Raw genomic sequence first — 110,581 nt, 5'->3', positions numbered from 1 at the left:
TGCGCGCGCCGGTGCTCAAGGCGGGGGGGCTGTTTGCGCCGGTGTCGCGCGAGGGCAGCTTGCTCGTTAACAACCTGTTGATGAGCACGGCCTCCTTGACCGTGTTGCTGGGCACTCTCTACCCGCTGATCGCCGATGCCTTCCAGTGGGGCAAGGTCACGGTGGGCGCGCCGTTCTTCAACAGCGTGTTCGTGCCCCTGATGGTGCCCATGGTCGCTCTGATGGCGGTGGGCCCGATGTTGAGTTGGAAACGGGCCGACTTGGCTGGGGCCTTGGGCCGCCTCAAGGTGGCGTTCGGCGCCGCCGTGGGGATTGCCCTGCTGACCTATGGGTTGGCGGGGGGCGGCTTGGCCGAGGTGGGAGCGGCCTTTGGCTTTGGGCTGGCGGCGTGGCTGGCGGTCGGCACCTTGGTGGACCTCTCGGAACGCCTGCGCTTGGGCCGTGAGCCCTGGACCGAGGTCCAGCGCCGCCTGCGGTTGCAACCGCGCGCCACCTGGGGTCTGGTGCTGGGCCACCTGGGCACCGCGCTGGTGGTGGTGGGCATCGCCGGCAACACCGCCTGGAAGCAAGAGGCGGTCCAGGCCCTCAAGCCCGGCGAAAGCAAGGACTTGGCCGGGACCACCTTCACCTTGGTCGATGTCGCCCTGGAGGAAGGCCCCAACTACACCTCGATCACCGGCACCGTGCGCCTGACGCGCGACGGTCAGGAGATCGCCGTGCTGCATCCCGAGCGCCGCGCCTACCGCACCCCGCCGATGCCGACCACCGAATCGGCGATTCACACCAACGGCCTGTCCGACACCCACGCCGTCATCGGCGAGCCGACCGGCGATGGTGGCTTTGTTACCCGTTTCTATTACGAGCCGGCGGTGCCCTTCTTGTGGTACGGCGCGCTGCTGATGAGCCTGGGCGGCCTGATGTCGGTCAGCGACCGCCGTCACCGGGTGGGCGCGCCGCGCCGGGCCCCGCGTGAAGCAAGGAGTTTGGCGTCATGACCCCCTCGCCCTCTCCCGACCCCGAGGAGACCGCCCCCCTGCCCTTCGTCGCAGCCAAGCGCCCCAAGCGCTGGGTTTATTTCCTGCCCCTGGGGGTGGTCGCCCTGTTGGTGGTGTTGTTCCTGGTGGGGCTGGATCGAGATCCTCGCTTGTTGCCCTCGCAGTTGATCAACCGGCCCCTGCCCGCGTTTTCGCTGGAGCCCCTGCCCGGCCGAGGCCGGCCCCTTGACAGCGCCGCCCTCAAGGGAGATGTCAGTCTGGTCAACGTGTTCGGCTCGTGGTGCGTGGCCTGCCAGCAGGAACACCCCATGCTGCTGGCCATCCAGCGTGAAGGCTTGGTGCGCATCCACGGGGTGGACTGGCGGGAGAAGGATCCAGCCGACGGGCTGGCGTGGCTTAACCGCCACGGCGACCCCTACGACCGGGTCGGCCTCGACCCGGACAGCCACGTGGTCATTGACCTCGGTGTGACCGGCGCGCCCGAAACCTTTGTGGTCGATGCCCAGGGCGTGGTCCGCTACAAGCATACCGGACCGATCACCCCCGAGGTGTGGAGCCAGACCCTCAAGCCCCTGATCTTGTCCTTGCGGGAGGGCCAGCCATGACCCACCTCACCGGTTTTTTCCTCCGTCCCGCCGTGCTCGTCTTCGGACTGGGGCTCGTCAGCCTGCCGGCGTTGGCGGTCCAGCCCGACGAGATCCTGCCCGACCCCACCTTGGAAAGCCGGGCCCGCGAGATCAGCCAGGGCCTGCGCTGCGTGGTCTGCCAAAGCGAGAACATCGACGAATCCAACGCCGACCTCGCCCGCGACATGCGCCTGAGGGTCCGCTCCTTGTTGACCGAGGGACGCAGCAACGACGAGGTGGTCGGCTACATGGTCGAGCGCTACGGCGACTATGTGCTGATGAAACCGCCCTTCAAGACCACCACCGTGTTCTTGTGGCTGGGTCCCTTCTTGGCGCTGGGGGCCGGGGCGTTTGGGCTGTGGACCTTCTTTCGCCGCCGCGACGGGGTCGATCCGGCTCTGGTCACGGGCTTGAACGAGGAAGAGGAGCGCCGCCTCAAGGCCCTGCTGGCTGAGGCCTCGCCTCCCTCTCCCTCTCCCTCTCCCGCTGCTCCTCCCCCTCCGGCCCCCTCCCCGGCCGCCGACAAGGAGACCCCCGCGTGACCGTGTTGTTTTGGACCGTGGCGGCGGGCGTGGGCCTGGGCGCGGCGGGAACCCTGGCTTGGCCCCTGGTGCGCCCGCGCCGGGTGGATGCCGATGTTCCGACCCGCGCCGCCTATGACTTGGCCGTCTATCGCGATCAACTCTCCGAGATCGAGCGCGACCTAGCCTCCGGCCTGTTGCCACCCGATCAGGCCGAGGCGGCCCGCCTGGAAGTGCAGCGTCGCCTGCTGGCCGTGCCGGTGGCCCCCGTCGGCCCGGCTCCCGAGGGGGGGATCCCTGCGCCGGAGATCCCCCCGCCGCAGGTCACCACCGTGCCCGCCGGCAACCGCAGCCGCGCGGCGGCAGCAGCGCTGATCATCGGCCTGCCGGCGGCGGCCTTGGCCCTCTACACCGTGGTCGGCATGCCCGGCCAGCGCGACCTGCCCTTTGCCCAACGTCTGGACGAAGCCAGCCGCCTCACCGCCGCCGGCCCCGAGGCTCCGGCCAGTCCCCCACCCAGCGCACCAGAGAGTGTGGACCGCATGGCCAGCCTGAAGGCTGCCATCGCCGCCACACCCGAGGACCCGGAACCACGCTTGCAACTGGCTCGGCTGCTGCTCCAGGCCGGTCAAGCGGCGGAGGCGGTGGCCCGCCTCCCCGCCTTCTCTCTTTCTTCCAAAGGCGCGCTTTTCTGGACAGCAGCGGGTCCGAATGGTATCGGGTCCCTCTTGGGCTGATGATCAAGCCCGGCAGGCGCCACTCGGCCCTGCATTTTGCAGAACATGCCAAAGAGGATAACACCGTGGCCGCCTTGCAGCCCGTTCGCGGCACCCATGACAGCCTGCCCGAAGAGTCGGGCCTGCACCGCTTGGTCGAGGACACCGCCCGGGCCGTCGCCGGGCGCTTCGGCTATGGCGAAATCATCACGCCGATCTTTGAGTTCACCGACGTCTTCGCCCGCACCCTGGGCGAAACCTCCGATGTCGTGACCAAGGAGATGTACACCTTCACCGACCGTTCGGGCGACAGCCTGACGCTGCGGCCCGAAGGCACCGCCGGCATCGCCCGAGCCTTCATCTCCAATGGCTTGGCCCAGAACGCGCCGATCAAGGTGTTCTATCGCGGCCCGATGTTCCGGCACGAGCGCCCGCAAAAGGGCCGGCTGCGCCAGTTCCATCAAGTGGGTGTCGAGCTGTTGGGCGTGGAAAACCCGCTGGGCGACATCGAGGTCATCACCTTGGGGTACCACCTGCTGGAGGCCCTGGGGCTGGCCGGGCGCGTTGTCTTGCACCTCAACAGCCTGGGTGATCTGGAAAGCCGTGCCGCCTACCGCGAGATCCTGGTCGCCTACCTGCAAAGCCACCGCGAGCGCCTGTCCCAAGACAGCCTGACCCGCCTGGAGCGCAATCCCTTGCGCGTGCTCGACTCCAAGGACGAGGGCGACCGCGCCGTGGTGGCCAACGCGCCGCGCCTGAGCGAGCATCTCAATCAGGCCAGCCGCGACTTCCTGGCCCGCGTCACCGATGGCCTGACCCGCTTGAACATCCCGTTTAAGCTCGATCCGCTGCTGGTGCGTGGCCTCGACTACTACGGCCATACTGCCTTTGAATTCGTGACCACCGATCTCGGTAGCCAGGGCACCGTGTTGGCCGGTGGGCGTTACGATGGCTTGGTGCGCCAGATGGGCGGACCGCCCACCCCGGGCATCGGCTGGGCTGCCGGGGTCGAGCGTTTGGCCATGCTGATGGGCGAGGCCGCCCGTCCCGTGGTGCGGCCCTTCGCCCTGGTCCCCACCGGCCCCGAAACCGAAAATATCGCCCTGGAGCTGGCCGACCGCTTGCGCCGGGCCGGGTTTGTCATTGATCTGGGCTATAGCGGGACCTTGGGCAAGCGCATGAAGCGTGCCGATCGTCTGAAGGCCCGGGCCGCGATCATTGTCGGTCCCGACGAAATCGCCAAGGGTGAGGTCGGGCTGCGCGACCTTGAGACGGGCGACCAGCAGGCCGTCGCGCTCGACGCGCTCGAAGCCGCCCTGGCCCGGCTGGTCTGATCCCGAGGAGACAGGGCACCGTGAGCGAGGGGCCGGGCATCGGCGTCGAGGGGTATCTCATGGTCGGGGTGAACCAAAAGGTCACCCCGCTCGCCTTGCGTGATCGGCTGTCCCTCGACGACCCCAGCGTTTTGACCCTGCTGACCCGCTTGCGCCAGCGCGGCCTGACCGATGTCATGGCCCTGTCCACCTGCGACCGGGTCGAGATCTGCGCCCACAGCACCGAGCCGGCGGTGGTCCGCCAGATCGTGCTGGAGGAGTTGTGCGCGGCCGGCGGCTTGTGCCCGGAGTGCCTGGAGGGCCATCTCCTGGATGTGCGCGGGGCGAGCGCCGTCTCCCACCTGTTCCGGGTGGCCGCTTCCCTGGAAAGCCAGGTTATCGGCGAGCCCCACGTTCTGGGGCAGGTCAAGGCCGCCCACCGGCTGGCCCGCGATGCCGGGATCGCCGGCTCGGCCCTGGAAGCCCTGCTGCAAGCCGCCTACACCACCGCCAAACGCGCCCGGGCCGAAACCCCCTTGGCCGAAGGCCCGGTCAGTTTGGCCGCCGCCGCCGTTCAGGTGGCACGCGACCTGCACGGCGATCTGGGCTCGTGCCGCTTGCTGCTGCTGGGCACCCAGGAAATGGGCGAGTTGATCGCCGAGCAACTCCTGGCCGCCGGGGTCGGCCGCCTTGTGGTGTGCAGCCCGCGCCGGCTGCGGGCCCAAGCGGTGGCCGAGCGCCTGGGCGGTTTGGTGGCAACCCACGACCGCCTGATGGATCTGCTGGTCGAGGCCGATATCGTGGTGGCTGGCATGGGGGGCAGCGCCCATGCCCTGTCTGAGGAGGCCGTGCGGCTGTCCTTGCGGCGACGGCGCAACCGGCCCATTTTCCTGGTCGATGTCGCCGTGCCCGCCACCATCGAACCCGCCGTCGAGCGCCTGGAAGCCGCCTTCCTCTATGACTTGGCCGACCTTGAAGGGGTGGCCGAGCGCGGCCGGGCCAACCGCGACGAGGCCGCCCGGGCCGCCAGCTTGCTGGTTGATGAGGCGGTGCGGGTTTTCGTGCGCCATCGGGCCGAGCGGCGCGCCGTGCCGGCGATCATGGCCTTGCGCGCCTTGTTCGATGTCGAGCGGCGCCGCGCGCTTGACGAGGCTCCCGACGATGCCGAAAAGGCGACTCGCTTGCTGGTCGGGCGCCTACTGCATGCGCCAAGCGCCGCGCTACGCGCTATGGCCGCCGAAAGCGAAGATGCCAAGGATCAGGCCGAGGCCATGCTGCGCCGTCTCTTCGCCTTGCCGGGGGAGGAGGACGGCCCCGAGCCCTAGAGAAAATAAGGAAGGCTGGGGAGGCTTGCCTCCCCAGACCCCTCGTTCCCTTAGGACCCCAGGAATGGAGGGGTCTGGGGAGGCGAGCCTCCCCAGCCTTCCCTTCCGACCTCCTACGTTTCTTCGCAGCCCGCGAAGTGCCCCAACCTGATCGTGGAACCCTCTCGCCATGAGCCTGGACGAAAACCTATCCCGGGTGGTGGCCCGGCACGACGAACTCCATGCCCTGCTGGCCCAGAGCACGGGCGGCGGCGAGACCTTCGTGCGCCTATCGCGGGAACTGGCCGACCTAACCCCGGTGGTGGAAGCCATCACCGCCTTGGAACGCGCGCGGACCGAACGGGCCGAAGCCCAGGCCATGCTCGACGATCCCGACCTGCGCGCCCTGGCTCGCGAGGAACTCGACCGGCTCGACGACACCTTGCCCCGTCTGGAAAAAGACGTGTGGCTAATGTTGCTGCCCAAGGACGAGGCCGACGAGCGCGGCGTTATCTTGGAAGTGCGGGCCGGCACCGGCGGCGACGAGGCGGCCCTGTTCGCCGGTGACCTGTTGCGCATGTACGGCCGCTATGCCCAGGAGCGCGGCTGGCGCTTCGAGGTGCTTGATGCCTCGGACACCGACATCGGCGGCGTCAAGGAGGCCAGCGCCTCCATCGCCGGGCGCGGCGTTTATGCGCGGCTCAAGTACGAATCCGGCGTGCACCGGGTGCAGCGCGTGCCGGTGACCGAGGCGGGCGGGCGCATCCACACCTCGGCCGCCACCGTGGCCGTGCTGCCCGAGGCCGAGGAGGTCGATGTCCAGATCGACGACAAGGACCTGCGTGTTGACACCTACCGCTCGCAAGGCGCCGGTGGCCAGCACGTCAACACCACCGATTCCGCCGTGCGCATCACCCACCTGCCCTCCGGGGTGGTGGTGCAGTGCCAGGACGAAAAGTCGCAGCACAAGAACCGGGCCAAGGCCATGCGCATGCTGCGGGCCAAGCTCTACGACCACGCCCGCCAAGTGGCCGACGACGCCCGCGCCGCCGCGCGCAAAACCCAAGTGGGCTCGGGCGACCGCTCGGAGCGCATCCGCACCTACAACTTCCCGCAAGGCCGGGTGACCGATCACCGCATCGGCCTGACCTTGCACCGCCTACCCGAGGTGCTGGCCGGCACCGCCCTCGACGAGGTGATCGATCCTCTGATCGCCGAGGATCAGGCCGCCAAGTTGGCGGAGCTGGGCGCGTGACCCTGGCCGACTGGGTCGCCGGCGCCGCCCGGCGGCTGGCCGAGGCCGGGCTGGACGACGCCCGGCGCGAGGCGCGGGTCCTGGCCGCCGTTGGCCTCGGGCTGGCCCCGGGGGCCGTGCTGACCCAGGGCGAGCGGGTGTTGAGCGCCGAGGAAACCGCCCCTCTGGCGGCGATGCTGGCCCGACGGGTGGCGCGCGAGCCCCTGTCGCGTATTGTCGGGCGGCGGGGGTTTTGGACCCTGGAACTGGCCCTCTCGCCCGACACCCTCGACCCGCGTCCCGACACCGAGACCCTGGTCCAGGCCGGGCTGGATCTGCTGCCGCCCCCGGCCCCCGGCAAGACGCCCTGCCTTCTTGATCTGGGCACCGGCTCGGGCTGCGTGCTGCTGGCGCTTTTGAGCGAGCGGCCGGACGCGCTGGGGGTGGGGGTGGACATTGCCCCGGGCGCCGCCGCCACCGCCCAGGCCAACGCCCGCGCCTTGGGGCTGGCCGACCGGGTGTTGGTGGTGGTCGGCGATTGGCTGACGGCGCTCAGAGGGCCGTTCGACCTGATTGTGTCCAACCCGCCCTATATCCCCAGCGCCGACATCGCCGGTCTGGAGCCCGAGGTGCGCTGCTTCGACCCATGGCGAGCCCTGGACGGCGGCCCCGATGGGCTGGCCCCTTATCGCCTGCTGGCCCGCGAGGCTCCGGCGCGTCTGACGCCGGGCGGCGCCTTGGCCGTGGAAGTCGGGCAGGGGCAAGACGCCGACGTGGCCGCCCTGCTGGCGGCGGCGGGGTGGCGTGAGATCGGCGTAAAACAGGACTTGGCGGGGGTGGGGCGCTGCGTGGTGGCCCGGGGGCGTCAAGAATAAGGGCAAGGCTGGGGAGGCGCGGCCTCCCCAGACCCCTCGTTTCCTGGGCGCTCCGTCTACAAGGGACGGAGGGGTCTGGGGAGGCCGCGCCTCCCCAGCCTTGCCTTTCTTGCCGTTACTGACCAGACTTACGGGCCTGGATCAACCATTGAAACGCCCCGTTAACAAAAGCAGGATAGGGTACAAAGGGATGAATGGGTCCGGTGGACCTTTTATTCATCCGGTCCCTTTCTCTGGCGCTGGAACCACCATGCTGCTCGGTCGCGTTCTTGGCTGGATCTTGCTGGCCCTCGCGGCGCTTATGGCCTCGGGAGAGGCGGTCCTGGCCTTGGGAGGGGCCGGGCTGGAGGGACTGTCCACCCGCGAGATCTGGACCTTGCTCGCCGGCCGTACCCCCAGCGGCACCACCGCCGGCGTGGTACTGTCCCTGCTCGACTGGCCGGCCTGGGTGGTGATCGGTGGCTTGGGCTTTGGTTTTACCGTCTTGTTTCGTCCCCGCCCCGTGCAGCGCCGCGCCCGCCGCCGCCGCTCGCCGTATTTGTGAGGACCTCATGACCCGGGGCAACGTGTTCGCCGCACTCGGCGCCGATCCCACCACCGAGGTTTTCACGCCGCTGCTGACCGGGCCCCACACCCGAATCGAGCGCATCGTTTCCTTGGGACAGGCCAGCCCCCCGGGGTTCTGGTATGACCAGGACGAAGCCGAGTGGGTGGTGCTGCTGCAAGGGGCCGCCGTGTTGGAGGTGGCCGAGAGCCCCGAGCCCCTGCGCCTGGGGCCTGGCGATTATGTGCTGCTGCCCGCCCACCAGCGCCACCGCGTCGCTTGGACCGACCCGGATCAGCCAACCGTGTGGGTGGCGGTGCATGTGAGGGAAGGGTAAAAAAGGGAAGGCTGGGGAGGCTGGCCTCCCCAGACCCCTCGTGAGCGTTAGGGGGCTGTCGTTATCAAGGCGCGTAGGCCGTCGTCCAGGCGGCGTGCCATGGCGTTGAAGTGGGGCAGGCGGGCGGCGACCTCGCCCTCCAAGGCGGCGGCGGCCACCGGGCCTAGGGCGGTTTTCAGGCTCTCGGCGTAGGCGGGGATGGCCTGCCACTCGGGCACGGTGGTCGGTGTGATCTCCACATGGTACTGCAAGCCGTAGGCGTGCCGCCCCCAGCGCATCGCCTGGACCGGACAGGCGGCATTGGCGGCCAGGGCCACGGCGCCCTCGGGCAGGCGTTTGACCTCGGCGCCATGCCATTGAAACACGGAGTAGGTCGGGCCGAAGCCGCCCAGCAGGGGGTCGGTTGCGCCGGCCTCGGTGAGGTTGACCTGGGCAAAGCCCACTTCCGGCGCGGCCATCAGCCCGACCTCGCCGCCTAGCGCCACCGCCAGAAGCTGGTGCCCCAGGCAGATCCCCAGATAGGGCCGCCCCATCTCCTGGACCCAGGTGCGGATGGCCGCTTTTTCCGGCACCAGCCAGGGGTGCTCGGCCTCCTGCCAGACATCCATGGGGCCGCCCATGACCACCATCAGATCAAACGGCGAAAGGTCGGGAATCGCCTCCCCGGCATCGAGTTCCACGGCGGTCCAGTCGTGGCCATGCTCGGCCCAGAACTCGCGAAAGCTCCCGGGATGTTCGACGTCGAGGTGTTGCAGGACCAAAATGCGCATTGGGTCGGACCCCTTGTTGACCAAAACGGCTGGGGAAAGCATGCCACGCCCGCACGCCGGGGCCTAGAGCCGGTCCACCGCAAGAGCATGGGGCCAGGAGCCCCCCCTAGAGTCCATCCGCGTCATCCTGAAGCAAAGGGACTCTTGATCCCTTTGTTTGAGTTTGTCTTTTCAGGAAAAGCGATGCCCACTTTTCCCGGATAAACTCTAGGGGGAGGGGTGGGACGCCTCCCACACCATGCGCGGGTGCAGGCGCTCGCCCTCTTCCTCGCGCGAGCGCAAGGTGCCGGCACAAAACGCCGGGGCCCGGGCATCGGCTCCCGAGGGCAGGGGCCCCTGGGGATCGCGCACCCACGCGGCAATATCGTCGAGCACGCGCGCCGCCTGAAGGTCGCGCAACAGCATGTGCCAGCCCTCGGGATAGACGGCGAGGCGTTGGTGGGGAGGGGGCTCGGGCAGACGGCGGGCCACATCCCGGGTTGGGGTGGCCGGGATGATTTGGTCGTTGAGGCCATAAAGCATCAAGACCGGCCCGCGCACCGTCCCGGCCCGGGCATAGGCCAGATCCATGACATCAACAATTCCGGCCATCGCCGCCACCCGGGTGGCACGGATCCACAGGGGATCCTCGGCCAGACGTTCCAGCAGGGGCAGGTTGTCGCTGGGATAGCGCCCCAAGGACCGCCCGGTCAGGGTCAGGCCGGGCACAAGGCGGGCCGCCAGCCACAACACCGCGCGCTGGGCCCAGGGCATGGTGGAACGCGCCCACACCGCCGGGGCCGAGAGGATCAGGCCATCGACCAGATCGGGCGGGGCGTCGGGGCCGGTCGCGGCGGCCAGGGCCACGGCGCCTCCCATGCTCTCGCCCAGGAGATAAAGCCGGGTGTTGGGCGCCCGCGCCCGCCACGCCTGGACCGCTGCCCGGGCATCGGCCGCCAGCCGTGCCGCGCCGGGCCACGTCCCCCGGCCCGGCGCCCGGCCAAACCCGCGCTGGTCATAGGCAAAGACCAACAGGCCACGCGCCGCCAGGGCCGGCCCGGCGGTTTCAAACGCGCCGGCGTGGTCGTTAAACCCGTGCAAGGCCACCACGACGGCCACGGGGTCCCCGGCCGGCCGCCACAGCCGGGCGGGCAGCACTGCCCCATCGCCAGCAAGAAAGGCGTCGTCCGTCACCCGGCCCGGTGTGGTCTCGATCATGGGCGGCGGCTCGGGACCGGCACAGGCGGCCACGCTCAAAACGCCGGCCAACAGCGCTCCCAACCGCCGCATGTCAGGCCGCCGGCGGCAGGCCGGAGGTCAGGCGCAGGAAGATATCCTCCAAGTCGGCCTCGTGGGTGGCGAGGTCGGCCACCTCCAGGCCGCTCGCGTGGACCGCCTCCAAAATCCGCGCCATGGGCAAGGTGCTGGGCCGATAGGTCACGGTCAGGGTCAGGGGATCGCGCGCCTCGGCGCCCAGGGCGGCCAGGGCCGGCGGCACGTGGTCCACGGGGCGGGCCAGGGTCAGGGTCAAGCACTTGCTGTCCACCCGGCGCAACAAGGTGGAGGTTGGCTCGCAGGCCACCACCCGGCCGTGGTTGATGATGGCGATCTGGTCGCACAACTCCTCGGCCTCCTCGAGGTAGTGGGTGGTCAGGAGGACCGTGGTGCCCTGGGCGTTCAAACGGCGCACCATGGCCCAGAGCTGCTGGCGCAAGGCGATGTCCACCCCGGCGGTGGGTTCGTCGAGCACCAAGATGGGCGGCCGGTGGACCATGGCCTTGGCGACCAGCAAGCGCCGGCGCATACCGCCCGACAGCGAGCGGGCGTAGCTGTCGGCTTTGTCGGCCAGCCCAACGGCGTCGAGAATGGCCAGGGTCCGGCGCTCGGCGGCGGGCACGCCGTAGAGGCCAGCCTGGACCTCCAGCATCTCGCGCGGGGTGAAGAAGGGATCGAGGTTGAGTTCCTGCGGCACAATGCCGATGGCCAGACGGGCGTTGCGCTCGTCCTTGTCGATATCGTTGTCCCAAATCGTCACCCGCCCCCGGGTTTTGCGCACCAGACCAGCCATGATGTTGATCAGGGTTGATTTTCCCGCCCCATTGGGCCCCAGCAGGCCGAAAAACGCCCCGCGCGGGATGGCCAGCGAAACATCGGACAGGGCGACCTTGCCGCCCTTGTAGGTCTTGCTCAAACCCTCGATGCGGATGGCATGTGTGGGCAAGGCGGGAGATGACGACGTCATGGTGCGTTTCCGAAAAAGCCAGGGAGCCCCGAGGCTTGGACAAGCCGGGAGCGAAGGGTATCATGGGGCTCCCAACCGGCTCAACGCAAGGGGACATCATGGCTCAGACCGCCGGCCCGGCCACGGGCGAGACCCTCGAAACCTCCAGCTTGACCGTCGCGTGTGATGGCGGCGGCGGCCCCCTCGGGCACCCGCGCGTGTTTTTGACCATCAAACCCGAGGTCGGGTCGATCGTGTGCCCGTATTGCAGCCGACACTATGTGGCCACGACCCAGGCCCGGGCCGGGGGGGGCGATTAACCCCGCTCCAAAGGCTGGGGAGGCGCCACCTTCCCAGCCCCCTTCTTGCCTAGAGGCAGGGGGGAGAGTCGCCTTGGCTGTCGCAGAACATCTCGACCTGCCAGAGCATTTCCTCCGCCGAGAGGGGATAGTCGCCCGAAGCCGTGGGACGCAGAATCTCGTCGGGGGGCAGGTGGGCGAGGCGATGTTGCAGGGTCTGCGCCACCTCGGCCGACAGCCCCGCCTTCCACGCCATGGACAAGATCCCCTTGGCGCTGGCCGCATTGAGGGTGGCGGCTACCGCAAACGGCGACACGTCGCCCATCACGGCGACCAGGGCGACGACGGTGGGCAGGCGCGACGCCCCCTCCACCGCCAGGGCGGCCATCAGGTCCGCCAGCCGGGCCTCGGGTTTGTCGCGCCGCCCCTGGCACAGGACATAGGCATCGCGCACGGCTTGGCGCCAGTGGGGGCCAAACTCGACCAGAGGGGGCGGGCCGCCGGCGAGGCGCTGGCGCACCGCATCACTCACCGCCTGGGCCGCCGCCGGATCCAGATCCTTGCGCCGCATCAAGGCCTCGACCAGGGTATCGGCCACGAACAAGGCCAAGCGTTGCGCCGCCCCGGCATGCAGGCGAGGGCGGCGCACCAGCGGAGCGTGCCACGACATCCTGCTGGGGGCATGGTCGATCAGGGCATCCAGGGTTTCCTCGCGGATCTGGGCGCCTTGGTTGGCCAGCATGTCGGCAATGGCCGCCGCGTCCTCGCTGGCGGCCAGGGCATCGGTCACCTCAACGGCCAGAGCCCCCCGGCGCGCGATGGCCGAAAGCCGTCCCGTGCACGGCTGGGTCCGAATGATCTCCAGAAGATCGGCGTCGGTCAGGACGGGGCTGAAGGTCAGCACCGGGGCGCACACCGCCAGTTCGGCATCGCGGGCCAGGCGACCAATCACGACGGGCGGGGCGTCGGCCACATCCTTGAGGGCGTCGGCGATCAGGGCGCGCACGACGGGGATCTGGTCGCGCGCTAGTCGGGCCAAGGCCTCGTAGGTTTGATGGCGCACCCGGTCTTGTTCGTGCTCGGTCAGGCCCGGTGCAAGGGTGGCGATTTTTTGGGCCAGGGCGAGGCGCACCTCAAGGTCGGTATCCCCGGTCAGAAGCAGGTTGGCCTGCACCGGGGTCGCGGCGTTGTCGGCAATGGCGCGCCGCACGCCGGGGTCGGGATCCTCGGCCAGGTAGTAGAGGATCTCGGGCATGGTGTCGGCCCGGCGCGCGAGGGCGGCGCGCACTTGGGCGTCCTCGTGGCGGGCGAGGGTCCGGGCCTCCTCATAACTCAGCGGGGGCGTCCTGCCCTCGGCCAGCAAATGATCAAGAAGCCGCGTCACCGGGTTCTCCCTTTCCGCACGGCTCGCAGGGCTCGCAGAGGGGAGCAATTCGGACACGCCCCTTGCCACCATGCTTGGCCGCATACATGGCAGCGTCGGCCCGGGCCGTAAAGGCCTCCACGTCTTCCGGGCGCTGGGGGTCGAACACGGCAAGGCCGATCGACATGGTCAACGGGCGGTCGGGGGCGCCGCTCAAGGCCTTGAGGCGATCGCTCGCCGCCAGAAACTCCTGGGCCTTGGTCAGGGCCACCTCTTCCCCCGCGCCCTCCAGCCAGACCGCGAACTCGTCGCCCCCCAGCCGCGCAACCATGTCGGTTGGGCGCGTATGACTGGTGAGAATGTCCTTGGTCATCAGCAAGGCCTCGTCTCCCTTGAGATGGCCGTAGGCATCATTGACGAGCTTGAAGTTATCCAGGTCAACATACAGCAAGGCGGCGGCGCGGGGCGAGCGTTCCAAGCGGCGATGGCGACGTTCAATGTCTTCGAAAAACGCGCGACGATTGAGCAGGCCGGTCAGGCTGTCGGTGCGCGACATGGTGATAATGCGCTCGTGTTGGCCGATTTGCTCGTTGGCGATGCCAATCTGGTTGGCGATGTCCATGATGAGCAGGCGGTCGTCGTCGCTCCACGGGTCCCGCCCCCGGGCGCGCCACAGTACCACGGCGCCATTGATCTGGCGGCGGTAGCGGGCGGCGGCGACCAAGCTTTGCCAGTCGCCGATCTCGGCCTCCTGGGGCAAGGCGGCGGCGTCTAGGGCATCGAGCACGGGCAGGGCCATTTCGGGTTTGCCGCCCCGGCCAAAGCTGCCGCGCAGGACAAACCGCGGCGGTCCGTCGCCGGGCTCGCCGGCCGCGCGGAAAATATGGCAGGCATCGGTGCCCAGGCCGCGTGCCAGGGCTTCGGCGGCAACGTTGAGCATGTTGGCCGGGTCCATTTCGTCGCGAAAGGTGCGCACGACATGGGTCAAGATGCGCTCCCGATTGCGGGCGCGGTTGAGGGCCTTTTCCCGATCGCGCTGCTCGGTCACGTCCTGGCACACCCCGCGCGCGCCGATCCATCCGCCATCAGAACCAATGATCGGGGTGGCCGAGACAATGAGGCACGCGAGGCCCCCCTCCCTGCGCTGGGCCCAAAGCTCGGTCTCCTTGACCCGGGTGCGGGCCTGGAACACCCGGGGCGCGTTTTGCAACTCGTGGGCATCGAGCAGCGAGGAGGGATCGACCCCCACCAACTCGCGCGCCTCGTAGCCCAGAGCGCCCAGGGGCGAGACAAACACAAAGCGGCCGTCCGCCCCGGTCTCCCAAACGAAGTCGCTGGAAAGATCCACGAACTCCTTGTAGCGCTGCCGGCTGTCGGCCAGCGCGGTGCGTAGGTTCAGTTCCAAGGTGGTGTCGCGCCCAAGAACCGCGAGGCGGTGGCCACTGTGCAAGGGAAGAAAGGTCAGATCCACGCTGCGGGTCGGCCCTTGCCCCCGGATCTCTACCGACTTGACGGCTGGAACCTGGCTGTGCAGCACGCCGCGCGCCACCGTCAGCAACCCTCCCGCCGCCTGGGGCGCGAACAGATCGCGCAGCACCTCGCCGCGCCGGTTGCACGCCAGGATTTGTCCCTGGCCGTCGAGCACCACCATGGGCCCGGGATAGGCCAGCAGCGCCGAGGACGAAACCCCGTCGCCAGGGAGCGCTGGGTCAAAGGAAGAGGCTGGCGGCGTTGGGGCCGTCAGGGACGCCGGGGGAACCGGCTCCGTCGCCGCTTGCTGTGTCATTGCGTCACCGGAACTCGTGGGGAAGACTTGCCCTGGGGTCACAGTACGGCCGGCCACCAGAGCGCGTCAATCCGCCGTCCCCCCTTCCAAAAGGCCAGGGGGGCCCGCTTTGATCGAGCGCTTCGACCTTAAAGAGCGGAAAAACACGGCTGGACAGGATTGTTAATAAGTATCATTCTCACATTAGAGCCTTTGCTTCTGGCATTCCCCCTTTTCTACGGAGGGTTTCATGCTCTCGCTGATCCATCAGGCCTGGACCACGTCGCGCCCGCTGCGCCAGACTCGCCGCCTGCCCTGGCCCTTGGCCGTCCTGGCCGTGACCCTCGCCTTGGGGCTGGCCACCCTGCCCTCGGCCTGATCCGGGGCGCCCAGGGCCAGACAACCGTTGCCGCGCCGGGTCAAACACCCTATCTCGTAGGGTAAGCCAATCTCTGGCCTCTGCTTTTGTGGTTATCACGAGGGTCGCGATGCGAAAATCTCCCCTACTTCTGCTCGCTGCGGCGACGGCTCTGGTTCTGTCGGGCTGCGCGGGCCATAAACCTGTCATCGACTACCGGACATCGGGCAAGTCCATGGCCGAGTACGACCGCGATCTGGCCGAGTGCCAAGCCTACGCCGACGAACGCGGCTTTGCCCAGGACACCGTGGTGGGCACCGTGGGCGGTGCGGCGGTCGGCGCGGCCCTGGGGGCGGCTACCGGCGCCGTCTTGGGCAGCGCGGGCACCGGTGCGGCCCTGGGCGCAGCCATCGGTGGTATTGGCGGCGGCGCTGGGGCCGGCGGCAATGCCGCCCTGTCGCAAAAGAACATCATCAACACCTGCATGCGCAACCGCGGCTACTCGGTCCTGGAGTAGGTCAGGAGGGGTCTGGGGAGGCCCGCCTCCCCAGCCTTCCTTGTTTTTTTACGCGGGCGTCGGCCGGGTATCGTCAATCACCTTGCCATCATTGGGCAAACTGCCCGGCGCGCTGAAACGAACCTCGGCCCGCAGCTTGGTCAGCGCCCGCGTGGTCTCGGCAATCGCCTCCGCCGGCCCCTGGGCCCCTTCGGTTTCGCACAGCAAGGTCATGAGATCGGGACCGGCCTCGCCCTCCCGCGCCACCACCAACCGGGCCCGCCGGATCTCGGGATGGCGGCGCACCACCTCGGCCACCTGCTCGGGGTGCACGAACATGCCCTTGATCTTGGTCGTTTGATCGGCCCGGCCCATCCAGCCCTTGAGGCGGGTGTTGGTGCGCATGTCGCCAAACAGGGGCGGCAGTTCGGCGCTGAGATCGCCGGTGGCAAAGCGGATCAGCGGGTACTCGGGGGTAAAGCTGGTAACCACCACCTCGCCGACCTCGCCCGGCGCCACCGGATCGCCAGTCCCCGGCCGCACGATCTCCAAGATCAGGCCTTCATCCAGAATCATGCCGACCGCCTCGCCCTCGGCGTTTGGTGCCTCGTAGGCGATCAGGCCAATATCGGCGGTGCAATAGCACTGACTGACCGTCAGACCACGGGCGCGAAACGCCTGACGCTGGGCCGGCAGATAGGCCTCGCCCGAGACCAAACCGAGAGTCAGCGACGACACCTCGACCCCCAGCGCCTCGGCCTTGTCGAGCAAGATCGCCAAGAAGGACGGCGTTCCGACGTAGGCCTTGGGCTTGAGCGCTTGCAGGGCCTGGATCTGCTGCTCGGTCTGACCGATGCCGGCCGGGAACACCCGGCAGCCCAGGGCCCGCGCGCCATCATCGAAAATCCAGCCGCCCGGGGTGAAGTGATAGGAAAAGGCGTTGTGTACCAGATCGCCCCGGCGCAGTCCGGCCGCGAACAAGGCCCGCGCCATGCGCCAGTAGTTGGGGCGGCTCCCCTCGGGTTCGTAAATCGGCCCCGGCGATTGCAAGATCCGGCCCAGCGCGGCATCAACCGGCACCAAGCCGCCAAACGGCGGGGTCTCGGCTTGCAAGCCCAACAGGGCCGACTTGCGGGTGACGGGCAGGGCGGCCAGCGCCGCGCGCGAGCGGATCTCTCGCGGCCGAACCCCCTCCAGGAGACGAGCGTAAAACGGACTGCGGCTCTGGGCATGGGCAATCAGGCCGGGCAGGGCGGCCATCAAAGCCCGCTCACGGGCCTCCCAGGACCGGCTCTCCAGGGCGTCATAGGTCAGGGTCATGGCTCCTCCGGGGGCTGAAGGGTCTTGCATGGGGGGGAAGCCCCAGCCCGGCCGGAACCGGCAGGGCCAAGGTCTGGCCGGGCTGGCCCTTGAACCGGGCACTGGCCTCCAGGGCGCGACGCAGCGTACCGCCCGACGCCTGATCAAGCTGCTCGCCCAGGGGCGTGAGGATGCTGCCCTCAAGCACGCCAAGAGCGAGGGCCCCCGTGCCAGGGACAACGGGCGGGACAAAGGACAGTTTCATAAGGCCTCCTGATTGCGGCTTGCCCCGCCACGGTGCGGGGCTCGGGTCCTCGGAGGACCCCCTTGGGGAATGATACCCGCTGGCCTCAATTTGGGAAGCCCTTGGCCGCGAGGGGATCGTCAATGGGGCGGCAGCGTCGCGGTCAGGAGGACGCAAGGGAAGGCCGTGCCTCCCCAGTCTTCCTTCTTCTACCGTCGTCGATCCTGGGCGCCCCGCGTCCTCTCAGGGGCGGCGCTGGCCTTGCGGCTTCTTGGGGGACGAAGGAGAGGCCTTCTGAGCCGGGGCGGAAGGAGGGATTTCCCCCCGGACCGGAGGGGTCCGCTTTTTGCCGCCGTGTTCCAGAAAGGCTTTCACCATGCTGACGGCACCCGCCGCGAGGCAGGCGGCACTCACCCAGGGCTGATCAATGGTGGCGCAGTAAACGGCACCGCCAACGAGGCCCAATGAGATGAACAGGGCACTCATCAAGCCGAGGTATTGAAAGGCAGCGCCATGGATCAAGGTTTGGCGTTCCCACCAGATCCGGTGATCCTCCTGCTTTTCGGCCATCGCTAGGAGTCGGTCCGCAGCTCCAGGGCAAATTTCTTCCCACCCCTGCGCGATCCTTGGGTGGAGTACCTCGCCCGAGTATTCCTCTACAACCAACTTTGCTACCGAGCGGACCGTGCGCTCCAGGGCTTGCGAGGGCTCGATTGGGGGGATCTCCCGGGCCGACGGCGGCTGATCACCTCCCACAGCGACCGGTACCGGCTGATCGGAGGCCGACATGGTCTCCCTCCTGTTTTCCTTCTCCAGACGGGGACGTTACCCGTTGGTGAGGCCGGTTTCCTTCATCTGTCGGACCGCCGTCTTGTAGTCGCGTCGCACCGCCGCCCAATCGCTGGCCAGGGTTTCTTGGTGTGGGTAACGGGCGGGAGGCGGCAGAGAAGGGCCTTGGAACACCGTGGAAACCGCGTCAAGGCCAAGCCAGAACCCCGCCCAGAAGCCGAACGGCGACGGCGCTCCGTCTGTCTCTCGCTCCTGCATCTTCTCGCTCCTTACCTTGACCAAAGAGGCATCGCACCGGTTGGCCTCGTCCATTATGTCGGTCCGCTCTTGCGAGGGTCAAGGTTCTGCCCGAAGGAAGGCTGGGGAGACCCCGCCTCCCCAGCCTTCTCTTAGTCGGGGTCGCCCGGGAAAAAGTCCTGCGGCGTGAAAGGCACGACGTTGTCGAGGAACTGATCGACCGACGTCTCCCACGAGCGGGTGAGGGCGAAGGCGCGGCAGGCCTCGGGGGCCATGGTCAGGGCCTGGAGAGCGGCTTGGCCCAGATCGTCGTTGAGCACCCCAACCGGCGCTTCGCCAATGACATCCAGGGGGCCGGGCACCGGGTAGGCGGCGACCGGCACGCCGCAGGCCAGGGCCTCCAGGAGGACCAGCCCGAAGGTGTCGGTGCGGCTGGGAAACACGAAGGCATCGGCCACGGCGAAATGCAAGGCCAGCTCCTCGCCGTGTTTTTCTCCGACGAAGGCGACCGAGGGGTGCTTGGCGCGCAAAGTCTCGAGTTGCGGACCGTCGCCCACCACGATCTTGGTGCCGGGCAGCGGCAGGGACAAAAAGGCCTCAATGTTCTTTTCCACCGCCACGCGCCCGACGTACACAAACCAGGGCCGGGGGCCGGTGATGACGGCATCAAGGCTGTTCTTGGGCTGGGGCCGGAAGAGGTCGGTATCGACGCCCCGGGTCCAGCGGCGGATGTTCTGGAAGCCCCATTGGCGGAGTTCGTCCTCCACTCCCTGGGTCGCCACCATGATGGCGCGCGATGGTTTGTGGAACCAGCGCAGGGCGGCGTAGCCCCAACTCACCGGGATCTTGAGGCGGGCGTTGACGTATTCGGGAAACTTGGTGTGGAAGGCGGTGGTGAACGGAATGTTGCGGCGCACGCAGTAGCGCCGGGCGCTGAGGCCGAGCGGTCCTTCGGTGGCAATGTGGACGATGCACGGCTGAAAGGTCTCGATGGAGCGGGCCATCTTGCGACTGGGGCGCACCGCGAGGCGGATCTCCCGGTAGGTCGGGCACGGCACGGTACGGAAGGACTGGGGCGTGATGAACACCACGTCGTGGCCGCGGCGTTCAAGGCGGGCGCGCAGGGTGTCGAGGGTTCGCACCACGCCATTGACCTGAGGAAACCAAGCGTCCGTCACAACCACGATGCGCATGAGAGGGCCTTCGTCGAGAGTCTGGGAGAAAGGGGGTCAGGGCACGCTGACCAAGCGGTCCGCCTCGTCCTCGCGGGCGTGGGCCAGGGCCTCCCCTGGGGTTTCGGCGCTGTCGGCATCATGGCGGGCGCCGGCGTAGGCATCGAACATCGAGAGGTGACGCACATCGGACCAGTGGATGATTTCCATGCGACCGTCGAAGTGTTCCACGAGGGCGGTACAACTTTCCACCCAGTCGCCATCGTTGCAATACAGGATATCCCCCACCAGACGCATTTCGGCCTGATGGATATGGCCGCAGACAATGCCGTTGAGGTTACGACGACGGGCAAGGTCGGCCATCGAGGTTTCAAAGTCGTCGATGAATTTGACGGCGTTCTTGACCTTGTGCTTCAGGTACTTGGACAAGGACCAGTAGGGCAGACCCAGGCGGCGGCGGGCCCGATTGAACCAGTGATTGATTTCCAGGAGGATGTTGTAGGCGAAATCCCCCAGGTGGGCCAGCCACTTGGCGTATTTGACCACGCCGTCGAACTCGTCGCCGTGCACCACCAGATAGCGCCGACCATCGGCCGCTTCGTGGATCGCCTCGCGCACCACGGTAATGCCGCCGAATTCGGCATCACAATAGCCGCGCGCGAACTCGTCATGATTGCCGGGCACGAAGATCACCTGGCTGCCCTTGCGCGCCTTGCGCAGCAGCTTCTGGATCACGTCGTTGTGGGCCTGGGGCCAATGCCAGCTCTTGCGCAGGCGCCAGCCGTCCACGATATCCCCAACCAGATACAGGGTATCGGACTCGGTGTGTCGCAGGAAATCCAGCAGGAACTCGGCTTTGCAGCCCCGGGTTCCCAGGTGAACATCAGAGAGGAAAATCGCGCGGTAGCGGGTGGGGTCGCTCATGGCCGTGGCTGCACATCCGTGATCCGTGGTCCAAGATTCGTCCGGGGGCGGGGCGAGGCTCCGGGCGGGCGGCTGGCGGCGTTGTACCGTGTCGCGAGACCCCTCGGCCATCCGTTTCCCGCAGCGCAAAGATTGTTTAACACCCTTGCCTCGGAACTGAAACACTCCTATCTTTAAAGCGCACTCAGAGCGCCTTTAGCTCCCGTCCTTCCCGAGGGCAGGCAGCATGGCCCGAGTGAACGCCCCCTCTCCCCGGACTCCCCGCCTTCCCAAGGATTACGCCATGCCTGCCAAGTCCCTTCAACGTTTCGCCGATGGGGTGTTGGCCCTGACCTCGGCTCCTGCGCCCCAAGCCCAGCCTCGGCGGGTGTGCCTGATCGCCAACCCGGCGGCGGGTCAGGGACGCGGCCAGCGGGTCCGCCGCGCGGTGGCACGCCTGGAAAGCCTGGGCTGTCCGGTGCGCTGGGCCCTGACCGAGCGGCCGGGCGACGCCACCCGCCTCGCGCGGGAGGCGGTGGCCCGGGGCGATGTGGACGTGGTGGTGGCCGCCGGCGGCGACGGCACCATCAACGAAGTCGCAAACGGCCTCGTGGGCAGCGCGGTTGCACTCGGGGTAATCCCGCTGGGGACAGCCAATGTCCTGGCCATTGAGGCCGGCGTGCCGCGTCGCCCGGAACACGCGGCCCAGGTGATCGCCACCGGGCGGCTGCGCCCCCTCTATCTGGGCGAGGTGCGAGGCTCGGCGGAGACGCCGCTGGGCGGGCCGCGCCGCTTTGTCATGATGGCCGGGGCTGGTTTCGATGCTCACGTGGTCGATACGGTGGACCTCGGGCTCAAGCGCCGCACCGGCGCCCTGGCCTATGCCTGGGGCGCGTTCCATCGGGCGTTTCGCTATACTTTCCCCTCGTGTCTGGTGAGCGTCACCACCCCCGACGGCCGCGAGATCGAGGCCGAAGCCTCCACCGTGGTGGTCTGCAACGGGCGCCATTACGGCGGCCCCTTTGTTGCCGCGCCCCGGGCCGACATCTCCCAGCCGACCTTCCAGGTGGTGGTCCTGACCCGACCCGGCCTGATCAACGCGGCCCGCTACGGCGCGTGGTTGATGCTGGGGCGCCTGGAGCACTTGCCCGATGTGCGGGTGATCGAGGCGACGCGGGTGCGGATCCATCTCCAGGACGCCGAGCCCTTGCAAGCCGACGGCGACACCATCGCCCACATGCCGGTCGAGATCGTCATGACCCCCCAGCCCGTTTCCCTGATCGTCCCGGACTGGGCCCCGGGCAACGACGCCGGCGCGTGATCATTTCGGCCAGCTACCGCACCGATCTGCCCGCCTATCACGGCCGCTGGTTTCTCGAACGGCTGGCGGCGGGCGACGTCGCGGTGCCCAACCCCTACAGCGGCACGCCCAGCCTCGTTTCGCTCCATCCCTCGCGAGTGTCGGGCTATGTGTTCTGGACCCGCGACCCCCAGCCCTTTCTCGAGGCGCTGGCCGTGGTGCGGGGTCAGGGCGTGCCGTTTGTCGTCCAGATGTCCCTTACCGGCTATCCTGGACTCTTGGAGCCCCGGCGCATCGGTCTTGGCCCGGCCTTGCGCGTCATGGCCGAGATCCGGCGGCTCTATGGCCCGCGCGCCTTGGTGTGGCGCTACGATCCGGTGTTGATCACCAGCGAGACGCCGCCGGCCTTCCATCGCCAGCAGTTTGCCAGACTCGCCCACGCCGTGGCCCGCCAAGGCCTCGCCGACGAGGTGGTGGTGTCGTGGTTCCACCCCTATCGCAAGGCCCAGGTCCGCCTCAATCATCTGGCCCGAAGCGGCGGCTTCTCCTGGCGTGACCCCGACGAGACGGAAAAACGGGCCCTGCTGGGCGACATGGCCGCCGAGGCCACCGCGCTTGGTCTGCGCTTTAGCGTCTGCGCCCAGGCGGCAATGGACGTGCCGGGCAGCCAGGCCGCCACTTGCATCGACGCCCAACGCCTCTCCGATCTCGGCGGCCGCCTCATCGCCGCTAAACCCAAACCCCAACGCCCGGGATGCGGATGCGCCGAAGCCCGCGACATCGGCGCCTACGATACCTGCCACCGCGGGTGTGTGATGTGTTACGCAACGCGAGGGGTGGGGCGGAGCGGGTGACTCGGGGCTGTCGCCCCGGACCCCACCTGGGGCGATGCCCCAGACCCCTTTTTCTTCTGTTCATGGCCTCCCTTCCCCCTCCTTTTTGAAAAGCGCGCTTTTCAAAAAGGAGGGGGAAGGGAGGCCAATAAAAGCAGCAGGTAGCGCGCGCCTTCGGTCGTCGTCGCGGTGGCTTGGTATTGCGTTTGGAGAGCGCGCAGGGCGTCGAGCCCTAAGCTGTCCACTTCATTACGGACCTGGTCGGCGATATTGCGAGTAGCCAACGCTCCATCGCCCCCAGCATCGACAATTTCGGCAATAGACCGATCTGCTGTTGCCGCGATGCTTTCGATTTCGTTCAGGTATCCTTTGTTATTAAGTTCACGAGACGTGGCTGTCAGCGTTTTGTTGACGTTTTCAGCAATTTTTGCTGTCGCAATCGCGACCTTATCTGCCGCCTGGGCGGCGCTCAGCCCAAAATCGGCGGCATTCTCGGCTAGTAAGGCAAAGGCGGCGCGCGCGTCTTTCACGGTCTTCGCAAGGTCCGACAACTCCGGCTCCGCATCAGTAATCCCGAGCAATACATCCACCTGCTTGGTCATCGCGGCCTGCGCGTCTCCCTGGGCAATGCCGTAGTCCGCCAAGAGCGGCCCGACATTTTCCATGGTGGCGACCAGTTTTTGCATTTGCTGGGTAACTTCTCCCGCAACTGGAGTTACGGCGCGAATTCCAACGAGCTGCTCGACGTAGGCCCGGCTTGCCTCTGTCGCGGCGGCCGTGTCAAACCCAAGGCGCGCGGCCGTGGCGTTGAATTCGCCCAGGTATTGGCGCGCCTCTGACAAGCTTGTCTTGACCGTAGACGTGATTGTGCTTGCCACATCTGTGGTCCCGTTTTTCAGGGCGTAGAGCGTATCGTTGAAATTCAACGCATACTTCACGTCTTCGACGATGGTGCCAATGTTTGCTTTTGTGGCGGCGTTCAAGACCTTCGTGACGAGCGGGTCAACGTCTTGGAGGTTTTTTCCAAGATCTCGCATATAAAGCGCGACGGCGGTTTCAATATCCACAACATTTTGACCATTGTACCAGCCAGTGCCGACATTCTTTTTCCGACCATAGCCAATAGACGAAGCAAATTCAGTCAGCGTGCCTCCAGACATTTTGACAATAGAATCCGCCGCCGACACAATAGGGTCAAGCACACTTTTGTATTCGTCTTCTTTAAGGTGCTTCGCCCCATAGGCGTTAGTCGTGGCGCCGGCCTCCGATGTCGTGAAAAGGACCGCGGCATTGGGGTTTGGCGTCTTGCTTTTGAACAGCCCAGAGAGGGCGGACCCCAAGAAGGCCCCGGCCACCGCCCCGATCGGGCCGGCCACCGCCCCTAAAGTCGAGCCCGCCGTGGCGCCGAGTGCGGTGCCGACAGCGGTGCCCGCCATGCCGCCGCCGACCGAGCCCAGGACCCCCAGCCCGGTGTCGATCAGCATATTCCCCGAGCCCTTGAACCCCAGGAGGGAGGCGCCAAGACTGCCCACAATACCCCAGGGACTGGCGTTGATGCCGCCGGCCAGGGCGGAGCCGAGGCCTGTCACGCTCATCGCCGGCGTTCCGGCGGCGAGCCCGGGGCCGATCAAGTTGGTTGGGCCGCTAGCCCCACCAATTGCCGCACCAACGGGTGTGACACTGGACAAGCCTAAGGTCTGTCCAACCGAGCCCGTCACAAACTGCGTGCCCAAGCTGGTGGACATACCAGACGACAGCGACGACCCGACCCCGAGCATGTCGCCGATCCCAAAGCCGCCCGACGATGCGCCAGCAACAGACGCAGCCCCGGCCGCTGTGGTGGCCGCCGCGCCGGTGCCGGTTAGGGCAGCAACCATTCGCACCGCGATCGGGCGCAAGGCAGCTTCGGCGGCGGCGCGAACCAAGAAGGCGCCAAAATCGCGCAGCATGCCCTTGAGCATGTCGGACCAGGACTGGCGCGTATCCGAGAACAGACCATCAACAAGACGATCAGCGCCATACTTGGTGACGTTATCAACCATGTCCTCGAACTGCTTTTGCTGCTGTTCGATGGCCTTTTGCTGTTCCTTAAGCGCCGCTTGTTGGTTGTACGCCGCAAGCCACTGCTGGTATTTGTCGCTGTTTTTGTCGATGGCGGTGCCCAGTTTGTCGCGCAGTGCGGCTTCCGCCTCCAAAAGGCCGGCCTCGCGGGTGCGGCCGGACATCTCGAGCGAGAGGATCTCGTTCTGAAATTCGAGCGCCTTGGTGGTCTCATCGAAAGAAGCCGCCAGCTTCTCGGCAGGCGTGCGCGCTTCTTCCATGGCGCGCTTCAGGTCCTCGTCGTAGCGACGACGCAGCACTTCGGCCATGTCGCCGTTCGCCAAGCCGGCTTTGGTGAGGACGGCCAGATCTTCCTGGTATTTCCGCGTGGCGGCGCCGACGGGGTCGAGTTCATCTTTGAGCGACTGGAGGTCTTTAGCGTAGTCCTTGGCGGCCCTCGCCCCCTCCTTAGCGCTCTTTGTCGCCGCGTCTTGAGCCGCCTTGATATCGGCCTGCGCCCTTTCGACGACGCCTTTCAGGCGTAAAAACTCATTGATATCATTGATATCAAGGTCTTCAGATCCCGGAAGATCAGACATCTCAAATCGGGCCAGGGTATCTTGAGCGGCCTTCAGTCCTTCGGCCTTCAAGGCCCTCTGAGCAGCACTGAGGCGAATAGCTTCGGTTTGCAGCGCCTCAAACTTCTGCATCGCCGGAGACGCAGCGTCGCCCATCGCCCTGATGCCGTCGGCGGCTTCCTGCCCGCTCCGACCAAGCCACTTGGCAGTGAAGGCTGCCTCGTCCATCGTCCCAGAAAGCACCTTCACCCGGTCGGAGGCCATGCCGTACTGGTCGCGCGCCTCTTGCATCTTCTGGTTCGCGCTACTTGTCGAGGCCAGCCACGCCAAAATATTGTCGCGCCCCTCCCCGCCAATTACGTTTGCAAACTCGCGGATTTTCAGAGTGTAGGCGCCGACACTGTCGGAGCCTGTGTAAAACCCCGCCCCAAGGCGGTTTAGGTCTGCAGTATACGGGCCAATTCCGAGAGTAAGTCCTTCAACGAGGGAAAGCGTCAACCTCTCCATGCTGCTTTGGATGGAGCGCGTGGCGTCGGCAATGATTGACTGCTGCTTTGTAATTTCAACAGCAGACTGCTCGACGCTCAGGTTTTTGTATTTTTCGATCAGGTCCTGAATGCTTGAGGCTTGACCTGCAACGCTGTTGGACAGGGTGTCGCTTGCCAAGCGAAGGCTTTCCGCAGCCTGCTCTGCCTCGGTCTGCCGGGTGGCGAGCAAGAGGGTCGCGCCAGCCGCCACAGTCAGCGCCGCCCCCAATGGCCCGCCGAAAAATGCGACGGTGGATGCAAAAGCCTTCTGTGCGCCGGCCGCGACGCGGGCGGCAACGCCCGTGCGGGCAATGGCGGCGGCCTGGGCATCAATAGCGGCCGTGACTCGACCCTGAGCGGCAGCATCTGCGTTCATCGCCGCGCTCAAGGCCGTGGTGTGTGCGGACAACGTCTGAAGCTGAACGGCTTCGATCCGCCGCAGGTCCATAATCTCTCTTTGACGGGCCAGCCGGCCGATGTTGTTGATCTGCGCCGCTTTTCTTACCTGCTCTGCCGCGATTTCAGCGCGGGTAACAGCCAATTGCGACTGCGTGAACGAAACGTTGGCGTTGATCCGCCCCAACGTCGCAGCGGTGGCGACCTGATCGGCCTGAGCCTGGGCAAGCGCGGCGGCGGCTTGGCTTTTGGAGGCGATAACGTTGCTGATGGCAGCTTTGGCATACCCAGGCAGTGCGGCAGCAGCGGCCGCCGTGGACGCGCCCAACTTTCCGAGCGCCACCGTCAGCAGCCCGACCCCGGCGACCTGGGCGGCCGAGAACCCATCGAAGTTCGCTCCGAGGGCGTCCACCGTACGGTTCAGGGCAGAGGTCTCATCCACCATCTGTCGGGTCAAGCCCGCAAAAGTCCCCTTCAGGGCCTCCGACAGACCAATAACATGGTCGATTTTCGCGCCGAACTTGTCCCACGCCACCCCGGCGATGTCGGCGGCCAGCCCCACGGTCATAGGCATCTTGCTAAATGCCGCTCGGGCCGCATCTGTCGCCTGGAGGAGTGCGTCAAACACCACGCGCCCGGTGAGCTTGCCTTGGGCTCCAAGCTCGCGCAAAGCCCCCATGGGAACGCCGAGCTGTTTTGCCAGTGCCTGGGCCAGGAGCGGCATATTCTCAAGGAGGGACCTTAGTTCTTCGCCCTGGAGCCGATCGGACGCCAAGCCCTGGCCCAACTGAATTGCGGCGCTGGTGGCCTCTTGCGTTGAAATTCCAGAGGCGACACCGAATTTTTGCACAGTCTCAACAAACTGCGCGACTTCCCCCCTAGTCTTGCCAATCGCCTGGGCCGCGATCGAAAAGCGCGTGAATTGCCCGGCGCTATCAACAACAGCCTGACCCGTCTGGAGGCCGATCTTGTAAAGGTCCCCGTAAGCTGCCTTGGCACCTTCAATAGACCCCGTGGCCACGGACAGCTTGCCCAGTGCGCTATTCATGCCGTCGGCGGTGCGAACAATGCTACCCAAGCCAAGGCCGGTCGCCGCAACGGCCGCTATGGCCCCCATCGGCCCCCTGTACGCGCCCAAAGGCTCCCACCACCTGCCCCAGCGGGCCGAGCATGCCGCTATGCGCCGCACTCAAGGAGCGCACGGACTCGGCTGTGCTGATATACCGCCCCCGCAACTGGGCAAGCATACGGTTTGCCTCGGCCTGCGAGACCAACCCTTGCTGAAATGCCCGGGTCAAGTCCTGCTGCGCGTTCCGTAGGCGCTGGTTGATAGCGTAAGTCTGGTCTGCCTCACGGCGCCAGCGCTCCAAAGAGGCCGCTGCCGACAGCGAAGTACGCGAATTGGCCTCGATCACCCGATCGAACTGAGAGAGCGCCCCGGATCCACGCTGGGCCGCAGCGTTCAGGCGGTCGAAAGCGCTCTCAACCCGGCGCCCGCCGGCCACGGCACCGGCGTCGTCGATCACAATTTCGTGGACCAGACGGTTGATATCGACCATTGGGCACTCTCCAACAAAAAAGCCGCCACGGTCTCCCGTGACGGCTTGTTTTCGGCTCTGCGTTGATTCAGGGTTGCCGCTCTAACCTTGAGCGGAGGCGATGGATGAAGTCTAAAAGCTGCACTATTGTCGTATTGCTTATATCGATGCCGTTTACTTCTTTGGCTGGAGATCAGTCCTGCAAGAGCATAAAGGATAATAATGAAAGATTGGCGTGCTACGATTCAGTAACGGAAAGAGAAAGCAGGCCGGAAAAATCTTTACGGGAATCCGGGTGGATTACAAAAACGGAAAGAGATCCAATAGACGACTCTGAAAGCACCTTCTTTGCCCTTGATTCTATGGGAGGAGCCCGCAGGAATGGCGATCCCGTCCTCATGGTTGTTCGATGCAAGAAAAAGGAAACAGACGTGATCCTGTCATGGGGTGAGTATCTCGGACGGGATAAGATTGACGTAACCACTAGGCTGGATGACTACCCCMCAATAAAATCTCAATGGGGGGCTTCGACATCATCAACGTCCACGTTCCACCCTCAGCCGATACGGTTTTTGAAGGAGTCTTACAACAGAACAAAATTCGTGGCCCAGGTTGAGCCGTACAGGTCGGCGCCCATAACGGCGGTTTTCGATCTGAACGGAATAAAGGATGTGGTCTCCAGTATTTCAAAAGCATGTGCCTGGACATACGAAGACTGACTGCCCCCAAACCAAGGGCCGGGCTCATCACCCGGCCCCCTCTCAATCAAGCCGTTGCGCCCATGCCCCGGACGGTCTGGATCACGCCCCAAAACATCTTGGTGCGGTCGTCGCTGTCGCGTTGCGCCCCATAGCGCTGTTCGACACCGCTGTTCGCATGCCAGCGCCACACCAAGCGCAACTGCACGGCCACGCCCTCCAAGGTCTTGGGCTCCAGGACGGAAATCCGGTCCTCGATCTCGTAAAAGCGCTCCCACATCTCTTCGGGCATGCCGTCTTCGCCGGGGTGGTCGTAGCTGGTGGCGAGCAGTTCCTCATGCTCGGCCCCCAGGGCGAGGAGTTCGGCGTCCGGGCTCTGGCTGTGGGCCAGGATGGGGATGCCGACCAGGGCGGCGGTTGTGGCAACAGCAGCCGTGGACGCGAGGAAACCCGTCTGGTTTGCATGGCCATCACTCCGCCGCGTCCAGGTTCAAGCCGCCGTTCGTCGGCACCTTGGCCCCTGGAACCGCCCGGGCCAACTTGGCGAGACCCTTTCCGGTCACGCGAACCGATTCCGCCACTTTCTCCGTCCCATCAGGCCGCGAAACCGTCGCGACCTTATGCTCCAGCAACCCGGCCTGGATCTTGTCCTGGTAGGCCAGCCACCCCGCCTTGCCCGGGCGGCGATACGTCCACCCATGCCCGCTCATCCAATCGAAGAGCGCCTTGGGCCGGATCTGAAGCGTCTTCGCTGCATCGGTGACGCACATGGAGTTGTCGGCCCCGGCGATCCGATCGAAGGCCGCAACGGTGGCTGAGGCCGCCTCAACCTTCCGCTCGGCCATGTCGGCCCGGCGCTCGGCCTCGATGCGCTTGGAGCACTGCTCCAGGATAAGGGTTTGCAGAACAACCGGGTCGGACAGGTCGGGGAGCGCAGGCTTGCGAAGGGACTCCTCCATGTCGTTGAACTGCTGGATATAGCGGACCTTGAACTCCATCGCCTTCGGGCCGGTGTAGCCCATGACCAACAGCGTGAAGCCGTCGCGGGTCATGTCGAAGGACCGGATTTCGCGGTTCGCACCTTCGTCAAAGGCCACGATCTGCCGAAACCACGGGCCCCCCAGATTTGGGGAGCTAATGTTTTCAATGACTTGGTCAACGTCCCGGAGGACGTGGTCGTGCCGCTTTCCGAAGAAGTCCGCAACGTCGCGGCTGTTGGCGAAAACGATTCCGTCCTTCACGTGGACGGTCGGTGCTGGTAGAATCTGCGTCATAACTGCCTCTCGTGTAGGCGGTTGTGGTGAAAGGCCCCGGCTCGCAACCGGGGCCGCTTTTTTGGTGGCGGGGATAGTTTCCTAGGCCAGCCCCGCCACCATCCGCTTGCGATGTTAGCAAGGATAGTGCAATATCGACACTAAGATATATGCACAAAAAGGGCAATAGGGGTCTTTACGTGACGATTAGCGCCGCGCAATGCAGGGCCGCCAGGGCAATGGTCGAGTGGTCACGTGACCAGCTTGCGGAAGCGGCTGCGGTGTCAAAGCGCACCATTGTCGATTTCGAGCGCGGAGCACGCGCCCCCCAGCGATCCACCCTCGCCGCCATCCAGCGCGCCCTTGAAGACGCGGGCGTGCGGTTCACCGAGGCTGGGGTGGAGCTTCTCGATAAACCACCTCATCGCTAGGTCCGGCCCAAACCGCTACCCTTATCCGCCTCCGCACTGGCCCGCCGCGCTCTCAAAAACTCGTCGTCGATCGCGCGCACCATCCGCAGGTACAGCAGCAACTCGCGCCGCCCCGCCACCCCGTCGATTTCGCGGGCGAAGGCGAGGATGGCGCTCGTCGGGATGGCTCCAATGTCCATCCCGACCGGGCGATCCGAAGTCAAGTAGTGGAAGGCCTCGACATAGCGGGCCAGGGCCGGGCTAAGCGGCGGGGCGACGCACACCTCGGGCGGCTCTTCGCCGTCCTCGGTGTGCATCCGGGCGATATTCTCGGCGTCAGCCCCCCACCCGAACCGCCACTCGGCCCAAACCCTTAGTTTTTTTCCGCGCCAGCCTCGGCAGCGGCGCGGAAATTGTCCTCGCTGCTGGCCGCGAGCAGCAGCTTGGTGCGCAGAGGCTTGAACTTCGGGTGCTGGAGGGCCTGCGACACCACCTTGGGATCGGAGGTGTCCAGCGGAACGCCGCCGATCGTCCAAGGCCCGATCCACTCGACCGCCAGCCCCTGGGCGATCCAGTCGCAGGTCAACCGCGCCTGGATGTCGTCGGGGATCTCGCGGAACGAGGAGTAGGGCTTATAGAGGCGCTCACGCACCGCCTGGGCCTTGTCGGAGCCCGCCGAGCGCAGGCGCACGCCGCTGTCGGCCGAGAGCATGAGCACGAAACCGCCTTCAAACAGGCCTTCGTCAACGGCAAAGTCATTCAAATCCATGATCGTCCTCGTGAAAGAAAAGGCCGCGTCAAGCGGCCGGGAAGCGGTTGATGCCCATGGTCCAGCCAAGGGTCGGGTGGGGGTCGGCCATCCACTCGAAAGTGGCCATGACCGGCTGGTTGGGGCCGCCACGCTCGCGCGTGACCTTGCCCAAGACGATCTCCGGCAATTCCACGATATAGCTGTTGCCGGATTTGTCCGTGACTTGGTAACTGGTGCGGATTGCCGCCTCAGACTTGTAAAGGTCGTAGGCCGAATAATCGGAAAAGTAGATCTTGACTTGACCGGAGACCGTAAAGGTTCCCAGGGTCACCCCAATAGCGCCCGGGTCCCCAAGGGCGAAGTTTGCCGCCGCGCCTTCACGGGCGATGGTCGTGGTCAGACTGTCCACCTTGGCGCCGGTGAGGCTGCCCAGCGCGATGGCGCGCATGTTGCCCACCGTGTTGAACACGCGGTTGGTCGGCGCGGCCCCCATGGTGCCGACCGCAGAAGCGGCCTTTTCCTCAGACTTGGCGATCAGGTCAATGGTGCCGGAAAAGAACTGCCCTCGGGCCGCGTTGATTTGACCTCCAGAAGCAATGCACCCCGAGTAAATAAAGCCGTGCGTGGTACTGTAGCGCTCCTGGATCGACAGCGTGTTGACCACGGTGCTGTTGACCAGCAGAGAGCCGGAGACCGTGACCGCCTCGCCCCCGGCATCGGTGGCGGGAGCCGGGTCTACGGTGATGGACGCGCCGTCCGAGGCCTTGGCCGTGACGCGGAAGTAGCCGTTGGCACACACCCGGCGGGACCGGGGCGTGCCCTGGGTGCTGGCCGGGGGGGCGGCCCCGGTGTTGGTGGCGAGTGTGGCGTTTGTCGAGGAGGGGGCCGAGGGAGAGCGGCCGGAAAGCTCTCTTGAAGCGCGGGAGCATGACTATGTGTGGGTGACGACCCGGCTGCCGCATGAGGGCGAGGGGTGTGGGAGGTGAGAGGGAAGGCTGGGGAGGCGCGGCCTCCCCAGACCCCTCGTTTTCTTTAGCGCCGGTGCAGGGTGAGGGCGGCGCAGACACCGACCACCAAGCCCCAAAAGGCCGAGCCCAGGCCGAGGAAGGTGACGCCAGACGCGGTGACCAGGAAGGTGAGTGACGGGCGGGCTCGCGGCCCTTGTCCTCGCGCAAGGCGTCGGCCAGCCCGTTCATGATGGCGCCAAACAGGCCGAGGCCGGCAATGGTGGCGACCAGGGCCTTGGGGAAGGCGGCGAACAAGGTGGCCAAGGTGGCCCCGAACACGCCCACCAGGATATAGAACACGCCCAGGGCCACGCCGGCGATCCAGCGCCGGTTGGGGTCGGGGTGGGCCTCGGAGCCCGAGCACAAGGCGGCGGTGATGGCCGCCAGATTGATCCCATGGGCGCCAAACGGGGCCAGCGCCGCCGAGACCAGCGAGGTGCCCCAGACCAGGGGGCCCGCCGGCGTTTGGTAGCCAAAGGCCCGCAGCACCGCCACGCCGGGCACGAACTGGCCGGTGAGGGTGATCAGAGCCAGGGGCAGGCCCACGCTCAACAAGGCTTCCAGGGAAAAAGCCGGGGTGGTCCAGTGCGGCACCGCCGGGGTCAGGCTGACGTCGGACAAATGGAGATCGCCTAAGGCGGCGCTGAGGCCCACCCCAAGGGCCAGGACCAGGGCAATGGCGTAGCGTGGGGCGAGGCGGCGAAAGATCAGATAGGCGGCGAACAGGCTGCCAACGAGAACCGGATCCTCGGGAAAAACCTTGAACACCTCGACGCCAAAGCGAAACAAAATACCGGCCAGCATGGCGGCGGCCAGACTGCGCGGCAGGCGGTTGGTCAGGGCGTCGAACAGCCCCGAGGCCCCAAGAGCGGTCAGCAGCAGCGAGGCCACCAGAAACGCGCCCACGGCCTCGGGATACGAGACGCTCGCCAAGGCCGTGACCAGCAAGGCCGCTCCCGGGGTGGACCACGCGGTGATGATGGGCGCGCGGGTGCGCCAGGACAAGACAATGGCCGAGAGCCCCGATCCCAGCGAGACGGCCCAGATCCATGATGACATCTGCGCCTGATCGAGGCCCGCCGCTGCCCCGGCCTGGAACATCAGCACCGAGGGGCCGGCAAACGACACTACCACGGCGATAAAACCGGCCACCACGGCCGAGAGGGAGAACTGCGCACCCACCTTGTCTTCTCCTTGGTCCCGGGGAGGAGCCTTGTTCTTACGCGCCCTCGCCTGGACAAACCAGAGGAGAGCGTTTGAAGGACCAAAGTGAGCGAGGGGTCTGGGGGGGCCGCGCCTCCCCAGCCTTTTCCGTCCTTGCCTGTCTCACTCCAAGGCCCCCTCGACAGGCGTCGGCCACGAGGAACAGGCAAGGCGCAACAAGCTCAGGGCTTTGTCGAACGAGTACGCCTCCAGATGCCGGGCTATTTCCTGGACAACGGCGAGCCCCAAGGCAGGCGTCAAGATCCCGACATCGCTGCGGAAAGCGGCCAGGGCAGACATGTCGTCAATCCGCAACAAATCCTCCAAGCGCGCGGCCGCGACGCGCGCTTGCTCCCAGTCTGGGTCTGCCTCAGGGAGCTGTTCCTCGGTCAATGTCGGCAAGAGATCGGACAGCCTTGCTTGCAGGGCCGCAAAGGCGGCTCCCAACTGGATGACTTGGTCGTTGAGAGAGGGGGGAGGCGTCTCGTCGCGCAAGCTGGCTTCGACCGCGGCGGCGGCGGCCCGTACCTCATAAGCCCCAAGGGTCGCGGCAACACCTTTCAAAGTGTGGGCGGCAAGTCGAGCCTCATCGCGATTGCCAACGGCAAGGGCCGCTTCCAGCCGTTCTTGCTCGGTCGAACTCGTGAAGCGCCCGAGCAAGCGGACATACAACTCCCGTCGCCCGTTCGCCACTTTGAGGCCCGCCGCCCAGTCGAGGCCCGGCATGCCCTCAATCCCCCGCCACAAGGTATCAAAGCGCTCCCCAGGGACGGCCCCCCCCTCCAGGGGATCAGGCGACGGTGCCAGTCCCTCGACCGCGGGCAGCCAGCGCAAGACAGTGCGATAGAGAATCTCGGGGTTCACCGGCTTGGAGATGTGGTCATTCATGCCGGCGGCAAGGCAGGCGGCCCGGTCCTCTTCGAAGGCATTGGCGGTCATGGCGATGATGGGCACGTCTTGCCGGTTGGGATCCGCCCGGATCAGGCGCGTGGCGGCCAGGCCATCCATCATGGGCATTTGCATGTCCATCAAAATCAGATCGTAGGTCCGCTTGCGGGCCAGGTCGGCGGCGATTTCACCGTTGTCGGCCACGTCCACCCGCATGCCGACACTGGTGAGCAGTTCCTGGGCGACCTCCTGGCTGACCACGTTGTCCTCGACCAGAAGCAAGGAAGCGCCGCCGCGTTGGCGCAACCGGCGCTCGGCGTCGCCGGCTTCCGGCAAGGCCGCCAGGGAGTGGTGGCCGGAAAAGGCGTCTTGCAAGGCTTCGAACAGGCGCGATGGTGTGATGGGTTTGGCCAACATCTCGAAAAATCCGGCCGCCGCCAGACGCTCGCGCGACACATCCTCGTTTTGGGCACTGATCAGCAAGCGCATGGGCTGTTCAGGCAGGGGGAGGGTATATAAATGACGCCCGACCTCAATGCCGCTCATGCCGGGCATGCGGGCGTCGATCAACAGCAGGTCAAAAGGCTTTTGCTCGAAGGTGGCGGCCATGACGGCTTCCAGGGCGGCCTGACCACTGTCCACCGCCATCACCTGGACCCCCATCATGGCTAGCATGTGCAAAAGGGAGTCGCGGGCGTCTTCTAGATCATCGACAACGAGAATACGCCGGTCGCGCACCTCAATGCGCTTGATGTGGGCCTCGATGGCGCTTCGGCTGGGCTCGAAGGGGATTTCCACCCAGAAGGTGCTTCCTTGACCGGGGAGGCTGTCCACCCCAATGCGGCCCTCCATCAGTTCGGTCAACCGACGCGAGATGGCAAGGCCCAGGCCGGTGCCGCCGTATTTGCGGGTGATGGAAGGATCGGCCTGTTCGAAGGGGAGGAACAGGCGCAGTCGTTGTTCCGGGGCCAAGCCGATCCCGCTATCGCTGACCTCGAAGCGCACCCAAACCTCGGTGCGTGTCTGAGAGAGGAGGCTGGCGCGCAACACCACCCGGCCATGCTCGGTGAACTTCACCGCGTTGCCCGCGAAATTGACCAGGATTTGGCCTAAGCGCATGCCGTCGCCGCGCAGGCGCAAGGGGACGGAATCGAGATCGACCACCAGTTCTAGGCCCTTGGCATCGGCCCGGTCGCGGACAAGGCCGCACACCGTATCGAAGACGGTCTCGAGATCGAAATCCACCTTCTCCAGGTGCATACGCCCGGCCTCGATTTTGGAAAGATCGAGAATGTCGTTGATGAGACCAAGAAGATGTTGGGCGGCTCCGGCGATTTTGGTCAGGTGTTCACTGTGGCGCACATCGGTGATGTCGCGACGCAAGACATGGGTCAGACCGATGATGCTGTTCATCGGCGTGCGAATTTCGTGGCTCATATTGGCCAGGAACTGGCTCTTGGAGCGGCTGGCGGCTTCGGCGGCTTCCTTGGCCTCGCGCAGTTCTAGTTCGGCTTGTTTGCGCGCGCGGATATCCTGGAACGAGACCACGGCCCCGATGCCGATCCCATCGCGGACCAGGGGGSCGCTGGCGTAGGCGACGGGGAAAAACTGGCCGTCGCGTCTCCAGAAGACTTCTGTATCGCAGGTTACCCGCTCCCCGGCCAACACTGCCCGGTTGATCGGGCAGGCCTCGTGGGGATAGAAGGTGCCATCCGCGTGGGAATGGTGCATGGCCTCGTGGGAGCACAGGCCGATCAGTTCACAGGCGTGCTCGTAGCCCAGCATGGCGGCGGCGGCGGCGTTGGCAAAGGTGACGCGGCCCTGGGGATCGATCCCGAAAATCCCCTCCGAGGTGGATTCCAGCAGCAAGCGCAGTTCTTCTTCCTTGCGGGCCAGGGCTTTGGAGGCTCGTTCCCGTTCGGTGATGTCACGGCCCTGAACGAGAAAACCGGCGAACGAGCCGTCGCGGTCGCGCAGCACGCTGTGGGTCATGGACATCAACCGGGCTCTGGTTTCCTCGCCGAAGGGGAAGGTCATCTCGCGCACCACCACGTCCTGGCCCGAGCGCAGTTGCTCGTCCTCCCATCTCTCGACCTCGGCGGCGAGGACCGGGGTTAGTACTTCAGCGGCGGTTCGGTTGTGCACTTCCTCCCACAAGGACAGGCCGCAGGCCCACAAGAAGGTGCGGCTGACCGCCTTATAGCGACGGTCGCGGTCCTTGAGCACGATCAAATCGGGAGAGGCCTCCAAGACGCGGCGGAAATCGCGGCCAATGGCCTCGGCGGCTTCCTTGGCGGCCATCACTTCGGCGGTGCGCTCGTTCACCAAGCATTCCAGATGCAGGCGATAGCATTCGAGCTGCTCGCTCATGCGCTTTTTTTCGGTAATGTCCTCCTTGATGGCCACATAATGGGTGACCATGCCGTCCTCGCGGCGCAAGGGCACAATCGTGCAAGACTCGATCAACTCCCGGCCGTCCCGGGCCCGGTTGATGAATTCCCCCACCCAGGTTTCGCCCCGTCCCAAGGCCTGCCACAGGCCGCGATAGGTCGAGGCCGGGGTCTTGCCCGAGTTCAAAAGGCGTGGGTTGCGACCGAGCACCTCTTCCCGCGAGTAGCCCGTCAAGCGGACGAAGGCATCATTGACGTACTCGATTTCGGCCGACAAATTGGTGATTACCACCGGATTGGGGCTTTGCTCTACAACCAAAGAGAGTTTTCGGATGTTTTCCTCCGAGATCTTCTCCGAGGTAATGTCGTGCCAAAGCCCAACCAGATAGTGGCGCCCCTTTTGTTGGAGAGAGCCAGCACTGACCCGGACATCGATCAGGCGTCCGTCCTTGCGCCGCAGGCGGGCTTCGAAACTCTGGCTTCCTTGAATGAGAACCTGACGGACGCTCTCGCGCAGATCAACGGTCGAGTTCATCCCGCGGACATCCTGGAGGCGAAGGCCGAGCATCTCTTCGCGTCGGTAGCCAAGCATGCGGCAGGCGGCCGCATTGATGTTGACAAAGCGAAGGGTTTCTGAATCCACCAAGTCGATAGCATACGGGGCATTTTCAAAGACCGCGTGCATGAGAGCCTGGGCGTCGCGCTCGGCCTGGGCCACACGCCGGCGTTCCAGGGCTTGGCTCAGGCGGGAGGCCACGGTCTCGAACAGCGTGAGTTCCTCGACCAGAAACGGATCGCCCGCCTCCGAGGGCAGGGAGGCGATGTAAGCCACCCTGAGGCGCGCCGCGACATTGTCGTAGCCGGTGAAGCGAATGTTTTGGGCAACGGTCCCCTCGGGCAAGGGGGGGCCATGGCGAAGTCCCCCATGCTCAATACACACCAAGGCCCGTTCAGGATAACGCACCGCCGTGGGCAGGCGGGTCGCGACAGCCTCCAGCATCGCCGCCACGGCCATGTCGTCGCGTTCGGTCAGTCGGGAAATATCGTAAAGGCAGCTCAACTCCTTCATGCGTTCGGCGAGATCCTGGCGGGCTCGGCGGCGCTCGCGCACGGCATCGCGAAACACCAATACCGCCGCCGACAGATCGCGAAACAAGAGACCCGCCCCCAGGCTGCGAACCTCGGCCAGATCGTCAGGGTCGGGCTCATCGTGCAACAAGGCCTGAACCGTGCGCGACAACAGGGTAAACCGTTTGGTCACCCAAGAGGTGGCCAGCGCCCACGTCATCACCGCCGCTAAAAACACCAGCGCCCCGGTCAGCGACAACAGTATCAGGTGGTCAAACAAGGCATCGTCGCGCTGCTGGGCGGCTTGGATCCGGTCCTGGGTCCTGGTCTCGGCCAGCGACAACACCTCGCGCGACACATCGGCAAAACTGGCCCCGGCTCGATAGGCTTGGTGCAAAGCGGCCGAGGGATCTCCCAGCGCCAGATCCGCCGCGAGCAAGGCAAAGCGACGATACGCAAGAAAGCTCGATTGCGCCGAGTGTTCGGCCGGTCCCGAGCGTTCGAGGACACTCAAGGCCTGCACCAAACGGTCAAGTTCACGCTCCAGATCGGCCCGACGTCGGCCCAGTTCCTCGCGGTCGATGCGTCGGGCGGCGGCCCGTTCCAAAAGCAAGGTCAGCTCCCGCTGCACCGAAGAGAGGTGAAGCAAAAACCGAGGGGCCTCGCTGTCCGCTGTGGTGCTGTTTCGTTGCGACGCGACATCCCGGACATGTCCTTGCCACAGACTGGTCAGGGACAAGGTCGCAACGCAGCTCTGAATCAAGGCGATAACAACAACGGGCAGGAAAAGGATCAGGGCGTAAAAGCGCCGTCCCTTCATGCTCCGGCCCCGCCTTTCTCTTCTCCTCGCACGGGGGGCTCGTTGTCGGGATCGGCAAAGCGCTGGGCGATGGCGTGGAAGGTCTCGGGCTGGGCCAGGAACACATCGACCACGCGAGGATCAAAATGCGTGCCGCGTCCTTCCACCAAAATACGGGTCGCCTCGGTGAGGGGGAGCGGCGGCTTGTAGACCCGGCGGCAGACCAGCGCATCAAAAACGTCGGCCAGTGCCATCAAGCGGGCCGAGACGGGGATGGCTTCCCCCACCAAGCCCTGGGGATAGCCCGTCCCGTCCCAGCGCTCGTGATGGCACAGCGCGATTTCCTGAGCCACGCGCAGGAAAGCAAAGGCGCCAAAACGGGGGTCTTCCGACTGGGGGCCAGCCCCGGCGAGCGCTTGTTCCATGGCCCGGGCAATGGCCTCGGCGCCAATCAGGGGGTGGGTCTTCATCACCTCGAATTCTTCGGGCGTCAGGCGTCCGGGCTTGAGCAAGATGGCGTCGGGAATGCCGACCTTGCCGATATCGTGCAGGGGGGCCGCCTTGACCACCATGCCCAGGCGGGAGCCAGCCAGGGCGTCTCGAAATCCCTCGGTGTCTCTTAGGGTGTTAGCCAGGGTTTCTACATACGACTGGGTGCGTACAATATGGTGGCCGGTTTCGTTGTCGCGGGCTTCGGCAAGGCACGCCAAGGCCCGCACGCCCAGATCCTGGATCAGGAGGTTTTCGCGCATGCGCCGCGAGACCTCGTGCTCCAGGCTTTCGTTGCGGTCGGCCAGACGATCGCGGGCGTGCTTGAGTTCCAGGTGGGTGCGGACCCGGGCCAGGACGATGGAGGGATTGATGGGCTTGGTGATGTAATCCACGGCGCCCAAGGCAAGGCCGCGTTCCTCGTTATCCACGCCATCCACGGCGGTGATGAAGATGACGGGGACATGACGGGTGCGGGGATCGTCGCGCAGGTGCCCAAGGACGGTCAATCCATCCATGTCCGGCATCATCACATCGAGCAAGATCAGATCTGGCCGGGGCTCGGAGAGGGCAACCTTCAGGGCCCGCTCCCCGGAATTGGCGACCCGGACTCGGTAATAGGGATTGAGAAGCTCGCCTAGCACCGTCAAGTTTTGCGGCGCATCGTCAACGACGAGAACGGTGGAGGTGCCGATAAAGGACGAAACCATCGTCGTCTCCTGGTTCATGCTCGTCTCCCCGAGGCCCATGGCACGCCGGCTGACCGGTTCCCCCCACGTCGATAGTTTTCACGGTTCCCCTGTGGGGATGTGATACCCTAAAGGATATGATACCCGGCCTAAAAATGCCACCCCTTGGATCTGAATACCGTAATCCCCGCCAAAGAAGGGATCCGGCCAAGATGGGGCGAAGGGGTCAGGACGGGAGAAGCGGTCCAACGCGATCGCGCCCGCCGGTCTTGGCGGCATAAAGCGCTTGGTCGGCCCGGCGGAACAAGGTTTGCGAGGTATCATCGGGGCCCAGGGTTGCGATACCAACGCTCAGGGTGTGGCGCTCTCCGGTGGCAAACAGGGTCCGGCGCTGGGCGTCACAAATCCGTTCCGCGCCGTGGCGTGCCCCCTCGCCATCGGTTCCAGGGCACAGAACCAGAAACTCTTCCCCGCCCCAGCGTCCCAACAGGTCACTGCTGCGCAAGGTGGCGGCGATGGCGCGGGCGGTGGCTACCAGAACATCATCGCCCATCAGATGGCCGTGCTGGTCATTGACTCGTTTGAAATGATCGATGTCGATCATCAAGACGGAAAGGGGCTGGCCCTGGCGCCGAGCGCGGGCGATTTCGTGTTCCAGCGCATGGTTCAGGGCGATTCGGTTGGGAAGGTTGGTCAAGCTGTCGGTGCGTGCGAGGCGCTCCAGCATCCGGTTGCGCTGGCGTAACTGATAGACCCCCACTGCGGTACCGCCCAAGGTTAGCACAAGAACCGCCGTTACCCCCAGCAAAAGACCATGCGAAGGCGGTGCTTCAACCTTAAGGGGAACATGGGTGTTGACGATGCGATCGCGTTCCTCTCGGGTGATGGTGGCAATGCCGTGGTCGAGGAGATCGCGCAGAACGGGCAAGTCTTGGCGGACTCCAACGCGAAGCTGGTTCCGATACCCCGGTAAAATCGCGGCGATCTTGAGATTGAAGAATCCTTTTTCCTTGATGGTGTGCGCGGCTACAATCAAAGAGCGCAACGTCATGTCGGCCAACCGATCGGAAACCATGGCCAGGGTTTGCTCTTCGGTTTTTGTGACGATCACCCGAAGGTTGGGGTACTGGGCGCGAATCCTTTCCTCCATCGCCGTTCCTTCGGGAAAGACGATGCTCTCGTTGAGAGAACCCGGATCCTCAATGAGAGCGTGCTCCTCCCGGGTGATCAGGACGTTGGGGTCTTCGAGCAAAGGACGGGTGAAAATCAACCAGCGCTCCCGCTCGGGCGTCTGGTTGAGAAAACTAAGGATCTGGCAGCGCCCCTCGCGCGAGGCTTGCAGGCTCTCTGCCCAGTCGCGCGTGGGAATCACTTGAAGGGTCAAGCCCGCACGCTGAACCGCCAAAGCCAGAAGATCCGCTGCAATTCCCTCGTGTTCATTGCGCTCGTTTAGGCGCTCAAAGGGAACCCAGTCGGGATCCACGCACACGCGAACAGGACCATTCTCGGCGAGGAAGCGTTGGGCCTCACCGGCTTCGAACGCCTGGGCTTGAGAGGTCCAAAGGATAACGAGCAGAAGAACCCGTGCGCCCCTGCGAATTGTGTGCCTCCTTGTGCTCATCATTTTCGCGCTTGCGCCCTTTTGGAAAAGGTCCAGACGGTTATGCCCGGATGTTTTAGCAAAGACCGGTCGTGGCGCAAACGACCACGCGACGCCTTGCGTCGGGACCGCGCGCGCCCAATCTGAAAGGGCCCTTTTCGCCCTGCTCCAAATCCGACATACTGCCACAGGTGACAACAATTCATGAGCGCGCGCGTGCCAGCCGATCCTCCGACCGACGCCGACCCCCGACCGCGAACACCCACCTCTCAGCTTTTGGAGCAGTTCATCACCCACTGGGAGGGTGAGCGCGTTTGCCTCCAGGATTTGGTAGAGGCCCTGGGAGACCGGGGATATGGGTTTTTCCTCCTGATCTTTGCGTTTCCGAATGTCTTGCCTAGTCCGGTGCCGGGTATTTCCGCCGTTTTGGGGATTCCTCTGATCCTGGTGGCGGGGCAACTGATGATGGGGTCGCCAGCCCCTTGGTTTCCCCGGGTCCTGGGGGAGCGGTCCTTGGCCACCAAGGATCTAGCGCGCATGATTGCCGTGATCGTGCCTTGGCTCAGGCGGTTGGAAAGGTTGTTCAAGCCGCGTCTGCGCTGGCTTACGTTTCCGCTGGCCGAGCGACTCCTGGCCGCTTTTTGTGCGGTCTTGGCGGTGGTCCTGATTTTGCCGATCCCCCTGGGCAACATGCCGCCCGGGCTCTCGGTCTCGCTCATTGCCTTGGGCCTGATTGAGCACGATGGTCTTACCATTTTGATCGGCCTGTTGGTGGGCCTTCTGGCCCTGGGCATCGTCGTCGGTGTGGCGGCGGCCTTTCTTGCCGTTCTTCCCCTGTTTCTTGAGAGTTTTTTTCACTAAAGGAGTGACCGCGTCGTCATGTCCCTCGCCCTGGAACTCGCGGTCATCGCGTTTTTGGTGATCCTCAATGGGTGGTTCGCCATGTCCGAATTGGCCATCTTGTCGGCGCGGCGCGCTGTCCTCTCGACTCAGGCCTCCCAAGGAAGCCGGGGGGCGCGCGTGGCCTTGCAGTTGGCGGACAACCCGGGCCGCTTCCTGTCCTCGGTGCAGATCGGCATTACGTTGGTGGGAATCCTGGCCGGCGCCTATTCGGGCGCGACCTTAGCCGACAAGCTCGCCGTGTGGATCATCGCGACGTGGCCCACGCTGGCAGCGGCGGCGGATGCCCTGGCCATCGCCTTGGTGGTGGGCGCGATCACCTTTGCCTCGCTGATCCTGGGCGAGCTGGTGCCCAAGCAGATCGCCCTTGCCGCTCCCGAGCGGGTGGCGGCCCTGGTGGCCCGGCCCATGGTGGGGGTGGCGCGGCTTGCGTTGCCTTTGGTGTGGATTTTGGAGGCATCGACCCGCCTCATCTTGCGCCTTTTGGGCCTGACCAACGGCCCGCGCGAGGTCACTCAGGAGGAGGTCAAGGCCCTGATCGCCGAGGGGACCCAAAATGGTCTGTTCGGAACCCAGGAAAAGGAAATGCTCTCCGGCGTTCTGCGCCTGGGCGAGCGCAAGATCCGAGCCCTGATGACGCCGCGCACCGAGTTGGTGCTGATCGACCTCAGTTGGGACGACGAGCGCATCCGCCGCACGGTGCGGGAGTCCCATCATTCCCGGTTCCTGGTCTGCCAGGGGGATCCCGATGAGGTTATTGGGGTCGTTCAGTCCAAGGATATGCTGGACGCCTTTTTGGACGAGCGTCCTTTTGCCATCGCCTCCGTCGTGCGTCCGCTGGAGGTGGTGCACGAAAACGCGCCGGCCTTGCAGGTGCTGACCTTGTTGCGCCAGTCCACTATTCACATGGCCTTGGTCGTCGATGAGTACGGCAGCATTGAGGGGATCGTCACCGCCACCGACGTTCTGGCGGCCATCGTCGGCAGTCTGGCCGAGCATGGGGAAGAGTACGAAGGGGCCTTGTTCGCCCGGGAGGATGGCTCGTGGTTGCTTGACGGCGACGTGGCCATGGACCTCGCCGCCGAGCGCTTGGGCTGTCGTCTGCCCCCGGGGGCCGAGGCGGACTTTTCCACAGTGGCCGGGTTCATCTTGTGGCGCTCTTCCACGGTGCTGCCCAAGGTTGGTGCTCAGGTGATCTGGGACGGCTGGTGTTTCGAGGTGGTCGATATGGACGGGCGCCGCATCGACAAGGTGCTGGTTTCCCCGCTTAAAAACGACTGACAGCAGAGCCGGAGGGATGAGCTATCTAAACTCTAAGTAATAAGTCTACCGACTGCATTTCACGAATGGTCCTTCTCCGACACCTGGCTCTCCATAAAGGCGCTCATGGCTTTATTATATGCCAAAAAGTCGTTATTAAATCTGCTTCAATGGCTCAATCTTTTTTTCATTCTGTAGCAATTGTAAATATGAGAGATGAAAATCTTGGTACTTATGGATTAAGTCATTAGCCATACTTTCTTCCGAAAATAAATAGCCTATTACAACAAGAATAAGCATCTTCTTTATACAAAACAAACGAATCGTTGAATATTCGTCTAAACTTACTTCTTCCTCTGTATGAAGTATAGCTGACCTAAACCTTGATAGGCTTGCCCCAAATAATTGAAGCAATTTATTTTCGTATTCTTTCAATTCACTCCATTCTTTTTTAAACTCTGTCCTGTCGTCAGGCTCACTCACTGGTTCTAGTAAATAAAAAATTTTATTGCGCAAATTATCGCTACAATATTCATCTTTCATAAAATATTGATATTTTTCATTTCTATGTACTTTGTTTTTTTTAGCAATGCGCGAAAGGATTTCAAATAAAAGAGCAATGTTCCCGCATTCTTGATGTCTAATGCAAATTGACGTTTCGTTTTGAATAATCCCGAAAAGCAAAGGAAACTCTTTGGGCCGAGAGAAAAAATTTTCTGTCAGGATAAAGCTAGCTAGCGGTTTGATGTAGGCGTAGATAGAGGACTGATTTACTGATCTATTTGAAAGTTTTAACGTTTTTCTATCAATAATAAAACTTGGAAAAACGTCAATTAAGTTTTGATTTTCATTTTTATCTTGATGAAGAGAAATTTTTATTGGGTGCCACGGTTCAAGACGCAATATGGCTAAACAATCAACGCAGTAAGAAACAAATCTAACCGCGTCTTTTATGTCGCAAGGTTTGTTGAATTGAATCTGCGCGTAGTCTTTGTGAWTTTTTTCTAAATTAAGCTCAGAAAAATTTATAATTCCATAAGGTGTTTTAATTTCATTTAGAATTGGGTGTTTTTTTATTTTTCCATTGCTTTCTTTAGTGAGTTCAAAAAGAAAATAATCCATTTTTGGAAGAAAAAAAACAGCTCTATCAAATAGAGTTGTCTCATTTAAATGGGCGCCTAGAACAAAATATTCGCTATAAACATTGCCACGATAATATTTTTTCGCATTACTTAATTTAGGCAATTGATTGTATATTAATTTGCTAAATAAAAGGCTAACAAATTTTCCTTTATAAGTGCATCCATTTAAAAAAAGTATATTACTTGTTGTTATTATTTTCTCAGAGCAGAACTCTGAAACAATGCCGTCTTCAGAAGAATACCTTGTTGTGCATCTCAGCTCTTCCTCACTTTCTTGATAGCTCAGTCTGAAAGTTGCGTATTCTTCAAAATCATCATAAAGAGACCGTTCCATTCCAAAGATCCTTATCTTTTCGCAAAAAGGGGTCTGGGGAAGCGTGCTTCCCCAGGCGGGGGTTTGGGGGTGGCAGCCCCCAAAAAGGCGCAGCCTTTGATCACAGGTGTTCTTCCCTCATGCCGTCGTGGGGAGCGGGTCGGTGCCCTCGTTCAGGATGGCGAGATATCCCTGGTAACTGAATACGCGCCCCCGTTTACGGCCAGTGACTTCTTCGACGATGCCAAGCCGCTCTTTTAGATCAGCGAGCGCCGCATTGACCGTGGGGGCCGACAAGCCCGTTTGATCAGCGAGCTGATTGGCGGTCATGTAGGGATTCTGTTGAAACAGATCGTGGATGCGCAGCGCCGAGCCGGCCCGGTCGCTCTTTGCGGTAATTCGCTCGCGGTCTTCCTTAAACAGATCGACGATCCGGGTGACGGCGTCGAACGCCTGATTCGCCGTATCCGCCACACCGGTAAGAAAGAAATCGAGCCAAGCTTCCCAGGCTCCGTGCTCGCGGACTTCCTGAAGTAGGCGGTAATAGTCGGCGCGATGCGTTTTCAGGTAGAGGCTCAAATAGAGTAACGGCTTGCGCAGCACGCCGTTGACGCACAGGTACAGCGTGACCAGTAAGCGGCCCATCCTGCCGTTGCCGTCGAGGAACGGGTGGATGGTCTCGAACTGAACATGCAGCAGGCCAGCCTTGATGAGAGCAGGCAGACGGGATTTTTGCTCATGCATAAAGTGCTCAAGCGCATCAAGACAGGCATCCATCTCGGGGGACGGCGGTGGAACGAAAAGCGCATTGCCGGGACGCGTGCCGCCGATCCAGTTCTGCGATCGCCGAAATTCGCCGGGGCTTTTCGTGCCACCGCGCCCACTTTGCAACAGGCGTGCGTGCATCTCGCGGATCAGGCGTAGCGACAGCGGCAAATCGTTCACCCGTTCCAGCCCATACATCATCGCATCGACGTAGTTCGAGACTTCGCGGATATCGTCGATGGGGTGGCCGGCCTGCGCCTCGGTCTCGAAGCGGAGCAGATCCGAAAGAGTCGATTGCGTGCCCTCAATCTGGGATGAAAGGACCGCTTCCTTTTTCACATACATGTAGAGGAACAACTCCTGGCGCGGCAGCAGCATCGTGATGCCGTCCAGACGCCCCAAGGCGCGTTCGGCTAAACTGAGCCGCTCGAGAAGGCCCAGCACATCAATCGGTGGTTCCGGCGGCAGGGRCGGCGGCACAAAGGCGCGCACGATTTCGCCCGCAACAGGGGTATCAACGAAGCGGCCTCGCCGAGGATTTGGGACTGATTCTGCCATACCCCATTATGCGGCTGAATCGTTATTTAAGCAATGTCGGTTTGGCTTAAATAGGGAAGGAGCTAAGGTAAGCGCCCTTAAATAACGGGCGACACCATCACGAGGGGTCTGGGGAAGCGTGCTTCCCCAGGCCGGGGCTTGGGGGCGGCAGCCCCCAAAAAGGCGCAGCCTTTCCAGACCCCATCCCCACCCTCACCGACGCCCGGCCATTTCCCCCAGAAAGGGCCCCATGTCGTTGCGGGCCGGGCGCCAGAGGCCGCGGTCGATGGCGTCGAGGAGGCGTTGGGCCATGTCGGCGAGGGCTTCGGGGTTGGCGTCGGCGAGGAAGGTGCGCACGGTGTCGTCGAGAAGGTAGGCTTCGGCGACAAGATCGAAGTGGTGGTTTTTGACGGTGCGGGCGGTGGCGGCGAAGGCGAAGAGGTAATCGACGGTGGCGGCCATTTCGAAGGCGCCTTTGTAGCCGTGGCGCATGACGCCTTTAATCCACTGGGGATTGACGACGCGGGCGCGTACGACGCGGGCGATTTCTTCCTCTAGGGTGCGCAGGCGAGGCGCATCGGGGCGGCTGGTGTCGGCGTGGTAGAGGGCGGCTTGGCGGCCCGAGAGCCAGCGGACGGCGGCGGCGGCCCCGCCCTCGAACTGGTAGTAGGCGTCGGAGTCGAGAAGGTCGTGTTCGCGGTTGTCCTGGGCTTGAACCACGGCCTCGGCCTGTCCCAGGCGGGTTTCAAACAGGGCGTGGGCCGCTTCGCCCTCGGCGCCGGCGCCGTAGGCGTGGCCGCCCCAGGCGATGTAGGCGCGGGCCAGATCGGCGTCGCTGTCCCAGCCGTGTTCGTCGAGCAAGGCTTGCAGGCCGGTGCCGTAGGCGCCGGGCTGGGCGCCGAACACGCGAAAGCCGGCGCGGCGCCGGGCGGTGGGGGCGTCGAGGCCGGTGGCGATCAGGCGGCCGGTGTCCTCGCGCACGCGCTGGGCCAGGGGGTTGAGGCTGGCCGGCTCGTCGCCCTGGGCGGCGACGGCGCGCACGGCGGAATCCATGAGGTCGATCAGACCGGGGAAGGCGTCGCGAAAGAAGCCGCTGATGCGCAAGGTGACATCCACGCGCGGCCGGTCGAGAACGGACAGCGGCATGACCTCGAAGCCGGTGACGCGGCGCGACGCGCTATCCCACACGGGTTGCACGCCCATCAAGGCAAGGGCCTGGGCCACGTCGTCGCCGCCGGTGCGCATGGTGGCGGTGCCCCAGGCCGAGAGGACGAGGGCGCGTGGCCACTCGCCATGGTCCTGGAGGTGACGCTCCAACAGCAGGTTGGCGGTTTTCCAGCCCAGGGTCCAGGCGGCGGGGGTGGGGACCACGCGGGGATCGACGGCATAGAAGTTGCGCCCGGTGGGCAGCACGTCGGGGCGTCCCCGGGTGGGGGCGCCGGCCGGGCCGGGTTCGACGAACTGGCCGTCGAGGCCGCGCAGCAAGCCGGCCATTTCCGCCGGGCCGCAGGCGTCCACCTGGGGCCCCAGGCGGTCGTGGATCCAGGCGAGGACCGGCGCTGTGGCCGACCACTCGGGATCGGGCAAGGTGGTGCCGGCGATCAGGGCGCGGGCTAGTTGCTCTAGACGCTCGACCGTATCGCCGGTGGTGCGCCAGGGCTGGGGGTCGAGGCTGGCCAGAACAGCGGGCCGGGGGCCGGTCCACGGCGTGCCAAGCACGGCATCAAGGGGGTCGAAGGCCAAGGCGAGATCGTGGGCCAGGGCGCGGGTCAGGCCGGCGTCGGCGGGCTGGGCGCCACGCGGCACGCGGACCAGGGCGAGCAGGAGGTCGAGACGCTGGTCGCCGGTCGGCGAGCAGCCGAAGACGTGCAGGCCGTCGCGGATCTGCATGTCCTTGAGGTCGCACAGGTGGTTGTCGAGGGCACTCAGTGCCGTTTCTTCGTCGATGCCGGCATCAAGGCCGAGGTCGGCGAGCAGGCCGGTGCGCCCGGCGAGCCCAAGGATCTCGCGCTTGAGCACGCTCAGGCGGCGGGGATCGACGTTGGCGGCATCGTAAAACTCGTCCACCAGACATTCGAGATCGGCCAGCACGCCATAGGTCTCGGCGCGGGTCAGGGGCGGGGTCAGGTGGTCGAGGATCACCGCTTGGGTTCGGCGCTTGGCCTGGGTGCCCTCGCCGGGATCGTTGACGATAAACGGGTAGAGGTGGGGTAAGGGGCCCAACACCGCCTCGGGAAAGCAGGTGTCGGACAAGGCGACGGCCTTGCCGGGCAGCCACTCCAAGGTTCCGTGCTTGCCGAGGTGGACCACGGCATGGACCCCGAACACCCGGCGCAGCCAAACATAAAACGCCAGATAGCCGTGGGGCGGCGCAATCTGGGGATCGTGATAGGTGGCCTGGGGATCGAGACCGGGGGCGCGGGCTGGTTGCACACCGACCACCACGTGACCCAGCCGCAAAATGCCCAGCGCGAAGCCGTCTTCCTCGGGGACAAAGGCCGGGTCTTCCTCAGGACGGCCCCAGCGGGCGGTGATCGCCTCGCCCAGGGCCGGCGCCTGCTCGACCAGGAAGGCGAGGTAGGTGGCGCGCGGCAAGATCTCGCCCAGGCGGGCCCGCGCCCGGGTGTCAGCGGCCGGGTGCAGGCCGGGCAAGGGGCCGGCCTTGAGGCGGGTCATCAGGGCGGCGCTATCGGCCGGAATCTCGGGGGCCAGGGTGTAGCCGGCCCCGGCCAGAGCGGCCAGGACCTCGACGGTGGCGGCCGGGGTGTCGAGGCCGACCCCATTGCCCAACCGGCCTTCGCGGCTGGGATAGCTGGCCAAGATCAGGGCAACCTTGCGTTGGGCGGCGGGGGTGGTGCGCAAGGTGGCCCAGGCGGCGGCCAGTTGGGCCATGAACAGCACGCGGTCGGGCACCGGGCAATGGCGGGCGAGCACGGCTTGCAAGGCGTTGTCGGTGCCCAAAGCCCCTTTAAAGGACAGGGCGCGGCCCAGGATGTGGCCATCGACCTCGGGCAAGGCCACGGCCATGGCGATGTCGCGGGCCGGCAAGCCATTGACCGAGGCGCGCCATTGGGCCTCGGTGCTGGCGGCCAGCACGCCTTGAAACACCGGGCCGCCGCCAACGCGCAAGGGGGAGCTCCGGGGACGACCGGGGGCGGCCAGGGCAAAGCCGGTGAGGTTGATGACCACGGCCGGGCGGTGACGCTCCAGCAGGGTTTCGACCAGGGCGGCGGCCAGGGGGTCCTTGAGGCTGGTGGCATACACCGCCACCGGCGACAGGCCGCTGTGGCGCAGGGCGTCGGCCAAGGCGCTGACCGGGGCCAGATCGCCGGCCTGGACCAAGGCGCGGTAAAAGACCACGGCGGCGCGCGGGCGCGGGTCGTCCGGGGTCGGCTCTCCCCCCCACAGGCCCGCCACCGGCAAAGGGGCCGGCTCGCGCCATGGCGCCGGGTGGCCGATCAGGCTGGCGGCGTAGCTCTCAAGGATCATCACGCTCAGAGGCACAGCGCCAGCGGGGGTGCGGGAAATGTCGTCCAGGATAGCGCCGATCCCCGCCGACCCAAGAAACACCAGCAGCAAGGCAGGGAGCCCAACAGCCCCGCCAAACGCCGCAACCCCGACGCCTTGACCCCAGAAAACCGGCGTGGCAACAGCAGTTATTGGGATGGCAACCTTGAGGGACATCGGTATGGGGGCGTCCTTGTAGGATTTGATTGCCTCAACGATGCCTCGAACAAAAAGCGAAGCGGACTCCCTGCCGTCTATAGACCTGGATAGCTCTTTGGCCTTTTCGGCCTTGCTCCCGTCGCCCTCAAGGATTTCTTTGGAGTGATAAAGCCAGTCGGCGATATCTTGCTTACTGCTTGGCCGTAGCGAGGATATGGACCTCACAAAAAGGCCTGCCAGCCAAGAGCGTGCTCGGCCGATACCTTCTTCTTGTGGGCCTCCCTCTTCGGTCACTTGCTCCTCCCAAGCTATGCCGCACGCAGAAAAGCGCCCTCACCATAAAATCGTATTATATTACAAATGCCAGCGCGCGCCCCTTACCCGCACTTCCTATCGTCAATAGCAGGATCGGCAGGTTCCGCCAGCGCACGAGCGAGCCGAAGCGCCCGGTCTTGGTCCTCCGGCGGCAGCGCAGAGAACAAATCGAGAAGGGCGCGTTGGCGTGGGGTCATGGCGGGAGCCTCGTCCGTCTCAGGGCCCTCACCTGTTAATAGCCATTCCAAGCGGCATTCAAGGACCTTTGAGAGCTTAACAATTACCTCAACACGAGGGGTGCGCCCACGCCTGATGTCGCGAATGGCGTCAACGCCAATGCCAGCTTCTTGGCAAGCCTTCCTCTCGCTCATGCCTAAGGCCGTGAGCCTGCGCACGATTCGCTCCAGGATTTCCGCATCAGAGTACATGCGGGCATTATCCCTCGCCAGGGATGTGTCGTCATTCGGGCAATTGCCCTTGACGATTACGGGCATTTGCCCGCAAAATGCGGTCTGTTCTAGCAAGCGGGCCTCCCATGGACCTCACAGCCAAACTCATGTCTGAAGCCACAAGCTACTGCTCGGCGCAGGGAATCTCCCATGCTCGCCTCGCTACGCTTGTCGTTAACAACGGAAAGTTTTTCCGAAGAATTCAGGCAGGTGGAAGCTGCACCGTCCGCACTTACGAACGCTTCATGACCTACTTCCGCGAGAACCCTCCGGGGGAAGGCAGGTCTTCCCCCGACAAAGCCGCCTAACTCAAGGAGCCTTCCCGATGTTCACCACCCTAGTCTTCGGCGAGCCTCTCTTCTTTCCGGACCCAATCAGCGGCGAACCGTGTGCGGCCCTGGGCGTCGATGTTCAGGCTGTGGGCGGCACACCAATCGGGGAAGGTCTCGGGGTCGATGTAAGCGCGCTTCACGACTACCCCGCTCTTGCCCATGAGCTTCTCGCCCTTTTCGGCGCGGTATAGCCACTTTTCGTAGGTCGCCGGGAGGGCGTCGGCGTCCTCCATGATGTCCCGAACGCGGGGCCAATCTTCTCGACGGAACCACGCCATGCCGATGATCCGAACCGGTTTCATCTCTCGATCTCCTCGCCGGGTGCGGTTGCCGCCGCACGTTCCGGGTGACTGCTGACAAAGAGATCGGCTCCGGCCGCGAGCCAGCCGCGCGCCTCCCGAAGTTCATCCCCGTCCTSGGGGGGTGGCTGTCGGGCACCCCCCATCGGCGAGCCCCTTCCAGGGCCGCCTTGATCAGGGCGACGGCTTGCTTGGTTTCAGCGGGGTCTGGTGTGGCCCGGTCGGCGTCGGCGGGGCGGCCGAGCCAGGACTTCGGGGACTTCGGGGCCTCCAGGGGGACGTCTCCAGGAGCCGGCGCCCCAGCAGCAGCAGCACCCGAGGCCGCCTCGCGCGCGCACGCGGTGTTGTGGGATTCCTGCTGCTGCTTACACCCTTCTCTTATCTCCTCTTCTCTTCTCTCCTCTTCTCTAGGAGGCGTTACATGCGTTACATTGCGTTCCATCGCGTTACACGGCGTTTCATCTGCCCGGTAACGCGTTTCGTCGTCCGGTGTAACATTTGTGTAAGTATCTGTTTTCCCTTTATCTTCTTGGTTTGCACCCGCAGCGCGCTTCCGCTCCCGGTACCGGCGCACCCGCTCGGTCGATCCGGCCGGGGCCGCTTTGGTGCCGCCCTGGCGCCGCTCCCACGACCGCACCGCGTCGCCATCCAGGACTTTGCCTTGCATGGCTGTAACGCATGTAACGACCGTTTCCGTTTCAAGGTCGAGCGTAACGGCGACCTCTTCGGCGTCGAAGCTGGCGATCGACCCGCGCTCATCAGCGGCCGATGCGTGCTCAAGAATGCAGGCCCAGATGGCGATCACGACATGGACCGGCTGTCCGCACCGCTTGGCGACGACCCGGAATTTGGGATCGGAGGTGGCGCCGTGATGCCACCTGAACCAATGCATTTCCTGCATCAGACGCGCCCCCTCTCACCAAAGTACTTGCAAGCCGGCGTGCCCCCAGGGCAGCCGCCCGTCGCGCCAGACTTCATGGCCATGGCCTTCGTGCAGCGCGGCCCAGATCGGAGCGGGCCGGCCTTGTCCTCGGGAGCCCAGTGGCAGCACTGCCGGCAAAGCCGACCTGCTGGCCCGCTCCCGGGGAAGAAGGCGAAGAGGGTGGAGGGGGCGCGGGCCATCAGATAGCGTGCCTCCGCACATCAACCACCCGGCCCACGGCAACGCACGAGGTGCGGGCGCCACTCCAGGCGTGAGCCATGAGCCGATCAACCGAAGTGAACGAGCCATTCTTGCCGGGGCGCACGGCCAGCAGGACGTCATCGTCCTTAAGCGCGTCGTCCGTGGCATCGAAGATCACCACCCCATCTTCCAGCACCAGCAACCCCATCCCGGGGCGCACCTGGGCGCCGGTCAGGGCCGGGGCGTTCGGAGGGAGGGGAAGTTCGGCTTGGGCGGGGCCGGAGGCGGCGAGGTCGGCAATGCCCAGGTCATCCCAAAGCCCGATCCGCTTGGCGAGGGCTTGGGCCGCGCTGGCACCCAGGGTCTTCCGGCATGCCTCGACCTGGAGCCGCTTTTCGCGGACGGACAAGGGGCGGGAAGGTTTCGAGGGGGACGATGTGGCCAACGTGCCGCGCCGGTAGGCCATAAAGACCTCGATCACCTCCTGGCGGACATCGGCGGCGCGCTCGGTGCGCGACAGCATGCACAGCAAGAGCGTCTGGGCTTCGTTCAGGTAGTAGGTGGTCACTTCCTGAATGCGACCTTTGCCGCTGCGGATTGGCTCGCACACCGCGCGAACCAATCCGTACCGCTTCAGTTCATCGCTGTTCTTCTCGATGGTCCGCCGAATATCGAGCGGCTGGGCCATGCCCAAGCGTTCACCAATGCGCACGTCCTTGACGCGCGGCTCATCAGCGGTGGTGTCGAGATCGGAAAGGGAAAGTGCAGACGCACGGGTGGCGTCGTGAGAATCGGCCATGTCGCAGCCCTCGTACAGGCGTTGATGAGCGCCATCAGAGAGGCTTTCCACGGCCGCCCTGGTGGCGGGAGCGTTGGAAATCCGGTACGAGTCGGACCCCCCTTCTTCCCCTTGCGGGTTTTGTATCCGGGGGCGCCCCGCCATAGGGGCGATGTGCGCCGGACAGACTCCGGGCACAAAAAAGACCGCGTGGCTTACGGGGCGGCCGCCGCTCGTACCGGAGCATCCATCCCCGTCGCTTTCCACGGCTTCGGGGGCTCCAAGGAGCAACATCGCCCCAACAAGGTCGTTGGTCAAGGGTGTAGTCATTGGGCGACATCCAGCGTCGGGAAGCGGCCATACTCATCGCCCCAACCCACAACACCCGGGACCGGGGTTCGGGCAAAAGCCTCGAAAATCCCTTTGCCTGGGTGAGCTTTGAGGATGTCGAGGATCGCCTGATCGGGCTTGCGGGAATGCTCTCGCACGGGCCCTCGAATAAGGCTTCCGGGCCGCGCACCGGGGGGCGGGCACACCTTGATGCCCCGGGCACCAATCACCAGCAACTCGGGGTCCTGCACCGCCTCGACCAAGCGCTCATGCTGACCACGCGCCCAATACCCGGGGCCGAGGCGCCCTTCCTTGACCCAGACGCGCGCCGACTTGCGCGCAAGGCCCCAGGCGACAAGGCAGGCGTCGGCCAGTTCGGCGTGGGGCTCTGTCGTCCACAGGTAAACGACAGCATTGCCTGGTCGCCTGGAGCCCGGGCCTGACCGGGGCCATCGACGCGACCGGCACCTTGTATGGCGAACGACGGCTGCGCGAAGCCTTGGGACGCTCGGCGGCTCAAGATGATGCGGCATCCGTGGCGGCGGGGGTGATGGCGGATCTACACCGTTTTTGCGGCTCCGGCCGTCCCGATGACGACGCCACCTTGCTGGTCTTGCGCCGCCTGCCCGAGGGGGAGTCGAGCGCGGGAGAGGGCAGGATACCAAGGTAAAAGGCTGCCGAGGGCTGGCTTCCCCCGGCCTTTCTTCTTTCTGTGGGCGGTGTTCCGGTGCCTCTCAAAAGAGAGACGCCTGTCCCTGCCCCGGTACGCTGGCCTGATAGCGCACCGGCCTGATCCGCCTTGCGACTTTCCCCTCCCCTTCGGCACGCTTCAGCCACGCGGCCACCTGCGCCCTTTCCAGATCAAGGCGGGCGGCGAGATCCTCCAGGGTCAGTGGGGCGGCGGCCGTCAGGTCAAGCAAGCGCCTCAGGAACAGGGGATAGAACTCGAGATCAGAGGGCGCTGGGGGCGCGGGGGACACCGGGGCCGGGACTGTCGAGGGAGGACCTTGCCGAGTCGCCTCGGCTTCTCCTTGCGGCTCGTCGCGTGGTGCCGGCTGCGGAAAGGCGGCCGGCACCAGGGGGACAGCGGGCTTTTCCAGCAGGCTGGAGAGCGCCGGCAGGGGGTCGGGCAGCCAGGGGGCACCGCGCTCGGCCAAATCGACATTCCCGGACTGGGGGTCGGTGCTGGGTCGAACCCACAGTGGAACCCACTTGGCTTGGATGTTTTCGATCGCGCCGCTCCAGGTCCCCCCCTTCTCGCGGGTACTGCTGATGACCACGGCGGCGTCGGCGAGGCAATAGATGTATCGGTTGCGCGCCATTGCCGTGCCGACATGAAAGCCGGCCTCGGGATTGAAGGGGCTGACGAGCACCAGGGCGCCCGCCAGGAGGGCGTTGCGATACAGGGAGGATGTCGCCGATCGCAACAAGCTGTCGGCGAGAACCCCCACCGCCGTGCCACGCCGCTCCAAGGCGCCCAGCATGGCGCGTTGATCGACGCCGCGCGCCCCGCCGGAGACGAGGGTGTATCCCTGGGCGGCGGCTTGGGCGCCGAGGGTTTCGGCCGCAGCGAGGTCTTCGTCCTGGGCATCGCGCGCGCCAACCACGGCGATGCCCCCGGTGTTCAGCAGGGCTTTGCTGCCGCAGCCAAAGAGGACGGCGGGGGACTCCGCGCGGAGCCGTCGCTTGAGTCGCTCTGGGTAGTCCGGGTCGGAGCGTGTCATCACCCACAAGCCGGCGCGCTGCCACTTTTCGAGCGCGAGCCCGAGGGCGGCCCCCCGGCCAAGGAGGGCCCGAAGGCGCGCGACCGAGATGGTCCGGTCCAAGAAGCCGGCGAGCAAGGTCTCCAGACTCCCCGTGCAGCAGCGAGCCCGGCTCTAGCCCATGGTCTTTCAACCAAAGGGCAAAGCGCGCCCATTCGCTGTTGGAGAGGGGCTTGGCCTCCTGGGTCTGTGGTTTGCCGAACGAGACGGTGAGCAGCATCACCGCTTGGGCTTGCGGGGTCAGATCCATGTCAGCCTCCGACATTGGAGGTGGTCAACGCCACCGGCCAGACCGGGCCACTGCCGGCTTGCCGGAGCAACGCCGCGATGATGGTCATCGTCCACGCCGAGTCCACAACGTCATCCACCAGGAGCACGGGCCCCCGGGGGATTGTTCCCTGAAGGGCGAACACACCATCCAAATTGCGGCACTGGTGAAACCGATTTTGTTGGGCTTTCTGGGGGCCATTATCCTTGACCTTGTGGACGGCGGGGACAAAGGGGAGATCGAGAGCGTCGGCAAAACGCTGGGCGAAGTCGGGGACAAGGGTCGGGTGGTTCCTGGAGGGGACGCAGGTGACCCAGGTTGGCGACGGCTGGGGCTTCCAGCGTTCGCGCACCATCTCCACCATGGCCCCCACCAGATCGTCGCGGAAGTGACCGTGGTGTTTATCCTCCGCGACCATGCGGCCCCAGCCATCGTCGCCCCACTGGGAGAGGATGCGCCCCTCTTGCGCGCGCAGACCTCCCGGGAGGTTGCCTTTAAAGCCATAGGCGACAAAAGCATCCTTGGCGACTTGCTTCTTACACTCCAAGACAATCTCGGAGTGACGCAGAAAACGGTTAGCCTTAAGGATGGAGTGGTGTGTAAACCCCGGGTCGGCGACCGGCCGCCCCAGGCAATTGGCACATTTTCCACAGGGATGAGGGTCCGCATCGTCAAGGGCGCGGGCCAAAAACTCCATCAAGCACCCGGTTTCCTTTAGGTAGTCTTGCACCTCGGCCCATTCTTCCTCGCGCTGTTCGGTGAGACGCTGAATGCGCTTGTGGTCCAGTCGGAAGGGCACCGGCGTTCTGCGCCATGTCGAGCCGTCCTTGAGGACCGGGGCGGGGCTATCGACACTGAGGATTTTAAGAACCTGTTCGATTTGGCTTTGTCGGAGATTCACGAGTCCTTCGAGTTCCCGGGCGCTCAAGCCATCGCTGTTGTCCAGGGCCTCGAGAATGGCTCGAACCCACGACTCGCGGGGAAAGGCGCTGCGCCGGAAATAGTCGTGGATCTTGCTGTCTTCCTCGCCTGACATCAAAATGCCCAGCGCATGATCAATGCCCCGGCCGGCCCGACCGACTTGTTGATAATAGGCCACGATTGATCCGGGGGCTTGATAATGAACAACGAACCCGAGATCTGGCTTGTCATACCCCATGCCAAGCGCCGTTGTCGCGACCAGCGCCTTGATTTTATTGTTTAAGAGCTGGTCTTCAAGGTGCTGGCGATACGCATCCGAGCTTTCAAAGCCTTCCCCCATTACCTCGCTATGGTAAGCCTTCGCCGCGATGCCGTGCAGGGTGAGCCAGTCGGCCACTTGGGTGGCATCACGCTTTGTCAGGGTATAAATGATGCCCGTGCCGGGAAGATCGGGGACATGGTCCACCAGCCAAGCCAAGCGCGCGGCTTGACTGGGAAGGGACAGGGTCTGGAGGGCCAGCGTCTCGCGGGTCAGGGCACCGCGCTGGATGTCGATCGCCCCTAACTGCTGTTTCACATCGGCAATCACGCGATGATTGGCGGTGGCCGTCGTCCCCAGGATCGGGACGTTCCTTGGGATTCTTTGCAACACGTTGACGAGGCGCCGGTAATCCGGGCGGAAATCGTGCCCCCAATCCGAGATGCAATGGGCCTCGTCAACAACCAAAAGCCCGATCGTTCCAGCGATGGGAAGCAAGACGTTGGTGACAAAATCGTCGTTGGCCAAGCGCTCGGGCGAGATCAGCAGCGCGTCGGCTTGATTGCCCCGCACCTCCTGATGCAGAGCCTGCCAGTCGCTGTGGTTCGTCGAATTGATGGTCAAAGCCCGCAGGCCCAGGCGCTTTGCCGCCTCGATCTGGTTGCGCATCAAGGCCAGCAGGGGAGAAACGATGAGGGTGAGGCCGCGGCCACGGTCGCGCAGCAGACGGGTCGCGATGAAATAAACCGAGCTTTTCCCCCAGCCGGTTTGCTGGACGACGAACAGGCGTCTGCGCTCGTTGACCAGGGCATCAATAGCCTCCCACTGCCCCGGGCGGAATTGGGCGGCGTCGTTATTGAGAGCCCGACGCAGGAGAGAGAGGGCCGTTGCACGGTCGGTCATGATCAGCGCTCCTGTTGTACCCGGGACAGCGTCGATCACCGTTTGTTCGGTGTCGCTTAGTCCGAGGTACCGGCTTCGTCGGCCCTCGTCCAGCGCTGTTCCAAAGGATCGGAGGGGTCTGGGGAGGCGCGCCTCCCCGGCCTTCCTTTTTTCCCCCTCGACACCGAAGAGCATCCAGAATAGTCTTTATTCATGCGAACACTTCTCATCTTGATCGTGACCGTCGTGATGGCTCTGGGTCCTGCGCGATCCGAAGCAGCCATGGCCATGGGTCCGATGGGGGGTGTTGAAAAGGCGCATTGTGGCGGGGAGCGGCCTCAGACGCCGACCCCCCTGAAGGCGATGCCGGGGAGCGGGGTGTTTTGTTGCCCGGCGATGACGGTGAGTTCGGCCCCGGCTTTTCCCAGCCTGCACCGACGCGATATCCTGACCGACCGGCTGGCGCCGCCCCGAGGGAAGGTTCCCGAGGGGCCGTCGTGGCCGCCGTTGCGCAAGCCTCCCCGCGTTTAGACAAAACCGCTTTGTTTTTCCGATGCCGGACCTTGGGATCCGGTCGGTTTTGTCGTGCTGAGAGAGTGCTTTGTCATGGTCATGACGCACTATATGGAACTGCTGGCTGTCAACCAGCCGTGGAATTTGATTCTGTACATGGCGATCCCGGTGATTCTCGCCGAAACCATCGCCGTCTCGGAGTTGTATCTGCTTTACACCCGCGCCCTTGACGGCTGGGTGCGCCAGATCAACCGCTGGGCCGGGATTTTAGTGGGGATCTACTTTTCCGGCATCACGGTAACGCTGTTGGTCACGGCGGTGGGGCCGTTGAGCGCCTCGGGCGGCTGGCGGGGCCCGATTGATGTGATCGCCGTGGGCTTTTATCTGCTGGGGGTCGTGCCGCTGGGCGGGCTGGCTTTGCTGGAACTGGGTGTTGTGGCGCGCGAGCGCTCGCCGTGGGAACGCATGAAGATCCATGCGGGACTGGTGGCCGTGTTCCTGGTGGTGGCCCATGTCGCCATGATTTTTGGCATGCTTGATCCGTCCTTGGCTTGGGCGGGGGCCATGGAAGGGATGGGGCACGGCGGGCACAACTAAGGCGAGACATCGTTAAAAAAACAAGGCTGGGGAGGCGGGCCGTCCCCACGACCCCTCCTTGAGGTTAGAGGGTTCGCACGTCTCCCAGGAAGCGGTCCACCTCGCGGGTCAGCACACCGGTGTCGCGGGCGAGGTCGTCGGCGACGGCGCGCATGGCGTGGGCGAGGTCGCCGGTATCGCCGAGAAGGCGGGAGACCTCGGTGATGGCGCTGGTCACGGCGCCGGTGCCAATGGTGGCCTCGGTCATGCCGCGGGCGATTTCTCCGGTGGCGGCGGCCTGCTCTTCGGTGGCCGAGGCGATGGAAGTCACCACGGAATCGATGGCCACGACTTGGTCGCGCACCCCGAGAATGGCCTGGGCGGCGTCGCGGGTTTCGCTTTGAACGCTGGAGATCTGGGTTTGAATGTCGGCGGTGGCGCGTGTCGTTTGGAGCGACAGCGCCTTGACCTCGCCGGCGACCACGGCGAACCCCTTGCCGGCGTCGCCGGCCCGTGCCGCCTCGATGGTGGCATTAAGGGCCAGGAGATTGGTCCGGCTGGCGATCTCCTCGATCAACACGACGACGGCGCCGATCCGCTCGCCGGCCTCGCGCAACAGCCGCACGCGTTCGGCCGTGCTTTCGGCGCCCTCGACGGCGTGGCGTGAAAGCTGACTGCCCTCGTGAATCTGGCGGCTGATTTCGACGTTGGCCGCGCTCAGTTCATCGGTGGCGGCGGCCACCGCTTCCAAGGTGACCGTGGCCTCCACGGCGGCGCTGGCCACGGCGCGGCCTTGGGGCACGGCTTCTTCCACGGCGCCGGACAGGGCGCTGGCGGCTTGGCGCACCCGCTCCACCACGCGTCCGACGTCGGCCAGCACGTTGCGGGCGATGTTGTCGAAGCCTTCAGTGAGGACGACGAGGCGCTGGCCCCGTTCCAAGTCGCGCTGCTGGCCCCGGGCCGCTTCTTCCTCCAGGCGCTGGGCCTCGATCAGGGCACAGCGGAAGACTTCCAGGGCGCGGGCCATGGTGCCGATCTCGTCGCGCGCCCGCTGGAAGCCGACCTCCAAGCCTCGCTCCCCCTGGGCCATCCGCTCCATCACCCCGGTCAGGCCGGCGAGCGGCACGGTCACGCTGCGTGCCACCTTGGTGGCCAACAGCAAGAAGACCACGGTCACGGTGATGCCGAGCCCCAAGGTCCACGCCTTGGCGCTGGCGCGCACGGCATCGCGCTGGGCCAGCACCGCGCTTTGATCGGCGGTGATTTCCTGCCCCAAAGCGTCGGTCACGGCGCCGAGTGCGGCGTAATCCTCCCCCAGTTGCGCCAGCAGTTGCCGCAAGGTTTGGTCCTCGGCCACGTACTGCCGGAACGTCTCGACATACGCATCAAGGGTGGAACGCAGGGTTTCTCCCTGGGAGCCGCTGGGATCGTCTGCCAGATGCTGGCGCAAGGCGGTGGCGGCCGTGACCAGTTTGTCCAGGTACTCGGGGCGGTGGCGCAGAAGGTAGTCTTTTTCGTGGCGGCGCACGGTCAGCAGGTCGACCCGCAAGGCGTCGTCGGCGCCGGGAGCTAGGGCCTTTTCCAAGGCGTGGGCGTCGGCGCGCAGATCCCCTTCCAGGCCGCTGTCTTCGTTGAGACCGAGCCGGGTGGTGCTCGCGATGAGTTTGCCCAGGGTTTCCCGGTAAAAACCCAGGCTCGTCACCACGGCCGCCAGCATGTCGTGGCGATCCTGGTTCAGGGGGTCGTCGCGCAGAGCGATCAACAGCGCTTCGGCTCGGCGCCCGCTGGTCGCAGCTTCCTCGCCCTCGACCTCCTGTTTGGTGAGGACAAAACTGGTTGCGGCCCGGCGCATGTCGAGGGTGAGAAGGCGTACCTCCCGGCTGCGGGAAAACAACAGGGTATGGGCCTCAACCTCGGCTTCTACTCGACTGATCCGGCTGTCGCTGATCAGTTGCACCCCTTCCAGCCCGACGAGAGCGGCAAGCCCCAGGCCAGCCAGTAGGAAAATCCGGACGAAGAGCGAGGACGAGGGGGAAAAACGCCTGATCATCCCCATGGTACCCCCTGACAGCGCGGCCGCAGCGGAGAGATCCCGGTGCAGGGCATCTTTTTGTAGGTTCTTTCAGGGGGGGAGGCTACACCATTAGTCTGTATTTCTCAAGGGAATCTGGTTCATCCCACAGGGGGCCGGGGGAAGGGGGGCGGGGCAGGCGGCTGAGTAAAAAGAGGGAAGGCTGGGGAGGCGCGGCCTCCCCAGACCCCTCGGTTTGTTGGGTTTTTTAGCGGCGGCGCGGCAGCAGGATCCAGTAATCCAGGTCCAACACCACCTCGGGCAGGATGCGTCCTTCCTTGTCGCGGTAGGGGAAAGAACCGCACGGCCGGTCCTTGGTGGCCACGGTGCGCAGGCGCAAGGCGCCCACGTCGTCGCGGCCGGGCAAGGGCACGCTTTCCAGGACTTCCGACCAGGCATGAATGGTGTCGCCGGCGAAGGTTGGGTTGCAATGCAGGCCGCCATTGAGCCCGGCCACCCGCACGGCGTTCTCCAGCCCGTTGAACGACAAGGACCGGGCCAAGCTGATGACATGGCCGCCATAGACTAAGCGCCGGCCAAAGCGGCCGCTGGCCTGTTCATATTGGTTGAAGTGGACCTTAGCGGTGTTTTGCCACAGGCGCGTTGCCATCATGTGCTCGGCTTCTTCAATGGTCATGCCGTCCACATGGTCGATGCGCTCGCCCACGGTATAGTCGTCCCACAGGTGGGGCGAGCCGCTGCGGGTGGTGTCGTAGCCGGCGAAGGACACGCCCTCGGGGACAACGAAGCTCTCGGGGGCGACGCGCTCGGGCAACTCGGGGACCACGGCCTCGGGGGCCGGGGAGGCGGGGTCGCGCTTATTGACCATCACCCAGCGCACGTAGTCGCACACCATCGCGCCGTGCTGATTGCTGCCCACGGTGTTGACATACACCACGCCGGTCTTGCCGCTGGAGGTTTCCTTGCGGCCGATGACCGTGCTGGTGGCGCTCAGGGTATCGCCGGGATAGACCGGCACCCCGAAGCGACCCCGGGCATAGCCCAGGTTGGCCACCGCGTTCAGGCTGATGTCGGGCACCGTTTTGCCGAAGACCACATGAAACACCATGAAGTCATCGAGCGGCGCCTCGCGGTAGCCCAGGGCTTGGGCGAACGGGGTGGAGGCGTGCAGGGCAAGGCGCGGCCCATAAAGGGCGGTGTGCAAGGCGACGTCGCCCGTGCTCACGGTGCGTGGCGTGGCGTGGACCAACTCCTGGCCCAGGGCAAAGTCCTCGAAAAAGTGGCCGGAATTGGTCTTGCTCATCCGTTGCTCTCCTGGGTCTTGAGGGCGTCGCTCAACTCGGTGATGCGCTCGGCCAGCGCGACGAGGCGCCGGGCGTTCTCGACGTGCAGGTTTTCGACCAACTTGCCCTCGACCACCACCACGGCCTTGCCCTCGGCCAGGGCCTCGGTGTGGGCCGCGATAATGCGCCGCGACCAGTCCACCTCGGCCTCGGAGGGCGCGAAGGCGGCGTTGGCGGCGGCAATGGTCTTGGGATGGATCAGGGTCTTGCCATCAAAGCCCAGATCAGCGCCCTGCCGGCAGGCGTAAGCAAAGCCCTCGTCGTCGTTGAGGTCGAGATACACGCCATCCAAAATCGCAAGGCCGTTGGCCCGGGCCGCCAGCAAGCACAGGCCAAGCGCGGTGATCATGGGCTGGCGCTCGCGGGTGTGGGCGCAGTGCAGGTCCTTGGCCAGATCCGAGGTGCCCAGCACCAGCCCGTGCAGGCGCGCCGTGGCGCCGGCGATGGCGGCAGCCTCCAAGATGCCGCGCGGCGTTTCCATCATGCACCAAAGGCCCATGGTCGCGGGGGCGCCGGCGGCGGTCATGATGGCCTCGGCCCGGCGCACCATGTCGGCGCTCTCGACCTTGGGCAGCAAGATGCCGTCGCACGCAGAGCGCGCCGCCGCTTGGATGTCATCGTGGCCCCAGCGGGTGTCCAGGCCGTTGACGCGGATCAGGACCTCGCGTTTGCCGTAGCGGCCGGCCATGGCGCACACAGCGTCCCGGGCGGTTTCCTTGGCGTCGGGCGCCGTGGCATCCTCCAGGTCAAGGATCAGGCCGTCAGCGGCCAGGGTCCGGGCCTTCTCCAGGGCCCGGGGATTGGAGCCGGGCATGTAGAGAACACTGCGGCGCGGGCGCACGGTGGGAACCATCGTCGATACCCTTGAAAGGGGGGCAGGGCCCCGGCGGTGACAGGGACCATGGGCCGGGTCGTGTCCCGAAGACCATGGGGGGCGCGACAAAAAGAAAGGATGTTGCGCCCCGGCTGGCAAAACCTTAGGCATTGTTGCGCCTTGTGACAAGTCTCCCGCAGCGCAAAATAACTCCCCAGGGCACAGTCCGGGGGGGAGGGCGTCTGTGGCGGGCGGATGATCGTTTCATGGAGGACGAGATAGGCCTTTGAGACGGCGCCTTGGAACGCTATCTCTAGCGCGGTCCCCACGGTGGATGTCCCCCCGCATGAGCTTTTATCCGTTTTTCAAAGGCCTGATCGTCGGCTTCCTGATCGCCGCTCCCGTGGGGCCGGTGGGAATCCTGTGCATTCGCAAGGCCCTCGCCGATGGCAGGCTGGCGGCTTTTATCGCCGGGCTGGGCGCGGCGGTGGCGGACACCTTTTATGGCGCGGTGGCGGCCCTGGGCATCGGCTTGGTCAGTAATTTTTTGATGGTCCACAAGGTCGCGCTGTCGCTGGGCGGCGGGATTTTCTTGGTGGTGCTGGGCTGGCACACGCTGCGCAAGCCGGCGGTCCTGATTCCCGAGGGCACGACCCACGTGGGCCTGCTGCGCGATTTCCTCTCGACGTTCATGATCACCCTGACCAATCCCGCCACCGTGTTGGCGTTCATGGCGGTGTTTGCCTCGTTTAGCGTGGTGTCGCTTGATGGCGACGCGGTGCGGGCTGGCGAGCTGATTCTTGGGGTGTTTGCCGGCTCCACGCTCTGGTGGGCGATTCTCTCGGCGGCGGCGGGCGCGGTGCGCAGTCATTTCACCCCGCTTTGGCTGGTTTGGCTCAACCGACTGTCGGGCTGGGCCCTGATTCTCTTTGGAATCGGCGTGTTGGGCAGTCTGGTGGTGCCGGACCAGGGGGCGGAAGGGCTCTTTTCCCTTGACGCTGCCCCGTGGGTCGCGTAGACCCCTGCCTTCCGCGAAATTCCTTAAGATTAGATAACGTCGCGAAAGGATCGGTTCATGTCCCGTCGTTGCCCTGTTACCGGAAAAGGCGTTCAGACCGGCAACAACGTCAGCCACTCCAACATCAAGACCCGCCGCCGCTTCCTGCCCAACCTTCAGGTCAACTCGCTGATGAGTGACAAGCTGGGCGAGCCGGTGCGCGTGCGTCTGTCCACCCACGGCCTGCGCACCGTCGAGCACCGTGGCGGCATTGATGCCTTCTTGCTGGCGACCCCGACCGCCGAACTGACCCCGGATCTGCGCCGCGTCAAGCGTCGCTTGGTCAAGCTTCAGGCGCAGGGCTAACCCGCCCTCCTTGTGCGTGCCCGATCCTCGGCCTTCGTTTGCAGCCCGCCAGCCGTCTGGCGGGCTGTCTTGCGTGTCCGGGGGCGGGGCAGAGGCGCTTGCCGTTTGCGCGGGAAGACCCTAGGTAGGATCCTCGGTTGGTTTCTTCTGCCTTCCAAGGAGAACTGGCCACGCCGGAACCCTGCTGTGAGGATCCGTCCAGCGATGTCCGTTATTTCTTCCTTGCGCTTCCCTGGCCGTATGCGGCCCGGGCGCTTTTGGTCTGGACGCTTGTGGGCCGTGCTGTCGATGATTGCGGTCTTGGGGCTCAGTGATGCCCCCAGGGCCCAGGCCCAGGTGTTTAATCCCGAGACCTTCACTCTGGCCAACGGCATGAGGGTGGTGGTCCTGCCTGACCACCGGATGCCCGTGGTTCATCACATGGTCTGGTACAAGGTGGGCGCGGCCGACGAGCCCCAGGGCAAGTCGGGGCTGGCTCACTTGCTGGAACACCTGATGTTCAAGGGCACCGACAGCGTGCCGCCGGGCGAGTTCTCCCGTCGTGTGGCCCGCAATGGCGGCCAGGACAACGCCTTCACCGGCGATGACTACACCGCCTACCATCAGTCGATTGCCCGCGATCGCTTGGCCCTCGTCATGGGGCTGGAGGCCGACCGGATGGCGCATCTGCGCTTGTCGGAAGAGGATTTCCAGACCGAACGCACCGTGGTGCGCGAAGAGCGGCGCCAGCGCACCGACACCGAACCGTCGGCTCTGTTGTTCGAGCGCATGGGCCAGGCGCTGTGGGGGACCCACCCCTACCGCAATCCGATCATTGGCTGGGAAGAGGAACTGATGGCCCTCACCCGGGCCGACGCCCTGGCCTTTTACGAGCGCCACTACGCCCCCAACAACGCCATCTTGGTGGTGGCCGGCGACATCACGGCGGCCGAGCTCAAGCCCTTGGCCGAGCAAACCTATGGTCAGGTGTCGGCCCGCCCGACGCCGCCTCGGGGGCGTCCGGGATCCCTGCCCCCCCCAGCCGAGGCCAGGGTGACGGTGCGCCACGCCCAGGTGCACCAGAGCCTGCTGTTGCGTCAGTACGTGGCCCCGTCGGAGTCGGCCGATCCCGAGCATCTCTCGGCGGCGTTGAGCGTGCTCAGTACCTTGTTGGGCGAGGGCGCGACCAGCCGCCTGTACCGCTCCTTGGTCGTCGAGCAGAAGCTTGCGGTGTCGGCGGGCGCCGGCTACCACGGCGACGCCCTGGATTACGGCAGCGTCTCGCTCTCGGCGGTGCCGGCCGAGGGGGTGACGCTGGAGACCCTGGAGCACGCGTTGGATGCCGAACTGGCCCGCTTGCTTCAAGACGGGGTCGGTGAGGAAGAGGTCGCCCGCGCCCGCCATCGCCTGACCGCCGGGTTGGTCTATGCCCGCGATTCTCTGTCGGAGGGCGCCCAGGTCTTTGGCACGGCGTTGACCACCGGGGGCAGCATCGAGCAGGTGGAAACCTGGCCCCAACGCATCAAGGCGGTGACGCCCGAGCAGGTCCTGGCCGCCGCCCGCACCGTTTTGGGGCACAAGGACCGTGCGGTCACCGGTTATCTTTTGCCCGAAGAGACGCCTGGAGGTCAGGGATGAAACCCATACATCTGGCCCGCGCCCTGGGTCTGGTGGGGCTGATTGCGGCCCTGGGGATGGCGCCTTGTCCGGCTTCGGCCCTTCAGGTGGAAACCCTCATGAGCCCGAGGGGGGTCGGGGCCTATCTGGTTTCCGACGACACCTTGCCCGTGGTGTCGCTTCAAGTCCTGGTGCCGGCTGGTTCGGCCTATGATCCGCCGGGCAAAGAGGGGCTTGCCACCTTGGTGGCCCGCCTTCTCGACGAAGGGGCCGGTGACCTGGACGCCCAGGCCTTCCAGCAGCGCCTGGAGGATCTGGCCATCGACCTGAGCTTCGATCCCGGGCGCGACTACCTCTCCATTTCGCTGCGCACCACCACCGAGACCCTGGACGAGGCCGTGCACTTGCTGGCGCTGGCCTTAACCCAGCCCCGCTTCGATCCCGAGGCGGTCGAACGCATGCGGGCGGGGCAACTGGCCACGGTGCGCCATCAAGGCGGCGACCCCCAGGCCCTGGCCAACCAAGCATGGTTCAAGGCGGTCTTCGACGACCATCCCTATGCCCACGATGAGGAGGGCACCGAGGCCAGTGTCCGCGCCTTGACCATCGACGACATCAGGGACTTTGCCCGCGCCCGTCTTGCGCGCAAGGGACTCGCCGTTGGCATCGCCGGGGCCATTGATGCGCGCAAGGCCGCGACCGTGATCGACCGCATTTTCGGGGCCCTGCCCTTGCATCCCAAGGGTCCCGCTCTGCCGCCGGCCGCTCCGCGTTTCAAAGGGGAGACCGAGGGGGTGGTCCTCGACATCCCGCAAAGCACGGCGATCTTGGGCCAGCCCGGCCTCTTGCGCTCGGATCCAGACTGGCATGCGGCCTATGTGCTCAACCACATTTTGGGCGGCGGCGGGTTCTCCAGCCGGCTGATGGACGAGGTGCGGGAAAAGCGCGGCCTTGCGTATTCGGTGGCGAGTTTTCTGTACCCCCTCGAAAAAGCCGGGGTGTGGATGGCCACCACCGCGACCGAAAGCAGCCGCCTGCCCGAGTCCCTCGCGGTCATTAAGGCCGAGTGGGCGCGTCTGGCCCAGGAAGGCCCGACCGAGGAGGAAGTCCAGGACGCCAAGACCGCCCTGACCGGGGCGTGGCCCTTGCGTTTGACCTCCACCCAGTCGGTGGCGGGCATGCTGGCCTCGATGCGGCTTTATGAGTTGGGGGCCGACTATATCCAGACGCGCAACGCCAAGATCGAGGCCCTGACCCGTGACGACCTCGCCCGGGTGGCCCGGCGCTTGATGGATCCCGAGCGCCTGAGCACCGTGGTGGTCGGGCCGGCCGATGTGCTCAAGGGGAAGTGACGGGGACACATAAAAAAGGAAAGGTTGGGGAGGCGGGGGCCTCCCCAAGCCCCTCCGTTCCGATTAGGGGGCTGACAGGCCAAAGTCGCGGGCCCAGCGCAAGCCGGCCTCGGTGGTGGTGCGCGGGAGGTATTCGCAGCCGATCCAGCCCGAGTAGCCATGGGCATCGAGCAAGGTGAAGAGATAGGGCCAGTTGATTTCGCCGCCCTGGTCGGGTTCGTGACGCCCCGGGACCTGGGCCACCTGGATGTGGGCAATGTTTTCCAGGTGGGTTTCGATAAAGTCGGTCAGGCCGCCTTGGATGATCTGGGCGTGATAGAGGTCGTAGAGGAGGGCCAAGTTGTCGTGGTCCACGGCCTCCAGGACCTGCACGGCGTCGTCGGGGCGCTGGAGGAAATAGCCCGGCATGTCCCCGGTATTGATGGCTTCGATTACCACCTTGACGTCTTCCTCGGCGCAGCGCTCGGCGGCCCAGGCGAGGTTGGCGGTGTAGGTGTCGAGGGCCTCGGGCCAGAGATCCTCATCCTCGACGACACCGGCCATGACGTGCAGGCGAAAGCAATCGGTGAGATCGGTGTAGGTCAGGGCCAACTCGATGCTGTCGCGAAATTCCTCCTCGCGGCCGGGCAGGGCGGCCAGTCCGCGCTCGCCGGCGGCCCAGTCGCCCGGGGGGGCGTTGAAGACGGCGAGTTCCAGGCCATTCATCGCCACGAGGTCGCCCACGCGCTCGGGCAAGAGGGCGTAGGGGAACTGAATGAACCCACAGGCGGCCGCCGCCTTGAAGCGCTCCTCCAAGGGGCGGTCGGTGAACAGGGTCGAAAGATTCGCGGCGAAACGCGGCATGGGGATATCCTGGACAAACGTTAAACGAGGGGGTAAGCACGAGCCAGGGGCCGCCCTTTCTCTCCCGCCGGGTGTAAACGGGACGATGGGGTCGGCCCGCACGACCTTCCTTCCTGACCCATCCTAGACCGGGACCGGGCCGTTGACGAGGGGGGTCCGGTGCCCCAAACAGGCGGGGCAAGATCCTTATGATGCGGGAGAGCGGCTCCGATGGGTGGCGAGACGGCGACTTTGATTCCTCTGACGACCAGCGCGCGGGTGCAGCAACTGTCGGCGAAGTACGACCTGCGGGTGCCGCGCTATACCTCCTATCCCACGGCCCCCCATTTTCATGCCGGGGTCGGTCCCGACCAATATGCCACGTGGCTGTCGGAGCTGGAGGCCGGCTCCCCCGCCTCGCTCTACATCCACATCGCCTATTGCGCCGACATGTGCTGGTTCTGCGGCTGCCATACCCGCGTGACCAAGCGCTACGAGCCCGTGGCCGAGTACCTGGAAGCCGTGCTGGCCGAGGCCGAACTGGTCGCCAGCAAGCTCCCGGGGCCGCTCAACGTCACCCACGTGCACTTTGGCGGCGGCTCGCCCACCATTTTGACCGGCGATGACCTCCAGCGCACCATGGACTTCCTGCGCGCCCGCTTTGGCGTGTCCGAGACCGCGGAAGTGGCCCTGGAAATGGATCCGCGCACGGCGACCGAGGAGTACGTCAAGGCCATGGTCAAGGCCGGCGTGACCCGCGCCAGCATCGGTGTGCAGGACTTCGAGGAAAAGGTCCAAAAGGCTATCAACCGCGTCCAGCCGATGAGCTTGGTCGAGAACGTGTTCTCGTGGCTGCGGGCCAACGGCATCACCGACATCAACATGGACCTGATCTACGGCCTGCCGCATCAGACCACGGAAACGGTGCTGCATACCGTCGAGCGCGCCCTGGCCCTCAAGCCGCGCCGCGTTTCGTTGTTTGGCTATGCCCACGTGCCCTGGATGAAGCGGGCCATGCGCCTGATCGACGAGTCCACCTTGCCGGACGTGGACGCCCGCTGGGACCAGTACTTGAGCGCCACCGATCGCTTTGTCGAGCTGGGCTACGTGCCGATCGGCCTCGACCACTTCGCGGCCCCGGACGACGAGATGGCCCTGGCCCTGCGCGACGGCACCTTGCACCGCAACTTCCAGGGCTACACCACCGACACCGCTCCCACCCTGATCGGCCTCGGCGCCTCGGGCATTGGCTACCTGCCCCAGGGCTATGTGGTCAACGAGCTCGACATCAACGAATACAAGGCCGCCATCAAGGCCGGCCACCTCGCCACCAAGCGCGGCATCGCCATCAACGACGATGACCGGGTGCGCCGCGCCATCATCGAGCGCCTGATGTGCGACCTGTGGGTTGATGTCGCCGAGGTGGCCCGCGCCCATGGTTTGGCCGACGACGCCTTCGCCGCCCAAATCGCCTCGATGGACGACCTGGAGGCCGATGGCGTGCTGGTGCGCGAGGGACAGGTGGTGCGCATGACCGAACTGGGCCGCCCCCTGGTGCGCGCCGTGTGCGCCAAGTTCGACACCTACCTCAAGATGGGCGAACAGCGCCACTCCCGCGCCGTCTAACCCCCGAAACGACCGAGGGGCTTGGGGAGGCCGCGCCTCCCCAACCTTCCTTTTTACCCTTGCCCCCCCCGTTTTGAGACTCGGTTCGCAAGGCGAACAGAACTCTCGCTTTTACGCCGTCTCGCCAGCCGGGACAATGGGGAAGAAGGCTGCCCCTTTGCCTTGAAGAATCCCCCAAGGATTGGAGGGGTCTGGGGAGGCCCCGCCTCCCCGGCCTTCTCTTTTCCTCACCTTGACGCTGGGAAAAATGCAGCCTATCCTTGCATCATGAAACAAATGATCTGGACAGCCTCCTACGAGGTCAACACGCTGGTTCTGACTCCCCAAAAGCGTTTGGGGCTGGTGGGGCTTTTGCAGATTCTCCAGGACATGGCGTGGCGCCACGCCCAGCATTTGGGGCATGGCTACGACGACATGATCGCGGCGGGCACCCTTTGGGTCCTGACCCGCTTCACCTTGCGGCTGACCGGGCCCTGGCCGGCTTGGGGCGAGAGCGTCACCGTCAACACCTGGGCCCGTCCGCCCGCCGCCGCCGTTGTGCTGCGCGACTACGAGGTCCTGGTCGGGGGCGAGAAGATCGCCGAGGCGACGGCCAGTTGGCTCACCTTGGATGCCCAGACCCGCCGGCCCCTCAAAACCAGCCTGAACGACGAGGCCCTCCAGGCCGGCCGCCGCGAGGGCGCCTTGAGCTTGGAGCCGGCCAAGCTGCGCTGGCAAAATGGTCTGTCCGAGGTCGGCGCCGCCGTGGTGCGCAACAGCGACCTGGATCTCAACGGGCATGTCAACAACACCCACTATGCCCAGTGGATCCTCGATACCCTGCCGCCCTCGGCCTTCGAGTGCTTTCGCTTGTCGTCGTATGAGGTCAACTTCCTGGCCGAGAGCCTGCTCGGCGATACGGTGATCCTCGAAACTTCTCCCTTGGCCGACGACACCGCCTTGGTGATTCAGGGCCGCCGCGCCTCGGATGACAAACCCGTCTTTGTCGCCCGCCTCACCGCCGCCGTGTGCCCTGCTTAAAGGGAAGGGAGGGGTCTGGGGAGGCTCGCCTCCCCGGCCTTGCTTTTATGGAGACGGCCTCCGGCCAAGGTGAAAATGACTTTGCGACTCACTCCCATGTAGTGTAGTCTCGCAGAAGACAGAAATGGCCAGCGGGGACCCAAGGAGGGCCGACGTCCATGACCGCAACAGGGGGCCCCGGGGGGCATGTGGCCGTGCGGCACAGTGTTCCCGGGCGGATTCGTTTTCGTGTGCATCCCAAGGCGTCCGCGTCCTGGCTGGGGGCCGTCTGCCAGACCTTTCCCGGGGTGCGTCAGGTGCGGGTCAACCCGGCGTGCGCGGCGATTATTGTGGTCTACGAGCCACGCCACACCACCGCTCGCCGTCTTCTCACCGCCGCGCGCGCGGCCGTGGTGGCCGAGGCCCAAACGCCGCTCCTGCGGCCGGTGGCCTCGACGCCAGCCTGTGGCTGCCTGCGCCCCTCTTCCCCTTCCCAGGGCAATCCCCACCTGCTGCGCTTCCTGGCCTTGACCGGGGTGATGGCCTTTGTCTTTGTGCGCAAGGTGTTGGGCGGGGTTTTGCTGGCCGAGACCGCCCTGTCCCCGCTGGGCCTTGTCGCCTTGCTCGCGGCCGCCCCGGTTGCGCGCGAGGCGCTGCGCCATGCCCAGGACAAGCGCTTCAGCCTGGAGGGCTTCCTGGCAGCGGGCTGCGTGGCCGCCGTGGCCTCGGGGCAGGCGCTGACCGCCCTGGAAATTCTCTGGGTGCAAAGCGGGGCGGAAAGCCTCAAAGCCTGGGTGTCCGAACGCTCGCGGGCCTCGATCTCGGCTATTTTGGATCTCACGGCCAAGAACACCTTCATCCTCGTCGGCGACGTCGAGGTAGAAGTCCCGGTGTCCGCCGTTAAGCCCCACGACATCGTTGTCTTGCACACGGGCGAAAAGATCTCCGTCGATGGCGTCGTGATCGCCGGGACCGCCTTAGTGGATGACGCCCCCATCACCGGACGGGCCGAACTGGCCACGGTGACCTCGGGCGATCGCGTGTTCGCTGGCGCCTATGTGCGCCAGGGCTTGATCCGGGTGCGGGTCGAAAGCGTCGGGGACCGAACCTATCTGGCGCGCATCATGCGCCAGGTTGAGGACTCCCTGGAGACCAAGGCTCCCATCGAATCAGTGGCGGATTCCCTGGCCCGCACCATGGTGCGTCTGGGTGGGGTCGCCACCGTCCTCACCTTGATCGCCACCGCGAGCCCCTGGCGGGCGTTTACCGTGCTGCTGGTCATGGCCTGCCCGTGCGCCACGGTGCTGTCGGCCCAAACCGCCGTGTCGGCCGCCATTGCCGCCGCCGCCAAGCGCGGGGTGCTGATCAAGGGCGGGCGCTATCTGGAGGAGGTGGGGAAGGCCGATGTGGTGTGCTTTGATAAGACCGGCACCCTGACCAGCACCCAGCCGCGGATCGAGCGGATCCTCAACTTCTCCTCCCTCGGCGAAGACGAGCTGCTGTGTTGGGCCTACTCGGCCGAGATGCACAACCACCACCCCCTGGCCCAGGCGATTTGCCACGAAGCCCAGGCCCGCGCGATCGACCCGATCTCCCACATGGTCTGCGACTTTACCTTGGGCAAAGGGGTCCGCTCGGTCATTGGCTCGGATGAAATCCGCCTGGGCAGCCCCGGCTATCTGGAAGAAGCCGGTCTCGACATCCAAAGCGCGAGAGCCGCCGTGCTCCCCTTGGTCGAGCGCGGTCTCACGGTTATTTTCCTGGCCAAAAACCACGAGGTTCTGGCCGCCCTGGCCTTTGCCAACGAGCCCCGGCCCGAGGCCGCCGCCACCGTGGCCGCCCTGACCCGCTCGGGCGTGACGCGCCTGTGCCTCGTCACCGGCGACAGCGAGAAAACTGCCGTGGATCTGGCGCGACGGCTGGGCTTGGCCGAATGCCACCACTCCATCTTGCCCGACCATAAAGGCGAGATCGTCAAGAATCTGCGCGCCGGCGGCCATCGGGTGATTATGGTCGGCGACGGCATCAACGATGCCCTGGCCCTGGCTGAAGCCGATATCGGCATCGCCATGGGGGTAGGGGGCGCCGACGTGGCGGTGGAGGCCGCCGACATCGCCTTGGTCCGCGATGACCTGAGCGACATCCTCTATGTGCGCGACCTTAGCCAGCGCACGCTCCGGGTGGCCCGACAAAACTTCTGGATTGCCACCTCCACCAACCTCGGCGGCGCCTTGGCTGGGGCCTTGGGGGTCATGTCCCCGGTGGCGGCGGGCCTGTTGCACATCGTGCATACCTTGGGGGTTTTGGCGAACTCGTCGCGATTGTTGCTGCCGCCTAGGTAGGGCTGTCGCGGGGCTAAAGGACAGGCTGGGGAGGCTTGCCTCCCCAGCCCCCTCGTTCCCGCTGGCCCTTCGCCGTGAGGAATCCCCAAGGATCGGAGGGGTCTGGGGAGGCGAGCCTCCCCAGCCTGCCCTTAAAACACGCCCGGCCGGCAGGCACCGGCTCTTAACTCGTTCTTTGCCTTGCCAGCCATTGGCTCGGCGTCAGGCCAAGTTCGGCACGAAACGCCCTGCGCAGCGCAGGGGCATCCGGGAACCCGCACCGGAGAGCCACATCCTCCAGGCCGCGCGCACCGGCGGCAAGCATATCCTGCGCTCGCGCCACGCGGACACGCTTCAGCCATTCACCGAGGCTGCCCCCGGTTCGCGCGCGGATATGGCGGGTGAGGCTGCGGCGGCTCATACCAGCACGCGCGGCCAGATCATCCAACGCCGAGACCGCCCATGGATTTGCCCGGAGCATCTCCAAAATCTCGGTCACGCGACGGTCTGCCGACGAGCCAAGTGCGGGGCGTTCGATGAGTTGTGGCTGTGCCCCCGCGCGCTGCGGTGCCACGACGAGAGAGCGGGCGATGCGGTTGGCTTCACCGATACCGGAGAGCCGCGCAAGCAGATGCAAACAGCAATCCAGTCCAGAGGCAATCCCGGCGGAGGTCAGGATCGATCCTTCATCGACGAACAGCGCGCCGGCATCGACCGTGACGCCGGGATAGCGTGCCGCGAACGTCTCGGAGTGCGCCCAATGTGTTGTCGCGCGCCGACCGTCGAGGAGGCCAGCTTCCGCCAGACCGAACGCGCCCAGGCAGAGGCCGACAACGATCGCACCGCGGACATGCGCGGCCCTCAACGCGTCTACGATGTCGGCTGAGACGGGTTCGTCGGCGTCCCGCCATCCGGGAAGAATGACAACATCGGCCTCGCGCGCGGCGTCAAGGGGGCGAGAGACTTCAATAGTTAATCCAGCGCTTGCCATCAATCGGGACGTGCCAGCGCAGACCTCAATCTGGTGTCCGCTCGCCACAAACGGTTCCCCGAACACGGCGAGCGGCGTGGACAGCATGAAGGGGCTGATGCCCTGGTAGGCGAGAACGGCGAGACGCATTGGCCCAATTTATACGAAGAATGTCTATCGGGCCACTAACAAAACGGCGGTCCTTCTTTTAGCTTTTTCCGGCGGGCTGTCGGCCGCGCCTACCTGGGGTGATACCCCGGTTGGGGTGAGGTGAAAGCCCAAGAAATGGTACGGCCAAAATGAGAGCCACTGCTGACAAAGATAAACGTCGCCTTCTATGAATCGACAAGCAACCCAAGGATCTTCCGATGACACGTACTCTTCTCGTGATCGATATCCAGGAGGACTACTTTCCCGGCGGGATGCTGCCTCTCTGGCAGGCTGAGGAAACCGAGGCGCGGATTGTCACCGCGATCGGTAAGGCGCGCGCGCATGGCGACAAGATTGTGCTGGTACGCCATGTGTCCGCAGCAGCGACCGGCCTGTTCGCCGCCGATAGTCCCGGCACCGCCATCCGTCCGGCCCTCCTGGAGGTCGCCGGCGATGCGCCCATCGTGACCAAGCGCAATGCCGACGCCTATCAAGACACGGATCTTTCCAAACACCTCGTCGGCACCACGGAAGTGCTGATTTGCGGGATGATGACGCAGAACTGCGTCGTTTTCACCGCCATGTCTCGCTTGGCCGATGGGTTTCAGGCTGAGATCATCGGCGATCTTTGCGCAGCCCCGAGCGAGATAGTCCATCAGGTCGCGTTGAATGCGCTTCGCTCGAAGATGCGCGTATCAAGTGCGTCTGAAGTCTGGGGGTGATCTTCTGATTGAGAACAAGGAATGGCATTTGCCAACGCCCCCGCCCCCCCAAGGCGCCTCTCTCGCTCTCGGAAGGCCCGCACCGCCCACTTTTCCCGGACAGGCCCTAAGGGATGAGGGGTCTGGGGAGGCGAGCCTCCCCAGCCTTTTTTCTTCCTAAAACCCAATCATCGCGTCGATTTCGGCCTGATCCAAGGTCGTGCTGGAGCCGTGGATGATGGCGCTAGCCACGTCGATGAGCTTTTGCAAGGTGCGGCTGGCGCTGCGGGCCCATTCGCCGGCCATGTCCTGGGCGCCGTCGGCCAGGGCCTGATCGACCCGCGCCACCGATTGCAGGGCCAAGGTGTTCATCTGCTCGATCGTTTCGTTGAACGGGTCGCGATAGCGAGGGGGGGCGTGGTCATAGGCCTCAATAGCCAAGTCTTTGTCAGAAAAAACACTATCCCGGAAATGCTCGGCATAGGTCTTGGGCTGCCATCCTCGGCAGTCCTCCAAGATTTCTGGCATGTCCGGCACCATGTCGAGCAACATGATGATTTCATTAAAGTGGTTGAGATAATCCGTCGCGAGCAGAGTTTCCGGGTTGATATTCCGTCCCTCGCAGCGCGCGCGCAGGAGATCCAGGGTGTCCATGCTCCGACCGTTTTGTTGTCGTGACGATCCAGGGACGAGCGGAACATCTTTTGAATGTTTTTCGGGCTTTTCTTCGCCCACCCTTGGTCTCGTCCAGTGAGGCCCAGGTCTTAAGGTAGCGTGTCAGAGGACATTTGTCTCCCCCTTGCGGTGGGCGGGAGAACGACGTCAGCAGGAAGATGAACATAAAAAGATGTGCCATGTCCGACATTCGACTTAAGAGAGACATCGCACTCCAAAAGCCGGCACAGCCGATCCACGATCGACAACCCCAGGCCCTCGCCGGTCTCGGTCTCGGTCGGGTTAAGGCGGGTAAACTCCTCGAAAATCCGGGCCCGGTCACGCCGGTCGATGCCCGGCCCCGTGTCGGCAATCACAATGGCGGGGCCGTGCGCCAAGCGCCGCACGCCAAGGACAATGCCGCCCGCGTGGGTGTAGCGCACGGCATTCGCCACAAGGTTCGAGACAATGCGCTCCATCAGGCCGGGGTCGGTGTTGATCCATAACGACGTGGGCACCACCCGCAGGCGCAAGCCCTTGACCGTCGCCTCGCGGGCGAAGGCGGCGCCCACCCCCTCTAGCAAAGCCCCAAGGTCCACCGCCTCGCGGTGCGGCGTGACCACCCCGGCGTCGAGGCGCGACAAGTCGATGACCGCCCGAACCAGCCGGCCCATGGCCGAATGGGCGGCCCGCAGTTCGGGAATGGCCCGGCGCACCGCCTCGGTCTCGGCGTGGCGGGCAATGATGCCGGTCAGCATGGTGGCGGCCCGCAGGGGTTGCATCAGGTCGTGGCCCACGGCGGCAAGGAAACGAGACTTGGCCTGGGTCGCGCGCACCGCCTTGTCGCGGGCGTCGTCAATGGCCTGGGTGCGGGTTCGTACAATCCCTTCCAGGTCATCGCGCGAGCGCTCCAAGGCGCCGAAATGGTGGCGGGTGCGCGCGACCATGGGGCGGAAAATCAGCAGTGCTTCCAGGCCCAAGGTGAGCAAGATCATCGCCAAGGCCGCGAACTGGGCCACTCGCAAGCGCTGGTGATTGGCGCGGGTCTGGGCCTGGACCTCGCGGATGAGGTGGTGCAGGGCGTGGGGCAGGGGGGCGGCGGCCTCGTGCAAGATCACGGTTCGGGCTGCTTGGCGCAAGCGATCGGGGTTGGGGTCGTCGCTGCCGCCCTCGGCCGTGGTGGAGAGCAAGGTGCGCAGGGCGGCCACATACTGGTTGAGGCGCTCGCTCAGGTCTTCCAGGGGCGGGAAGGGGACCCGTTGGGGGCTTTCCAGCAGGGGGGGCAGGCCCTCCAGGAGGGCCATGGCTTGCTCCATCTGCTCGATCAGCTCGATCAGGTCCTGGCGGCAGTCGCTATTTTGCCGGATCTCGGGCGGACATTGGCTTTGGTCGATCCATGCCGCATACAAGGCCGCCCGCTGGGAGAGCACATAGAGGGTGTCTCCCGCCTCGATCACCGCCAGGGTCTGTTCGTTACGCGCACTCAGGCGGTCGAACACCACAAAAGACGCGCTCGCCAGGATCCCGACCACCGACAGGGCCAGGATATAGCGCCGCGTCATCCAGCCGAAACTGGCCCCCTCGGCGGGGGCGCTCATCGGCGACAGCCAAGGTCAGGCGGGGTCGGGGAAGGTGAGACGCAGCGCGTCCGGCAGCGCCTCGGGGCCGGCCATCGAGACGTTAAGGTCTCGAACCAGTCCATCACGCAGTGAGTAAATCCAGCCATGAACATGCAGCTTCTGTCCCCGGTGCCATGCCGCCTGGACCTGGGAAGTGCGGGCCACGTTGATCACCTGATGCACGACGTTCAGTTCGCACAAGCGGTCAACCCGCGCCTCCTCATCCTTAAGCGCACTTAACTCGGCATCATGGATCCGGGCAATATCCTTTATGTGGGCCAACCAGTGATCAATCGTCCCAAAGGTCTGCTGCGAGAGGGCCGCTCGGACGCCCCCACACCCATAGTGCCCCGTGACCATGATGTGCTCCACCTTGATCACCGTGATCGCATACTCAATCACGGTGAGGCAGTTGGCATCGGCGTGCGGCACCACATTGGCGATGTTGCGGTGAACAAACAGCTCGCCCGGCGCCAGCCCCACGATCTCGTTCGCCGGAACCCGGCTGTCCGAACAGCCGATCCAGAGAAACTTGGGTGCCTGAAGGGCGCTGAGGCGCTGAAAAAATCCGGGGTTGTCGGTCTCCACCCGGGAGGCCCATTCCCGGTTGTTTTCTAGCAGCTGCTCAAGCTCCACTTTTGCATCCTTTGTCCGGTCAGCCCGACATGTCAGCGGCGTGACAGTACGGGGTGGGGCGGTCCCCGTCCAGAGTGTTTTATGTCTGTTTGTGTCGGTTGGCGTTCAGAAAGCGGCAAGGCAGGTCAGCGCGCAAGGGGGGTTGCGCCAGGGAAGGACCCATGGTCAGGTATCCCCTTTCCCCAAGGTTCAGGAGAACATCGGTGCCGCGCTTGCTGGTTCGCCTTTTGCCGCATTACGATCGCGAGGCCTTCGGCCCGCTGGGCTATGCCCATCCCGGAGACGCCGGCTTTGATCTGCGCGCTGCCCTCCCGGCGCCGCTCACCCTCGCCCCSGSCGATATCGAGCTGATCCCCACCGGGGTCTCCCTCGCCGTGCCCGAGGGCTACGAGCTTCAGGTCCGCTCGCGCTCCGGTCTGTCGCTCAAGGGACTGGTGGTGGCCAACGCCCCGGGCACCGTTGATGCCGGCTACCGCGGCGAGGTCAAGGTCATCCTCACCAACATCAGCCGCGAGCCGCGCACGATCAATCCCGGCGATCGCATCGCCCAGGGCGTGCTGGCCGCCGTCGCCCACATGCCCTTCGAGGAAGTGGAGACCCTCCCAGACACGGCACGCGGCGCCGGGGGCTTCGGATCCACAGGCGTTGGCGTGTAGGCGCGCCACGACGGCCGGGGTATAAGCAGGCAGACCATGATGCCTGAGAGGATCCTATGCCCGAGCTTGTCTTTGCCCCGTCCGCCACCGTGATTGCCGCCCCCACCCTCAGCCCCGAGGGCCTAACGGCGTGGGCGCAGGACGTGGGGGCCCTGGCCCTCCTCGACGACCCCGAAACCCCGCTGGCCCAGGTCATGGCCGGCGCCGGCCGCGGCGGCGACGCCGATGCCCTGCCGGAATTCGCCGGGCGCTTTTGCTACCGCTCGTTCCGCAAGGGCCGGCCGGCCGAGGAGTACATTGCCCATATTCTTGAGAGCGGGCACGGGTCGGTTCTGGAGCACGTCAATGTGTCGTTCGCCCTGGTCGGGGTGTCGCGCGCCCTGACCCACGAACTAATCCGCCACCGGGCCGGCACCGCCATCAGCCAGGAAAGCCAGCGCTACGTCGATGCCAGCGCCCAGCGCTTCGTGGTGCCGCCCCTGCTGCTGGCCACCGTGGACCGCCTGCGCGCCACCGGCGATAGCGCCGCCGCCGATGCCCTGCTGGAAGAGTTCCGCGCCGACTGTCGCCACGCCCGCGCCCGTTATTGTGCGTGGCAAAACACGTTCCGTGCCCAGGCCCGCCCCGGCGAAGACCCCACGCTGACCCGCAAACGCGCCAACGAGGCGGCCCGCGCCCTGCTGCCCAATGCCGCCGAGACCCGGCTGGTGTGGACCATGAACCTGCGCGCCGCCCGCCACGTGGTCACCTTGCGCGGCCACCGCGACGCTGACCTAGAGATCCGCCGCCTCGCCTGTCTGCTGGCGCGCCGCCTCAAGGACGTGGCGTCTTTGGTGTTTGCCGACATCGAGGTGGTTGAGGACGAGGACGGCTTCGAGAGTGTGCGTACCGGGCATCGTAAGGTTTGAGGGGGAGGGGTAAAAAAGGGAAGTCTGGGGAGGCGGGCCTCCCCAAGACCCCTCCGGTTCCTGGGGGGCAGAAAAAATCTTGAACAAGGGCTTGACCGGGGTCGGTGGAATTGGTACCTAGGCCTCCCGCGTGACACCAGCCAATCACGCGGCAGACTGCGGAGCGGTGGGTGAGTGGCTGAAACCAACGGTTTGCTAAACCGTCATACTGGGAAACCGGTATCGAGGGTTCGAATCCCTCCCGCTCCGCCATTTCAGTCCCAAGCTGGGCACGCCGATTGCCGCCGATTTCCCGCTGTAAACGGCGGTGAGCGTGCGAAGCAGCTCTCCTTTCGATCCCATGATGCGAACTTCGGCCTCTCCGACTTCAACCCGCTGAGCGAAGGCGCGCAGGTGATCCCGCCGATAACCGCCCCCGTCGAGACGGATGCGCTGCCGCGCCACGTCCGCGAAACGGCGCACGGTGGCGGGTGTCACCGCCCGATTGCCGGAGCTTTCGAGCATGGCCTGCGCCCGTTCGGCATCGACCTGCGCCTGGTCGCGGAGCGCCTTCAATCCGGTGATGCGGTCCTTCAGCGCCGGATCGGACAGATCGGCCACGCCTGATTCGATCGCGTCGTAGAGGCGCTTCAGGCGAAGGTCGGTCTCGGCCGCCCGTCGGTTCAACTCGCCGATATGCTCCTGCCGACGCTCAGCCCGCTCGTGCCGGCGGTCGAGGACCGAAGCCAGAACCTCCTCCAGCCGGTCGGGCTGGAGCAGCCGATCCTCGATATGGCTGGCGACGATGCTGTCGAGCTTCTCCATCGGGATCGAGCGGCCCGAGCAGCCGGTTTCGCCCTGCCGCGCCTTGATCGAGCAGGTGTAGTAGCGATAGCGCCCGCCCTTGCCGGTGCGGATGGTCATGGCTCCACCGCACTTGGCGCAGAAGCAGATGCCGGTCAGCAAGGTCGGCCCGCTGACCACGCGCGGCGGCGTGACCTTGGGATTGCGGGCTTTCAGATGCGCCTGCACGGCGTTGAAGGTCTCAAGGTCGATCAGCGGTGGCACCGGGACTGTGACAATCTCGCTGATCGGCTTCAGTTCCTTGGTCTTGGAGCGCTTGTTGAACTCGTGCTCGCCGATATAGGTGCGCCGCGTCAGGATGCGGTGAAGCTGGCCGATGCCCCAGCGCCCGCCGTCGCGGGTGAAGATGCGACGGGCGTTGAGATGGCTGACGATCGCCTTGACGCCCATCGGGCCGGACGTGCCGTTTCCTTCCAGCGCCAGCCGGTAGATCAGCCGCACGGTGTCGGCGTGCAGTGGATCGATCTCCAGCTTCTTCTTGGTCTTGGCCCCGCGCTGCTCGGCCGCGACGATGCGGTAGCCGATCGGCGGCAGCGCGCCGTTCCAGAAGCCCTGCCGGGCGTTCTCCTTCAGGGCGCGCATGACGTGCTTGCCGTTTTCCTTGGACTGATACTCGTCGAACAGCGCCATGATCTGGCGCATCATGACGTGCATCGGGTCGTCGCCCATCTCCTGCGTGATCGAAACCAGCTTGACGCCGTTCTTCGCCAGCTTGCGCACATAGAATTCCAGCTCGAAGTGATCGCGGAAGAAGCGGCTGAACGAGTGGACGACGACGATATCGAAGGGCGCGGGTTTGGTGGTGCCCGCCTCGATCATGCGCTGGAACTCGGGACGGCGATCGTTGGTAGCGGTCGCGCCCGGCTCAACGTAGGTGTCGATAAGCTGATAGCCGCGCGACAGGCAGTAGGCCTCACCCTGGCGCTTCTGGTCCGGGATAGAGACATCATGCTCGGCCTGCCGCGCGGTCGAGACGCGGAGATACAGGGCAGCGCGCGTGGCGACGCTGGGTGTTTCAGCGTTCATGATCGATCTCCCTCTGCCGTGGCGGTTCGCTTTCGAGATTCTTTCAGCGGCAAGTCCAGCACGACGCGATCGTGAATGAGCTTCGGCGCAAGCTTGCGGCCACTTCGCTCCATACGGATCAGGCCGTAGCCGATCATCGTCTTCAGCGTGCGCGACAGGTTGGACTTGGCCCGGTCTGTCAGAGCCGCCAGTTCGTCAAGCGAGTCCGGGGCCTGCTCTGCGATGATGCGCAGCATCTCGCGATTGGGAGCCGAAAGGATGCGGGCGAAGGATTCGGTCGAGGCGAACCAGACGGTTGGATCGCCCGGCGACGGCTTCTCCTCACCCCGTGCAATGCGCAGTGTGCGGGCTTTCATCTCCTCGGGATCGGCGATGCCGACCTTCAGCGTCGTCATGGCGTATTGCCTCCGTCTGGCGCCCGCCGGGCCGGACGGAAGCCTCACGCGGCAGATCGAAAATCACCGCCTATAGTTATCATCATAGAGTAACTAAATCAAGTAAAAATGCGTCTGCACAGGCATCGCCTAGGCCGATCACGGCTCACTTGGATGGCCCGAACAACTCGTCGAAGATGTCGCCGAACCACGCCTCGAACAGGTCTATCTCGGCCTCCGTCACCGGCACGCGGTCGGGCCAATCGTCGGTGACGGTCCAGGTCTCGACATCGTGCTTCGGCGGTCGGCCGATGCGTGGGGCCTGCGTCTCGATGTCTTCCTGCGGGATATAGTCGTAGAGGTCGTCGGGCAAAGCGCCGGACACGACATGGAGCCGACGTTGCGGGCGATCAGCGGCGCGCCGAGACATGGGAATCGCAGTCTGTGAGATGACCAACCGTAACGACACCTGTCCCTTTATCCTGATGCTGGCCTTCGCCCTGACGCCGCGCAATTCTTCCAGCATCGGCGGATTGCGCGAACTGTGAAGACGGCGCGTTGCGATATGTCGATCGTATTCCGCGATCGGTCCGGCGAAGATCGGAAGGCGTCGTCATCATGATGACCTGCCCCCGCTCGCCGCCGTGCCGCGCTTCGCTTTGGCGAACGCCCGATCGGTGGCGATGAACCGCTCCAGCATTGGTACGATGAGGCGGACGGGATCGGTCGGCGGATGGCCGTTCTCCCGGCCGAGAACCTCGGCATAGGCGGCGAGATCGCGATGCAGATCGGCGGGCAGCTCCACTGTCACCTTTACCGGCTTGTCGTCGATGATCGGGCCGAGCTTCAGCTTGGTCATGGCGTGGCTCCATAGGGTTCGAGCACGAGATCGCGGGTGACGATGACGCGGACGGGGAATCCCGGCCGGATGGTCAGCGTCGGGGCGATGTTGAGCTGGCGCTGGACGATCTGCCGGCCGGTCTGGCCGATGCTGTCGGAAGCGCCGTCGCGGATGGCGCTGAGCAGATCGCTCTCATCGCTGGACGATCCGGTGTTGGCGCCGATGCTGAGCAGCGTCGAAAGGGCTGCCGCCTTGAACAGTTCTCCCCAATGATAATCGACGCCATCCTCCAGCCCCGCATAGCCTTCGGCGTCCGCACCCGGCTGGCGCTCCAGCACGATCGAGCGGCCGTTGGGCAGGATGAGCCGGTTCCAGACCAGCAGCACCCGGCGCTGCCCGAAGCCGACGCCGTTGTCGTATTGGCCGATCAGCCGGGTGCCCTGCGGCACGAGCAGGATGCGACCGGTCGGGCTGTCGTGAATATTCTCCGTGACCTGAGCGGTGATCTGTCCGGGCAGATCGGAGCGGATGCCAGTGATGAGCGCGGCCGGAATGACCGCGCCGGCCTGAAGAATGTTCGGCGATGCCGGCGCGGCGACGCGATCCGTCGCGACGGTGCGCCTGTCGGCTGCCTGATTGAGGAAGGCGAGCTGGCGGTCCTGCGCGGTGGGCGTTGCCGGTTGTGGCGCGAGGCCCAGGCTGGTCAGATCCGGCATTGGCGGCGTGGCGTTGGCGGTCGTGGTGGCGGACGGCGCGGTAGTCCGCGTCTCGGTCGAAGCGAACAGCTTGCCGGTTCGCGCTGCTTCGATCTCCTGAAGCCGGCGCTGCTCTTCGGCGCTGAGACCCGGCGAAGTCGCGGCGGGTGTGGCAATGCCCGGCGTGGGCACGGGCTGGCCGCGGTTCTGGGCGTCGAGGATCGGGCGGCCGAGATCCCCGGGCAAAGCGGGTCCGAGGATCGGGCCGGTATAGTCGCGCGGCAGACCATTGAGCCCATCGGCGGTCGCGCGGTTCTCCGTCGAATAGAGTTCGGCATTTCCGCCGCCGCCATCACGGGTCTGGAGCGCATAGATCAGCGCGCCGCCAATCCCGGTGCTGGCGACTAGGCCGAGACCGATCAGCACCTTGCGCGATAGCCGGGTAACACGCGGCGGTTCGGCGCGCAGCCGCATCGGAGCGACGGGTTCGCCGGTCAGCGGTTTGGCGTCATCGTCATCCGGCTCCGGCATCGGCTTCTTGTCGGGATCGATGTCGCTCACGATGCCGGCCTCCCGTCCGTGCGGGTGATGCGGACCCGGCGCTGGTTGTCGCCCGTGCCGAAACGCAGTTCGGCGGCGGCGAGCAGCCGATCGACGATCATGTGACGGCCGCGAACCCGGTAGTTCACCAGTTCGGACGTGTTGCCCTCGGGACCGACGACGAACAGCGGGGGCATCTCGCCCTGCGCGATGCCACGCGGGAATTCGATGAACACCTGCCGCCCGTCGTCGAAAGCGCGCAACGGCCGCCACGGCGCGTGGTCGCCCTCGATCGCATAGCGGAAGTTGACGTTGGCGAGATCGACGCCGGAGGCGACCGGCTGCGCGGCCTCCGCCTGCTGGTTCTGCCGGCGTAGCGCGATGAGCTGGTCCTGCGGATACTGCCAGGAGACGGACGCCATGTAGGTGCGTTCGGTCGAACGCAGCTCCATGTGATAGGTGCGCAGGTTGGTGTTGATGACGAGATTGGTCATCAGCTCGGGCCGCGTCGGCTTCACCAGGATATGCACCTGCTGGGTCGCGCCGGAGCCGCTCAGCGTGTCGCCGATGATCCAGCGCACCGTGTCGCCGGCGGCGACCGGGCCGGAGCCGACGAGGGTTTCGCCCGGCTGAAGCGCGATGTCGGTGATCTGGCCAACGGCGGTGTAGACCTGATAGAGCGCGCCGCCGGTGTAGGGATAGACCTGCATGGCGTTGATGAAGCCGTCGCGGACAGGCTGGATGCGCGCGGCGGCATTGGCTTGATTGACGCGGGCGGCGGGATCGGTCGGCTCCGGCGCGCGACGGGACTCTTCCACCGGCTTCATCTGGCCGGGCAACGGCAGTGGGCGCGGAAGCTCGACGACGGTGACGGGCGAAGGCGGATCGACCGTCTGCACGGCGGGCGCGGCATCGTCGTAAGAAATCTCGGGCGGCTTTTGCGTTGTGGCGCAACCGGCGAGCGCCGTTGCGGAGAGCAGCAGAACCGCAAGTCCGACTTTACGGAGAGACGCCTTTCCGGCTTTGCGCATCGGCGGCATGGCGGGAATACGGTTCGCCGGATGTCCGGCGGTCAGTTGAGACGGCCGGATCATTGTCCAAGCTCCTTCGACCAGTTGATGGCGTTGACGTAGATTCCGAGCGGATTGGCCCGGAGCTTTTCGGCGTCGCGAGGTGGCGCGACGGCGATGGTGAGGATGGCGGTCCAGCGCGAGGTCTCTGCGAGGCTGCCATCCTGATAGCGGCGCTCGACCCAGGCGACGCGGAAGCTATCGGGGGACGCCCGGATGACAGACGAGACATCGACGGCGATCTGTTGCTTGCCGACCTTGGTGAAGGGGTCGTTGACGCGGGCATAGTCGTTGAGCGCCATCGCCCCGCGATCCGTCGTGAACTCATAGGCGCGCAGCCAGTTCTGCCGGACGATGATGGCGTCGGCCGGGATCGAGCGGACCTGTTCGATGAAGCGCGCCAGATGCCAAGCGATCTGCGGATCGGTCGGGCGATAATCGGCGACGGCTGGCGCAATCGCCTGCGCCTGGCCGAGTCTGTCGACCTGCACCACCCACGGCACGATCGAGCCGTTAGCCGATTGCCAGACCAGCGCGCCGGAGAGCCCGGCCGACAGGATCAGCGAGCCGAAGGCCATCAGCCGCCAATTCTTCGCCTGAACGCGGGCCGAGCCGATGCGGTCGTCCCAGACCTGGGCGGCGCGTTGGTATGGGGTCTCGGGTTGCGGCGCCTTGCCGTAATGGGTGGAAGGTCGTTTGAACATCAGCGGTCGCTTTCGGAGAGGTTGATGGAGGAGCCGCCGCCATGGCTGTCGCCGGATTTGACGGCGTGGGCGGCGGCCTGGATGCCGTGGGAGGCCTGCTGGCCGCGCTTCATGCGCTTGGCCCATGCGGGCGGCCCGTCAGCGCTGGCGGACGACGACGAAGCGGACGGCGCGTCGGCGCTCTCGTTCGGCGCGGCCGATGCGGTCTCGCCGCTGACGGACCGTTCCCCGGCCTGAAAGCTGTCCTTCATGGACGCTGCGGCGCGCTTGAACGGGCTGGCGATGGCGGCCCCGGCCTTGGACGCGCCGGTGCTGGCGACGCCCGATGCGCCGCCCGCGCGATAGGCGGCGGTCGCACCGCCTGCCAGCGTCGCCCCGCCTCGGGCGGCAGCGGCAGCGCCGCCGGCGAGAGCCACACCGCCGGACGCGACGGCGCCGATCGCAGCACCTCCGGCGGCGACCATGCCGCCTGCCGCCAGACCCGTGCCGATCGCCGCGCCCGCGCCGAGCTGCGGCCCGCCGGAGACGAGGCCGTTGGCGATGCCGGGACCGAAGATGCCGAGGCCCAGCAGCGACAGCGCGGCGAGCACGATCGCCATGGCGTCGTCGATCGTCGGCGCCGTGCCGCCGAATCCGGCGGTGAACTGGCTTAACAGCGTCGAGCCAATGCCGATGATGACCGCGAGCACCAGCACCTTGATGCCGGACGAGATGACGTTGCCCAGCACCCGTTCAGCCATGAAGGCGGACTTGCCGAACAGGCCGAACGGGATGAGCACGAAGCCGGCGAGCGTCGTCAGCTTGAACTCGATCAGGGTGACGAAGAGCTGGATGGCGAGGATGAAGAAGGCGAGCAGCACCAGCGCCTAGGCAAACAATAGGCAGGCGATCTGGATGAAGTTCTCGAAGAACGAGATCCAGCCCATCAGGCCTGAGATCGATTCGAGCAGCGGTCGCCCGGCATCGAGGCCGACCTGCGCCACCTTGCCGGGACGAAGGAGATCGGCGGTCGTGAACCCCGTGCCGCTGGCCTTCAGGCCGAGACCGGCGAAGCTCTCGAAGACGATCCGGGCGAGGTTGTTCCAGTTGCCGATGATGTAGGCGAACACCCCGACGAACAGGGTCTTCTTGATGAGGCGGCCGATGATGTCTTCGTCGCCGCCCATCGACCAGAACAGCGCGGCCAGCGTCACATCGATGACGATCAGCGTGGTGGCGATGAAGGCGACCTCGCCCGAGAGCAGGCCGAAGCCGCTATCGATGTAGCGGGTGAAGACGGCCAGGAACTGGTCGATGACGCCGGTGCCGCCCATCGTCAGCGCTCCCCGGCCATGCTCGGCTCTACCGGCGCGGTCTGTTTGGTGATGGGATCGTCATTCGGGGTTGCGGGCGACGCGGCCTGCGGGGCCGTCGGCGGCTGTTTCCGATCGAGACCGAGGAAGCGGTCGCGGCTCTCGGCCCACACGCGCAGGCACTCGGCGTCACGCGCGCCGGCCTCTCCGAGGCGCTGGCACCGGCGCTGTCCCACGCGCAGCGGATCGGGAGCGGACGGCGCGACCATAGACGTAGCCGAGTTCGCCGGCGGCTCGTCCTGGCGGGTCATCTCGATCGCCGTGGCGGTCACGGCGATCGCGACGAAGATGACCGCGCCGAGGCGCGCGAGGGGCTTGCCGTCCATGGCGCGTCTCCCCCGGTCAGTTGTTGCCGTTGTTGAACATCTGCGCGTTGCCGGGCTGGTAGCCCGTGCCCGGCGTCAGGAAGCGGCGGCGCTGCTCGCGGCCCTGTTCGGCCGCCGCGGCGCGCTCGGCTTCGGTCAGCGCCTGCGCCCGGCCGTTGGCGGCGACGACGGCGGTCAGATCGGCTAGTTGCTGGGCCTGAAGCGCCAGAAGCTGGTTGCCGGCCTGGGTCGCCTGAAGCGCGCCGGTCGCGGACTGGCTCGATCCGACCAACGCCGACATCTGCGCGCGATTGGTGTCGATGTTGCCGACGACGCCGGCCTGCACCTTCATCGCGTCCTGCAAGCCGCCGACGGTGTTCTGCCAGCGTAAGCGGGCGTCCGTGACCAGTTGCTGGTCGGAGGCGGACATCGAGACATTGCCGTATTGCTGCTGGAAGGCGCGGTCGATCTGCTGGACGTCGAAGGCGATGTTCTGCGCCTGATTGAGCAGTTGCTGGGTGCGCTGCACCGACTGCTGCAATTGCTGGAGCGACGAATATGGCAGGCTCGCCAGATTGCGCGCCTGGTTCATCAGCATCTGGGCTTCGTTCTGAAGCTGGGTGATCTGTTGGTTGACCGACTGGAGCGTGCGCGCCGCCGTCAGGATGTTCTGGGCGTAGTTGGATGGATCGAACACGATGCGGCCGAACTGGGCGTGGGCGGGTGTCGTCACCGCGATCGGCGATAGGGCAATGGGCGCGACGAGCAGGACCGCAGCGAAGCGGCGGCCGACGGAACGACGAGAAGTCATGACGGAATCTCCAGGTTGGTGAGGTCGGGGATGAGATCGGCGGCCCAGGCGACGCCGCGATGGCGCAGCCAGGCGGCGAGGAAGCCGTCACGGCCATTGTCAGTGACGATCCGGGCGATGGTGGTCTGGTCGGTCTTCGACGAGGCGGCGCAGAGCGCCAGCGCCACGTCGGACAGGCCCAGCTCGAACAGCCGGTTGCCGCGTCGCGACTGGCAGTAATAGTCGCGCTTGGGCGTGGCCCGCGCGAGGATCTCGATCTGGCGGTCGTTGAGGCCGAAGCGGCGATAGATGGCGGTGATCTGCGGCTCGATCGCCCGTTCGTTGGGGAGCAGAAGCCGGGTCTGGCAGCTCTCGATAATGGCGGGCGCGATTGAACTGCCGTCGATGTCCGACAGGCTTTGGGTGGCGAAGATGACGGAGGCATTCTTCTTGCGCAGGGTCTTCAGCCATTCGCGGAGCTGGCCGGCGAACCCCTCGTCGTCGAGCGCCAGCCAGCCTTCGTCGATGATGATGAGCGTCGGCGAGCCGTCGAGCCGGTCGCCGATGCGGTGGAACAGATAGGCCAGCACAGCCGGCGCGGCCTCGGTGCCGATCAGCCCCTCGGTCTCGAAGGCCTGAACGCTGGCGGAGCCGAGATATTCGGCCTCGGCGTCGAGCAGCCGGCCATGCGCGCCGCCGACGCAATAAGGCCGGAGCGCCTGCTTCAGGTCGTTGGACTGGAGCAGGACCGCGAGGCCCGTGATGGTACGTTCGCCGACCGGCGCGCTGGCGAGCGAGGTCAGCGCCGTCCAGATGTATTCCTTGACCTCGGGCGTGATGGCGACGCCTTCACGGGTCAGGATCGCCACGACCCAGTCGGCGGCCCAGGCGCGCTCTGGCACGTCGTCGATGCGGGCGAGCGGCTGGAGCGACACGCTCTCTTCCGACCCGTCAGACAGGCCGCCGCCGAGATCGTGCCAGTCGCCGCCCATCGCCAATGCGGCGGCACGAATACTGCCGCCGAAGTCGAAGGCGAAGACTTGGGCATCGCGGTAGCGCCGAAACTGGAGCGCCATGAGCGCCAGCAGCACGGATTTGCCGGCGCCGGTCGGGCCGACGACGAGCGTATGCCCGACGTCGCCGACGTGAAGGGATAACCGGAACGGGGTCGAGCCTTCGGTCTTGCCGAAGAGCAGTGGGGGCGCTGCAAAATGCTCGTCCCGTTCCGGACCCGCCCACACCGCCGAAAGCGGGATCATGTGGGCGAGGTTCAAAGTCGAAATCGGCGGCTGCCGGACATTGGCGTAGACGTGGCCCGGCAAGCTGCCGAGCCATGCGTCCGCCGCGTTGATGGTCTCGGCCATCGCGGTGAAGTCGCGGCCCTGGATAACCTTCTCGACCAGCCGCAGCTTCTCCTCGGCGATACGGGGATCGTCGTCCCACACCGTCACCGTCGCGGTGACGTAGGCGAGACCGGCATAGTCCGCGCCGAGTTCCTGAAGCGCCATGTCGGCGTCGGCCGCCTTGTTCGATGCGTCCGTGTCCACGAGGGCGGACGCCTCGTTGGTCATCACCTCCTTGAGGATGGCGGCGATGCTCTTCCGCTTGGCGAACCATTGCCGCCGGATCTTGGTCAGCAGCCTGGTGGCGTCGGTCTTGTCGAGCAGGATGGCGCGGGTGGACCAGCGATACGAGAACGCCAGCCGGTTCAGCTCGTCGAGCAGGCCGGGCGTGGTCGCGGTCGGGAAGCCGACGATGGTCAGCACGCGAAGATGCGCCGATCCGAGGCGCGGCTCCAGCCCGCCGGTCAGCGGCTGATCGGCGACGAGCGCATCGAGATATATCGGCGTCTCCGGCACGCGGACGCGGTGCCGCTGGGTCGAGACAGTCGAATGCAGATAGGTCAGCGTTTCGGCGTCATCGAGCCAGACGCATTCCGGCATGAAGCCTTCGACCAGTTGCAGGACGCGGTCGGTGCGATCGACGAAGACGTTGAGCGTCTCGCGCCCATCGACGCCGGACCGATCGCGGCCCTCATAGAGCCAGGTCTCGGCGCGTGCCGCGTCCTCGGCCGGTGGGAGATAGGTCAAGGTCAGGAAATAGCTGGACTCGTAGTGCGAGGCCGCTTCCTCGAAATCGGCCTTGCGCTCGGCATCGACCAGCGCGGACGCCGCATCGGGAAACAGGCTTGCCGGATAGGACGCGGCCTCATGGCGCTGCGCTTCCACGAAGATCGCCCAGCCCGATCCGAGGCGGCGGAAGGCGTTGTTCAATCGCCCGGCGACGGCGACCAGTTCGGCGGGCACGGCGCTGTCGAGATCGGGGCCACGGAAGCGCGCGGTGCGCTGGAAGCTACCATCCTTGTTGAGGACGACGCCGGAGCCGCCCAGCGCTACCCAGGGCAGGAAGTCGGCGAGACGGGTGGCGGTGCGGCGATATTCTGCGAGGTTCATCATGGGATCGGCCTCCTCACACGCCGAGATGGCCGGGGATGCGCAGATGGCGGCGCACCACATCGACGAACATCGGATCGCGCTTTGCCGCCCAAACGGCCGCGAGGTGGCCGATGGCCCAGATCACGAGGCCGACCAGCCAGAGGCGCAGGCCAAGGCCCAGCGCCGCCGCCAGCGTGCCGTTGAGGATGGCGAGGCCACGCGGCGCGCCGCCGAGCAGGATATGCTCGGTCAGCGCCCGGTGGACCGGCACGGCATAGCCCGGCACGTCTCCGGCATGGTCGGCCATACCCGCCATCAGACGAGCGCCCCGCCGCCGAACGAGAAGAACGACAGGAAGAAGCTCGATGCGGCGAACGCGATCGACAGGCCGAAGACGATCTGGATCAGACGGCGGAAGCCGCCCGACGTGTCGCCGAAGGCCAGCGCCAAGCCGGTCGAGATGATGACGATGACGGCGATGATCTTGGCGACCGGCCCTTCGATCGACTGGAGGATGGATTGCAGCGGCGCTTCCCACGGCATCGACGAGCCGGAGGCATGGGCGGCGGGCGCCAGCATCATGCTGACGGAAACGGCAAGGGCCGCGCTCGCCATGGTGTGGCAACCGCGCGAGAGGATGCGGATCATCGGAGATATCCTTTGGGTTCAAGATTGAGGACGGGCTGGATGTCGCCGCCGTCGTTGACGGCCGGCGCGACGCGGTACTCGCCGTCAGGGCCGAGGCCTTCGACGCGGGCGAGTTCGACAAGCCGGCGCTGCGCGCCGCGCCCGGCGAGCACCGCGACGAGATCGATGGTCTCGGTGATCAGCGCGCGCGGCACGTTGACAACGGCTTCCTGAATGAGCTGTTCGAGGCGGCGGATCGCGCCGATGGCGCTGCCGGCATGGATGGTGCCCACGCCGCCGGGATGGCCGGTCCCCCAAGCCTTCAGGAGGTCGAGCGCCTCGGGTCCGCGCACCTCGCCGATCGGGATGCGATCGGGGCGCAGGCGCAAACTGGAGCGGACAAGATCGGAGAGCGAGGCGACGCCATCCTTGGTGCGCATCGCGACAAGATTGGGCGCCGCGCATTGCAGCTCGCGCGTGTCTTCGATGATGACGACGCGATCCGAACCCTTGGCGACCTCCGCCAGCAGCGCATTGGTCAGCGTGGTCTTGCCGGTGGACGTGCCGCCCGCGACGAGGATGTTGGCACGGGACTCCACGGCCGCGCGCAACGCTTCGGCCTGTTGCGCCGACATGATCCCGGCGGACACGTAATCGTCGAGCGTGAAGACGGCGACGGCGGGCTTGCGGATCGCGAAGGTCGGTGCGGCCACGACCGGGGGCAACAGGCCTTCGAACCGTTCGCCGGTCTCGGGCAGTTCGGCGGAGACGCGCGGCGAACCGGCATGGATTTCTGCACCGACATGATGCGCGACTAGGCGGACGATCCGTTCGCCATCGGCAGGCGACAGACGCTCGCCGGTGTCGGACAGCCCCTCCGACAGCCGATCGATCCAAAGCCGCCCGTCCGGGTTGAGCATCACCTCGACGACGGCGGGGTCTTCCAGAAAGCGCGCGATGGCGGGGCCGAGCGCGGTGCGCAGCATCCGCGCGCCTCGCGTCAAACTCTCCGAATTCTGGTGCGATCCCGCCATTCCATCCCCGATCTCGCCGGGGACGACACAGACGTTTCCCCGACGGGGATGATTAAAAGAGCCGGAAGTTTGGCTGATTCAACAAGTATCTAAGTGCGTGCGGTGATCGGCGGCGAACGGCGGCAAATAGGATGGACTGTTGAGAGCGGCAGGTAGTCATTGAGAGATGTGCATAGGCTGTGCCGTGAAGCGAGTCGTCCGCCGGCTACAAGCGAAAAACCAGACGTTGAGGTTCGGAACAGGTTTCCGTAAATTTCAATCGTATATATTGAGCCTGATGGAGAGTATCGAATGAACGGAATTGGCTACACGATGGTCGGCACGACCGATCTATCGCGCGCATTGACATTCTATGATCCGATATTCACGGAAATGGGATTAGATCAATGCTGGCGCGACGAACGTTCCGCGTCGTGGGGCAAGTCCGACAACGAGACGTTTCCTCGTTTTTTTGTTGGATATCCATACGATGGCGGTGAGGCCAACGTTGGAAATGGCACCATGACGGCATTCTTGTGTGCAGCGGAAATCATTGACCAACTTCATGGGCTGGCTCTGAAAAATGGGGGAGTGTGCGAAGGTGCTCCGGGACGACGCCCACAGTATGGTGATGGCTTCTATGGCGCGTATGTACGCGATCCAGACGGAAACAAGCTCGCCTTTGTTTGCTATGACGCTCCATGAGTTCATCTGAGGTGGGACTAAATACTAGTGGCAGATTTAAGCTCGCAATTGCCCGTCTAGTCGTTGCTCCGACCAGTTGTCCCGTCAGGTATCGGCTCACCCGGCATATCTCTCGACAGTTCCTTCAGGAACCGATCGCCCGTCGCCAACCGCCGCCCGAGCGATTGAATAAATCCGTCGAAGCGCTCCACACCCTTCGCTCGCGCCGATGCCTGGGCGCTGTCGGGCAGCGGCGGGGTCACCGTCAGCCAGAAGCGGATGAACAGCGACAGCGTCTCGCCGAGGATGTCGAGATCCTCGTCCAGGCCGTCGAGCTGTCGCCCCAGCTTGTCCATGCGGCGGGCGAAAACCGCCTCCAGCCGTTCGGAGGCATCGGCCGACAGGAAGGACGCCACGGCGGCTTCGATCACCGCCGACTTGGACACGTTGCGGCGGAGCGCCAGCGCCTCGACCTTCTTCAACAGGTCCGGCTCGAAATAGACATTCATGCGGGCCTTGGTCTGCATGGCGGCGGCTCCTTACAGGTCGATGCCGTCGGCCGGGTCCATCGTCGCCTGACGCGCGACGGACGTAACCTGCTGGCGCATGGTGCGGGATTTGGCGGCGTCCACGTCCGGTTCGTCGTCGAGCACGTCGAACTCGCCGGCCACCGGACGGGCGTCGGGGACGATCTCCTCGTGTTCGGGCAATTCCGGCTCGCGGCGGATGCCGGCATTGGCGGGGTCGGTGGCAGTGGCGTCAGGTGTCGGCGGTGCTGATGGTGCAATGGGCGTCAGGATCGTCAGCGCAGACCAGTCGTCGCTCGATGGCGCTTTCGGCGCCTTGGGCTGGGCGGACAGGTCGGGCGGTGGCAGCAACCGCTCCTTGAAGCGGGCATCCTCGTAGTAGCGCGCCTTCTTCGCCCGGATCGGCGGCACGCCCGCGACCAGCAATAGTTCGTCGGTCGGCGGAAGCTGCATCACTTCGCCGGGGGTGAGCAGCGGTCGGGCCGTCTCCTGCCGCGACACCATGAGATGGCCGAGCCAGGGCGACAGCCGATGGCCGGCATAGTTGGTGGAATCGCGCATCTCGGTCGCGGTGCCGAGCGAGTCCGACACGCGCTTGGCGGTGCGCTCGTCATTGGTGGCGAAGGCGACACGGACATGGCAGTTGTCGAGGACCGAATTGTTCGCGCCATAGGCCTTCTCGATCTGATTGAGGCTCTGCGCGATCAGGAAACTCTTGATGCCGTAGCCGGCCATGAAGGCCAGCGCGGACTCGAAGAAGTCGAGCCGGCCCAGCGCCGGAAACTCGTCGAGCATGAGCAGCAGCCGATGGCGGTTGGTGGCGTTCAATTCCTCGGTCAGTCGCCGCCCAACCTGATTGAGGATCAGGCGGATCAGCGGCTTGGTGCGAGCGATGTCGGAGGGCGGCACGACGAGGTAGAGACTGACCGGCCGCTTGCCTGAGACGAGATCGGCGATGCGCCAGTCGCAGCGCGCCGTCACCTTCGCCACGACGGGATCGCGGTAGAGGCCGAGGAAGGACATTGCGGTGGAGAGCACGCCGGAGCGTTCGTTGTCGGATTTGTTCAGCAGCTCGCGCGCCGATGAGGCGATGACGGGATGGACGCCGGCTTCGCCCAGATGCGGCGTGGACATCATGGCGCGCAGCGTCGCCTCCACTGGTCGCTTCGGATCTGAGAGAAAATTGGCGACGCCAGCCAGCGTCTTGTCGGGCTCGGCATAGAGGACGTGCAGGATCACGCCGACCAGCAATGAATGGCTGGTCTTTTCCCAGTGGTTCCGCTTGTCGAGCGCGCCTTCGGGATCGACGAGGATGTCGGCGATGTTCTGAACGTCGCGCACCTCCCAATCGCCGCGCCGCACCTCCAGCAGCGGATTGTAGGCGGAGGATTTCGCATCGGTCGGGTCGAACAGCAGAACGCGGCCGTGGGGTGCGCGAAAACCCGCTGTCAGTCCCCAGTTCTCACCCTTGATGTCGTGGACGATGACGCTGCCGGGCCAGGTCAGCAACGTCGGAACGACGAGGCCGACGCCCTTGCCCGATCTGGTCGGGGCGAAGCACAGCACATGCTCGGGGCCGTCGTGGCGGAGATAGTCGCGCTCAAGTCGGCCGAGCACGACGCCATCGGGACCGAGCAGTCCAGCCGCCTTGACCTCCTCGGGCGAGGCCCAGCGCGCCGAACCGTAGGTGGCGACGTTCTTGGCCTCGCGCGCCCGGATGACCGAAAGGCCGATGGCGACGGCGGTGGAGAGGAACCCGCCCGACGCCGCGATGATCGCCCCTTCGACGAAGATACCGGGTGCATAGGCGTCGTAGGAATACCACCACCAGAAGAACAGCGGTGGATAGTAGACGGGCCAGCCACCCACTTCGAACCACGGGCTTCCGAGCTGCCCCTGAAAGCCGAGTCGCCACGCCGTCCACTCGGTCGCGCCCCAGATCGCAGCCAGCACGATGACGACGACGATGGCGATCTGACCCCAGAGGACACGGCTTCCCGACATTAAAGCTCCAATCGGCAAAAGAGACGGAGCCGATCAGAGAATAGGCGGTTTGGAGATAGGCAACAGAAAAGAACAGCCAGCGCGCTGCCGGATACCATGGGGTAGAAATCGGATGGTCTGCGGAAGTGATCGTTGCTGCGTTCAGCGGTCGGTTGCCAGGTAAGCTCTCACGATATCAAGTTGTCGGTTCAACAGGCGCACGGCCTGAGTCGGTTCGGGCATCGTCCAGCGGAACCGTTGCGGGTAACGGAGCGCCTGCATCTCGTGAGGCCGATCCAGCGCTTCCACGAACGCGACGAGCTCGTCGTCATGCAGACGGTTTGCGCCACCCTCGATCGCCCAGGCATGGCAGCGCTCGATGCCATGCCCCATCATCATCAGCTTTTCCTCGTCAAGCCCTTGCCGGCTGAGCACCGCTTTCAGCATCAGCTCCATGGCGTGGGCGACGAGATGAAAGAACGGGGTGCGCACCGCATCCACATCATCCGCTCGATCCGCCAACAGCTTGGCTGCTTTCGTGTAGGCTTCGGCGTAGGCGAGATATTGCTCATCGCGAACAGGACGGACTTCTCGTCCCGGCGCACCCATTACGGACGGTCGCGTGGAGTCAGGCGCGCCTCTTCGACCGCCTGTTCCAGGATGCGACGATAGCCGATCTTCGTCATCCACTGCGCGCGGGCGAGATGGCTTTCCCAGCACGCCTTGGTCCGGTCTTGGTCTGCCAGCGGATCGCGATGCAGGACGATCCGCGCTACCTCGGTCCAGTCCGCATCGTCCGTTTCGGCGTCCAGCAGGCGCAGATAGGTGACGAAATGCGCCTCGTCATAATGGGTCACATCCGGCTCCACGGGAGCCAGGTCGTCTACGTCGGGATCGAGTTCTGGTCTGACGCGCATTTGCGGCCTCCTTCCGGCACCGCGGCTCGGGCTGATGATTACCTCACTTTTGCTTCCGTAGGAGAGGCGTGGTGTCTGGCGATACAGTTGCGTCAGCATTTCCTCGTCACCAATACTCGAAGCGACCCCATGAATATCACATCACTCGACGAATCGGAACTATCGTTCCTGGAATGATCATTCCTATTCAGGCTCCGCTCCCGTCATGGATCTCAAGGAGGTCATGGCGATCAATCTGCGTCGGATACGTCATGACAAGCAACTGACGCAGGAGGACTTGGCGGATCGTTCGGGCCTGAGCGCCCGTTATGTCGGGGCGATAGAGCGCGCCGATGTGTCGGCCAGCGTCACCGTTCTCGGCCAGATCGCCGAAGCCTTAAGTGTGGAGCCAGGAGATTTGCTGAAGGCATCAGACGGGCGAGGTTGAGCGACCGGCTTTCTTGGCGAGGTCAAGGAAGTGACGGAGTGCGGGCGCGCGGTTGTTTGGAGACCACACAGCGGAGAAGACGACGGGTCCCGGCTCGTCAAGGACGGGCAGAAACACCACGCCCGGAAACCGGATTTGCGAAGTTGCCTTTGTAGCTAAGGTCACGCCGTAGCCCTGCTCGACCATCGATATCAGCGTCAGCCGATCCACGTCGAAACGCTGGACAGACGGTCGTGGCCAACGTTCGGCAAGCCGCAGCAGAACAAGGTCATGGAGCTGTGGGCCGGTCCCACTGTGTCGGATCAGAAAGGTCTCGGCCGAAAGGTCGCCCCAAGTGACGCCATCGCAATCGGCAAGTGGATGGGACGCCGGCAAGGCGATCATAAGTTGTTCGGTCCATATTGGTCTGGAATGACAATCCGGAATATCCGGCGTGCCCAGCACGAAGGCGACATCCAGATGTCCGTCACGCACCTGTTTCACCGCGTCACCGACCCGACACTCCGCTATCTCGATATCGACGTCAGGATGTTGCTCGCGATAGCGGTTCAGGAGGCCGGCGAGGAAGCCGTTGGAGATCAGGGCATATGCGCTGATGCGGAGATGCCCCTGTTCGCCGCGCGCGAGCAAGCCAGCGGTCTTTACCGCGTGGTCGAGGTGATCGATGCCGACCGCCACCTGATCGACGAAATGCCGGCCGGCCTCAGTCAGCCGCACGCCGCGTGGCAGTCGTTCGAACAGCAGGATGCCAAGATTCTGCTCCAGCAGCTTGATACGGGTGCTGATGCTGGACTGGCTTACGCCGAGAGCATTAGCGGCGTGACGAAAGTTTAGGTGCTCCGCCACGGCCAGCATCTGCATCAATGACGCCAACGGAATCCGCGAACCCAGAGGCGAGCGCGCCTCAATCAACCGCAGCTTCCTTTCGTCATCGACTTTGAGTGAGGAAAGCCGCCGCATAACTAGACGGCCTCTTGTCGCTGGCGTGCGCAGAGTAACGCCGCATCGCGCGGAGGTCGTCCCTCGTCAATCTGAGCAGGAACCTGCCTGCTAGGCATCGGCTTAAGCCCCGTTCGCCGCTGGCCTAGCCTCACTTCGACTGCGGTGCGCTTCGCGCTTGTCGAGATAGCCACTCCACAAGGTCAGCAGCAGGCCGACGCTTACCATGATGGCGCCGACCCACGGCGTCGCGCCTAGCCCCAGGCTGGAATCGGCCACTGTTCCACCGATGAGGGCTCCGAGCGCGATCCCGGCATTCGCGGCCGATACGTTGATGGTGGAGGCGATGTCTACATTTCCGGGTCGATAGCGCGTGGCGAGCTGCACGACATAGAGCGCCAAGCCCGGAATATTGCAGAACATGAGTGCGCCGAGCAGGCCGAGCGTGAGGATCGAACCGATCATGGACGGAGCCGTGAAGGTGAAAATGAGAAGAACCGCCGCCTGCGCGCCAAGCATCAGCGCCAGCGTCGGCACCAATGCCTTGTCGGATACTCGCCCGCCGAGAAAGTTGCCGGCGATCACCGACACCCCGTAGAGCGCCAGCATCCAGGCCACGCCATTCGGGCTGAAGCCCGTGATGTCCGCGAGGATGCTGGGGAGATAGGCGAAGGCGACGAACGTGCCGCCCCAGGCGCAGAAGTTCATGCCAAACGCGATCAGCAGCCGCCCACTGCCCAGCACCTTGATCTGGTCGATGAGGCTTCCTGCCGGCGCGATGTCTATCTTGCGAGGGAGGGTCGCTGCCAGGGCAACAAGCGACACAATGCCGACCACCGCGACAAACCAATAGGACATCGGCCAGCCCAGGCGTTGGCCGATGACGGTTGCTAGCGGCACGCCGGCCGCGACCGCGATCGACAGACCTGCGAACACCATTGCGACCGCCGAGGCCCTCCGCTCCTCCGAAACGAAGCTCGCGGCGATTGCTGCCCCAACTCCGAAGAAGATGCCGTGCGGCAGGGCTGAAAGGACACGCGCGATGATGAGAACCTCGTAACTCTTGCTCAACGCCGCTGCCGCATTGGCGACGACGAACAGCGCCATCACCGCCAGCATGAGCGTTTTTCTCGACAGGCTTCCGGTCAGCGCCGCGAGGATCGGCGAACCGAAGCTAACGCCGAGCGCATAGCCGCTGACCACCAGCCCGGCCCGCGCCAGATTGATCCCGAAATCATCAGCGATCTGTGGCAGGACGCCTACACTCGCATATTCGGTGGTGCCGATGGCGAATCCACCGACCATCATCGCCAACAGGGCGGGCAGTCTGTTCGTGCTCAAGTCAGGTTCCTTTCGGGCCGGCCGCATCGCGCTCCGGTGTCGTGTTTTCGAGTGACGGTGCGGGGAGCGCGCCATGGGCGAGGTCGGAAAGAACCTCTCGGGCAAGCTCGTCGATCACTTCCGGCAGTGGCCGGCGGGAGGGTCGCAGCAGCACGGCCAGATGATCGACGCCCGCACCGCGAAGCTGTTCAAGGTGGTCGACGAGGGGCTTTCGGCCGATGCGCGCGCCGAACCTGCGGGGTGTCGGCAACTCGCCGGGATCATCGGCAAGATCCAGATGGAAGGCGCTGATGAATACGCCACGATCGAGGTCAGCCGCGTGCCGAAGCCGCCGGAAATCTGCGGCCTGCCCGGCCGTTCGATCCACGCCGCCCGGATAGACAAAACGTCCATCCATATTGGACGCGATCCACTCGTCGGATTGCTGGCCGTTGCCGGCGATGATCGTCGGAATGGTTTGCTGGCTGGGCTTGGGCAGCAGGTCGAGTTCGGCGGCTTTGCGTCCGTCGCCAAGAGGCAAGCCGCCGTCCTTCCAGGCGTCGCGCATATAGGCGAGGCTCTGGCGAAAGGTCTCGCCACGTCCCTCGAAGTCGAGACCGAGCAGCGGATACTCCACCGGACGGTCGCCTGAGGCGAGGCCTAGGATCAGCCTGCCGCACGACAGGCGATCGACCGACGCGGCCGCCTTCGCCACCATCATGGGATGGCGAAGCGGCAGGACGATGCCTGCCGTGCCGAGCGCGACATGCTTCGTGATCCCGGCGAGGAAGCCGAGATTGACGAAGGGATCGTAGATGGAACCCGCGTCGCCGAAGTTCCGCGGATCGAACACCGGAACGTCGCGCATCCAGATGGCGGCAAATCCTGAGGCGTCGATCTGCCGGACCAACTCCGGGTAACGGGAGAGATCAGGCACGCCGTGCGGACGTCCGTCCGCGACGCGGCGCGCTTCGCCTTCCGGCGACCAATCGTTATCGAGCGGCAGTTCGATGCCCAGCGTCAGTTGGCCGGGACGATTAATCAGATCGAGTGCGGTTGCAGAGCGGGAGTGCGTATCCATTCCCGCACCATAACTGCTCGCGATTCACTCGATAATCCGCTATTATGGAACGTCACTAGTGAAATCAATTCTCGAGTAAGGATGAACGGACATGAACAACCGCGCCGGAGAGATGGAGGTGTTCGTCGAGGCCGTGGATCGCGGCAGCTTTGCCGGCGCAAGTCGAGCGCTCGGCCTGTCGCCCTCGGCTGTCAGCAAAGTCGTTGGCCGCATTGAAGCCCGACTTGGGACGAACCTGCTAATCCGTTCAACCCGCTCGCTCAGTTTGACCCAGGAAGGCGAGATCTACCTGCGGCGCGCCCGCAATGTGCTGGCCGAGATTGACGATACGGAGCGCAGCATCACCTCGGGATCGTGCTCCACACCGCGCGGCCTGCTTAGGGTCAACGCCTCAGTGCCGATTGCGCACTGCGCGATAACACCGCTCCTGCCAGCTTTCCTCGCCCGCTTCCCGGAGATCGAAATCGACCTTTCGCTCGATGACGGCATGGTCGATCTGATCGAGAACCGCACCGATGTGGCGATCCGCGTCGGCCCGCTACAAGATTCCGGTCTCAAAGCCCGAAAGCTATTGGAAAGCCGTTATGCCGTCGTCGCCGCTCCGTCTTATCTGGAAAGCGCTCCGCCACTGCGAACGCCGGCCGACATCGCCCAGCATCAGTGTATCGGCTTCAACTTCCGGCGCTCGATGCACGAATGGCCGTTCCGCCAACGTGAAGACGATACAATGATCTACGCCCCGCTTCGCGGGCGGATGCGGGTCAACAATGGCGAAACCGTCCGAAGGCTTGCTCTCGCAGGCATGGGGCTGGCCCGGTTGGCCCGATATCATATCGAGCCGGATATCGAGGCGGGTTCGCTAGTGACGGTGCTTGAGGACTTCAATCCCGGCGACATCGAGCCCGTTAGCGCTGTCTATGTCGGCCATGAGCATCTTGCTGCACGTATCCGTGCGTTCGTCGATTTCCTCGCCGAGCATATGGCGGTCGGTTCGAAGGCATAAGCTTAAATGCCCAATCCCCGCTGCCGCCCCATATGCCACGACACCGATACGCCCTGCATGATGCCCGCGGCCTCGCGCCCGGCTGACGGTCGATGACCGGCCTCCACGGGACAAGCGTGAACTTCTGGAACTCTTCGACGATCGTGAATTTGCCGCTCGATAGCCGCACGTTCGCGCGTGTTCTTGCAAAGCTGCCATGGCCCCGGCGGACGGCGGCGCGCACTCATTCCTGATATACGACACTGTAAGCTGACGTTTTTCGCTCAATGCGCGCGAAACCTAGCTCTCCAAGATGCATCCCGGCGATCCTTATTCGCTCCGAAGCGACCAAATCCAGAAGCCTCGACCGCTTGTCGGCGGCGAGGTGCGCATCCTGATCGAACGCGATCGACACCTCCGGGCGCGGAACCTGGATTTGCGGGAAATGAACGATGTCGCCCCAGACCAGCAGGCTCTTGTCCCCTGAATCGAGCCGATAGCCGGTGTGTCCGGCGGTATGCCCCGGAAGCGGCATTGCTGTGATGCTGGGAAGCACCTCACCGGCATTGAAGGTGCGCAGCCGGTCGCCATAGCCGTCGAAGGCCTGACGCGCCACGAGGAAGTTGCCACGGGCGCGTTCGGGCGCGCGGCTCAGATTGCCGTCATCCTGCCAGAACTCGACCTCCCGATGGTGGGCGACAAGCTCGGCGTTCGGGAAGACGGCTTCGCCTGAAGCGTCCATCAGCCCCCCGACATGATCGGGATGGGCATGCGTCAACAGGATCGCGTCGATCTCCGAAGGATCGATGCCCGCGAGCAGCAGATTGGCGGTTAATCGACCGCCCCACTGCTTGAAACCGCCTGCTCCTGCGTCGATCAGGATCGTGCGACCGCCGCTGCGCACCAGGTAGCAGTTGATATGGATCGAGGTATGATCCGTCATCCCCGCATTCTCCTGCATACGGGCGGCATCGGCCGGGTCGATATTCGCGAGGAAATCGAAACTGGCGTGGAGATAGCCATCGCTGACGGCGGTGATGGTGAAGTCACCGATTTGTTGGCTGGGAAAGGCGAGACTAGACATTGGTTTTCTCCAGGCATCCGCTCAATTTCGCGCGTGAATGCTCGACGCTTCATAGCCAAAGCAACGAATGCGCGCGGTGAGGCCAGCGTTGCGCGTTAAGGCGTTGTCCAACCCCTCCATGAACCGCTCCATGACCGGCGGCGTCCGAAAGGGCTCAAGGCGATATTGGATTTCCGCGAAGGCCGGGTGCCCCCGGCCATGACGGACAGCGACGTAGACAATATGCACGTTCGCCAATGCGGCCCGGAGAACGCCGGTGCAAAGTTCTGTGCATTGCTCCGTGAGGTCTGCAAGGGCTTCGTCCGGCGGCATCCTGTCCGCGGGAATATAGATCGTGACATTCGGCATCGGGATCTACCGTGCCTTCCCGGCAGCAGCGTCACCGTCGCTTGTCAACTGCGCCGTCATCTGCACATAGACATGGACGCCTTCCGGAAGATGCTCGATGTCAGGCACGTTGCCGCGCTCCACCTTAGCGAGCCAGCGGTGTTCCGGGAACTTCTCCATAGCGACCGCCTGCATCGCATAGGGGGTGAGACCAAGCCCGATTAGAGGTTCGGGGCCTGTTGCGCTCAACGCCAGATATTCGCCCTCACCAATGCACGGTGCCCGGTCGATCCCGCCATAGAGGTTCCGGTGCCAGTCGGTGATGTGCTGTTGCCAGCGTGCGAAATTGCCGCCGCCCTTCTTGCGGTATTCCTCGCCCGTCAGAATGTTGAGGCCGTCGATCGAGTGTAGGGCGAGATAGACCGGGCAGCCACCGCTCAGCGCCTTGAAACGCTGCGAGGTGTGGAAGCCGCTCACCGAAATGAGGGCTGGCAGCTTGTCCAGGCTGTAAAAGTCGTTCCATTCCGCTTCGCTGACCGGGTCGGCAAAGCTGCATTCCACCGTATAGATCATTGCACCACCTTTGACCGGAAGCGCCGAGCTTCAGGTCTTGTCTATCGTTGATATTTGCTCATGATAGACCGCCAATGTTTGCCTATATATCGACAATGGATCATGCTTCAGTGATCTAATATCAAGGTGGCGGCGGATCGAAGGCCGAACCGTCCCGTCAGGAACCGTCATGCGCCGCAAGATTCCCAGCAATTCCGCGCTTATGGCCTTCGAGGCGTCGGCGCGTCATGGCAGCTTCGCGCGCGCGGCCGACGAACTGGCCCTGACCGAAGGCGCGATCAGTCGGCAGATCGGTCGGCTGGAAGCGTTCCTCGGCGTCACGCTGTTCGAGCGAGTCGGCAATCGCGTCCGGCTTTTGCCGAATGGAGAGCGTTATGCGGCTCAGGTTCGCGAAACACTCGACCGGCTGGAGCGTGACAGTCAATATCTGATGGGSCAGCCCAGCGACGGCGCGAGCCTCGACATCGCGATCTTGCCGACGTTCGCCACGCGTTGGCTCATCCCGCGTCTGAAGCCGTTCCAGGAGCGGCATCCGCATATCACCCTGCATCTTGCGGAACGGATGGAGCCATTCGTTCTCACCGGCAGCGGTTTCGACGCCGCCATCCATTTCGAGCATCCTGCCTGGACGGGAATGCGGACGCACCGCTTGCTGCATGAGGTGCTAGTTCCGGTCTGCCATCCGGCGCTGATCAGGGGCCGAGACCCTGCCACAGCCCTCGATGCGCTGCCGCGGCTCCATCGCCGGCAGAACCCGGACGCCTGGCATCGTTATGCCGAAGAGGCCGGCGTCGTGCTGACCCATCCTGCGGTCGGTGCCCGTTACGATCTTCACTCCATGCAGATCGAAGCCGCGCTGGCCGGTCTCGGCGTTGCGCTCGTGCCACGCCTCTATATCGAAAGCGTACTGGCGGAAGGTCGCTTGGTCGCGCCTTGGCCTGATGGGGAGTCGATCTCCAAGACCTTCTGCCTCATCCTGCCGGAGCCGATCCGGTTGAGTGAAGGTCCGATACAGGTATTCGCGAACTGGCTCCTCGAGGAGGCGCGATCGTCAAATCCAACGCTTTGAAGGCGACCTCCGAATCCGTCACAATCCAAGCCCCTTCTGCCGGCCCAATTGCCACGACACCGATCCGCCCTGAACGATGCCTGTCACCTCCCGCCCAAGCTGCCGATCGATGACCGGCCGCCACGGAACCAGCGTGAACTCGTGTCTCTCTTCGACGATGGCGAACTTGCCGCTGGTGAGCTGGACGGTTCCGGTGAAGGTGCCGCTGACGGTCTCGCCGTCGCCGGCCGCGCGGAACGGCATGGGCCTGGTGGCCGCCAGCTCCGCCCCGGCGCGGGCGACCTCGCGCGCTTCCAACGTCGATAGAAGATCGCTGCGATAAAGGACGCGGCCGTTCTGCTGACGGGTGGCGTCACTCTGCTCGATCAGCCGCTCGCGGCGACGGTCCATGGCCTGACTCACGTCCTGTCCGAACCCCGCCGGTGCAACATCAGACGGTCCGCGCCCGACCAGTTTCCGGTCGAGCCAGGTCGAGCCATCCGCCGTGATCTGCGTCTCCAGATCGAAGGTCGAGAGGACGCGGATATTGAGCTGCCGTCCCTGGCCCGCATCATGTGCGGCAGCGCGGGTCTCGAAGTCCTGCGGGATGCGCCACTGGTCGGCGTCGATCCGCTCGACGATGCCAGTACGGCGCAGCGCCTCCAGCCGGCGCACATGGGCATCGACGAACCCCTCATAGTCGCCGCCGGGCACACGGCCATCGAAGCGAGCCTGCTCCAGATGGCGGCTCGGCCGGTAGATGCCGTCCTCGGCTATGCCGGCGATGGCGCGGTCGGCCGGGCGTGGCCCGGCGTCTGTCGCGCCAATCTCGATGACGCTGCCGATCCGGGCGTCGGCGACCTTCGCCTGATCGACGCCCGAGATGTAGTGCGTCCGGCCGTCGATGCCGTCGATCACCATCGTCAGGTTCTCGCCCAACTCGTCGGAAAGATGCTTGTCCACCACGCGGCCGACGATCGGCGTCGCGGGCACCACGTCGTGAATCTGAAAGCTCAGCGGATCGCGGTCATGGCCCTCGGCACGCATCACCTTCTGCAGGGTGCGCACGATGTCGCCGCGCTCGCCCATCTCGCGCAGCGTCGGCTCCAGCCGGTCGCTGAGTTCCCAGACGCCGGGCGACGGCTCGGTGGCGAGGCCCATCTTCTCCAGCTTGCCGAGACGGCGGATGCGAAGTGTCCGGTCCTCCTGGCCGTGCAGATCATCCGGCGCATAGCGCAGGTCGAGCCGTCCATCCTCGGCCACCTCGTTTAGCATTGCCCGGTCGATGCGGGTGAAACGGTCCTGGTCGATCTCGGCCGTTAGCTTACGGCGCTGCTCGATCTCCGTGACAGGACCGAGTTCCAGCGTCGCCAGTTCGCTCGCGCGTTCGCGGACGCCGTTGGCGAGATAATCGCCGTTTATGACTAGATCCTCACCGAGATCGTCACGGCCGTTAACGATGACATGAACATGCGGATGGCCGGTGTTGAAGTGATTGACTGCCACCCAGTCGAGCTTGGTGGCGAGATCGGCTTCGAGCTGGCGCATCAGGTCGCGGGTATGGCCGGTCAGGTCTTCGATATCGGCGGCGTCTTCCGGCGAGACGATGAAGCGGAACTGATGACGATCGTCCTTTCCGCGATCGAGGAACGCGTTGCCATCGGCGCGATCTTCGGTCGCCGAATAGAGCCGGCCGCGCTCGCCATCGCGCGAGGTGCCGTCGCGCTGGATATAGCGCAGATGGGCGGCGGCCTTGCCGCTCTTGCCGGCGGCGCGGACGGAACGCGACTTGACGATGACACGGCGGCTGCCGGGCTGGCGATGGCTCCAGCCGTTCGACAGGTTGCGGGAGCGGACGAAGGCCGCGCCGCGCCCGCGCTTGACGCCCCAGCCGGACGCAACCGTGCCGTTGCGGCCCGGCTTGCCGGATACTCCGGCGTTGCCGCGCGAGGTCCGACCAGAGGCCGCGCCCTGCTGGCGGGCGATCTTCCGGACCTTGGTGAGGAAGCTCTTGCCCTGGCCGGCCTTCGACGCATCCGAGCGGATGCGGCCGTGCTTAGGACGGAAGCGGTTGTCGTCGTCGGCGCTCATGGCCGCCGATCCGCCCGAAAACGCCGATTTCGGGGAAGAGTGCCGCGAATAACGTGGCAGAGACTGGCTTTGCCGCGCCTCGCGGCACCATGCAGGCCCGGCGACGGTGCCGCCCCAAACAGTGTGCAGACAAGGGCTTGGCCCCCGGATCGGACCCATGGGGTGCCGTCCGCTTTAATCTTGCCCTCCCGCCTTCCTACCCCTTTTGCCCGTCCTGACGCTGATCCAGCCTGATCCGATCCATACACGCTGCACACTGGAAAGGACCGCCGGGCACTCCCAACCGCCATGCTCATCGCGGCCCTCCCGTTTCCGCACGGGCGACGAACAGACCGCCGGACTGCGGCACGATCGCGGAGAGATCGCGCACCGGCGATGGTTTAGGAGCGTCGTCGGATTGCTCATCGGACTGTACGGGATCGGCGGCGGATGTGCGGTCGGCCTGCACGACGAACAGCGGCGCCCGGGTCCAGAATCGGAGATCGACCGACACAACGGCGACCGGCGCGGTGATCGAGCCGCCGCTAATCAGGGGTGCGAGCGTGGCGACATAGGCGCGCGTTTCCGCTGGCAACGGACGGCCTGCGAGATGCTCTTCGTATCGACCGGGACCGGCATTGTAGGCGGCCAGAAACCCCGGCGATCCGTAGCGGTCATGCAACTCGCGCAGATAGGCCGCGCCCGCCAGAATGTTGTCGCGCGGATCGTAGGGATCGCCGCCGAGCCGATGGCGGGTGCGTAAATCCGCCCAGGTCGGCGGCATGATCTGCATCAGGCCCATCGCGCCCTTGGGCGAGATCGCGCGCACCTCATTGGCGCTTTCGACGCGCATCACGGCCCTGATCCACGCCGCCGGAATGCCAAACCGCTGCGCCGCCTCGGCGATATGCGCGGCATAGGGATCGGTCCGGGACGGACGCTGGACCGGCTCGGGCTGCGCTTGACAGGGCAGCGGTATCGCAACGGCGAGCACGATCGAAAGGAAAAGGAAAGCCGATCGGACGGGCATCCTGTCTCTGCAACGACGCCAGCCTGCCGGCGTGCTCGCTGCGGTCAAGGGTTCGCGCGAAGCGCCGAGCTTCGATCGCCCTTGACCTTCGCTGCGCGCGCCGGCCGACGGCTCGTCGAGCGGGACGAAGGGATGAGACGGCCTGTTCGCGAACAAAGGGATGGGGCTTTGACGGGAAATCAGGCGCGCAGTTCTGAGGGCATAGCGCATGAGATCACTTCCGCTCGCCACGCTTGACCGGGCGCGTCCAGTGCAGCGACCAGGCGCCCCCGCCGTCGTCGTCGCGGAACAGATTGGCGCGGATCGGTTGCGGCAAGGCCGGATCGTCGATCAGCAGCGAGATGTATTCGCCGGCGCGCTCGCCGGTGCGTTTCCAGCCCGCACCGATTTCCGGCCCGTCATCGGCACCGTGATGGATGCGATAGTCCGGCGCGTTCTCGGCATCGGAGGGCTCGGCCGGAACGATGGTGAGTTCGCGGTAGAGCGTGAGCGTATGAACGCGCCCGACGAAGCCTGTCGTCTCACGGGTAAACTGGCCGATCTGCGGCATGGGAAAACTCCTCGATCCTTGGGGTTGGGTGAAAACCGGCGCGCGCCATGCCCGCCGGATTCGGGCGGTCAGCGTGTCGCGGCGTGCCAGACGAAGCGGCCATCGCCGGCCTCGTCGGTGTAGATCGGCGTGGCGCGGCCGATGACGGTGCTGATCGGAATCGGACCGAAATAACGGCCGTCCAGGCTGTCCCGGACATCCGCGTTCATCAGGAAAATCTCATCACCGGCGATGCGGCGGCAGCCCTGCCAGACCGGCAGGTCGCGGCCCGTCCGGTCGCGGTCGAGCGCCGCGCCAAGCTCGATCCCATCGACCGTGATGGTGCGGCGGACCCGGCAGACTTCCTGCCCCGGCAGTGCCATGACGCGCTTGAGCAGCGGCACGCCGCGGCCGATATAGCCACGCTCGACCATGAGGTCGGCGAGCGGTTTTGGAGGATCGACCGCGACCAGATCGGTGACGGTGAGATCGCCGGGCGGATCGACGTCGTAGAGACCGATCGGCGCGCTGGCGGAGACGTTCCACACCAGCCGGGTCGGCGTCGGGATGAAGGACGCGATGACGACGCCCATGACCGAGACATACGTCACCATCACGTAGCCGAAGCGGGTCATGGCTCGGCCCTCCGGCGCAACAGGAACGCCCGGTGCTGGTCGCCGGTGTAGGCGCGCGGCTCGTGATTGGCGGTCAACCGATTGTGGACGTGCCGCCAGTGATCGGGCGAAACATCCTCCGGATCGATGCCGATCGCCTGGATGGCGTCGATGTGCCGGAGCACCTGTTCGACCTTCGGCCAGCCGTCAATCTTCAACAGGATATCGCCGCCGGGCCGCACGAAGGGCAGCGTCTGATAGGGTTCGCTTGGGCACACAGCACGCAAGATGTCGATGCGCGAGATGATCGTGCCGAAGTCGTTCGAGGCCCAGCGCACGAAGGCAAAGATGGCGTCCGGCCGGAACGAAAAGATGCGCCGACGACGGTCGAGGATCTGTTCATGCGCCTCACGGCCGAACCTGATCCAGTGCTCAATCTTCTTCTCGACGAACGTCAGCTCGACATGGGTCAGGTTGTCGGAGGGAAGCGCCGACGGCACGGGGCCGCCGCGCACGCGGGGAGCCGCGTTGCCGGTCATGGGGTGTCTCCTTCGGTGGATGGGAATTCGCGCGCGAGCAACTCGCGCAGCATGTCCGCGACGGTGACGCCGCGCTGGAAGGCGACGATCTTGATCCGTCCGCGCAGCTCCGGTGTGATGTCGATCGTCAGCCGGGCGGTGAACGCCGCGCCGTCGCCGGTGCGGGCCGCTGGCGGTTCGCTCGCCTTGATCCAGCTTTCGGGATCGACGGGACGCGCCGCGAAGCCGCGTTTGGGGGATCGCTCGCTCATGGCGCAAGCCTCCCGATCTCTGCGGTCAGCGCGGCGATCTCGCGCGCGGCCGGACTGTCGGCATCGATCTCCCAGGCCAGCCGCCCAGACTGCGCGGCATCGGCGAAAACGACGCGCTGGCCTATGGTGGCGGCGAGCAACGGCGGATCATGGTCGGCCAGCGTCTCGGCCGTCTCGCGGGCGATGACGGTGCGCGCGCCACAGCGGTTCAGTACGAAGCGCGCGGCCAGCTCAGGCCGGTAGATGCGCGCCTCCGTCAGGAGCGCCAGCATCTCGGCCGAGGCCCAGCCGTCGAACGGCGATGGCTGCACGGGGATCAGCACCAGGTCGGCAGCGAGCAGCGCCGAGCGCATCAGACCGGCGACACGTGGCGGTCCGTCGATGACGACGTGATCGACGTCGCGCGCCAGCTCGGGTGCTTCACGGTGCAGGGTGTCGCGGGCCAGGCCGACGACGCCGAACAGCCGTGGGCAGCCCTCGCGTGCCCGCTGCTGCGACCAGTCGAGCGCCGAGCCTTGCGGGTCTGCGTCGATCAGGGTGACGCGGCTGCCGGTCCTCGCCCATTCCCCGGCGAGATGCAGGGCCAGCGTCGTCTTGCCGACGCCGCCCTTCTGATTGAGCAGGGCGACGATCATGGCCGCCCCCGGTTCGGGCGGGTGACGTTTCGCAAGTTGGTGGAATTCGTGGCCAGTCCACGATTCAAGGCACCATCGGTGGCACCGGCACCATGGCTCGCGCCCGTGCGCGTCAAAGATAAAGAGTTAGATTCTTTATTAGACTCTAAGTTAGCAGTCGGATTCCGCGTTTCGGGCCAAAGGCTTAACTGCGGTCCGTGCGCCTGATGTGCCGATAGGGCTGCGCCTGATGTACCGATACCGTTTGCGCCTAATGTACCGATGGCTTCCACAGCCTTGTCCACAGGCACTGTGATTTGTTCGACGGGCCGGATTTGCAGGAGTTCGCGCCGTCCTTCACGCCAGATGTCGAGCCGGTAGCCCGGCAGCGGCCGGCGGGCGGCGATGCGCCGGAGATCCAGTGCGAAGTCGGAAATCCGTGCCAGGCTGCCGGACTTCTCGTGGAGATGGGCGACCTCGAAGAGCCAACCATGTGGCTGGCGACCGGCGTGCTTGCGAGCGACGCGATAGAGCCAGCGTTCGATACCGCCGGTCAGGCGGAAATAGTCCGGGTCGATGGTCAGAACCAGCGAGCGATCGACGACGCCGTTGTAGAACCATTCGGGCAGGACGAACTCCATGCCCTCGACGCGGCCGTCATGGGTGGTCATCTCCTCCCATTCGTTGATCCAGGAGAATTGCCGCCGCCGCCAATGGACGCCGTTGCGGATGGTGGTGGCGACGACGGTGGACTGGAGCCGCGCCAGTGACGCCTTCAGCAACTGGTACTGGCGATTGCCGGTATCGCGGCCGATGCCGCGCAGGAGCTGATACGGCGTGAAGCGGAAGAAGCGCGAGGTGCGCAGGCCGTGGTTCTCGGCCTCGACGATCTGGCTGGCCGCCCAGATCAGCACGTCGGCGTCCCAGATGGTCGCCATGCCGTGCTCGGGCATACCGAGCACCTGCACCTCGATGTCGGCGGCCTTGTAGAGAATGGGTTTGGTGCGCGGTGTCTTTGACAGCGAGAAGAACGGGCGCTCCATCAGGTCGCGCTGGTCGCGCGGGCTGGCGTCACCCGTCGCGACGACGAAGGGGGCGAGCCGCGCCCGCTCGCTGCCGGCAAGGCGCTGCGCGCGCCGTCCGGCCTCAGGGGATGGTCCGCCCGACATTCAGCGTGCGCCCCGTTCGGCAGGCGTCAGCGGACGGGCGGGATAGACCCGGCCGGCATCCTTGTCGGTGGTGGATTTGCGGGCGGCGACCGCGGTCCAGGCTTGCAGATCCTCCAGCGCGTAGACGACACGCCCGCCGATCTTGCGATAGGTCGGGCCGGTGCCATAGGTGCGGTGCTTTTCCAGCGTCCGCAACGAGATGCCGAGAAATCGCGCCGCGTCGGGCGTGCGCAGGAATCGGGGCGGCAGCCCCGTCTTCGGGTCGATCATCGAAATGCCTCCGGGTCGGGTTCGGCGGCTGTCGGCGGATGACAGCGGCTATGGCGAACCGTGGCGGAGGATCGGCGGCTTGCAGCGTGCCGGATTCAGCGGGGTGCGATTCCGGCACCCCGGAGGTGTCGGCTCAAGCCAATGCCACGCCGCTCCTCAGCGGCGGCGTGGCACGCGGACGGGATAATGGAGAAGCTGGCGATAACCGCCGCGCACGT

108 protein-coding genes, 1 tRNA gene and 4 pseudogenes (2 of these 113 only partly in view) are annotated in these 110,581 nt (G+C 65.1%); 38 read left to right on the top strand and 75 right to left on the bottom strand.

What is annotated here, in order from left to right:
* The 10 genes from RSPPHO_RS09020 to RSPPHO_RS08975 form a co-directional block, all read left to right on the top strand.
* Positions 1 to 995, top strand: partial view of a heme lyase CcmF/NrfE family subunit gene (locus tag RSPPHO_RS09020; protein WP_041794854.1) — the 3' portion only. It extends 997 nt beyond the left edge of the window; 995 of the gene's 1,992 nt are visible here — the last part of the coding sequence; the start codon falls outside the window, past its left edge; the stop codon is at positions 993 to 995.
* The gene (locus RSPPHO_RS09015) at positions 992 to 1,600 is read left to right on the top strand and encodes a DsbE family thiol:disulfide interchange protein (RefSeq protein WP_014414943.1); all 609 of its coding nucleotides are present in this window, start codon (positions 992 to 994) and stop codon (positions 1,598 to 1,600) included. Before RSPPHO_RS09020 ends, RSPPHO_RS09015 begins: the two co-directional genes overlap by 4 nt.
* Entirely contained in the window at positions 1,597 to 2,163 is a 567-nt protein-coding gene (locus RSPPHO_RS09010; RefSeq protein WP_069187545.1) for a cytochrome c-type biogenesis protein, read from the top strand. Before RSPPHO_RS09015 ends, RSPPHO_RS09010 begins: the two co-directional genes overlap by 4 nt.
* A complete protein-coding gene (ccmI, locus tag RSPPHO_RS09005; protein ID WP_051013777.1) occupies positions 2,160 to 2,879 on the top strand; it encodes a c-type cytochrome biogenesis protein CcmI in 720 nt (239 codons plus the stop codon). The genes RSPPHO_RS09010 and ccmI overlap by 4 nt, the downstream gene beginning before the upstream one ends.
* Before the next feature lie 65 nt (positions 2,880 to 2,944).
* Positions 2,945 to 4,192 (top strand): histidine--tRNA ligase, encoded by a 1,248-nt coding sequence (gene hisS / locus RSPPHO_RS09000; RefSeq protein ID WP_041796985.1) that lies wholly within the window; start codon positions 2,945 to 2,947, stop codon positions 4,190 to 4,192.
* Between the two features lie 20 nt (positions 4,193 to 4,212).
* Complete coding sequence (gene hemA / locus RSPPHO_RS08995; RefSeq protein WP_014414940.1) at positions 4,213 to 5,496, top strand: glutamyl-tRNA reductase; 1,284 nt, start codon at positions 4,213 to 4,215, stop codon at positions 5,494 to 5,496.
* Positions 5,497 to 5,665: 169 nt separating this feature from the next.
* Complete coding sequence (prfA, locus tag RSPPHO_RS08990; RefSeq protein ID WP_014414939.1) at positions 5,666 to 6,730, top strand: peptide chain release factor 1; 1,065 nt, start codon at positions 5,666 to 5,668, stop codon at positions 6,728 to 6,730.
* Positions 6,727 to 7,584: a peptide chain release factor N(5)-glutamine methyltransferase gene (prmC, locus tag RSPPHO_RS08985; RefSeq protein ID WP_014414938.1), complete on the top strand. Its 858-nt coding sequence runs from the start codon at positions 6,727 to 6,729 to the stop codon at positions 7,582 to 7,584. Before prfA ends, prmC begins: the two co-directional genes overlap by 4 nt.
* Before the next feature lie 250 nt (positions 7,585 to 7,834).
* Complete coding sequence (locus RSPPHO_RS08980) at positions 7,835 to 8,128, top strand: hypothetical protein (protein ID WP_041794852.1); 294 nt, start codon at positions 7,835 to 7,837, stop codon at positions 8,126 to 8,128.
* Positions 8,129 to 8,135: 7 nt separating this feature from the next.
* Positions 8,136 to 8,465, top strand: coding sequence for a cupin domain-containing protein (locus tag RSPPHO_RS08975; RefSeq protein WP_041794850.1), 330 nt, complete (start codon positions 8,136 to 8,138; stop codon positions 8,463 to 8,465).
* A gap of 47 nt (positions 8,466 to 8,512) precedes the next feature.
* Here RSPPHO_RS08975 and RSPPHO_RS08970 read toward each other — a convergent pair whose 3' ends face one another.
* The 3 genes from RSPPHO_RS08970 to RSPPHO_RS08960 form a co-directional block, all read right to left on the bottom strand.
* On the bottom strand, positions 8,513 to 9,235 hold the full coding sequence (locus RSPPHO_RS08970) for a type 1 glutamine amidotransferase (protein ID WP_157879152.1): 723 nt from the start codon (positions 9,233 to 9,235) through the stop codon (positions 8,513 to 8,515).
* Positions 9,236 to 9,442: 207 nt separating this feature from the next.
* Positions 9,443 to 10,504: an alpha/beta hydrolase gene (locus RSPPHO_RS08965; RefSeq protein ID WP_014414934.1), complete on the bottom strand. Its 1,062-nt coding sequence runs from the start codon at positions 10,502 to 10,504 to the stop codon at positions 9,443 to 9,445.
* A gap of 1 nt (position 10,505) precedes the next feature.
* Positions 10,506 to 11,456, bottom strand: coding sequence for an ABC transporter ATP-binding protein (locus RSPPHO_RS08960; RefSeq protein ID WP_014414933.1), 951 nt, complete (start codon positions 11,454 to 11,456; stop codon positions 10,506 to 10,508).
* A gap of 98 nt (positions 11,457 to 11,554) precedes the next feature.
* On the opposite strand from RSPPHO_RS08960, the gene RSPPHO_RS08955 reads away from it, so the two are divergent.
* The gene (locus tag RSPPHO_RS08955; RefSeq protein ID WP_041794848.1) at positions 11,555 to 11,755 is read left to right on the top strand and encodes a zinc-finger domain-containing protein; all 201 of its coding nucleotides are present in this window, start codon (positions 11,555 to 11,557) and stop codon (positions 11,753 to 11,755) included.
* Positions 11,756 to 11,804: 49 nt separating this feature from the next.
* On the opposite strand, the gene RSPPHO_RS08950 is transcribed toward RSPPHO_RS08955, so the two are convergent.
* Complete coding sequence (locus tag RSPPHO_RS08950; RefSeq protein ID WP_051013775.1) at positions 11,805 to 13,118, bottom strand: DUF2336 domain-containing protein; 1,314 nt, start codon at positions 13,116 to 13,118, stop codon at positions 11,805 to 11,807.
* On the bottom strand, positions 13,102 to 14,883 hold the full coding sequence (locus RSPPHO_RS08945) for a sensor domain-containing diguanylate cyclase (RefSeq protein ID WP_242390464.1): 1,782 nt from the start codon (positions 14,881 to 14,883) through the stop codon (positions 13,102 to 13,104). Before RSPPHO_RS08945 ends, RSPPHO_RS08950 begins: the two co-directional genes overlap by 17 nt.
* 229 nt (positions 14,884 to 15,112) lie before the next feature.
* Between RSPPHO_RS08945 and RSPPHO_RS21525 the strand changes: the two genes are divergently transcribed.
* Both RSPPHO_RS21525 and RSPPHO_RS08940 read left to right on the top strand, forming a co-directional pair.
* Positions 15,113 to 15,241 (top strand): hypothetical protein, encoded by a 129-nt coding sequence (locus RSPPHO_RS21525; RefSeq protein WP_014414929.1) that lies wholly within the window; start codon positions 15,113 to 15,115, stop codon positions 15,239 to 15,241.
* Positions 15,242 to 15,350: 109 nt separating this feature from the next.
* Positions 15,351 to 15,737 carry a hypothetical protein gene (locus RSPPHO_RS08940; RefSeq protein WP_041794847.1) on the top strand — a complete coding sequence of 129 codons (387 nt, stop codon included), beginning with the start codon at positions 15,351 to 15,353 and terminating at the stop codon, positions 15,735 to 15,737.
* Between the two features lie 48 nt (positions 15,738 to 15,785).
* On the opposite strand, the gene RSPPHO_RS08935 is transcribed toward RSPPHO_RS08940, so the two are convergent.
* From RSPPHO_RS08935 to RSPPHO_RS08910, 6 genes are all read right to left on the bottom strand, one after another.
* Positions 15,786 to 17,036 (bottom strand): phenylacetate--CoA ligase family protein, encoded by a 1,251-nt coding sequence (locus tag RSPPHO_RS08935; protein ID WP_041794845.1) that lies wholly within the window; start codon positions 17,034 to 17,036, stop codon positions 15,786 to 15,788.
* Entirely contained in the window at positions 17,020 to 17,280 is a 261-nt protein-coding gene (locus RSPPHO_RS19855; RefSeq protein WP_157879151.1) for a M17 family peptidase N-terminal domain-containing protein, read from the bottom strand. The genes RSPPHO_RS08935 and RSPPHO_RS19855 overlap by 17 nt, the downstream gene beginning before the upstream one ends.
* Before the next feature lie 222 nt (positions 17,281 to 17,502).
* Positions 17,503 to 18,048: a DUF2335 domain-containing protein gene (locus RSPPHO_RS18900; protein ID WP_081581700.1), complete on the bottom strand. Its 546-nt coding sequence runs from the start codon at positions 18,046 to 18,048 to the stop codon at positions 17,503 to 17,505.
* Positions 18,049 to 18,084: 36 nt separating this feature from the next.
* Entirely contained in the window at positions 18,085 to 18,306 is a 222-nt protein-coding gene (locus RSPPHO_RS08920; RefSeq protein WP_157879150.1) for a hypothetical protein, read from the bottom strand.
* 131 nt (positions 18,307 to 18,437) lie between these two features.
* On the bottom strand, positions 18,438 to 19,478 hold the full coding sequence (locus RSPPHO_RS08915; protein ID WP_014414926.1) for a glycosyltransferase family 4 protein: 1,041 nt from the start codon (positions 19,476 to 19,478) through the stop codon (positions 18,438 to 18,440).
* Between the two features lie 36 nt (positions 19,479 to 19,514).
* Entirely contained in the window at positions 19,515 to 20,381 is an 867-nt protein-coding gene (locus RSPPHO_RS08910; RefSeq protein WP_157879149.1) for a UDP-2,3-diacylglucosamine diphosphatase, read from the bottom strand.
* Between the two features lie 283 nt (positions 20,382 to 20,664).
* Here RSPPHO_RS08910 and RSPPHO_RS18360 point away from each other — a divergent pair, with 283 nt between their 5' ends.
* Together RSPPHO_RS18360 and RSPPHO_RS08900 are read left to right on the top strand one after the other, a co-directional pair.
* Positions 20,665 to 21,681: a diacylglycerol/lipid kinase family protein gene (locus tag RSPPHO_RS18360; protein ID WP_157879148.1), complete on the top strand. Its 1,017-nt coding sequence runs from the start codon at positions 20,665 to 20,667 to the stop codon at positions 21,679 to 21,681.
* Positions 21,678 to 22,514 (top strand): DUF1848 domain-containing protein, encoded by an 837-nt coding sequence (locus RSPPHO_RS08900; protein ID WP_069187544.1) that lies wholly within the window; start codon positions 21,678 to 21,680, stop codon positions 22,512 to 22,514. The genes RSPPHO_RS18360 and RSPPHO_RS08900 overlap by 4 nt, the downstream gene beginning before the upstream one ends.
* 101 nt (positions 22,515 to 22,615) lie before the next feature.
* Here the strand turns inward: RSPPHO_RS08900 and RSPPHO_RS08895 are convergent, their stop codons facing one another.
* Both RSPPHO_RS08895 and RSPPHO_RS08890 read right to left on the bottom strand, forming a co-directional pair.
* The gene (locus RSPPHO_RS08895) at positions 22,616 to 27,151 is read right to left on the bottom strand and encodes a tape measure protein (protein ID WP_041794835.1); all 4,536 of its coding nucleotides are present in this window, start codon (positions 27,149 to 27,151) and stop codon (positions 22,616 to 22,618) included.
* Entirely contained in the window at positions 27,105 to 27,593 is a 489-nt protein-coding gene (locus RSPPHO_RS08890) for a hypothetical protein (protein ID WP_041794832.1), read from the bottom strand. Before RSPPHO_RS08890 ends, RSPPHO_RS08895 begins: the two co-directional genes overlap by 47 nt.
* A 104-nt stretch (positions 27,594 to 27,697) precedes the next feature.
* Here RSPPHO_RS08890 and RSPPHO_RS18895 point away from each other — a divergent pair, with 104 nt between their 5' ends.
* Positions 27,698 to 28,291, top strand: a complete 594-nt coding sequence (locus RSPPHO_RS18895) for a type VI secretion system-associated protein TagO (RefSeq protein WP_081581698.1) — start codon at positions 27,698 to 27,700, stop codon at positions 28,289 to 28,291.
* Between the two features lie 46 nt (positions 28,292 to 28,337).
* On the opposite strand, the gene RSPPHO_RS08885 is transcribed toward RSPPHO_RS18895, so the two are convergent.
* Together RSPPHO_RS08885 and RSPPHO_RS17775 are read right to left on the bottom strand one after the other, a co-directional pair.
* Positions 28,338 to 28,562 carry a hypothetical protein gene (locus RSPPHO_RS08885; protein WP_014414921.1) on the bottom strand — a complete coding sequence of 75 codons (225 nt, stop codon included), beginning with the start codon at positions 28,560 to 28,562 and terminating at the stop codon, positions 28,338 to 28,340.
* 178 nt (positions 28,563 to 28,740) lie between these two features.
* Positions 28,741 to 29,544 (bottom strand): Rha family transcriptional regulator, encoded by an 804-nt coding sequence (locus tag RSPPHO_RS17775; RefSeq protein ID WP_014414920.1) that lies wholly within the window; start codon positions 29,542 to 29,544, stop codon positions 28,741 to 28,743.
* 179 nt (positions 29,545 to 29,723) lie between these two features.
* On the opposite strand from RSPPHO_RS17775, the gene RSPPHO_RS08870 reads away from it, so the two are divergent.
* Positions 29,724 to 29,954 (top strand): helix-turn-helix transcriptional regulator, encoded by a 231-nt coding sequence (locus tag RSPPHO_RS08870; protein ID WP_051014017.1) that lies wholly within the window; start codon positions 29,724 to 29,726, stop codon positions 29,952 to 29,954.
* On the opposite strand, the gene RSPPHO_RS08865 is transcribed toward RSPPHO_RS08870, so the two are convergent.
* The 8 genes and pseudogenes from RSPPHO_RS08865 to RSPPHO_RS08835 form a co-directional block, all read right to left on the bottom strand.
* Complete coding sequence (locus tag RSPPHO_RS08865) at positions 29,951 to 30,250, bottom strand: phage tail assembly chaperone (RefSeq protein ID WP_014414919.1); 300 nt, start codon at positions 30,248 to 30,250, stop codon at positions 29,951 to 29,953. The two genes, RSPPHO_RS08870 and RSPPHO_RS08865, sit on opposite strands and share 4 nt — an antisense overlap.
* A 56-nt stretch (positions 30,251 to 30,306) precedes the next feature.
* Entirely contained in the window at positions 30,307 to 30,702 is a 396-nt protein-coding gene (locus tag RSPPHO_RS08860) for a hypothetical protein (protein WP_041794830.1), read from the bottom strand.
* Positions 30,703 to 30,730: 28 nt separating this feature from the next.
* The gene (locus RSPPHO_RS20980; RefSeq protein ID WP_041794828.1) at positions 30,731 to 31,483 is read right to left on the bottom strand and encodes a phage tail tube protein; all 753 of its coding nucleotides are present in this window, start codon (positions 31,481 to 31,483) and stop codon (positions 30,731 to 30,733) included.
* Between the two features lie 233 nt (positions 31,484 to 31,716).
* A complete protein-coding gene (locus RSPPHO_RS21520; RefSeq protein ID WP_277905326.1) occupies positions 31,717 to 31,815 on the bottom strand; it encodes a benzoate/H(+) symporter BenE family transporter in 99 nt (32 codons plus the stop codon).
* A 74-nt stretch (positions 31,816 to 31,889) separates the two neighbouring features.
* Positions 31,890 to 32,819 (bottom strand): annotated as a pseudogene (locus RSPPHO_RS08850) (benzoate/H(+) symporter BenE family transporter); the annotation flags it as partial.
* A gap of 198 nt (positions 32,820 to 33,017) precedes the next feature.
* Positions 33,018 to 38,060 carry a PAS domain S-box protein gene (locus RSPPHO_RS17770; protein ID WP_014414914.1) on the bottom strand — a complete coding sequence of 1,681 codons (5,043 nt, stop codon included), beginning with the start codon at positions 38,058 to 38,060 and terminating at the stop codon, positions 33,018 to 33,020.
* A complete protein-coding gene (locus RSPPHO_RS08840) occupies positions 38,057 to 39,238 on the bottom strand; it encodes a response regulator (protein ID WP_041794827.1) in 1,182 nt (393 codons plus the stop codon). The genes RSPPHO_RS17770 and RSPPHO_RS08840 overlap by 4 nt, the downstream gene beginning before the upstream one ends.
* Positions 39,239 to 39,443: 205 nt before the next feature.
* A complete protein-coding gene (locus RSPPHO_RS08835; RefSeq protein WP_242390463.1) occupies positions 39,444 to 40,706 on the bottom strand; it encodes a diguanylate cyclase domain-containing protein in 1,263 nt (420 codons plus the stop codon).
* Between the two features lie 315 nt (positions 40,707 to 41,021).
* Here RSPPHO_RS08835 and RSPPHO_RS08830 point away from each other — a divergent pair, with 315 nt between their 5' ends.
* The gene (locus tag RSPPHO_RS08830; protein ID WP_014414911.1) at positions 41,022 to 41,678 is read left to right on the top strand and encodes an exopolysaccharide biosynthesis protein; all 657 of its coding nucleotides are present in this window, start codon (positions 41,022 to 41,024) and stop codon (positions 41,676 to 41,678) included.
* An 18-nt stretch (positions 41,679 to 41,696) separates the two neighbouring features.
* A complete protein-coding gene (locus tag RSPPHO_RS08825) occupies positions 41,697 to 42,998 on the top strand; it encodes a hemolysin family protein (protein ID WP_014414910.1) in 1,302 nt (433 codons plus the stop codon).
* A gap of 135 nt (positions 42,999 to 43,133) precedes the next feature.
* Here RSPPHO_RS08825 and RSPPHO_RS19845 read toward each other — a convergent pair whose 3' ends face one another.
* The 7 genes from RSPPHO_RS19845 to RSPPHO_RS18890 form a co-directional block, all read right to left on the bottom strand.
* The gene (locus RSPPHO_RS19845; protein ID WP_157879146.1) at positions 43,134 to 44,453 is read right to left on the bottom strand and encodes a hypothetical protein; all 1,320 of its coding nucleotides are present in this window, start codon (positions 44,451 to 44,453) and stop codon (positions 43,134 to 43,136) included.
* Between the two features lie 117 nt (positions 44,454 to 44,570).
* Complete coding sequence (locus RSPPHO_RS08820) at positions 44,571 to 45,689, bottom strand: Fic family protein (RefSeq protein WP_242390462.1); 1,119 nt, start codon at positions 45,687 to 45,689, stop codon at positions 44,571 to 44,573.
* Positions 45,690 to 45,947: 258 nt separating this feature from the next.
* A complete protein-coding gene (cobN, locus tag RSPPHO_RS08815; protein ID WP_081581697.1) occupies positions 45,948 to 49,418 on the bottom strand; it encodes a cobaltochelatase subunit CobN in 3,471 nt (1,156 codons plus the stop codon).
* Positions 49,419 to 49,777: 359 nt separating this feature from the next.
* Positions 49,778 to 50,143 carry a helix-turn-helix domain-containing protein gene (locus tag RSPPHO_RS21935; RefSeq protein ID WP_041794825.1) on the bottom strand — a complete coding sequence of 122 codons (366 nt, stop codon included), beginning with the start codon at positions 50,141 to 50,143 and terminating at the stop codon, positions 49,778 to 49,780.
* A gap of 358 nt (positions 50,144 to 50,501) precedes the next feature.
* A complete protein-coding gene (locus RSPPHO_RS08805) occupies positions 50,502 to 50,798 on the bottom strand; it encodes a hypothetical protein (RefSeq protein WP_014414547.1) in 297 nt (98 codons plus the stop codon).
* Positions 50,799 to 51,916: 1,118 nt separating this feature from the next.
* The gene (locus tag RSPPHO_RS17765) at positions 51,917 to 52,768 is read right to left on the bottom strand and encodes a hypothetical protein (RefSeq protein ID WP_242390461.1); all 852 of its coding nucleotides are present in this window, start codon (positions 52,766 to 52,768) and stop codon (positions 51,917 to 51,919) included.
* A gap of 254 nt (positions 52,769 to 53,022) precedes the next feature.
* Positions 53,023 to 53,559 (bottom strand): MT-A70 family methyltransferase, encoded by a 537-nt coding sequence (locus tag RSPPHO_RS18890; protein ID WP_157879145.1) that lies wholly within the window; start codon positions 53,557 to 53,559, stop codon positions 53,023 to 53,025.
* On the opposite strand from RSPPHO_RS18890, the gene RSPPHO_RS18885 reads away from it, so the two are divergent.
* Positions 53,445 to 53,696 carry a SpoIIE family protein phosphatase gene (locus RSPPHO_RS18885; protein ID WP_277905325.1) on the top strand — a complete coding sequence of 84 codons (252 nt, stop codon included), beginning with the start codon at positions 53,445 to 53,447 and terminating at the stop codon, positions 53,694 to 53,696. The genes RSPPHO_RS18890 and RSPPHO_RS18885 overlap by 115 nt on opposite strands.
* A 64-nt stretch (positions 53,697 to 53,760) precedes the next feature.
* Here RSPPHO_RS18885 and RSPPHO_RS08785 read toward each other — a convergent pair whose 3' ends face one another.
* Together RSPPHO_RS08785 and RSPPHO_RS08780 are read right to left on the bottom strand one after the other, a co-directional pair.
* Positions 53,761 to 54,867, bottom strand: coding sequence for a DNA-processing protein DprA (locus RSPPHO_RS08785; RefSeq protein WP_014414906.1), 1,107 nt, complete (start codon positions 54,865 to 54,867; stop codon positions 53,761 to 53,763).
* Positions 54,868 to 55,040: 173 nt separating this feature from the next.
* Entirely contained in the window at positions 55,041 to 57,140 is a 2,100-nt protein-coding gene (locus RSPPHO_RS08780) for a RecQ family ATP-dependent DNA helicase (RefSeq protein ID WP_041794823.1), read from the bottom strand.
* A gap of 192 nt (positions 57,141 to 57,332) precedes the next feature.
* Here RSPPHO_RS08780 and RSPPHO_RS08775 point away from each other — a divergent pair, with 192 nt between their 5' ends.
* Both RSPPHO_RS08775 and RSPPHO_RS08770 read left to right on the top strand, forming a co-directional pair.
* Positions 57,333 to 57,650 carry a hypothetical protein gene (locus tag RSPPHO_RS08775; protein ID WP_041794821.1) on the top strand — a complete coding sequence of 106 codons (318 nt, stop codon included), beginning with the start codon at positions 57,333 to 57,335 and terminating at the stop codon, positions 57,648 to 57,650.
* A 75-nt stretch (positions 57,651 to 57,725) separates the two neighbouring features.
* A complete protein-coding gene (locus RSPPHO_RS08770; RefSeq protein WP_041794820.1) occupies positions 57,726 to 58,229 on the top strand; it encodes a DUF6803 family protein in 504 nt (167 codons plus the stop codon).
* Between the two features lie 64 nt (positions 58,230 to 58,293).
* Here the strand turns inward: RSPPHO_RS08770 and RSPPHO_RS08765 are convergent, their stop codons facing one another.
* The 3 genes from RSPPHO_RS08765 to RSPPHO_RS08755 all read right to left on the bottom strand — a co-directional run bounded on the left by RSPPHO_RS08765 (position 58,294) and on the right by RSPPHO_RS08755 (position 62,436).
* Complete coding sequence (locus RSPPHO_RS08765) at positions 58,294 to 60,258, bottom strand: methyl-accepting chemotaxis protein (protein WP_162138092.1); 1,965 nt, start codon at positions 60,256 to 60,258, stop codon at positions 58,294 to 58,296.
* A 229-nt stretch (positions 60,259 to 60,487) separates the two neighbouring features.
* Positions 60,488 to 61,543: a MaoC family dehydratase gene (locus RSPPHO_RS08760; protein ID WP_014414902.1), complete on the bottom strand. Its 1,056-nt coding sequence runs from the start codon at positions 61,541 to 61,543 to the stop codon at positions 60,488 to 60,490.
* Entirely contained in the window at positions 61,540 to 62,436 is an 897-nt protein-coding gene (locus tag RSPPHO_RS08755) for an HpcH/HpaI aldolase/citrate lyase family protein (protein WP_041794818.1), read from the bottom strand. The genes RSPPHO_RS08760 and RSPPHO_RS08755 overlap by 4 nt, the downstream gene beginning before the upstream one ends.
* Before the next feature lie 307 nt (positions 62,437 to 62,743).
* On the opposite strand from RSPPHO_RS08755, the gene RSPPHO_RS08750 reads away from it, so the two are divergent.
* From RSPPHO_RS08750 to RSPPHO_RS08735, 4 genes are all read left to right on the top strand, one after another.
* Positions 62,744 to 63,415, top strand: a complete 672-nt coding sequence (locus tag RSPPHO_RS08750) for a LysE family translocator (RefSeq protein WP_051013771.1) — start codon at positions 62,744 to 62,746, stop codon at positions 63,413 to 63,415.
* 57 nt (positions 63,416 to 63,472) lie between these two features.
* Complete coding sequence (gene rpmB / locus RSPPHO_RS08745; protein ID WP_014414899.1) at positions 63,473 to 63,760, top strand: 50S ribosomal protein L28; 288 nt, start codon at positions 63,473 to 63,475, stop codon at positions 63,758 to 63,760.
* Between the two features lie 204 nt (positions 63,761 to 63,964).
* Complete coding sequence (locus tag RSPPHO_RS08740) at positions 63,965 to 65,377, top strand: M16 family metallopeptidase (RefSeq protein ID WP_242390460.1); 1,413 nt, start codon at positions 63,965 to 63,967, stop codon at positions 65,375 to 65,377.
* Positions 65,374 to 66,708, top strand: a complete 1,335-nt coding sequence (locus RSPPHO_RS08735; protein WP_014414897.1) for a M16 family metallopeptidase — start codon at positions 65,374 to 65,376, stop codon at positions 66,706 to 66,708. Before RSPPHO_RS08740 ends, RSPPHO_RS08735 begins: the two co-directional genes overlap by 4 nt.
* Before the next feature lie 63 nt (positions 66,709 to 66,771).
* On the opposite strand, the gene RSPPHO_RS08730 is transcribed toward RSPPHO_RS08735, so the two are convergent.
* Positions 66,772 to 67,551, bottom strand: coding sequence for a hydroxypyruvate isomerase family protein (locus RSPPHO_RS08730; protein ID WP_041794816.1), 780 nt, complete (start codon positions 67,549 to 67,551; stop codon positions 66,772 to 66,774).
* Positions 67,552 to 67,761: 210 nt separating this feature from the next.
* Here RSPPHO_RS08730 and hemN point away from each other — a divergent pair, with 210 nt between their 5' ends.
* From hemN to RSPPHO_RS08715, 3 genes are all read left to right on the top strand, one after another.
* The gene (hemN, locus tag RSPPHO_RS08725) at positions 67,762 to 69,156 is read left to right on the top strand and encodes an oxygen-independent coproporphyrinogen III oxidase (protein ID WP_014414895.1); all 1,395 of its coding nucleotides are present in this window, start codon (positions 67,762 to 67,764) and stop codon (positions 69,154 to 69,156) included.
* Positions 69,157 to 69,423: 267 nt separating this feature from the next.
* Entirely contained in the window at positions 69,424 to 70,176 is a 753-nt protein-coding gene (locus tag RSPPHO_RS08720; RefSeq protein WP_081581694.1) for an acyl-[acyl-carrier-protein] thioesterase, read from the top strand.
* 158 nt (positions 70,177 to 70,334) lie between these two features.
* Positions 70,335 to 72,497 carry a heavy metal translocating P-type ATPase gene (locus tag RSPPHO_RS08715; RefSeq protein ID WP_014414893.1) on the top strand — a complete coding sequence of 721 codons (2,163 nt, stop codon included), beginning with the start codon at positions 70,335 to 70,337 and terminating at the stop codon, positions 72,495 to 72,497.
* A 163-nt stretch (positions 72,498 to 72,660) separates the two neighbouring features.
* Here the strand turns inward: RSPPHO_RS08715 and RSPPHO_RS08710 are convergent, their stop codons facing one another.
* The gene (locus tag RSPPHO_RS08710) at positions 72,661 to 73,596 is read right to left on the bottom strand and encodes a GlxA family transcriptional regulator (RefSeq protein WP_041794813.1); all 936 of its coding nucleotides are present in this window, start codon (positions 73,594 to 73,596) and stop codon (positions 72,661 to 72,663) included.
* A gap of 218 nt (positions 73,597 to 73,814) precedes the next feature.
* On the opposite strand from RSPPHO_RS08710, the gene RSPPHO_RS08705 reads away from it, so the two are divergent.
* On the top strand, positions 73,815 to 74,318 hold the full coding sequence (locus RSPPHO_RS08705) for a cysteine hydrolase family protein (protein WP_014414891.1): 504 nt from the start codon (positions 73,815 to 73,817) through the stop codon (positions 74,316 to 74,318).
* Positions 74,319 to 74,474: 156 nt separating this feature from the next.
* On the opposite strand, the gene RSPPHO_RS08700 is transcribed toward RSPPHO_RS08705, so the two are convergent.
* The 3 genes from RSPPHO_RS08700 to can all read right to left on the bottom strand — a co-directional run bounded on the left by RSPPHO_RS08700 (position 74,475) and on the right by can (position 77,206).
* Positions 74,475 to 74,951 (bottom strand): hypothetical protein, encoded by a 477-nt coding sequence (locus tag RSPPHO_RS08700; RefSeq protein ID WP_041794811.1) that lies wholly within the window; start codon positions 74,949 to 74,951, stop codon positions 74,475 to 74,477.
* A 110-nt stretch (positions 74,952 to 75,061) separates the two neighbouring features.
* Positions 75,062 to 76,549 carry a sensor histidine kinase gene (locus RSPPHO_RS08695; protein WP_014414889.1) on the bottom strand — a complete coding sequence of 496 codons (1,488 nt, stop codon included), beginning with the start codon at positions 76,547 to 76,549 and terminating at the stop codon, positions 75,062 to 75,064.
* A gap of 15 nt (positions 76,550 to 76,564) precedes the next feature.
* Positions 76,565 to 77,206: a carbonate dehydratase gene (gene can / locus RSPPHO_RS08690; protein ID WP_014414888.1), complete on the bottom strand. Its 642-nt coding sequence runs from the start codon at positions 77,204 to 77,206 to the stop codon at positions 76,565 to 76,567.
* A gap of 203 nt (positions 77,207 to 77,409) precedes the next feature.
* On the opposite strand from can, the gene dut reads away from it, so the two are divergent.
* The 4 genes from dut to RSPPHO_RS20535 all read left to right on the top strand — a co-directional run bounded on the left by dut (position 77,410) and on the right by RSPPHO_RS20535 (position 79,376).
* Complete coding sequence (gene dut / locus RSPPHO_RS08685) at positions 77,410 to 77,862, top strand: dUTP diphosphatase (protein WP_339325378.1); 453 nt, start codon at positions 77,410 to 77,412, stop codon at positions 77,860 to 77,862.
* A 56-nt stretch (positions 77,863 to 77,918) separates the two neighbouring features.
* Positions 77,919 to 78,770 (top strand): FAD-dependent thymidylate synthase, encoded by an 852-nt coding sequence (thyX, locus tag RSPPHO_RS08680; RefSeq protein ID WP_014414886.1) that lies wholly within the window; start codon positions 77,919 to 77,921, stop codon positions 78,768 to 78,770.
* A gap of 160 nt (positions 78,771 to 78,930) precedes the next feature.
* Positions 78,931 to 79,022 (top strand) — tRNA-Ser (locus RSPPHO_RS08675).
* A 141-nt stretch (positions 79,023 to 79,163) separates the two neighbouring features.
* Entirely contained in the window at positions 79,164 to 79,376 is a 213-nt protein-coding gene (locus tag RSPPHO_RS20535; protein WP_197535595.1) for a hypothetical protein, read from the top strand.
* Positions 79,377 to 79,598: 222 nt separating this feature from the next.
* Here the strand turns inward: RSPPHO_RS20535 and RSPPHO_RS21930 are convergent.
* The 14 genes and pseudogenes from RSPPHO_RS21930 to trbB all read right to left on the bottom strand — a co-directional run.
* Positions 79,599 to 80,639: pseudogene (locus RSPPHO_RS21930) on the bottom strand (recombinase family protein); the annotation flags it as partial.
* On the bottom strand, positions 80,636 to 81,034 hold the full coding sequence (locus tag RSPPHO_RS17755; protein WP_051013768.1) for an HVO_A0114 family putative DNA-binding protein: 399 nt from the start codon (positions 81,032 to 81,034) through the stop codon (positions 80,636 to 80,638). The pseudogene RSPPHO_RS21930 and the gene RSPPHO_RS17755, both read right to left, overlap by 4 nt.
* A gap of 145 nt (positions 81,035 to 81,179) precedes the next feature.
* Positions 81,180 to 81,443 carry a hypothetical protein gene (locus RSPPHO_RS08655; protein WP_041794804.1) on the bottom strand — a complete coding sequence of 88 codons (264 nt, stop codon included), beginning with the start codon at positions 81,441 to 81,443 and terminating at the stop codon, positions 81,180 to 81,182.
* Positions 81,444 to 81,629: 186 nt separating this feature from the next.
* Positions 81,630 to 81,872: a DUF2274 domain-containing protein gene (locus RSPPHO_RS08650; protein ID WP_014414883.1), complete on the bottom strand. Its 243-nt coding sequence runs from the start codon at positions 81,870 to 81,872 to the stop codon at positions 81,630 to 81,632.
* Positions 81,869 to 83,110 carry a TraB/TrbI/VirB10 family type IV secretion system protein gene (locus RSPPHO_RS08645; protein WP_041794803.1) on the bottom strand — a complete coding sequence of 414 codons (1,242 nt, stop codon included), beginning with the start codon at positions 83,108 to 83,110 and terminating at the stop codon, positions 81,869 to 81,871. The genes RSPPHO_RS08650 and RSPPHO_RS08645 overlap by 4 nt, the downstream gene beginning before the upstream one ends.
* Entirely contained in the window at positions 83,107 to 84,183 is a 1,077-nt protein-coding gene (trbG, locus tag RSPPHO_RS08640; protein WP_014414881.1) for a P-type conjugative transfer protein TrbG, read from the bottom strand. Before trbG ends, RSPPHO_RS08645 begins: the two co-directional genes overlap by 4 nt.
* Positions 84,180 to 84,863 (bottom strand): conjugal transfer protein TrbF, encoded by a 684-nt coding sequence (gene trbF, locus RSPPHO_RS08635; RefSeq protein ID WP_041794800.1) that lies wholly within the window; start codon positions 84,861 to 84,863, stop codon positions 84,180 to 84,182. Before trbF ends, trbG begins: the two co-directional genes overlap by 4 nt.
* Positions 84,863 to 86,029: pseudogene (gene trbL, locus RSPPHO_RS08630) on the bottom strand (P-type conjugative transfer protein TrbL). The gene trbF and the pseudogene trbL overlap by 1 nt, the downstream one beginning before the upstream one ends.
* Before the next feature lie 149 nt (positions 86,030 to 86,178).
* Complete coding sequence (trbK-alt, locus tag RSPPHO_RS08625; protein WP_014414877.1) at positions 86,179 to 86,541, bottom strand: putative entry exclusion protein TrbK-alt; 363 nt, start codon at positions 86,539 to 86,541, stop codon at positions 86,179 to 86,181.
* A 16-nt stretch (positions 86,542 to 86,557) separates the two neighbouring features.
* Positions 86,558 to 87,331 carry a P-type conjugative transfer protein TrbJ gene (trbJ, locus tag RSPPHO_RS08620; RefSeq protein WP_014414876.1) on the bottom strand — a complete coding sequence of 258 codons (774 nt, stop codon included), beginning with the start codon at positions 87,329 to 87,331 and terminating at the stop codon, positions 86,558 to 86,560.
* The gene (gene trbE, locus RSPPHO_RS08615) at positions 87,328 to 89,766 is read right to left on the bottom strand and encodes a conjugal transfer protein TrbE (protein WP_041794799.1); all 2,439 of its coding nucleotides are present in this window, start codon (positions 89,764 to 89,766) and stop codon (positions 87,328 to 87,330) included. Before trbE ends, trbJ begins: the two co-directional genes overlap by 4 nt.
* Positions 89,767 to 89,779: 13 nt before the next feature.
* Positions 89,780 to 90,052 carry a VirB3 family type IV secretion system protein gene (locus RSPPHO_RS08610; protein ID WP_479687246.1) on the bottom strand — a complete coding sequence of 91 codons (273 nt, stop codon included), beginning with the start codon at positions 90,050 to 90,052 and terminating at the stop codon, positions 89,780 to 89,782.
* An 8-nt stretch (positions 90,053 to 90,060) separates the two neighbouring features.
* The gene (locus RSPPHO_RS08605) at positions 90,061 to 90,360 is read right to left on the bottom strand and encodes a TrbC/VirB2 family type IV secretion system protein (protein ID WP_479687247.1); all 300 of its coding nucleotides are present in this window, start codon (positions 90,358 to 90,360) and stop codon (positions 90,061 to 90,063) included.
* A 29-nt stretch (positions 90,361 to 90,389) separates the two neighbouring features.
* Complete coding sequence (trbB, locus tag RSPPHO_RS08600; RefSeq protein ID WP_014414872.1) at positions 90,390 to 91,406, bottom strand: P-type conjugative transfer ATPase TrbB; 1,017 nt, start codon at positions 91,404 to 91,406, stop codon at positions 90,390 to 90,392.
* Positions 91,407 to 91,697: 291 nt separating this feature from the next.
* Here trbB and RSPPHO_RS18875 point away from each other — a divergent pair, with 291 nt between their 5' ends.
* A complete protein-coding gene (locus tag RSPPHO_RS18875) occupies positions 91,698 to 92,090 on the top strand; it encodes a VOC family protein (RefSeq protein ID WP_081581693.1) in 393 nt (130 codons plus the stop codon).
* Between the two features lie 56 nt (positions 92,091 to 92,146).
* Here RSPPHO_RS18875 and RSPPHO_RS08595 read toward each other — a convergent pair whose 3' ends face one another.
* The 4 genes from RSPPHO_RS08595 to RSPPHO_RS08580 form a co-directional block, all read right to left on the bottom strand.
* On the bottom strand, positions 92,147 to 92,596 hold the full coding sequence (locus tag RSPPHO_RS08595) for a ribbon-helix-helix domain-containing protein (protein WP_014414871.1): 450 nt from the start codon (positions 92,594 to 92,596) through the stop codon (positions 92,147 to 92,149).
* Between the two features lie 12 nt (positions 92,597 to 92,608).
* Positions 92,609 to 94,600 (bottom strand): conjugal transfer protein TraG, encoded by a 1,992-nt coding sequence (locus tag RSPPHO_RS08590; protein ID WP_041794793.1) that lies wholly within the window; start codon positions 94,598 to 94,600, stop codon positions 92,609 to 92,611.
* 141 nt (positions 94,601 to 94,741) lie between these two features.
* The gene (locus RSPPHO_RS08585) at positions 94,742 to 95,188 is read right to left on the bottom strand and encodes a hypothetical protein (RefSeq protein ID WP_014414869.1); all 447 of its coding nucleotides are present in this window, start codon (positions 95,186 to 95,188) and stop codon (positions 94,742 to 94,744) included.
* On the bottom strand, positions 95,188 to 95,496 hold the full coding sequence (locus tag RSPPHO_RS08580; RefSeq protein WP_041794791.1) for a DUF2285 domain-containing protein: 309 nt from the start codon (positions 95,494 to 95,496) through the stop codon (positions 95,188 to 95,190). The genes RSPPHO_RS08585 and RSPPHO_RS08580 overlap by 1 nt, the downstream gene beginning before the upstream one ends.
* Before the next feature lie 223 nt (positions 95,497 to 95,719).
* Between RSPPHO_RS08580 and RSPPHO_RS08575 the strand changes: the two genes are divergently transcribed.
* A complete protein-coding gene (locus tag RSPPHO_RS08575; RefSeq protein WP_242390615.1) occupies positions 95,720 to 95,923 on the top strand; it encodes a helix-turn-helix domain-containing protein in 204 nt (67 codons plus the stop codon).
* On the opposite strand, the gene RSPPHO_RS18870 is transcribed toward RSPPHO_RS08575, so the two are convergent.
* The 3 genes from RSPPHO_RS18870 to RSPPHO_RS08555 form a co-directional block, all read right to left on the bottom strand.
* Positions 95,906 to 96,883, bottom strand: a complete 978-nt coding sequence (locus RSPPHO_RS18870; RefSeq protein ID WP_014414867.1) for a LysR family transcriptional regulator — start codon at positions 96,881 to 96,883, stop codon at positions 95,906 to 95,908. The genes RSPPHO_RS08575 and RSPPHO_RS18870 overlap by 18 nt on opposite strands.
* Positions 96,884 to 96,985: 102 nt before the next feature.
* A complete protein-coding gene (locus RSPPHO_RS08560; RefSeq protein WP_242390614.1) occupies positions 96,986 to 98,203 on the bottom strand; it encodes an MFS transporter in 1,218 nt (405 codons plus the stop codon).
* Position 98,204: 1 nt separating this feature from the next.
* Complete coding sequence (locus RSPPHO_RS08555; RefSeq protein ID WP_014414865.1) at positions 98,205 to 99,263, bottom strand: TIGR03571 family LLM class oxidoreductase; 1,059 nt, start codon at positions 99,261 to 99,263, stop codon at positions 98,205 to 98,207.
* A gap of 91 nt (positions 99,264 to 99,354) precedes the next feature.
* Here RSPPHO_RS08555 and RSPPHO_RS08550 point away from each other — a divergent pair, with 91 nt between their 5' ends.
* Positions 99,355 to 100,266, top strand: a complete 912-nt coding sequence (locus tag RSPPHO_RS08550; RefSeq protein ID WP_014414864.1) for a LysR family transcriptional regulator — start codon at positions 99,355 to 99,357, stop codon at positions 100,264 to 100,266.
* 2 nt (positions 100,267 to 100,268) lie between these two features.
* Here the strand turns inward: RSPPHO_RS08550 and RSPPHO_RS19840 are convergent.
* From RSPPHO_RS19840 to RSPPHO_RS08535, 4 genes and pseudogenes are all read right to left on the bottom strand, one after another.
* Positions 100,269 to 100,435: pseudogene (locus tag RSPPHO_RS19840) on the bottom strand (DUF3363 domain-containing protein); the annotation flags it as partial.
* A 54-nt stretch (positions 100,436 to 100,489) separates the two neighbouring features.
* Entirely contained in the window at positions 100,490 to 101,329 is an 840-nt protein-coding gene (locus RSPPHO_RS08545; RefSeq protein ID WP_014414863.1) for an MBL fold metallo-hydrolase, read from the bottom strand.
* 21 nt (positions 101,330 to 101,350) lie between these two features.
* Positions 101,351 to 101,677, bottom strand: a complete 327-nt coding sequence (locus RSPPHO_RS08540; protein WP_041794786.1) for a hypothetical protein — start codon at positions 101,675 to 101,677, stop codon at positions 101,351 to 101,353.
* A gap of 6 nt (positions 101,678 to 101,683) precedes the next feature.
* Positions 101,684 to 102,229, bottom strand: coding sequence for a hypothetical protein (locus RSPPHO_RS08535; RefSeq protein ID WP_014414862.1), 546 nt, complete (start codon positions 102,227 to 102,229; stop codon positions 101,684 to 101,686).
* Positions 102,230 to 102,398: 169 nt separating this feature from the next.
* Between RSPPHO_RS08535 and RSPPHO_RS08530 the strand changes: the two genes are divergently transcribed.
* Positions 102,399 to 103,298, top strand: coding sequence for a LysR substrate-binding domain-containing protein (locus RSPPHO_RS08530; RefSeq protein ID WP_014414861.1), 900 nt, complete (start codon positions 102,399 to 102,401; stop codon positions 103,296 to 103,298).
* 18 nt (positions 103,299 to 103,316) lie between these two features.
* Here the strand turns inward: RSPPHO_RS08530 and RSPPHO_RS21925 are convergent, their stop codons facing one another.
* The 10 genes from RSPPHO_RS21925 to RSPPHO_RS08480 all read right to left on the bottom strand — a co-directional run.
* Positions 103,317 to 104,552 carry a DUF3363 domain-containing protein gene (locus tag RSPPHO_RS21925; RefSeq protein WP_422610592.1) on the bottom strand — a complete coding sequence of 412 codons (1,236 nt, stop codon included), beginning with the start codon at positions 104,550 to 104,552 and terminating at the stop codon, positions 103,317 to 103,319.
* 1,108 nt (positions 104,553 to 105,660) lie between these two features.
* Positions 105,661 to 106,587: a lytic transglycosylase domain-containing protein gene (locus RSPPHO_RS08520; RefSeq protein WP_422610586.1), complete on the bottom strand. Its 927-nt coding sequence runs from the start codon at positions 106,585 to 106,587 to the stop codon at positions 105,661 to 105,663.
* A gap of 4 nt (positions 106,588 to 106,591) precedes the next feature.
* On the bottom strand, positions 106,592 to 106,927 hold the full coding sequence (locus RSPPHO_RS08515) for a DUF736 domain-containing protein (protein WP_014414858.1): 336 nt from the start codon (positions 106,925 to 106,927) through the stop codon (positions 106,592 to 106,594).
* A gap of 68 nt (positions 106,928 to 106,995) precedes the next feature.
* On the bottom strand, positions 106,996 to 107,541 hold the full coding sequence (locus RSPPHO_RS08510; protein WP_014414857.1) for a S26 family signal peptidase: 546 nt from the start codon (positions 107,539 to 107,541) through the stop codon (positions 106,996 to 106,998).
* Positions 107,538 to 108,059 (bottom strand): DUF2840 domain-containing protein, encoded by a 522-nt coding sequence (locus tag RSPPHO_RS08505; protein WP_014414856.1) that lies wholly within the window; start codon positions 108,057 to 108,059, stop codon positions 107,538 to 107,540. The genes RSPPHO_RS08510 and RSPPHO_RS08505 overlap by 4 nt, the downstream gene beginning before the upstream one ends.
* On the bottom strand, positions 108,056 to 108,310 hold the full coding sequence (locus RSPPHO_RS08500; RefSeq protein ID WP_014414855.1) for a ribbon-helix-helix protein: 255 nt from the start codon (positions 108,308 to 108,310) through the stop codon (positions 108,056 to 108,058). Before RSPPHO_RS08500 ends, RSPPHO_RS08505 begins: the two co-directional genes overlap by 4 nt.
* Positions 108,307 to 108,945: a ParA family partition ATPase gene (gene parA, locus RSPPHO_RS08495; RefSeq protein WP_014414854.1), complete on the bottom strand. Its 639-nt coding sequence runs from the start codon at positions 108,943 to 108,945 to the stop codon at positions 108,307 to 108,309. The genes RSPPHO_RS08500 and parA overlap by 4 nt, the downstream gene beginning before the upstream one ends.
* Positions 108,942 to 110,093 carry a replication initiator protein A gene (locus tag RSPPHO_RS08490; protein ID WP_014414853.1) on the bottom strand — a complete coding sequence of 384 codons (1,152 nt, stop codon included), beginning with the start codon at positions 110,091 to 110,093 and terminating at the stop codon, positions 108,942 to 108,944. The genes parA and RSPPHO_RS08490 overlap by 4 nt, the downstream gene beginning before the upstream one ends.
* On the bottom strand, positions 110,094 to 110,363 hold the full coding sequence (locus tag RSPPHO_RS08485) for a helix-turn-helix transcriptional regulator (protein ID WP_014414852.1): 270 nt from the start codon (positions 110,361 to 110,363) through the stop codon (positions 110,094 to 110,096).
* 156 nt (positions 110,364 to 110,519) lie between these two features.
* Positions 110,520 to 110,581: the 3' portion of a DUF2285 domain-containing protein gene (locus RSPPHO_RS08480; protein ID WP_014414851.1), read on the bottom strand. 526 nt of this gene lie beyond the right edge of the window; only the last 62 of its 588 coding nucleotides appear in the window; its start codon lies beyond the right edge, outside the window; it ends in the stop codon at positions 110,520 to 110,522.

Source organism: Pararhodospirillum photometricum DSM 122 (assembly GCF_000284415.1).
GTDB lineage: Bacteria > Pseudomonadota > Alphaproteobacteria > Rhodospirillales > Rhodospirillaceae > Pararhodospirillum > Pararhodospirillum photometricum.
The sequence above is the reverse complement of the archived record's forward strand: the minus strand, read 5'-3'. Positions and strand labels throughout refer to the sequence as shown.

What these genes read in the sequence shown, in the direction of transcription:
- trbF (WP_041794800.1), bottom strand. Translation starts at nt 84,863, where the DNA reads ATGTTCAAACGACCTTCCACCCATTACGGCAAGGCGCCGCAACCCGAG.
- RSPPHO_RS08540 (WP_041794786.1), bottom strand. Translation starts at nt 101,677, where the DNA reads ATGCCGAATGTCACGATCTATATTCCCGCGGACAGGATGCCGCCGGAC.
- rpmB (WP_014414899.1), top strand. Translation starts at nt 63,473, where the DNA reads ATGTCCCGTCGTTGCCCTGTTACCGGAAAAGGCGTTCAGACCGGCAAC.
- RSPPHO_RS08730 (WP_041794816.1), bottom strand. Translation starts at nt 67,551, where the DNA reads ATGCCGCGTTTCGCCGCGAATCTTTCGACCCTGTTCACCGACCGCCCC.
- RSPPHO_RS18870 (WP_014414867.1), bottom strand. Translation starts at nt 96,883, where the DNA reads ATGCGGCGGCTTTCCTCACTCAAAGTCGATGACGAAAGGAAGCTGCGG.
- RSPPHO_RS08980 (WP_041794852.1), top strand. Translation starts at nt 7,835, where the DNA reads ATGCTGCTCGGTCGCGTTCTTGGCTGGATCTTGCTGGCCCTCGCGGCG.
- prfA (WP_014414939.1), top strand. Translation starts at nt 5,666, where the DNA reads ATGAGCCTGGACGAAAACCTATCCCGGGTGGTGGCCCGGCACGACGAA.
- RSPPHO_RS08650 (WP_014414883.1), bottom strand. Translation starts at nt 81,872, where the DNA reads ATGACCAAGCTGAAGCTCGGCCCGATCATCGACGACAAGCCGGTAAAG.
- RSPPHO_RS09015 (WP_014414943.1), top strand. Translation starts at nt 992, where the DNA reads ATGACCCCCTCGCCCTCTCCCGACCCCGAGGAGACCGCCCCCCTGCCC.
- RSPPHO_RS08520 (WP_422610586.1), bottom strand. Translation starts at nt 106,587, where the DNA reads ATGCGCTATGCCCTCAGAACTGCGCGCCTGATTTCCCGTCAAAGCCCC.
- parA (WP_014414854.1), bottom strand. Translation starts at nt 108,945, where the DNA reads ATGATCGTCGCCCTGCTCAATCAGAAGGGCGGCGTCGGCAAGACGACG.
- RSPPHO_RS08860 (WP_041794830.1), bottom strand. Translation starts at nt 30,702, where the DNA reads ATGGATTTGAATGACTTTGCCGTTGACGAAGGCCTGTTTGAAGGCGGT.
- RSPPHO_RS08605 (WP_479687247.1), bottom strand. Translation starts at nt 90,360, where the DNA reads ATGGCGAGCGCGGCCCTTGCCGTTTCCGTCAGCATGATGCTGGCGCCC.
- trbK-alt (WP_014414877.1), bottom strand. Translation starts at nt 86,541, where the DNA reads ATGGACGGCAAGCCCCTCGCGCGCCTCGGCGCGGTCATCTTCGTCGCG.
- thyX (WP_014414886.1), top strand. Translation starts at nt 77,919, where the DNA reads ATGCCCGAGCTTGTCTTTGCCCCGTCCGCCACCGTGATTGCCGCCCCC.
- RSPPHO_RS08510 (WP_014414857.1), bottom strand. Translation starts at nt 107,541, where the DNA reads ATGACCCGCTTCGGCTACGTGATGGTGACGTATGTCTCGGTCATGGGC.
- RSPPHO_RS08975 (WP_041794850.1), top strand. Translation starts at nt 8,136, where the DNA reads ATGACCCGGGGCAACGTGTTCGCCGCACTCGGCGCCGATCCCACCACC.
- RSPPHO_RS21925 (WP_422610592.1), bottom strand. Translation starts at nt 104,552, where the DNA reads ATGCTAAACGAGGTGGCCGAGGATGGACGGCTCGACCTGCGCTATGCG.
- RSPPHO_RS08715 (WP_014414893.1), top strand. Translation starts at nt 70,335, where the DNA reads ATGACCGCAACAGGGGGCCCCGGGGGGCATGTGGCCGTGCGGCACAGT.
- RSPPHO_RS08590 (WP_041794793.1), bottom strand. Translation starts at nt 94,600, where the DNA reads ATGTCGGGAAGCCGTGTCCTCTGGGGTCAGATCGCCATCGTCGTCGTC.
- RSPPHO_RS08910 (WP_157879149.1), bottom strand. Translation starts at nt 20,381, where the DNA reads ATGAGCGACCCCACCCGCTACCGCGCGATTTTCCTCTCTGATGTTCAC.
- trbB (WP_014414872.1), bottom strand. Translation starts at nt 91,406, where the DNA reads ATGGCGGGATCGCACCAGAATTCGGAGAGTTTGACGCGAGGCGCGCGG.
- RSPPHO_RS08775 (WP_041794821.1), top strand. Translation starts at nt 57,333, where the DNA reads ATGCGAACACTTCTCATCTTGATCGTGACCGTCGTGATGGCTCTGGGT.
- RSPPHO_RS08500 (WP_014414855.1), bottom strand. Translation starts at nt 108,310, where the DNA reads ATGAGCGAGCGATCCCCCAAACGCGGCTTCGCGGCGCGTCCCGTCGAT.
- RSPPHO_RS08490 (WP_014414853.1), bottom strand. Translation starts at nt 110,093, where the DNA reads ATGTCGGGCGGACCATCCCCTGAGGCCGGACGGCGCGCGCAGCGCCTT.
- RSPPHO_RS08755 (WP_041794818.1), bottom strand. Translation starts at nt 62,436, where the DNA reads ATGGTTCCCACCGTGCGCCCGCGCCGCAGTGTTCTCTACATGCCCGGC.
- RSPPHO_RS09010 (WP_069187545.1), top strand. Translation starts at nt 1,597, where the DNA reads ATGACCCACCTCACCGGTTTTTTCCTCCGTCCCGCCGTGCTCGTCTTC.
- RSPPHO_RS08825 (WP_014414910.1), top strand. Translation starts at nt 41,697, where the DNA reads ATGTCCCTCGCCCTGGAACTCGCGGTCATCGCGTTTTTGGTGATCCTC.
- RSPPHO_RS08770 (WP_041794820.1), top strand. Translation starts at nt 57,726, where the DNA reads ATGGTCATGACGCACTATATGGAACTGCTGGCTGTCAACCAGCCGTGG.
- RSPPHO_RS18875 (WP_081581693.1), top strand. Translation starts at nt 91,698, where the DNA reads ATGAACGGAATTGGCTACACGATGGTCGGCACGACCGATCTATCGCGC.
- RSPPHO_RS08920 (WP_157879150.1), bottom strand. Translation starts at nt 18,306, where the DNA reads ATGCAGGAGCGAGAGACAGACGGAGCGCCGTCGCCGTTCGGCTTCTGG.
- RSPPHO_RS08695 (WP_014414889.1), bottom strand. Translation starts at nt 76,549, where the DNA reads ATGAGCGCCCCCGCCGAGGGGGCCAGTTTCGGCTGGATGACGCGGCGC.
- RSPPHO_RS08555 (WP_014414865.1), bottom strand. Translation starts at nt 99,263, where the DNA reads ATGGATACGCACTCCCGCTCTGCAACCGCACTCGATCTGATTAATCGT.
- RSPPHO_RS08700 (WP_041794811.1), bottom strand. Translation starts at nt 74,951, where the DNA reads ATGGACACCCTGGATCTCCTGCGCGCGCGCTGCGAGGGACGGAATATC.
- RSPPHO_RS17775 (WP_014414920.1), bottom strand. Translation starts at nt 29,544, where the DNA reads ATGACGCAGATTCTACCAGCACCGACCGTCCACGTGAAGGACGGAATC.
- RSPPHO_RS17755 (WP_051013768.1), bottom strand. Translation starts at nt 81,034, where the DNA reads ATGACGACGCTGAAGGTCGGCATCGCCGATCCCGAGGAGATGAAAGCC.
- RSPPHO_RS21525 (WP_014414929.1), top strand. Translation starts at nt 15,113, where the DNA reads ATGCTCTCGCTGATCCATCAGGCCTGGACCACGTCGCGCCCGCTGCGC.
- RSPPHO_RS08545 (WP_014414863.1), bottom strand. Translation starts at nt 101,329, where the DNA reads ATGTCTAGTCTCGCCTTTCCCAGCCAACAAATCGGTGACTTCACCATC.
- RSPPHO_RS08940 (WP_041794847.1), top strand. Translation starts at nt 15,351, where the DNA reads ATGCGAAAATCTCCCCTACTTCTGCTCGCTGCGGCGACGGCTCTGGTT.
- hemN (WP_014414895.1), top strand. Translation starts at nt 67,762, where the DNA reads ATGGGTGGCGAGACGGCGACTTTGATTCCTCTGACGACCAGCGCGCGG.
- RSPPHO_RS08915 (WP_014414926.1), bottom strand. Translation starts at nt 19,478, where the DNA reads ATGCGCATCGTGGTTGTGACGGACGCTTGGTTTCCTCAGGTCAATGGC.
- RSPPHO_RS08955 (WP_041794848.1), top strand. Translation starts at nt 11,555, where the DNA reads ATGGCTCAGACCGCCGGCCCGGCCACGGGCGAGACCCTCGAAACCTCC.
- RSPPHO_RS08505 (WP_014414856.1), bottom strand. Translation starts at nt 108,059, where the DNA reads ATGACCGGCAACGCGGCTCCCCGCGTGCGCGGCGGCCCCGTGCCGTCG.
- RSPPHO_RS08945 (WP_242390464.1), bottom strand. Translation starts at nt 14,883, where the DNA reads ATGACACAGCAAGCGGCGACGGAGCCGGTTCCCCCGGCGTCCCTGACG.
- RSPPHO_RS08750 (WP_051013771.1), top strand. Translation starts at nt 62,744, where the DNA reads ATGAGCTTTTATCCGTTTTTCAAAGGCCTGATCGTCGGCTTCCTGATC.
- RSPPHO_RS08830 (WP_014414911.1), top strand. Translation starts at nt 41,022, where the DNA reads ATGAGCGCGCGCGTGCCAGCCGATCCTCCGACCGACGCCGACCCCCGA.
- RSPPHO_RS19855 (WP_157879151.1), bottom strand. Translation starts at nt 17,280, where the DNA reads ATGAAACTGTCCTTTGTCCCGCCCGTTGTCCCTGGCACGGGGGCCCTC.
- RSPPHO_RS08610 (WP_479687246.1), bottom strand. Translation starts at nt 90,052, where the DNA reads ATGGCCGACCATGCCGGAGACGTGCCGGGCTATGCCGTGCCGGTCCAC.
- RSPPHO_RS08760 (WP_014414902.1), bottom strand. Translation starts at nt 61,543, where the DNA reads ATGAGCAAGACCAATTCCGGCCACTTTTTCGAGGACTTTGCCCTGGGC.
- RSPPHO_RS08805 (WP_014414547.1), bottom strand. Translation starts at nt 50,798, where the DNA reads ATGAAACCGGTTCGGATCATCGGCATGGCGTGGTTCCGTCGAGAAGAT.
- trbE (WP_041794799.1), bottom strand. Translation starts at nt 89,766, where the DNA reads ATGATGAACCTCGCAGAATATCGCCGCACCGCCACCCGTCTCGCCGAC.
- RSPPHO_RS08485 (WP_014414852.1), bottom strand. Translation starts at nt 110,363, where the DNA reads ATGATCGACCCGAAGACGGGGCTGCCGCCCCGATTCCTGCGCACGCCC.
- RSPPHO_RS21935 (WP_041794825.1), bottom strand. Translation starts at nt 50,143, where the DNA reads ATGTACTCTGATGCGGAAATCCTGGAGCGAATCGTGCGCAGGCTCACG.
- RSPPHO_RS08840 (WP_041794827.1), bottom strand. Translation starts at nt 39,238, where the DNA reads ATGGTTTCGTCCTTTATCGGCACCTCCACCGTTCTCGTCGTTGACGAT.
- RSPPHO_RS08970 (WP_157879152.1), bottom strand. Translation starts at nt 9,235, where the DNA reads ATGCGCATTTTGGTCCTGCAACACCTCGACGTCGAACATCCCGGGAGC.
- RSPPHO_RS08705 (WP_014414891.1), top strand. Translation starts at nt 73,815, where the DNA reads ATGACACGTACTCTTCTCGTGATCGATATCCAGGAGGACTACTTTCCC.
- RSPPHO_RS08550 (WP_014414864.1), top strand. Translation starts at nt 99,355, where the DNA reads ATGAACAACCGCGCCGGAGAGATGGAGGTGTTCGTCGAGGCCGTGGAT.
- RSPPHO_RS08780 (WP_041794823.1), bottom strand. Translation starts at nt 57,140, where the DNA reads ATGACCGACCGTGCAACGGCCCTCTCTCTCCTGCGTCGGGCTCTCAAT.
- RSPPHO_RS08580 (WP_041794791.1), bottom strand. Translation starts at nt 95,496, where the DNA reads ATGCGCGTCAGACCAGAACTCGATCCCGACGTAGACGACCTGGCTCCC.
- RSPPHO_RS08515 (WP_014414858.1), bottom strand. Translation starts at nt 106,927, where the DNA reads ATGCCGCAGATCGGCCAGTTTACCCGTGAGACGACAGGCTTCGTCGGG.
- RSPPHO_RS08765 (WP_162138092.1), bottom strand. Translation starts at nt 60,258, where the DNA reads ATGATCAGGCGTTTTTCCCCCTCGTCCTCGCTCTTCGTCCGGATTTTC.
- RSPPHO_RS08960 (WP_014414933.1), bottom strand. Translation starts at nt 11,456, where the DNA reads ATGACGTCGTCATCTCCCGCCTTGCCCACACATGCCATCCGCATCGAG.
- RSPPHO_RS18900 (WP_081581700.1), bottom strand. Translation starts at nt 18,048, where the DNA reads ATGTCGGCCTCCGATCAGCCGGTACCGGTCGCTGTGGGAGGTGATCAG.
- RSPPHO_RS08935 (WP_041794845.1), bottom strand. Translation starts at nt 17,036, where the DNA reads ATGACCCTGACCTATGACGCCCTGGAGAGCCGGTCCTGGGAGGCCCGT.
- RSPPHO_RS08655 (WP_041794804.1), bottom strand. Translation starts at nt 81,443, where the DNA reads ATGTCTCGGCGCGCCGCTGATCGCCCGCAACGTCGGCTCCATGTCGTG.
- RSPPHO_RS08535 (WP_014414862.1), bottom strand. Translation starts at nt 102,229, where the DNA reads ATGATCTATACGGTGGAATGCAGCTTTGCCGACCCGGTCAGCGAAGCG.
- RSPPHO_RS08895 (WP_041794835.1), bottom strand. Translation starts at nt 27,151, where the DNA reads ATGGGGGCCATAGCGGCCGTTGCGGCGACCGGCCTTGGCTTGGGTAGC.
- RSPPHO_RS08585 (WP_014414869.1), bottom strand. Translation starts at nt 95,188, where the DNA reads ATGGGTGCGCCGGGACGAGAAGTCCGTCCTGTTCGCGATGAGCAATAT.
- cobN (WP_081581697.1), bottom strand. Translation starts at nt 49,418, where the DNA reads ATGTCCCTCAAGGTTGCCATCCCAATAACTGCTGTTGCCACGCCGGTT.
- RSPPHO_RS08735 (WP_014414897.1), top strand. Translation starts at nt 65,374, where the DNA reads ATGAAACCCATACATCTGGCCCGCGCCCTGGGTCTGGTGGGGCTGATT.
- trbJ (WP_014414876.1), bottom strand. Translation starts at nt 87,331, where the DNA reads ATGACTTCTCGTCGTTCCGTCGGCCGCCGCTTCGCTGCGGTCCTGCTC.
- RSPPHO_RS08865 (WP_014414919.1), bottom strand. Translation starts at nt 30,250, where the DNA reads ATGCACACCGAGGACGGCGAAGAGCCGCCCGAGGTGTGCGTCGCCCCG.
- RSPPHO_RS08965 (WP_014414934.1), bottom strand. Translation starts at nt 10,504, where the DNA reads ATGCGGCGGTTGGGAGCGCTGTTGGCCGGCGTTTTGAGCGTGGCCGCC.
- RSPPHO_RS18360 (WP_157879148.1), top strand. Translation starts at nt 20,665, where the DNA reads ATGCCTGCCAAGTCCCTTCAACGTTTCGCCGATGGGGTGTTGGCCCTG.
- RSPPHO_RS08575 (WP_242390615.1), top strand. Translation starts at nt 95,720, where the DNA reads ATGGCGATCAATCTGCGTCGGATACGTCATGACAAGCAACTGACGCAG.
- RSPPHO_RS08710 (WP_041794813.1), bottom strand. Translation starts at nt 73,596, where the DNA reads ATGCGTCTCGCCGTTCTCGCCTACCAGGGCATCAGCCCCTTCATGCTG.
- RSPPHO_RS08595 (WP_014414871.1), bottom strand. Translation starts at nt 92,596, where the DNA reads ATGCAGACCAAGGCCCGCATGAATGTCTATTTCGAGCCGGACCTGTTG.
- RSPPHO_RS08740 (WP_242390460.1), top strand. Translation starts at nt 63,965, where the DNA reads ATGTCCGTTATTTCTTCCTTGCGCTTCCCTGGCCGTATGCGGCCCGGG.
- RSPPHO_RS08885 (WP_014414921.1), bottom strand. Translation starts at nt 28,562, where the DNA reads ATGCCCGAAGAGATGTGGGAGCGCTTTTACGAGATCGAGGACCGGATT.
- RSPPHO_RS18890 (WP_157879145.1), bottom strand. Translation starts at nt 53,559, where the DNA reads ATGCCGCATCATCTTGAGCCGCCGAGCGTCCCAAGGCTTCGCGCAGCC.
- RSPPHO_RS08720 (WP_081581694.1), top strand. Translation starts at nt 69,424, where the DNA reads ATGAAACAAATGATCTGGACAGCCTCCTACGAGGTCAACACGCTGGTT.
- trbG (WP_014414881.1), bottom strand. Translation starts at nt 84,183, where the DNA reads ATGATCCGGCCGTCTCAACTGACCGCCGGACATCCGGCGAACCGTATT.
- RSPPHO_RS08890 (WP_041794832.1), bottom strand. Translation starts at nt 27,593, where the DNA reads ATGGTCGATATCAACCGTCTGGTCCACGAAATTGTGATCGACGACGCC.